Here is a 115343-nt window from a genome sequence, read left to right on the forward strand (position 1 = left end):
GGTAGTTGTCGTTTGGCGTGTAAGTGACGCTGCCATCCGGGTTGACCGAGACCGTGCCGTTAGCTGGACCGTTATTGGTATCCAGCGACACCACTTTGTCGTCGCCTTCGAACGTGTCGTTATCTAAGACCTTAATGATGGTTGGCGTATCTTCCACAACCGTCGCTTTATCTGCCACGATATCCGCCACTGGCGCTACTGTGAAGTTCACCGTTTGGCTAACGCTCTCGCCGCTTGGATCGGTAGCCGTAAACGTCAGCGCTTCTGAGCCGTTCCAGTCTGCCGTTGGAGTGAACGTAGCAATGCCATTGACGATCGCCACTTGAATGTTGCTGTTGCCAGAGACACTAAACGTTAACTCACCATCAACGTTATCCACGTCGCTGAAAGCGGTATTTAGATCGATGGTGTATGGCGTAAAATCTTCCGTCAAGGTTTGGTCTGCAATGTTGCTTTCAACCACAGGCGTGTCGTTCACCGCATTCACGGTGACGTTGACCGTGGCTTGGTCAGTCAGTGAACCATCGGTCACGGTGTAAGTGATTTCAGCGTCACCATGGAAGTTCTCAGCCGGTGTGAACACCAACTTGCCGTCAACAATTTCAACTGTACCTTGGTCACTCGGCACAGACGCCGAATCAATGCTTAACGTATCACCATCGATGTCAGTATCGTTTGGCAGAACATCAATCGTCACTGGCGTGTCTTCGTCAGTAACGGCATTGTCATTGGTCGCCACTGGCGCGTCGTTCACTGGTGTGACATCGACGTTCACCGTGGTGGATTCACTGACGCCCCCAGACGTAACGATGTAGGTAAAGCTGTCTGTACCGTGGTAGTTGTCGTTTGGCGTGTAGGTTACGCTGCCATCTGGGTTGACCGAGACCGTGCCGTTCGCTGGACCGTTATTGGTATCCAGCGACACCACTTTATCGTCGCCTTCAAACGTATCGTTATCTAAGACCTTGATGATGGTTGGCGTGTCTTCCATGACCGTTGCTTTATCTGCCACGATGTCCGCCACAGGCGCCACTGTGAAGTTCACCGTTTGGCTAACGCTTTCGCCGCTTGGATCGGTAGCCGTAAAGGTTAGGATTTCTGAGCCGTTCCAGTCTGCCGTTGGGCTAATGGTCGCGATGCCATTTTCAATCGACACCAACACGTTGCTGTTGCCAGAGACGCTAAACGTTAACTCGCCATCCACGTTATCCACATCGCTGAAAGCGGTATTTAGATCGATGCTGTATGGCGTAAAGTCTTCTGCCAGGGTTTGGTCTGCGATGTTGCTCTCAACCACAGGCGTGTCATTCACCGCATTCACGGTGACGTTGACCGTCGCTTGGTCAGTCAGCGAACCATCGGTGATGGTGTAAGTGATTTCAGCGTCACCATTGAAGTTCTCAGCTGGTGTGAAGACCAATTTGCCATCAACAATCTCAACTGTCCCTTGGTCACTCGGCACAGACGCCGATTGGATAGACAGCGTATCGCCATCAATATCGGTGTCGTTTGGTAGGACATCAATCGTGACAGCGGTATCTTCTTGTGTTGTTGCCGCGTCATCTTTTGCCGCTGGCGCATCATTGACTGGCGTCACATCGACGTTCACCGTGGTGGACTCTGATACCCCACCCGACGTAACGATGTACGTGAAGCTGTCTGTACCGTGGTAGTTGTCGTTCGGCGTGTAGGTCACGCTGCCGTCCGGGTTGACCGAGACCGTGCCGTTGGCTGGACCGTTATTGGTATCCAGCGACACCACTTTGTCGTCGCCTTCGAACGTGTCGTTATCTAAGACCTTGATGATGGTCGGCGTGTCTTCCACGACCGTCGCTTTGTCTGCCACGATGTCCGCCACAGGCGCTACTGTGAAGTTCACCGTTTGGCTAACGCTGTGGCCGCTTGGATCGGTGGCGGTAAAGGTTAGGGTTTCTGAGCCATTCCAGTCTGCGGTTGGAGTGAACGTAGCAATGCCATTGACGATCGCCACTTGAATGTTGCTATTACCAGAGACGCTGAAGCTCAGCTCGCCATCAACATTATCCACATCGCTGAAAGCGGTATTTAGATCGATGCTGTATGGCGTAAAGTCTTCCGCCAAGGCTTGGTCTGCAATGCTGCTTTCAACCACAGGCGCGTCGTTCACCGCATTCACGGTGACGTTGACCGTCGCTTGGTCAGTCAGCGCACCATCGGTGACGGTGTAAGTGATTTCAGCATCGCCATGGAAGTTCTCAGCCGGTGTGAAGACCAGTTTTCCATCAACGATCTCAACTGTACCTTGTGTTTCAGGTACGGAAGCCGATTGGATAGACAGCGTATCGCCATCAATGTCGGTGTCGTTTGGCAGGACATCAACCGTTACTGAGCTATCTTCCTCTGTAATTGTTGTATCATTAGAGGCAATAGGCGCATCGTTAACTGAGTTTACTGTTACCGAAACTTGAGCTTCATCCTCTAACTCACCATCTGTGATGGTGTAGCTAATCGTTGCATTACCGTTGAAATTTTCGGCCGGAGTGAAAACAAGCTTACCATCGATAATCTCAACGATACCTTGCTCTTCTGGTACAGAAGCAGAGGTAATGATTAAATCATCACCTTCAATATCACTGTCGTTAGCGAGCACATCAATTACAACCTGGGAATCCTCGTCAGTTTGAATCGCATCATTAGTTGCTATTGGCGCGTCATTAACAGGCGTAATATCTAAGTTAGCAGTGCCATTAATAACACCGCCATCGTTATCAATAATGTCATAGGAGAATGACACTTCAGTGTCATCATCAGCCTCTGGAATGTAAGTCCAAGATCCATCGCTGTTATCAATTAAGGTGCCATTCCCACTCTCAATAGTGACGTTTGTAATGACAAGAGTATCGGCATCATCAATATTGACATTAGATAGTAATTCTTCAGTAGTTATCGTGATTGGATCGCTATCTTCCTCAACAGCGCTTAATGTCACTGGAGAATTAGTAAGTGGCTTACTTGAGCCATCCCCACTTGTCTCGATACCTGTTGTGAAGAAGTCATTTAAGGTCAACGCTTGTGTTTCAGATAAGCCGAGGGATTCTAGGCCAATAGTTTCAAAGTTTGTTGAGGCTAGCACTTCAGTACCATCTCGTACAATCGTGGCACTATTTTGCAAACTGGAGCCACTATTTTCACCCGCTGCAGGTGCGAGTTCTTCATCAATAGCAGAAGGGTCTTGACCTTGCTCAATAGCACTAATAATCTGTGCTACATCGTCTGAAATATCTTTTAAACCTTGCTCTTGAGCAAGCTGAATTTTCAGGTCTTGAGGCGCAGCATCTGTCATTGCCACTATCACTTCACCTGGTAGAGGCTGCTGTCCTTCTGCAAGGACTCTCAGCTGCCCATCCAAACCTATTACGACGACTTGATTACCGAGTGGCACTAATGCTGTACGATCCATATAAACCTTAACCCTAAATAACTGTCAAGTTTTTGACTAACAATACTAATTTGCTATATATTGCCCGAATATATAGTGCAATAACAGCAATTTGATGCTCAATAAAGTAATTATGTGTCATACATCAATAAGAATCCAGATGCATAAGTGTTTTATTTTATTAAAATCTGGACACTCGTTTCTAGCTATTACCTCCATCTTTAATTTGAGATCTTAATTCAAGTTTTAGGCAGATTTAGTAGGTTGATTTATCAAAATTGAAACAAATGAACAGCGAATCAACAGGTTACTTCATCGCATATTAATGTTATTGTGCGCTAAATTATTGACGCCCTTATAAGTATTCCACTTATAAGCCCTATCACCTCGAGAATTTTTACCATTATCTAGGAGAATCACAGTGAAGTGGACTCGTGCCAACGCCTTTTGTATTGGTATGTTCACCGCTAGTCATGCGTTTGGGCAAACGCTAGAGCAAGCGGTTGAAAACACATTAAAAACCAATCCTGACATCAAAAGTGCGTTCAATGAATTCGTTAGCAAGCAGTATGTGAATGAAGCATCTGGTGGTGCTTACCTCCCATCCGTAGACTTAGATGCCGGTATCGGTTACGAAGGAATCAAACCCGCAGAGTCAGGGCGAGATTCAACCGATCTGACAAGAAAAGAAGCCACCGTGACACTAACCCAGCTAATATGGGATGGCTCAGCGACACTTAATGATATGGATCGAACAGCAGCTGATGCTGAATCGGTACGTTATCAACTTCTAGCTGATGCCCAAGACACCGCTCTAGAGGTCGCGAAAGTTTATTTAGACTCAGTAAAAGCTTATGAAATTCTTACACTTTCCGAGAATAACTTGAAAGTGCATAAGAAGATCTATGAAGACATTAAAAAGCGAGTTAACTCAGGTATCGGTTCTACAGCAGACCTAACCCAGGTAGAGGCTCGTTTAGCAAAGGCTCATGGTAACTTGGTGGCAGCTCAGAACAACTTATATGACAGCCACACCACCTTTACACGCCTTGTCGGACAGTCACCACAAGGATTGATTTTCCCAAGAGCGGACCAAAACTTTATTCCCTACACCATCGATGAAGCGATTGACTTGGCATTCGAGTCACATCCAGTAATCAAAATTTCGGTAGCTGATGTGGACTCTGCAAAGTTCCAATACAAGCAATCTAAGGGAACTTACTACCCAACGATATCGGTAGAAGCGGCTCAAACATGGCGTGATGATGCAAGCGGTATCGAAGGAAGCAGCGAAGAGACAACAGCAATGTTACGTATGCGTTACAACCTCTTTAACGGTGGTAGTGACGTAGCCAACGCTGAAAGTTTTGCCTACCAACTAAATAAAGCAAAAGACCTAAGAGAACGTGCATACCGCCAAGTAGAAGAAGGTCTTCGTCTATCTTGGAGTGCGTTAGATTTAACACTTCAACAAAAAGAGTTCCTAGCGGATCACGTAGATTCGGCCTCAGAAACTGTCATCGCCTACGAAAAGCAGTATCGCATTGGGAAACGCACTCTGTTGGACTTGTTAAATACTGAAAACGAACTTTTCGAAGCGAGAAAGAACTACTTGGATGCTCGATACTCAGAGCAGTACGCCAAGTACCGCGTTATGAACGCGACTGGCCAATTGTTAAATGCCTTGCGTGTCGATGTACCTACAGAATGGAATGAAAAGGTGGAGTACTGATCATGAAACCAGTGAAGATTCTATTTGCATTGGGTATGCTCGCCATCACTCAACACGTTGTTGCTGAAGACGAATATGAGTATCGTCCTGTACCAAATGCAGAACAAATAGCAGATTTGCAAGATGACGATAACGATGGTGTCATCAATGCTCGAGATATGTGCCCAGGTACACCTGAAGGCTCAGAGGTCGACAACGACGGTTGTGGAGAATACATTAAAGCATCAGATAACATGCAAGTGCGGATACTTTTTGCTAACGACTCTGATGAGATCAATCCAGTCTTCAGAAGACAAGTCCGAGAGCTTTCCGACTTTTTAAAAGAGTACCCTACTACTTCGATAGAGCTGCACGGCTATGCTAGTAAAGTTGGTGGTTCAAAGCATAACCAAGATCTTTCTGAAAGACGAGCACGCAATGTCCGTGAAGCCCTACTAAGCTACGACATCGAACCGAGTAGAGTCCGCATTGTTGGTTTTGGTGACACTCACTTAGCACAGCAAGGGACCGATGAAGTCAGCCATGCTTTAAATCGTCGAGTAACCGCATCAGTCGTTGGTTACAAAGGCGAGATAAAAAGAGAGTGGACAATATTCACAACTCTTCCAGAAAGGTAAAGTACCTGTTTTTGTTTGCTCTGCAAGCACAAAGCAAACAAAAACGAGTGAATACTGAACCTCAGAAAAGGAGCTTCGGCTCCTTTATTCTTACTCATTTCGACAACCGTATTATGCTTTAGGAATCGGCACTTTAGTGTTACTCTAGCCACGTCATAACAACGAGAGTTTTGAAATGAGCAAACTTACATCAGATATCCAAGCGAACCTTGACCTTTTTGTTGCAGAAACGAAAGAAAACCAATTGGTTTGGGGTTTACGCAATGAAGAAGGTTGGCTATCTTGCGATTCAACTGAATTCGAAAACAGCGAAGTCATGCCTTTCTGGTCTTCTAAAGAAGATGCAGAAGCACATAATGTTGAAGAATGGGCAGATTTTACTGTACTAGAAATCCCATTAGATATCTTTGTTGAAGATTGGCTTTTGACTCTTGCTGAAGATGGTGTTCTTGTTGGAACTAACTGGAACGATCAGTTAGAAGGCAAAGAAATGGAGCCTCAAGATCTAGCAAAGCTTTACATTGATTAAAGATTTCTGACCTCAACTTTATGTTGAGGTCTTTCTTTTTTATGCCTCTTCTTTCAATATCTCGACCAAGTGCATAGTTTTACTACTCTTTTTCTTAGTACACCCAACTTAATCACAACGCTGATGCGTTAAAAGCGCTATGATAACTCAACTTTAAAGGCACCTTAAATTAAAGGCTCGTTTAAACATGCGCGTGCTCTATCCCTTGCTTGCGTCACTTTTGCTCACTCCAGTATATGCAAGCGACACTCAAGATATTGAACCAAACCAAAATATCACACAGTGGCACTCTGTCTACCAAACCACACTACGAAGCAACCCTGAGTCGGCATTGAGCATGCTTCAAGATCGCTACCATACAGCGAAATCGGACAGCGAAAAGCTCTACGTAAGTGGATTGATTTATGAATATATGTCAAACATAAATCAGCCTTACTATGGCAGCAGTCAAGTCTTAGACAACCCTTTTTCTCAATTAGAATCAGAATATATTCTTGCGTTAAATGAACGTAAGCATGGTAGTTACGAGGCCTCAGTAGATAGCTTTTCTTCTTTGCGACAGACAATGAAGAAAATATCCGATTCCGAAGGCAAGGCTCTGATGAACTATCAACTTTGTTATACGCTGAATCAACAAGGTCGTTATCACAAAGCAAACTTTTATTGCTCATCCTTAGAGAGCCACTTAAATCATAAGCATCAAGAAAACTTCCCTGTTGATCTTGCTTTGCGCGTGGTAGCAAATAACTACAATTACCGCGGTGACTATGAAAAAGCCTTAAGTTTGTATCGACAGTTGATGGCCAACATGTCGACGCAAAGCGATCCTTCAGGGATTTACAATGACGTCGGCAATTTACTTGCAGAGCTGGGGCAATTTGAACAATCAGAGCAATATCTCATTCAAGCCTTACTGGTTCGCCAAGATGAAGGGACACCTCTTGAAGTTGCGCAAGTCGAACATAGTCTAGGAGCGATGTACAGAAAATCCAAAGAACTCGATAAGTCCATCAGCCACTACAAAAATGCATTAACGATTCTCGAACAACTTCATTATCCATACGGGCAAGGGTTGACCTATTTAGGGTTATCTGCTGCTTTGGCCGATTCTGGGCAATTGGATACCGCGGTAGATTACATTGGAAGAGCATTAAACATTGCCCAAACTTATGAGAATACGCACCTTGAAACAGAGGGTCATTTGGCTGCTGGATTGGCATATTTAAAGAACCATACACCCGAAAAATCGATTGAACACGGTACAATTGCGTTAAGATTAGCGGTAAAAAACGCTAGGCCCTTATTGCAAGCGCAAGCCCAATTACTCCTCTCAAAAGCATACCAAGCTCAAAATGATTACAAAAAGGCGCTGGAGCATCACAAGGCCTACTCGACGATTGAACTAACGAACCGAGACGCGAGTAATATCAAGGCGTTAGAGGCACTAGATCTCACTAAAAAAGAGTATGAATATGATCTACAAGTCGCGCAGTTGAACAACGAAACTCTTCTAAGTCAGTATCAGTTTGAAAAACTCACAGACCAACAACGCACTTATAATTTTGTTGTTTTCTGTTTATTGCTTCTCCTCGCTCTGGCATTGATGATTCAGCGACAAACACGCTTAAAAGCCAAAATAGACAGCTTAACGTGTGCATTAAACAGAGCGGCAATTATAGAGACGATTAAAAGCCAAACCTCCAAAGCGGAAGGAGACTTCCGCTACGTTCTAGCATTAATCGATCTAGATGACTTTAAGGCGATTAATGATCAGTATGGTCATCCAACTGGCGACTTAGTACTACAGCAGGTGTGCAAAGCGCTTAAAGCTAAACTTAATAAGGGAGAGTACTTGGGTCGTTTAGGTGGAGAAGAGTTTATCTTGCTATTGAAAAACGTCGATGAGATTGACGTTCCCTTTAGAATACAAAGTCTGCATAAAACAATTTCAGAAAAGAGTGTACATTCGCTTAATAACCATCAATTGAATATATCTGCGAGCCTGGCCTATCTATCAACCTCAATGCCACTCACCAACTTTGATGAGCTCTATTCGATATTAGACCAAGCGTTATACAATGCTAAGAAGCAAGGAAAAAACTCCCTTGTGGACGCATACAACGAGCCGATCAGTTTAAGTGCTGAGTATATTCTCTAATAAAGCCAAACCACCAGCGTAGTGGTTTGTTATAGGTGGAAGCATCAGTAAGCCATTCAGATGCAACACCATCATCAAGGAGTCTTTGTGCCCAGGGCAAGAAAAAACATTCAGTCTCTAGAGCGAGGTTTTCTAATCCTCGAGTTGCTCTCGATGAGTGAGTCTCCCCTATCATTACAGACGATCAGTAATGCGATCCAGTTAAATAAGACGACTGTTCACGGGTTACTTGCGACTCTACACTCTCTTGGATATGTATCCAAACACAACCATAGCTACAGCCTAGGGTTTAGATGCTATGAACTGTCTAAGCCGATTGAACAAAAAAACGAAGCTATCCGACAACATTTTGTTCCATTGCTGAAAAAAATGGCCCAAGTGACTAACAACACAGCTTACCTCGCTGTACAAAGTGGCGCTAAAGAGTACTTGTATATCGATGCTATAGAGCAGGATAACCCTCTTACTATCCGTAGCCCGAGAGGGAAACGAGAAGGGCTCACAACATCTGCGATCGGCAAAGTTTTTCTTAGTTTTGATGATGAGCTTCGTCGAACATTACGCCTTGAAAACCAAATATCCCCCACGTTAGAAACTGAACTTAATCAGGTTGTATTATCAGGTTACGCACTCGATTTAGAAGAGGCAGAGCCAAACCTCAATTGCTTAGCGATCCCCCTTTACTTGGATGGTAAAGTCGTTGCTGTTGCAGGTGTTAGCGGTGCTGCCTCCGAACTGACGGTCACTAGGCTAAAACACTTTGCCAACATCTTTCTCAAATTTTAAGATTTGACAATGTCGAATCCTAGGCCATTTTTATACTGTTTTGATTACATGCTTATACGTCGCCTCTAATATGGTCGTTGTTCAACTCAACAACGTAGGAGAAGCGATGTCTACTGTATTAATCACCGGCGCTAACCGTGGCTTAGGCTTGCAATTTGTCCGCCACTACCTTGGAAAAGGTTGGCAAGTTATCGCAACTTGTCGTTCACCAGAAAATGCTAAGCAGCTCAATGAACTAGTAACCCAATCTAATCAACTTCAACTGATGGCTCTAGACGTCACTAACCAACAAGATATCGATCAGTTAGCCACTCAATTAGCGGATCGTCCGCTCGATCATTTAATTCTTAATGCAGGTGTATTAGGCGAAGAGTGTGCAAAGCTTGGCGAAATGACCCAGAAAAAATGGCTAGAAGTACTAAACATAAATACCGTCGCACCTGCCCTGCTAATTCAAGCCCTACAAGACAACGTTGCGAAAAGTCAGCACAAAACCATCGTGGGAATCTCAACCCGAGTTGCGAGTTTAAGCGATAACAGTTCAGGTAACATGTACAGTTATCGAGCATCTAAAGCAGCGCTTAATCAGGTTCTAGTATCAGCAGCACGCAATCTCGAATCGCGAGGAGTAAAAACTGTCGCAGTTCATCCCGGCTGGGTAAAAACCGATATGGGCGGTGAGGACGCAACCTTTTCTGCCGAGGAAAGTGTTGCAGGCATTGTTTCGGTCGCAGAACAGCTAACACTTGAGCAATCCGGAAGCTTCCGCGTATTTGATGGCTCTACAATCGAATGGTAATTGATCTCTAAATGACGTCTCCCGGCCAAATTGAGGGCCGGGAGAATACAGTAAACTAATAGGCCAAAAAGATAAAAGCTCGCACTATCGTCAGACAAGCGAGCCCTTATCGTCTATGGTGTTGTACTACTGTCAAACGCTGAGGAAGTCAGCGATTGCAGAGGCGTCATTTAGGCAATGATTTCCTGTGAAACTCACTCAATCATCCCATTCAGGCGCTAGCCCTTCAGGGTTTACTTCGCGGCCATTTCTTTCCAACGCATCTATCTTTGCAATCGCCTCTTCACTCAGATTAAGTTCAAGTGCTTTCAGGTTACTTGCTAAATTCTCTCGTTTAGTTGAAGACGGGATCACCGCGTAACCTTTTGACAAAGCCCAAGCAAGCGCGACTTGAGCTGGCGTGGCCTGATAGTCCTCAGCAATACCTGCAATAGTTGGGTCCCCAAGTACTTTCCCATATGCCAAGGTCATGTAAGACGTTACCTGAATATCGTTTTCCTGCATGAAGCTGACCAACTTACGATTTTGCAAATAAGGGCTAAGCTCGATTTGGTTAGTAACAATATTCTCTTTACCGACCACTTCTATCGCTTGTTGCAACAAGTCAATATTAAAGTTGGATACGCCAATATTACGGGTTAACCCTTGCGATTTAGCTTCAAGTAATGAAGCCATGTATTCGTTCAAGTTATTGTTATTGCCAGGCCAGTGGATCAAGGTCAAATCCACATAATCTGTATTTAGCTTTTCTAAGCTCTCTTTTAGACTTGGAATGAGTTGTTCCGTGTTCATGTTATCAACCCAGATCTTGGTCGTAATGAATAGCTCATCACGTGCAATACCGGACTGTGTCAATACTTCACCGATTTCTGCCTCATTACCGTAAATCTGTGCAGTATCAATTACGCGGTAACCCACTTCTAACGCATTACGGACTGAATCCTTAACTACTTCACCCTCTAAACGAAACGTGCCGACGCCAAATGATGGTACTTTCATCTAAATCTCCTGAATTATCGATTTTATAGTTGATTCGAAGCAAAACTTTACGCCGCAAGAAACTTTCCGTAAAGTTAACAATAATCAAATCTAATTTGAAATATATTCAACAATGAAAGCTACTCTAGATGAAATGCGCACCTTTATGGCCGTGGTCGATACGGGTTCAATCAGCTCTGCGGCTGAACTGTTATCGATGACCGTCTCGGCGGTGAGTCGATCGGTATCTCGGCTAGAAGCCAAACTCGAAACGACTTTGTTAAATCGCACAACCCGTAAGTTAGATGTTACTAATGAAGGAACGATATACCTCGATAAAGTCAGACATATTGTAGAAGCAGTAGAGAATGCCGAAGCACAACTGAAAAGCCAGAAATATAAGCCCTCTGGCCTCCTACGAATAAACGCAGCTACCCCCTTCTTACTGCACGTACTAACGCCGCACATTGCTAAATATCAGAGCTTGTATCCGGAAGTCGAAATCGATCTCAATTCCAATGAGGAAAATATTAGCCTTTTGGGAACAAAAACCGATATTGCTTTTCGTATCGGTGAGCTACAAAACTCAACCATGCGCGCGATATTTCTTGGTAAAAGTCGGATTCGAATCGTCGCGAGTCCAGAGTATTTAAGACAACATGGTACTCCAACCTCAATAGATCAGTTACTCAATCACAAGCTACTTGGATTCAACAAGCCGGAGTATCTTAAGGAATGGCCGATCATGGATGATAAGAACAAACTTCTGCGTATTATGAGTAGCCTAAGATCTGATAATGGCGAGACGCTAAGATGTTTAGCCTTACATGGTGCGGGGATAGCTTGCCTGTCTGACTTTATGACCTACTCTGACCGACAAGCTGGTCGCTTAGTGGGCGTGCTTAGTGAACACACGCATAATGTCGAACAGCCAGTTCATGCGGTGTATTACAAAAATGCCAGTACCTCACGCCGGATCAGCTCTTTTATTGACTTCATCAAGCAAGAAATCAAGGTAGAGAACCACCAGTTCCTTTAAAGACCACCGCTGTTTGTGGCAAAACACTTTTGTCTTTTTGCCGCTTTTTCTCACAACAAAAATCTCATAGTGTCCTGAATATCAGGGGGGCACCTGGCCTCCTAGTACTCACAGTAATAGTCAGGCTTCATAATGCATAAAGATTTAAGTAACAGATTCACCATCGGGGTTGAGCTCCCCCTAGATAATGACTGGACCCAAGAAGGCCAGAAAAAACGGCTGCTCCAACGAAAACCGTTCGGCGTACCAGACATGAGTGCACATAAACAGCGTATTATGTTAGCCGATAAGTTAGGCTTTAACGTAGCGTGGGTAAGAGATGTCCCGTTGTACGACCCTAACTTTGGAGACGCGGCACAAATTTATGAACCGTTCAGTTATCTTGGCTATCTCTCTGCGTGCACCGACAACATTCTACTAGGGACAGCAGCGATAGTATTACCGTTAAGACAACCTTGGCTAGTGAAAAAAGCCGCTGCGACCATCAACGAGTTAAGTGGTGACCGCCTGATACTCGGTGTGGCTAGTGGAGACCGTCCTAGTGAATATCCCGTTTTTAACGCCAACTTTGACAGCCGTGGCTCGGCTTTTCGAGAAAGTGTAGAGATTTTGAAAGATACGCAAAATGATAAGCTGGGTAACGATCTACAGTTATTACCCGAGTTTGCTGATATTCCTATCTATGTCGCAGGGTTAGCGCAGCAAAGTCCACAATGGATAGGAGAAAACCTAGACGGCTGGCTCGCCTACCCAGGCACACCTGATGATCATGAACACCGCGTTGCACTTTGGCGCTCCGTAGCGGGAAACAAACCCTACGCCAGCTTTATTCATCTTGATTTAATCGATAACCCAAATGCACCAGTCGTTCGGCATCATTTTGGTATCCAGGCCGGAGTCAATGGCTTGAGCGATGAGCTAGAAAAAATGCAAGAAGCAGGAGTCAATCACATCGGGTTGCATTTCCGTCGTAATAGCCAACCAATTGATAAATCAATGGAACAGATCGCTCAGTACGTGTTGCCACGCTTTAACTAAGAGCAAATAAAAATATGTGCCACCTTACTAAGGGGTGGCACGCTAGGCTTGGCAGTTGGAAAAACAAAAGCTGCAATAACGACAAAACTCTTTTGTTAAAACAACAATAATAGTGTTATTTTAAAGTAAGTCTTGGTTGAATAAAGTCGATGAACGCGGAAATACGCTTAGAGACTGAAGAAGATTTGTAGAACACAGCATTGACCTGTTCTCGTCCAGTATTTGTGATTTTTTCCGATTCAAACAATGCCACTAACCGTCCAGAATCAAGATCATCTTTCACCATAAAGCCAGATAAACATGCAATGCCGTTCCCTGCCAGCACTAACTGTCTAACCGTTTCACCACTGCTGGATAGGATATCAGGCTCTATCATCTCAAACCCTCGTAATGGCCACTGATTTAACACTTTAGCGCCAGAAAAACCGATCAAGTTATGACTGCGCAAATCGCTCACCGCTTCAGGAAAACCTCGTTTAGATAAATAACCAGGCGTGGCAACGATAAATAGTGGGCTTGTTCCTAAAGGTTTAGCATGCAGTGTTGAATCCGATAATCGTCCAATACGTATCGCCACATCGGTTCTTTTTTCCAATAGATCCACAAAACCCTCATTAGAGGTAAGATCGAGTTGAATATCAGGATAAGCCTCTTTAAATGGCTGAATTAACGGCACGAGTTGATGTAAAACAAATGGGCTAGCGGCATCAACTCTTAAGCGCCCCTTGGGTAATTCACCTCGTGTGATGATCTCTTCTTCAGCTTGCTGTATTTGTAGTAAACCTAAGCGAACCGCTTCAACAAACTGATGCCCTTCCTCAGTAACTTCCACTCTGCGTGTCGTGCGATTCAGCAAGGTTACCCCCAACTGTGATTCAACTTTACTAACCGCACGAGATACCCTAGCGACTTGAATACCTAGTGCATCAGCAGCGGAAGAAAATCCACCACTATCCACAACTGCCATAAGAATCTCTAATTCATCTGATCGGGTTAACATTTCATCCCCTTTCCTAACTGCGCATTTCCTTCACTTATAACAAAAGTATTTTGTAATAAACACCATTTTTCGCAACGAATAACTCTTTAATAATACACGACATGGAGACGGGCTATTCGTTTATCCATTCATATTCAATGATTATAAGAGAGAGTTGTTATGCCTTTAGCTTTACTTGCATTGACGCTGAGCGCCTTTGCTATTGGAACCACGGAGTTTGTAATTGTCGGTCTGATACCGACTATGGCCTCCGACCTCAACGTATCATTACCTTCAGCGGGTCTTTTAGTTAGCCTGTACGCACTTGGTGTCGCGGTTGGTGCTCCCGTTTTAACAGCGCTGACTGGTAACTGGAAAAGAAAGTACGTTCTGCTTTCTGTTATGGCACTGTTTGTTCTTGGCAATCTGTTAGCCTGGCAAGCACCTGGATACAACACACTAGTTACAGCAAGGATACTGACCGGGCTTGCACACGGTGTGTTCTTTTCGATCGGCTCGACTATCGCCACTGGCCTAGTGTCAAAAGAAAAAGCCGCTAGCGCAATTGCTATTATGTTTACCGGTCTGACCGTAGCTCTAGTGACGGGCGTGCCACTTGGCACCTGGATTGGCCAGACATTTGGTTGGCAGGCAACCTTCCTAATCGTCGCGATCCTTGGAATCATCGCACTGATAGGAAGCGCTCTGCTAGTGCCGAGTAATCTGAAACAACCACCAGCAACCAAGCTGTCATCGCAAGTAAAAGTCTTAACTCAACCTCGTCTACTTTTGGTGTACGCAATCACCGCACTCGGTTACGGTGGTACGTTCACAGCCTTCACTTACTTGGCTCCTATTTTGGAAGAAGTTTCGGGGTTTGGCTCTAGCGCTATCAGCCTAATTATGTTGGTTTATGGTGTATCAGTCGCATTCGGCAACATCTGGGGCGGAAAGATGGCCGACTCTATGGGGCCAATCAAAGCTCTGACAGCGATTTTCTCGGGCCTAATTGTGGTATTGCTCGTGTTTAGTGTCACAGCATTTAATCCAACTTCTGCAGTAGTGACCATTCTTGTCTGGGGTGCCTTTGCCTTTGGTAACGTTCCAGGACTTCAAGTTTATGTTGTCAAACTAGCAGAGAAATATTCACCTGATGCAGTCGACGTCGCTTCTGGTCTCAACATTGCTGCATTTAACGTAGGTATTGCACTGGGTTCTTGGGGCGGTGGCCTTATCGTGGCCAATGCTGGGCTGATGCACACACCTTGGATTGGCGCGATCGTAGTATTAGGTGCTCTACTACTAACCCGTTTCAGCGGAATGCTAGACAAGCGTGGAGAGCATCACGCAACGGCACACTGATTCACGTTCCGAATCTATAAAAATCACTTAAATTAGCCCGGCATTACGTCGGGCTTTCATACAGAGTTTAAATACACCATTGACTGAGGTAGAAAGTTTATTCTACCCTTAGGTAAAACAAACGTTCTACCTGGTGTATCAAATAGTGAAAGAAAAAATCGCAGCAAGCCTAGAAAAAGCATTCAGTCAGTATGGCTTCGCCGAGCCTAGCGTACCCCAACTCAAAAACGCCTGCGAAGTCAGCCTGAGAACCCTGTACAAATACTACCCCTCCAAGGAAGCGATGATTGTTGCAGCTCTCGAGCATCGCCATCAAAGGTATTTGAGTTTTTTGCTCGAAGACGCCCCTGCCAATGGAACACCGGCTGTATTACACCTATTCACTCGCCTCGAGGATTGGATGAAGGAGTTTGCACCGAATGGCTGCATGTCCATCAATGCATTAGCAGCCTATCCAGAAAATCTATCTATTAATCAAGCAGTAAAACAACACAAATTGGCGGTTCGTCAGCTTATGGTCCAACTAAGTCAGCGAGAAGACCTCGCAACCACACTCTTCTTGTTACATGAAGGTCTATCCAACGCATGGCCGGTTCTCGGTCACGCTGCCTTTGCATCCGCTGAACACACTCTGCTAGAACTAATGAAGGAGAACAATCAATGACCACAATCCCGAAAGTCATGAAAGGCGTCCAACTTATCGGTCATGGTGGGCCAGATATGCTTCGTTACCGCGATGATCTACCTGTGCCAGTCCCCTCGCCTGATGATGTATTGATCCAAGTTGCCGCCGCCGGAGTCAATAACACCGACATCAATACCCGAACAGCATGGTATTCTAAAAATGACGCCAATAGCATGGATGCAAGTTGGTCAGGAGACGCGCTATCTCTCCCTCGAATCCAAGGTGCCGATGTATGCGGTACCATCGTCGCTGTTGGTGAGAATATCTGCCCATCACGAATCGGTCAGCGTGTGCTTATCGAACCATGTATTACGCGCTTCCACAGTCAAGCACTTAGCTCGCCTTGGTACTTCGGTTCAGAATGTGATGGTGGCTTTGCTCAGTTCACTGTTGTTGACAGTAAACATGCATATGCTGTGAATAGTAGTTTATCGGATATCGATTTGGCCTCCTTCCCTTGTTCTTATTCAACTGCCGAGAACATGCTTGTCCGCTCTAATGTCACAGCGAGCGATACCGTACTGATTTCAGGGGCATCCGGCGGTGTTGGCTCTGCCGCAATCCAACTGGCGAAGGCGCGTGGAGCATACGTCATTGCTATCGCCAGCCCAGAAAAGAAAGAACAGATCACGGCATTAGGAGCAAACCAAGTTATCCCTCGCGATGCAAATTTGCCGGCGACTCTCGGAGAAAACAGCGTTGACGTAGTGATTGATCTGGTCGCAGGAGAGCAGTGGCCACAATTTCTTCAGGTACTAAAACCAGGATCAAGATACGCTGTTTCCGGCGCCATAGGCGGTCCAATTGTCGAGCTGGATGTAAGAACTCTTTACCTTAAAGACCTAGCGTTATTTGGTTGTACCGTTTTGGCACCAGAAGTATTCGGTAACTTGGTTCGCTATATCGAACAGAACGCAATTCGCCCCTTAGTCGCGGAGTCATTTCCCTTAAACCAGATAGGTCAAGCGCAAGAAGTATTTTCACGCAAGCAACATACTGGGAAACTGGTTTTGGAAATCACATAGCTTTTCGATTAACAGCGGCCTATACAAGTCGTTGTAATTTGAGAACACTTTAAGCATCCTAAAAAGTTCTCAATACTTAGAAGATCGCTACGGTTGGCTTAGCTTGTTATCCCTTTTCATCACGCTAAGCCAGCTTGTAAAAATATGTGTGTTTGCTTCTGAGTTATAAATGTTTAATACCAACATTATCTTACTTCTGGCGTTCATGAACAGAACCGAGATCTGAACGACTTCGGTGTTAAACCTACGATCCTATTAAATATTTTCCTGAACGCGCTCACATCTTGGTAACCCACTCTAAATGATATTGCGTCAAATGTTAGGGATGTCGACTCAAGTAAATCACAAGCTTTTTGTACTCTTAAGCTTTGTATATATTGGTTAACATTGAAACCTGTCGCCTTTTTAAAGCGTCGCTGCAATGTCCTTTCTGTTAAACAACTCAACTCTGCAAGCTCTTTATTGCTCAGTTTTCCTTGATAATGATCGTTTATATAGTGCTGTAGTTGAACAATTACCTCATCACCATGTTGGAAGTTTGGAGTAAACTGTTGATAAAAGCGTTGCTCTCTCGGACCAGTATCAATAACCAACATTTTTCCTAACAGGCGCATTACTGCCGGTGACGCAAATAAGGAAACCAGCTCCAAACCTAAATCCACCCATGACATCATACCCCCAGCCGTAATGATCGTTCCTTCGTTAATAAGGATGGCTTCTTGTCTTACGTGGATATCGGGAAACTGACTCGCTAATGAAGGAGCTAAGCCCCAGTGTGTTGTACAAGACTTATTGGTCAACAACTGGGTTTGAGCAAGAATAAAAGTACCAGCGCAGGCGGAGGCTAAAATCGCACCTTTACTATATTGGACATTTAACCAGTCGAGTAGCTCTGGCTCTGGTTCTAAGTAATATTGACCAGTGCCGCTAGGCGGAATCATTACCGCTGTTTTCACATCGAAGTGCGTGTTTGACCAGTGATCCAATATCTCTACTTCAAAGTGCACATCAACGCCCAATTTAGCCGCCGCACGGTTTGCCATCTCGAAGAGTTCGCTTAAACCATATACGGAGGCTTGCGAGCTATCTGGGTAATTAACGAGTGCTATTTTCATTTATCTTCAAGTGTCGCTTTTTGACTCTTTTGTGTCATTTTAGACTCTAAAGAAGGTGGCTAAAAGTCTTTATATTATTCGTATCGCAATGATCCTGAATAAAAGGAAAAGAAAATGACTCAAAAAGCCCTACTTGTAATTGATTTGCAAAACGACTATTTCACGGAAGGAAAGTTTCCTTTATGGAATACAGAATCGACTTTAGACAATGTTAAGAGAGCAATAACTAAAGCCAATGAGCAAAACATTCCTGTGATTCATATTCAGCATATTGCCGACCCTGCCATGGGTATTGCCCCATTCTTCAATGAAGGCAGCGACGGTGCCAATATTCACCCAGAAGTTCTTGCTTTAGCGCCGAATTCCGAAATCGTGGTAAAGCACTTCGCAGATAGCTTTGAAGGAACACGTTTAGAAGAAGTATTGGCAAGCAAAAATGTAACGGAGTTACTTGTATGCGGAATGATGACACAAAACTGCGTGACACATACTGCTATCTCAAAATCTGCGGACAAGTATGATGTTTCGATCTTAATGGATAGCTGTACCACGGTCGATGAAATGATTCACAACATTGCACTTCACGCTGTCTCAACGAGAGTTCCCCTCGTAACTATTGAAGATAAGCTGTAATACACGTAAAACCTTTCGCTCACACAATGCGGGCGAAAGGTCACACATATATGCACTTTCATTGATATTTGCTTACTTTGTGTTAAACATTGGTTTCCAAATAGTTACAAGGAAACGTTTATGAAATGGATAGTCGTATTGTTTATTAGCTTATTTTCAGTTTTCAGCCATGCGAAAGAGTGGAAACAAATTCGCTTCACTGTTGAAGGGGCTTACCCCCCATTTAGCTGGACGACAAAAGAGGGAAAGCTAGAAGGGTTTGAAGTCGACCTCGCTAACGCGTTATGCAAAGAGTTAGAAGTAAAGTGCGTTATCTCAAAAATGGATTGGGATGGCATCATCCCTTCTCTCCTTAGTCGCAAGAACGATGCGATTATTGCTGCAATGACAATCACAGAAGAACGAGAAAAGAAAGTCGATTTCACCGTCCCTTATGCAAAAGTACCGACTCGTTTTGTAATGAAAAATGATAGAGAAATCAACATGGATGACGGCAGCCTAAATCGTTTATCTATTGGAGTTCAAAGAGCCACAATTGGTGATAAGTACCTTTCGGCCTTGTATCCAGATATTGATATTCGTCGTTATGGTACGTTCGATGAGGCATTTACTGATCTACTCAATGGACGGTTAGATGCTGTATTTGGCGGCTCAATCGGTTTAAGTGCTGGTTTTCTTGAAACTGCACAAGGTGAAGGCTATCACTTTACTGGACCAGCGTTTACAGAGGAAAAGTGGTTCGGCCGTGGCATTGGCGTAGCAGTGAGAAAACAAGACAAAGAATTAAAAGCATTACTCGATAGCGGAATACAAAAATTGATCCAGAGCGGTAAGCATAAAACCATCGCCAGCAAGTATTTCTCCTATAGTATTTACGAGTAACCTCTTTATCTTTTTATAGCCTGCGCGGTATAGGAAACTTCCCTTTCCCTATATGGCGACAAAAACAGAGCCCTCGAGCAATCGCCCGAGGGTTATTTTTATAAAAAAGCCCAGGTATATAAGTAACCCGCTCCCATGGCCATCGTTAAGATAACGATTAGGAAGGCAGCAATCATCTGGTTCTTAAAAATTGATTTCAACAAAATTACTTCTGTAAGACTTGCGCCAGCACTACCAATAATAAGCGCCATAACAGATCCAAGAGCCATACCTTTTTGTACTAGTGCCGCGCTAAGTGGAATGACCGCCTCTGCACGGATGTACAATGGAATACCAATGATTGCTGCGACCGGAATCGCGTACCACTTCGCTTCACCAGCGAACTCCGCAATGAACTCCGTCGGGATGAAGCCATAGATAAATGAACCAATCGCAATGCCCATCATGAGATAAGGGAACACTTGCTTAAAGTCTTTCCAAGTTGATTGCCAAATACGTACCCAGCGGCTAGGCTCTTTCTCTTCCACGACTGTCGCTGTTGCACTACCGTCTGATGAACAGCAGGACACTTCCACTTTAGGTTCAGGTTTTGGTGCATCACCACAACAAGATGTTTTCGCCGCAACTGGCGTAGGTTCATTGCAGGCGCTGGTACTACAGCTTGATGCTGGTCTCGCTTCTTCTTTTTTCTTGCTTGAATCGCCACAAGAAGTACCGCACGAAGAAGAACCTACCGCTTGATATGCTTCTGGTTTGACGTAACGCTCAAACCCTAGTTTTTCAAGTACATAGCCTGCTACCACTGATACTGACATCGCAATAGCAAAGTAAAATACCGCAACTTTCCAACCAAAAGTCACCACAAACAAGCCAATAATCACTGGGTTAAGCAACGGGCTTGCAAATAGGAACACCATCATAGGTCCAAAACCTGCTCTTGCACGCAACAAGCCTTTTAAGAAAGGAATGGTCGAACACGAACAGAAAGGCGTAATCGAACCTAGCAACGCAGCAATGAAGTAACCTTTACCCTTTTTCGAGCTGAGAATAGATTGAATTTTTTCTGGCGTTAGAAAATCTTGCAACACACCGACAATGTAGCTAATTGCCAGAAATAAGATGATAAGTTCGGTTGCTAGAAACGCAAACATATCCAGCGCTTCTTTAGCCATAGTTATAATTTCTGTATTCACATTTACTCTCCTCGTCATTTTCGCTAACGAGCTTACCTGATAGATAAGCTTTCATTTCGATGATTCTAGAATTATAGAATCACAAAACAAAAGATCAACAAAATATTTCCATAAAAATGGAATAATAAGACTAGTCAATACTTATCAAAAAGTTACATGTCGTTAGCTATGCAGACTGGTTGTCGATGATAATTTCAGAGCATCTCGAATCCTTTTTATCAAACATAACCTAAAATTATCAAAATAAGAAAAAACCATAATTATTGCAGCACCACGCTCTGAGCTAGTATGACTTTCGACCATTCTTAATAATAAGGAAAACCTATGAGAGCGATAACTTACCAACGAGATAAAGATACTTTCTCTTTATCCGAATTACCTACACCAAAACTAGAAACCCAATTTGATGTATTGGTTAAAGTTAACGCTGTTGGTTTGAACCCTGTCGATGCAAAAATTCATTATTGGTCAGACATGGTCACTAACATGGATAACAATTTTGTTGGCGGGTTAGACGTATCAGGAGAAATAGTCTCTGTAGGCGATGCGGTCGTTGATTGGAAGGTTGGCGATAAAGTGTTGTATCACGGAAACATGAGACGCCATCACGGAGGATTCGCTGAATTTGCTATCCATGATTCAAGAACGCTTATAAAACACCCTCAGGTTCCGGTTGAAGTAGCAGCATCTACACCTTGCGCAGCCTGGACCGCATATCGCGCTTTGGTAGACAAGCTCGATATTTCAAATCGAAGCAGCATTTTTATCGCCGGAGGTGCTGGCGGCGTTGGAAGCTTTGCTATTCAGTTAGCAAAGACATTTGGTGTTGAACAGATCATTGCTACTAGTTCAGAAGCTAATCACGCATATTTGTCCTCGTTAGGAGCAACCCATACGATTGATTATCATCATGAAGATGTAGTTCAACGAGTAATGGACATTACCGGAAATCATGGCGTTGAGGTTGCACTCGATTGTGTAGGCGGTGATAACGACCGAATTGCAGCCTCGGTATTAACCTTTGAGGGAGAAATGGTGGAGCTCGTCAAGACTGTCGACCCTTCTCAATATCCAGATGCCTTCTTAAAAGGCTTGGGCTTCCACCAAATAAGTTTGGGCTCTGGTCATGTCTTTGGCGAGAGAGGGTTTGCAAGTATCGTTAATGCCGGAAAGGAAGTGTCTGAGCTATTAGAAAATGGAGAATTGGAAGTACCGAAACTGAAGATCATCGGCTTAGAGGATGTAGGTAACGCACTCTTGGACATGCGAAATCAGAGAACAGTTGGAAAGATTGTCGTTAATCTGAACCAAAAATAATTAATAAAGATCTCGAGGAAAACTGGCAAAGTAATGAGCAAGTTAAAGCATCTTGTTACTTTGCCAGATATGAAAGACCTTTATTTTGTCTATAACGATGAATGAAAAACAAAACCTCTTGCCATACTTCCCTGCGCTTCACCAAAATTAAGCGTTTTCGAGAGTGTCTCTCCAAGTCGCTAGCAATTTAATATGACGTGGTTCAATCCCACAGCAACCACCAATAATGCTCGCTCCCTGCGCATGCCACTTTTTAGCATACTCAAGATATTCAGTCGGAGAGAAATGACGAACTTCCTGAATGGTCTCGTTGGCTTGGTGCGCTTGCTTTATCGGAGCAAAGCTATTTGCGAAAACACCTATCGTCAATTCTCTACCTGACTCACACAATACTGCTTGTGTATCAATGATCGCTTGCTCGACAACTTCAGGAATAGAGCAATTGAAAAAGATACCTGAAACATTTGTTTTCAACAGCGTATTAACCGCGACTTTAAGAGATTCCCCTGAGCGAAGGCGAGGCAAAGAGTTAGGCTCATCCATTAAGGTGAAAGCAAGATAATTGGGCTTATCTGTTTTGGCTAAAATTATTGATAGAACTTCAACTTCAGCGAGGCTAGACACGGTCTCAGCTAACCAAATATCAACATATTGATCTTGAGCTTCAAATAACTCAGAAGCCACTTCCAGTGCCCTTTTCGGCTCGAATAATTCAGGCCTGTAAGACCCCATTACAGGAGGAAGAGAGCCCGCAACGAGCACTCTATCGTTAGAGCTGGTGACTACATCTCTGGCAATTTTAGCTGCAGATTTTGCTAACTCAGTCCCCCGTTTTGCATAGAGTTCCTCGCCTAAGTGAAATGGGACACATGCATAACTGTTGACAGTGATAATCTCTGCGCCAGCGTCTATGAAATTCTCATGGGCCATTTTTACATGTTGTGGTGATTCAATTAGCGCTTGTGCACTCCAAAGCGGCTGAGAAAAAGGGGCGCCAATACGTTTCAACTCTCGCCCCATGCCACCATCTAAAATTGTTACTTTCTTCATTTAGACATCCATACCGCCAAACATCCATAAGCTCTATTCAAACAAAATTTTTATCAATTCAAAATGAAATTGTTATGTTTAAAGTGAACAAAGACTTAATGGCTGATTAAACACTTTAGTATTTACCAGACCTTTCATTCGGACCAAGCTAATGTTATCGCCATTAACTTCGAGTAAAAAGCCCATTATCTATGTCTCTCGGCGAGGCGGGCGTTACGAGCCACAATAGTGCATGAAGTGATTGAGGGGCTAACCCTCAATCAAATTTTCTTTTTATTATAAGACCTTAGATAAAAATTTCTGCAATCTAGGATTGGAGGGGTTATCAAAAAATCGCTCAGGAGAGTCAGAAACCAAAAGCTCACCATCTTCCATAAACAACACCCTATCAGCGACCTCTTTTGCGAAACCCATTTCATGAGTAACCACGACCATGGTCATTCCGTCCTTGGCCAAATCTTTCATCACATCAAGAACTTCTCCAACCATTTCAGGGTCTAGTGCTGATGTGGGTTCATCAAACAACATAATGTTGGGTTTCATTGCTAACGCACGAGCGATTGCGACGCGCTGCTGCTGTCCACCCGATAAATGATTAGGATAATTATCCATTCTCTCCGACAGACCGACTTTATAAAGCAAATCTTTTGCTTCTTTCTTCACCGATTCAGGGTCACGTTTAGAAACCTTTAAAGGTGCTAACATGACGTTCTCTATCGCCGTTTTATGTGGAAAAAGGTTGAAGCCTTGAAATACCATGCCCACATCAGCGCGTAGTTTATTGATATCCGTAGATTTGTGGTACATATCGATACCATCTACGATAATAGACCCACTGTTTATTGTCTCTAATTGATTGATCGTCCGTAAGAATGTTGACTTACCAGAACCTGACGGTCCTACGATGACAATCACTTCCCCTTTTTCTACATTTACCGATACGTCCTTGAGCGCATGGCAGCCATTAGGGTAAATTTTATTAATTGTTTTTGCTGAAATAATGTATTCCATTAATGACTCCACCATTAATCACTTGCTGCCAATTTCTTTTCTAACGTTTGTATTGCCCAAGATAAGGTACTAGTTAGAAGCAAATAAAGGGCCGCAACGGTAAACCAAACTTCAAATGGGGCAAAACTACCACTTACGACTTCCCTGCCCGCTTTTGTCAGATCAGTAATCGAGATCACGGAGACGAGTGAGGAATCTTTTATCAGGTTGATAAACTGCCCGGCTAAGGGAGGTAATGTCTGCTTAAACGCTTGAGGTAAAATGACATAAATCATCGCTTTGGGATAATTCATTCCTAGTGAACGCGCCGCTTCCATTTGTCCTCTTGGGATTGACTGGATTCCTGACCGCACAATTTCTGCGACGTAAGCGGCGGTAAACACGGAGAGCGCTATCACTCCCGCAGTAAAACGCTCAAGGTCAAGCACAGTACCAATAAAGAAGTAAACGATAAAAATCTGTACTAAAAGAGGCGTTCCACGAATGACCTCGACATACACAAGCGCCAGCTTTTTTAATGCCAGATTGCTGGATATACGCATTAGTCCGACAACTAAGCCCAACGCTAGAGCAATGATAAGTGACCAGAGTGAGATTTTAATGGTCGTCACAACACCATCTAAAATTGGGCCAGAGCGCCACTCTTTTATAGTTGCTAAGGTATCTCCTTCAAAAATAAGATCACCTTCATAGACGTCGACAGACTTATATTGGCTTAGTTCAAGAACAATATCACCATGAATACTCTCCAGAGCCAGTTGGTTATTCTCGTCGAGAATGATGTTCCCATCGACAGGCGCGGTAATGGATGAAGCAGCGTTAGTGGCAATATAAGGAAGGACACGCTCCCAATTCCAGCTGTAATCGATTCGCTTACCTGACAGATAGACAAGACCGCAAATTGATAGCAAAACAAGAACAAAAACAGCGTTCCACAATAAGGATTTAAAGTTATTTTGCATGTGATTCCGAGAATGACTTTGATTAAAGTTGGTTGGGTATTTGAATAAAGAAAAGCGTTAGCTTCACAGCGCGAACCGTTTGGTTGGCGATGAACCAAGCCAGAAGCTAACCGCTCCTCTACAATAACAATATGATTACTTAACTTGCTTTAACCATTTATCGTCGTTAAACCACTTATCGTAAATGCGATCGTAAGTTCCATCGCCCTTAATTTGACGTAAATAGTTGTTTAAGAAGTTAAGCGTATCTGGATTTCCTTGCGGCACAGCCCAACCCAAAGGCTCGTAAGTAAACGGTTTAGCCAAGTGCATTAACTGCCCTTTGTTTTCCGCCACATAAATAGAGTTGTAAGGAAAGTCATAAACAAACGCATCTACCTTTCCGTTGGCAACCTCAAGTACCGCTTCAGACTGAGTTTCGTATAGATTTATCTTAGCTTTCGGAAGGTATCGTTTTACCGCTTGCTCACCCGTTGTCCCAAGCTTAGTTGCAACAACATATTCTGGACTATTGAGATCTCGGTAACTAGACACTTTACCTTCATGTTTGAGATCTACGAGAATGGATTGACCAATAACCACATAGGGATCAGCGAAATTCACCTGAGTATTTCGCATAGGTGTGATAGTCATCCCGCCCATAATCATGTGACACTTACCAGTCAACAGTGTTGGGATAATGCCATCCCATGAAGTGTTTACCGGCACAAACTTAACATCCATGGCACGCGCCATTTGCTTACCCAAATCGATATCAAACCCGATGTACTGCCCATTTTTTGCTGTCATTTCAAAAGGCATATACCCAGAATCAAAGCAGACTTTTAGCTCCCCTGTACTTTTGATGTCGTCTAAAATTGGGTCTGCATTAACCGTCGTCGAAACAGCTAACCCCAGTGCAGCAAAACACAATAACTTTTTCATGGATATTCCTTTATCATTTGTTGTAAAGTTTTTTTATACACGACAAAAGAATAAAAAACCACAAACAATGACTTTTTAATCACTAGAATTTGTAGGATCGTTACTAAGCTGGAAGATTTGAATGAAAATCTATACCAAGCCATTGCAATTGAATTGCATGCATTAAGTGATTAAGTTGTAGGCAGGTCACTATAACGACAAGAAACATAAGCTTTGACTGAATAGTCAGCGTTTCCGAGAGTGGTTTAATTATTAACGAAACCATACAGATATTCGCTTTTTCACATTGACCGTAATGTCAAAAGTGCTTGAGTTTTATTGTTGACAATTCTTCCATAGTCAATGGTCACAAATGTGATGTACAGCACATTTCTATAGTGGCACTATCACCTTTGTCGAGAGATATTAACAAGGATTCGTTGGACATCTTGACTTTGTAATACAAATAAAAAGGTGACTATATGAAAAAACTAATGACGCTCTCATCACTATTATTATTCAGTTTATCTGCTACTGCTGGTATTCATGTCGAACACTCTACAAACAAAGTTGTTCTCAATGACTTTACGACAAAAGATGCCGCTTATAGCTCTGCGTTTGATCTTGTCGATGAATACCAAACGCTATCAAAACATGAACTTAGAAATCGTCTAAACATCATTGGAAGCGGTTTCCCTCGTGATATTGCAATCGATGATAGTAAGGTGAGAGTTGAAGAGTACGCACTTAACCGTGATGAAGTTAAATATCGTGCAATCATAAACTTCGATTATCACTTCAGAACAAGTGACGGCGGTAAAAACTAAAAAATCATCTGCACCTTTACTTTCTTAGAGCCCTTCCTATTTTAAGAAAGTAAAGGTGTCTAATCATATTGAAACGACGGCTTTTCATAAATCGCTCTCTCCTTACATAAGCAGTATCAATCCCTACCTCTATCGTTTACATAAGAATCTTTTTTCCAATCTTCATTGAGATACATTTCGTCGTTTGGCACTTTGTCATTCGCTTGGTGCGTCTTATGGACTCCACATCACTTAAATGAAAAAGACACTTGAAATTGAGTTTAAATTTCTATGAAGATTAACTAAATCTAAGATCGACAATTGTCTTTACATTTTTCTCGTTTATAGCAATATATAAAACTACTTTTTTCGTTTTAATTAACCATAAAGCGTGAAAATAAAAAAAGGCAACAAGACACTTCTTGTTGCCAAAGAAAAAATACATCATTCAAAAAATATGAAAATGAAAACTAGCAGTGGACTAGCTAACAAAACCATTATATTCAAAACACTTAAACAAGTAACGATCAATATAATCCATTATATATGGATGAAAATCAGCACTTATGAAATTACACCGATAAATAAAAAAGCCTGAAAATAGTTTCAGGCTTTTTAGCTTTATTAATTTTTTAGAATGAATATCTCGCAGCTATTGCAAGAATATCGTCTTCATTGTCTACATCTGTAATTCTGTATTCTGCTAGTGCTTTAAAATTAGAAGTCAAATCGTACTCTGCACCTAGTGAGTAGTAATCGACGACATCTTCATCATCACGCTCTAGATTGTTATATCCAACTAGTGCCCAAAGCTTATCTGTTACTTCATAAGTGGCAACTGCTTCAATACCGGTGTAATCAATATTACTTTCAGAACCATCTTTAGCCCAGTTTTCACCATCACTGTATAAAACAGAGGCATAAAACTTGTCGTATTCAAATGCAATAGCACCCGTTAGCAGCTCTGCATCTTCTGCACCCGATTGCCCTTCACCTTCGTTGTAACCAAGCGCAACTTTGAAGCCATATGGCAACTTGTAGTCCGCCGCCGCACCATAAGAAGCTGCATCTGTTGACACTTCATCGTTTTCAGCCTGATAGCTAACATGAATATTCAAACCTTCATAGCTTGTCGTTAGCTTAAATACTGAATCGGAGCGACCGGTACCATATAGATCCGCACTTACGCCAGCAGCTTCATTACCAAACTCCGGGAAAATATCCGTGTAATCAGATACTAAAGTGACCGCACCGTATTGACGTCCATAACTTACTGTTCCGTAATCTGCACCAACTCCTACATAGCCTTTTCGGATATCAAATTCATCATCTTCAATCCCATCAGCATCTCTGCGATTAGACTTAAATTCCAACTCATATAAGCCGAAGGCATAAAGATCTTCATTTATTTTAGACTCACCTGAAAGTCCTACACGAATGTAGCTATTATCTCCGTCAGCATTTTTATCATCAGAGAAATAATACATCCCTTGCGCTCGGCCATGAATATTTAACACTGATTCTTGATCTTCATAAACTACGGCTGAATTTGCAGCACTTGCAGAGAAAAGTGCTGCGATTGCGATCGACGTTCTTGTCATTTTCATTTAATTACCACTACTTGTGTTGTTTGAATCGAGTGAAATTATGAACAGTGGCAATTATTTTTAAAGTGCAAATTCAACCATATTCTATGGATAAATATAAACAAGCCCTCAATCTAAAACATTATGTCCTAGTACTCATATTAGTTGAGATAATCCATCCAAACAGGAGGCGTCCCTATTATTTTTTGAACAGTATCAATGAACAGTTTGGCTAATGGTTGTTGATTTCGGTGAGTATACATTGCATATATTTCCCCTATTGCGGGAAGATTATAATCAGGAAGCAACTGTACAAGATCTTGTTTACTCAAACTCTCCTGAAGAAAGAACTGCCCTATTAAAGCATACCCTAGATCAGATTTTACGGCATCGAGCATTAACTCAGTTTCATTCACGAAGTACTGCCCGTTGATATTATACGTTCTAACGTCGCTTGATGACTGGCTTGGCGCTATACGTAGCTTATCCGCCTTAAAGTTAGCATTAGAGTATATTACTGCTGGCATTTTTATAAGCTCTTCGGGAGAGCTCGGAGTTCCATACTTGTCAATAAAACTCTTTGATGCAACCAGTGCCATATTATTGCTTGCCAACTTACGTACTATCATGTTGGACTCTCGGATTGGTCCGATACGAAACACAACGTCAAAACCTTCGTGGATAACATCGACTCGATTATCATCGAGCAGCAGCTCTACAGTAATGTTTGGGTACTGTTTTATAAACTCTTTAACTGCCTGATTTAAGTATGCTCTGCCAAAGAAAGTGGAGCTTGATATTTTCAAGTTACCCTTCGGTTCATCCTGAAATGTAGCAGCAATACTACGAGTTTCGGTTAGAACCTCTCTTACTTTCTTGGCTTGCGCCACCATCTCAACACCTGCATTGGTCAGGGATAGCGAACGCGTGGAACGGTTTAACAGCCGTAAGCCCAATTCATCCTCTAGCTTTTTGATCTGTTTTGACAAAGCTGAACGATCTATATGATTTCTGTCAGCAGCCTTAGCAAAAGTTCCGTATTCAGAGACATCCAGTAGTAATTCAAGTTGGCTTGCGAGATCCACTGCACAATTCCTTATTTAGTTTTTATTCTTTATGTGATGGGAAATGGATTTTACAAAATTAATTTCAATTTTTTATGGTTCAAATTGCATCAGTGAGTTGCAAATAATGCACGAATTAAAAAAGCTTTAATTTTCGTCGCTATCTTTAGCTTCTGTTTAGTTATTCCTATCTATTATGGCTTATTACATTTAACAATACTCCACGTCTTTAAAACCCTAAACTGACCTTTTTCAAACCAAAAAGCGAGCATTTTGACCAATATTTAATCGTGCATTTTTATCACTACTCTATGTTCGCTGAGGGCCTATTTACCCATAGGTACAATGAATACAATGCCGTTCCTTTTAGTATGAACAGAATCATTTAGGGCGCGACAAATGTTAAAGAAAGTTTTCGGCATTGGCCTTTTATCCGTTTTAGCTGCTTGTGCAGACGAAGAGATAACCAAACAACCTAATACTCCCTTACCTACGATAGACGTCTCCAAAGTCATCTATGAGCCCGTTCAATCGTGGTTCACCTTTACAACAAGGCTCCAAGCCCCAGAGAAAGTTTCTTTAATGCCACGCGTTTCCGGTGTTATTGAAACGGTAGAGTTCAAAGACGGACAGAGTGTCAACAAAGGCGACTTACTCGTCACTCTTGATGATCGAACCTTCAAAGCTCAGGTCTCACGACTTGAAGCGCAAGTTAAGAGTGCTCGAGCTGCGCTAGAGCAAGCAGCAAACGAACAAAAGAGAGCCGCTCAACTTGTTAAGCGAAAGGCCATCTCAGCGGAACAAGCAGAGGCCCGAGATACCGCAGTAAAACAACGCTCTGCAGAACTAATGGCTTTGCGTGCTCAGTTAGAATCCGCAAAGTTAGATCTTGAGTTTACGAAGATATATGCCCCTATTAGCGGCACTATTTCAAGAGCATTCATTACTAAAGGAAACAATGTAAACGCAAATCAAAGCGTTATATCAAACATTGTCTCTAACGATCAGGTATATGCATACTTTGATGTCGATGAGCGAACTTGGAACCGTTACTTCTCGACAATCAATGCCGACTCTAACTTACCTACTCGTCTTGAACTATCTGGACAAAATGGGCAAGAGTTTTTTGGACGCGTTGACTTTGTCGACAACTCCATCAACGAAAACACCGGTACTTTGCAGGTTCGAGCGGTATTCGATGCAACAAAATCAAACTTAAAAGTGGGATCGTTTGGCCGAGTTCAGATATCAACAACCAAACCAGTTGAACGAGTTCTCGTTCCAGAGCGTTCTATTGGCACAGATCTAGAAAACCGCTTTGTATTAACACTCAATGAAGAGAATACGTTGCAATACAGCATCGTAACCTTAGGCGAACGTTACGGAACATTTCGTGCCATCGAGAATGGCTTGAACGCCGACTCAATTATTGCGGTAAATGGCCCAGCAAAAGTTGGCCCAAATAGCAAAGTCACACCAAAAAATGTCACGCTAGATATTAGCAACACTTCATTGATTATGGCTTCAAACTCAACATCGTTGCCAAACAAACGTTTAGCTCAAGACTAAGAAGACAACCGAATGAAATTTGCACACTTTTTTATTCAAAGACCCATATTTGCCTCTATGTTATCGCTATTGATATTAATAGTAGGCGCAATTTCACTTTTACAGTTGCCTGTGAGTGAATATCCAGAGGTTGTCCCTCCTACAGTGGTAGTTACAGCAAACTATCCTGGTGCGAACCCAAAAGTAATCGCAGAAACAGTTGCTACGCCTCTGGAGCAAGAAATTAATGGTACAGAAAACATGTTATATATGTTTTCGCAGGCAACCAGTGACGGCAGAATGACATTGACCGTAACCTTTGCTTTAGGTACGGACTTGGACAAAGCTCAGGTTCAAATTCAAAACCGCGTCACTACAGCTTTGCCCCGATTACCAGAAGCCGTCCAACGGTTAGGAGTTGTTGCCGAAAAAGCCTCTCCTGATCTCACTATGGTTGTGCATATATATTCTCCAGATTCTAGCCGTGAAGTCAGTTATTTAGCTAACTACGCTAATTTAAACTTGAAAGATGAGATAGCTCGGCTCGGAGGCGTCGGTGATGTGCGCCTTTTCGGTGGTGACGAGTACTCAATGCGCTTGTGGTTAAATCCAGATGAGCTCGCTTCTAGAAATCTAACCGTAATGGACGTTGTCTCCGCCGTCCGATCTCAAAACCAACAGGTGGCAGCAGGCTCATTAGGTGCGCAACCAGCCGCTAATGAAAACCAATTCCAAGTTTTGTTGAACGTAAAAGGCCGCTTGGAGAATATTGATGAATTCAACGACATTGTAGTAAAAGTTGACGAAACAGGGGCTTTGACACGTCTTAAAGACGTTGCACGCGTAGAGCTAGGTCAAAACTCTTATGCACTGCGCGCCTTGTTAAATGGTAAACCAGCGGTGGCGATGCCCGTATTCCAGCGCCCTGGTGCTAATGCTATTGAGCTATCTAATCAGGTTCGTTCAACCATGGACCGTTTACAAACAGCCTTTCCAGCTGGAGTTTCATATGAAATAGCCTACGACCCGACCGTCTTTGTTCGTGGTTCGATAGACGCGGTGGTTCATACTCTGCTAGAGGCAATTGTACTAGTTGTTGTTGTAGTCATTTTGTTTTTGCAAACATGGCGCGCGTCTATCATCCCTATCATTGCGGTGCCTGTTTCATTAATCGGTACGTTCGCCGTAATGCAAATGCTCGGAGTATCGATTAACACGCTTTCGTTGTTTGGACTTGTTCTCGCCATAGGCATCGTCGTCGATGACGCCATTGTCGTCGTCGAAAACGTGGAACGGAACATCCATAATGGTCTTGCACCACTAGAAGCAACGAAACAAGCAATGACCGAAGTTACCGGGCCAATTATTGCAATTGCTTTAGTGTTATGTGCGGTGTTCATCCCGACGACCTTTATTACAGGGTTATCCGGTCAGTTTTATAAGCAGTTCGCACTAACAATTACGATCTCGACGATTATTTCAGCAATTAACTCGTTGACGTTATCGCCTGCTTTATCAGCACTGCTATTACAAGATAAGAACGCAAAACCCGATCGGCTAACCAAGCTATTGGATGCGGTTTTTGGTAAGTATGTTTTTGCGCCATTCAATAGAATTTTTGAGTACAGCTCGAACCAATATCAAGCTCTGGTCAAGAAGCTGATTCGCTTTAGCCTTGTTGTTGTGGTGGTATACATTGCGTTACTCGGGGGAACGGTTTCTCTATTCAAAGCGGTTCCTGGAGGATTCATTCCTCAACAAGATAAGCAGTATTTAGTTGCGATCGCCCAACTTCCAGATGCAGCAAGTTTAGATAGAACAGAGTCCGTTATTAAAGAAATGGAAAACCTCGCGCTGGCAACACCTGGCGTAGCACAAACCATTTCTTTCCCAGGCTTATCGGTCAATGGTTTTACTAACAGTCCGAATAGTGGCATCGTTTTTGTTACGCTTGAGGACTTCGATAAACGAAATGATCCAACTCTCGGCGCAAATGCGATTGTTGCATCTTTAAATAAGAGCTTTTCAATTATTGATGAAGCCTTCGTTGCGATTTTTCCACCACCACCAATCCAAGGACTTGGATCTACTGGCGGCTTTAAGCTTCAAATCGAAGACCGTGCGAACAAGGGGTTTGATGAGCTCTTCAAGCAATTGAACTTGGTAATACGTGAGGCATCAACAAGACCCGAGCTGATGGGATTATATTCCACATTTCGTATACAAGTGCCGCAGATGGACATCCAAATAGATCGTGAACAAGCGATGCTGCAAGGTGTTCCTCTAGAGCAGGTTTTTGATGCGCTTCAAGTTTATTTAGGATCATTATACGTCAATGACTTCAATATGTTTGGTAGAACATACAAAGTGAATGCCCAGGCAGACATGAACTATCGTCTCGAACCTGACCAAATACTTAACTACAAAGTAAGAAATGCTGCCGGACAAATGGTTCCTCTCGGCGCTGTACTGGAGATCATACCCACGATTGGGCCTGACCGCGTGATGCACTATAACGGCTACCCTAGTGCAGAACTAAACGGCAGTCCTGCTTTTGGTTACAGTTCTGACCAAGCCCAAACGGCTATTGAGGAAGTACTGGATCAAAACCTAGCAGAGGGAATGGTTTATGAATGGACTGATGTAACCTACCAGCAGATTTTGGCTGGTAACACGATGGTGTATATATTCCCACTTGTTGTTTTGTTAGTTTTCATGGTGCTAGCTTCGCAGTACGAGAGTTTAAAACTGCCATTCGCTATCATTTTGATCGTTCCTATGACCATTTTTTCTGCACTAGCAGGTGTTTGGTTCATTGGTGGTGACAACAATATATTCACACAAATTGCTTTGATTGTCCTTGTGGCTCTAGCGTGTAAAAATGCCATCTTGATGGTGGAGTTCGCTAAAGAACTTACAGACAATGGCCAAGATACCTTATCAGCGATTTTGGAAGCATGTCGTTTACGTCTTCGACCGATTCTAATGACATCAATTGCATTTACCGCTGGTGTTATTCCATTAATGATTGGTACAGGGGCCGGAGCGGAAATGCGACAAGCAATGGGTATTGCCGTATTCTCGGGTATGGTAGGCGTAACGGTATTTGGATTACTACTCACACCTGTTTTTTACATGTTAGTGAGCCGAAACAAAAAACGTCAAACACTATAACCATAATATAAATACTCATTTAAATTCATACTAAAGGGAGCTATTGCTCCCTTTTCTTTTGGTTATTAAGTATATTAATAATTTCTAGACAGAGCAGTAGTTATACATGAAACTAATACGCTAATATCTAACTTGGATAAACATTGTGGATTTAGCAAATAAACTACACCTGCTTTTAGAAGTCTCTAAAGCTGGATCTTTTGCAAAAGCAGCAGATGGGATGAATATCGACCGCTCTGTTTTGTCTAAACACATCAAGCAGTTAGAAGAGCACTTAGGAGTTAGGCTATTAAACAGAACGACTCGCTCTCTTTCATTAACACAAGTCGGCCAGCAAATAGTTGAAAAAGCAGACCAAATATCTCAACTCCTTGATGATACTCAACAAATAGCGGAGAACTTTCAGACTGAGCCTTCAGGGAAAGTACGAATTTCAAGCTCAACATTATTTGGAAAACTCTATCTACAACCTTCGATAGAGAAGTTTTTACATAAGTACCCAAAAGCAAGTGTTGAACTAATGCTAGATGATCTTCATGTAGACGTGATTAGAAGTAATTTTGATATTGCTTTTCGAATCGGACCTATGAGGGATTCATCAATGGTAGCAAGAAAATTAGCAAAAAATACGACTGCAATCATTGCTTCTCGAAATTTAATTGAAAAACATGGTAACCCAGAAACGCCGGATGAGTTAGTTAAGCTACCTTTTATTATTTATTCAAATGGTAATTTTATTGTCGATAAACTTAAATTCTACGACAAAGCAAAATCAGATGGTTTAGATACATACCCAATATCAGGGTCATACATGGTAAATGAAGCTGAGCTAATAATTGAAAGCGTAAAGTCAGGTCTGGGCGCAGCACTTATAGGTCAATTTATGCTTCCTAACAACCTAGAGTCTTCTAATTTAGTTCAACTTTTACCAGAATATGAAACTCAAGATTTTGGTGATATTTATGCCATGTACTCACACCGTCAGCAATCACCATTGGTTAGGGCATTCATTGATATCATTCAAGAAGAAATTGGCATACCACCAATATGGGAAAAGCATTTCAATAAAAGCTAGGTTATTCTATTTAACCAAAATTAACATAAAATAAAAAGTCAAATAAAATCAATAAATTAAACCAGCAACGTTTAATATTCATCGAAGTTTAATGTTAGGTGAATTAAGTTCCATTCTAAATGGCGCTTAATTCACTAAATATAAAAAATTCTTGATTTATAATACTAACAAATCCATCACCTATACAAGTTACGATGTATATTGAAGAAAAACACACCTCGGTCACTAGTTTGTTAGTATATAAAATATCTTATCTTATTTTTTTGGTTATTTATACGTTAGCAACGATTTACTTTAGCGTAAAAATGGACAAAAGCACATCGGAGAACTCTCTTATAGAAATGACTCAAATAGCATTTGTGCTTTTTTCATCGTTAATGTGTTTGTATAAATCTAAGGAATATCTTGAACTCAAACACATATTAGTAATAATGTCTTCATTTTTTATGGTTATATTCGTTAGAGAAATGGACTACCACATAGAGCAGTATTTCCCTCACGGTTCATGGAAGTACCCTGCTTGGATTATAATAGTCTCGGTCTGTTATTTTTGTTTTAATAACATAGTTAACATAAAAAATGAGGTAAAATTTTTCATTTCTCATTCTAGCTTCACGACATTAACGATTGGCTTTTTTATTGTTTTCTTATTCTCACGCTTTGCAGGGTATGGTGATTTTTGGGTCGAGTTCATGGGGAACTCATACGATAGAGACGTGAAAAACTTGGTCGAAGAAAGCTTAGAGTTACTAGGTTACGCGATACTTTTAAACGGTGTTTTACTTATTAAAGTAGAAAACCACTAAGTATAAATAAAGGTTCAGAGCTTGTAGTTCAAGCTTTGAACTTTTTTAACCAAAAAAAAGCAGCAAATTATATTTGCTGCAAATGATGAAAAAAACAATATGCGTAAGTTAACTTCCTAGCAATGGATGCGTTAACGAGTTAATAATAACGAACCGTAACAATTAAGTCTCGTTGAAAATAATCCATAAAGAATGGCATTTATTACACTGTTAATTATGTAACCTTATCTAATCTAGTTATCACACGCCGTCGTTTTGATATCTTATCTCTTTCCGTCAATAAATAGCTCTTCACATCAGATCCCATTTATCATCCCACAACAGTCGGATTTACAACAAAGCAATAAAAATCAATAAATTAGAAGTGGTCACTTAAAAAATAAAAAGGAGTAAAAACGAAACTATGTCAGATAGAACATATTAAAGATCACCGACTCTGAGTAGAAAACCGTTCATACTCGTTACGCATACAATCAATAAAGACTTCCATCGCCGGCGTCACACACTTCCCAGCATGATAAGCGCAGAGTGGCTTGATCATCTGTGAAAATTCGGTGAACTCAAGCTCTTGTAAACTGCCCTCTTGCAACTCTTTTTCAACCGTAAAACGAGGTAAATAAGAGATACCAATATTACTCTCAACGCAGTTTTTGATCGTATTAATACTGCTAAGTTCGATCATGTTGTCGATGCTAATATCACGCTCCTGAATAATGCTCTCAAACATCTGTCGAAAAAGGCACTTAGGGCCATTGCTTATAAACCCTAGATCAATATGTTGCTCTCTCTTCTTTAAATCTAGCCCTTTTAAAAGCGGTGAAGCAACCAATACCAGTGGCTCCTGCTCAAACTCGTGGACCTTGAGCGTATCGTCATTACCTACTCGATAAAACACACCTAAATCAGCTTTATCCGCTATCAACTCATCTCGAATCTGATAGCAATTTTGTGATTGCAGAGAGAGTCTGACATTGGGCGCTCTGATCCTGAACTCTTTTAAAACATTAGCCATCTTATAAGCAAGTTGAGTCTCAGCAACCAGCACTTTCAATTCACCGGTCGGCTCCGAGTTTTCTTGCTGTGCTGTTCCCTCAATATTTTCCATCACTCGCGCCAGTTCATAGACGTAAGGCAGTATCTTTTCTCCTGCTTGAGTCAAAACCATCTTACGCCCTATTTTTTCGAACAGCTGCAAAGACAGATCTTGTTCCAACTGCTTGATTTGAAAGGTGACGGTTGATTGCGTGCAATAAAGCTTCTGTGACGCTTTTAGAAACGATCCTTCTTCAACAATAGCTTTAAAAGTAAGAAAGCGTTTTAGATTCATGACTAGACTCCACAACCAACAGTTCAATAAATTAAAAGTCTAAGTTTTAATTTATTCAATTTTTTAATCAATTGTAGCGAAGTATAGTGCAGTAAAAACAGGAGAGATAGAGATGACCGCCATCTACACCGCATTTTTTACTTACGTAATCATTACTTCAATTACACCAGGGCCAAACAACATTTTATCGCTCAGCATCGCGACGCAATATGGACTAAAACGCTCAACAAAAGTGATTTCGGGGATGTTTTGTGGCTATGTTGTTTTGATGCTACTTTGTGGCGCTTTCACGTATAACATGATCAGCCTCTTGCCCGTGATTACACCTTGGCTAACATGGATTGGAGCAGCTTATATTGTTTGGTTGGCTTGGGGGCTTGCTACGAGTGAGATCAAAACTTCATCGGATAATTCTAAAGGTATCAGTTTCTTAACAGGTTTCGGTTTGCAGTTCGTTAATGTGAAAATCATTCTTTATGGAATTACCTCTATTTCTACGTTCGTACTGCCCCACACTCAGAATATCTACTGGATCTTAGCGACTAGCCTCATTCTTGCTTTGATCGCACTCCTTAGCAACGTAGTTTGGGCCGTTGCAGGAAAGCTACTTCAATCGCAATTCCAGAGATATGGCAAAGTCATAAATATGAGCTTAGCAGCAGCTCTGATCTATTGTGCGACACAGTTATTTACTTAAGTATATAGTTGATCATCAAGAACAATATTGCTCTTCAACTTAGACGACTACGTTTATGTGAAGAGCAAATTCTGCTCTACAAATAGCTGCGGTTTCTCGTGCCCTTACTCGCTCCTTCATACGGCAGTTTTTGAAGAAGTAGGTTCAACGTCACTTAATCAACCTAAAGATACGAAATCTTTTTTAGTTTTACAGACACGGCCTTGGCGACCTCGGCAATAACTAAGCATTGCTTAGTATACACAAATCAGAAAAACTAAGATAATCTTAGTCATCCAAGTCCTTCGTATGAACTTTAAGTGTTGTTTAATAACCCACTCCCAGCCCGCCTTAAGCATGCGCGTAAACAAGCGAATCTGTCCCAAAAAGCACTGGGCATCCGTATCGGCATGGATGATAGTTCTGCAAGTGCAAGGATGAATCAATACGAAAGGGAGCGCCATACTCCCGACGTAAAAACGCTCAAACTTATCGCAGATGAGCTAAACGTGCCTCTAAACTATTTTTTTTGTGAAGATGAAATCACCGCTGAACTTGCGGTGAATCTCCACAAGCTGTCAAATGATGACAAGCAAAGAGTGCTTGAGAGCACAGCCCAGCTGATTGCAGACGCAATCGCCACGAAGTCGAGTACGTAATTGGGATTAAACGCCTAAGAATACGTATCAATACCAAAGAATCAAAGAGCATAACTAAGGGTTCAACATGGCTACAACAAAAGCACTTGTGGTTTTTTCCGGTGGGCAGGACTCTACGACCTGCTTAATCGATGCATTAAATACATATGATGAAGTTCATGCTATAACGTTTGATTATGGCCAGCGTCATTCTGATGAAATAGATATCGCTATCGAATTAGGTAAGCAACTTAACATCAAAAGCCACAAAGTCCTGGATGTAAAATCAATTAATGAGTTAGCGATTAGCTCGCTGACAAGAGACAACATTCCGGTATCTAATGACTTAAGCGACGCTAACGTACCCAATACATTCGTTCCAGGGAGAAACATTCTCTTTCTTACTTACGCATGTATCCATGCTTACCAGCTTGGCATTCAAGACATCATTACGGGAGTCTGCGAAACAGACTTTAGTGGTTACCCTGACTGCCGAGACAACTTTATTCGCTCTCTAAATCTCTCTTGCAATTTAGGTATGGATAAAGCCTTCAATATTAAGACTCCTTTAATGTGGCTTACTAAAGCAGAGACCTGGGCTCTAGCTGATAAGTACAATATGTTGGAGTTTGTCCAAAACAATACTTTAACATGTTACAACGGAATCGTTGGTAAAGGCTGTGGTGAATGCCCAGCGTGCCTACTGCGACAAAGCGGCTTAGAAGAATACTTAGCGAGCAAATAGTCTTTGTTAGCGGTAATAATAGCGGTGGATAAAACCTTTTGCGTTCGCTTCTAAACGTTTTATCTCAGCGTGAAACTCCAGCCAACAGAGCTTCATTTTGATGCCGCCAGATTGGTGGCATCAATTAAATGCGAAACGATTGTCGAACCAAAGATAGCACCACACCACAACAGCCAACACTTCTTAGCTTTTACAACGCTATAAATTGTTTAGATACATCGACAATGTTTCCATAGCAAAGCTACCAACTGCATTACTCGCGAAACCGGGATTAGATAGAAAAGCCACCTCGAATGATGACGAGCCTCTCGTCTAAGCAATACTCAAATATTTATGAGTTTGAACAGACAAACGCCAATTGCGGGCAATACACGTATCAATACACAATTGCGTAGCACGAGGCTTCTGGCTAATTGGTTGTAGTGCAATGATAGTCTCAGCCGCTACGTTCGCATTTGCTAAAAGGTCATCAAGGTGGTCGATGTCTTTCTGGGTACCGACTGGATGCTTAATCTCATTTGCCCGCTCTAACGCACTATTAAGCACTGGCAATTTACCTTTCATTGCCACTTTTGGTGACACTGTCACCCACGTGTTTTCTGAAGTAATCACTTCTGATGTGCCACTGGTTTCGATTTGGCATTGGCACCCCATATCTTCAAACGCCTTTGTTAAAGGGCGCAGATCATAAATACAAGGCTCTCCACCAGTAATCACGATATGCTTAGCATTAAAGCCTTGCTGTTGATATTGCTCTACGATGTTCTCGGCAGATGCAACACACCACGTCGGAGAATCTTCCGTTTTCACCAGAATATCGCCTATTTGACGTTGATCATTCTCATCTGCATACCACGTTTGTTTGGTATCGCACCATGAGCAACCAACCGGACACTCTTGAAGCCGAACAAAAACAGCAGGGACTCCAGTGAAAACCCCTTCCCCTTGGATGGTTTCAAACATCTCATTTAGCTTATACAACGCAGAACTCACTCAACTCATAACATTTCGAGGCGAAGACCATAATGGACACGCGTGTCTAGGTCAATTTAAACCAAAAATTAATTGTTAAAATAGACCATTTTGTAGTTTCATAGCGTAATGAATATAGGTTTCTGGTTAACGTTAAACCAAGCCTTTTTCACTGACAGATCCCAAAAAACTTTAAGGTAAGAAATGATGTATAAACTGATCGCACTAGATATGGATGGCACGCTACTCAATAGTGATAAAGCCATTTCTGAAGAAAACAAACAAGCGATCGCAAAAGCTCGAGAAGCAGGCGTTACTGTCGTTCTCGCTTCTGGTCGCCCATTAGAAGGAATGCAAGACAAGCTCGACGAACTGAATATCCATTCCGATCGAGATTTTGTTCTTTACTACAACGGTTCGATGGTCAAGAACGTAGGCACAAACGACATCATCCACCAGCAAATCATAGATGGTAAAGCTGCAAAATTGGTGGCGCGAAAAGCCGAAGAGCTAGGTGCGTACGTCCATGCTTTTAGTCAAGTTCATGGTTTAATCACCAACGAACACAACCCTTACACCGATATTGAAGCAAAGATAAATGGCTTAAATGTCACCGAGATGAACTTCGAATCACTAGAAGACGATCATCCAATCATCAAAGCTATGATGGTTGCAGAGCCAAGCAAACTAACAGAAGTTATAGCAGCACTGCCAGCTGAAATGCGCGAAGCGTTTACGGTTGTTCAAAGCGCTCCGTTTTTCCTTGAGTTTCTTAACCCTGCGAGCAACAAAGGTATTGGTGTTGCCGCAATTGCCGAGTATCTGGGAATTAAACCGGAAGAAGTTATCTGTATGGGTGACGCAGAAAATGACCACCACATGCTGAAATACGCTGGCCTTGGTATCGCGATGGCAAATGCAATGGAAGAAACCAAGCAAATCGCTGACTACATTACGGCAAGTAATGATGAGCACGGTGTCGCTAAAGCTATAGAAAAGTTCGTGCTCAATGCATAGCCCTTTCCGCCATGTCTGTTGCGTTAAGCTTCTTACGTTTAACACCCCTAGCCGTCCAAGATAGGCAAGCGGCGTTGTTCGTGGACTAAACGTGTAAAAGCCTTGCTGTAATGCAAGGCTTTGTTTTTACTTAAATACTAATAGATAACAAATACAGCCATCAATCTAGCAACGTTTTGCTCGGTTGGTTTTCACAAGTCAGCTTCCTTGCAAGCAGCATAAATAACAACATTAATAATGGATAATGTAACGTCGACAAGACTAATGACCACAAACCGCTAAACGATACGATATTAGCCGAGTACAAATAGAGTTGATCAACAAGCAACAATGCCAGCGTCACAAAGATCATCTGCCGAGTATCTAAATGTGCTTTCGACTCTTTAAATGTCATGACCAACGCTGATGCAGTGATTAAAATTGCTAGCCAGCAACCAAACACAGGTAATGGCCAGATGACGGAGATGACCGCTGTTGCCGCAGTCATAATGAACCAGACGCCTTTTGAGCTTAGAACTTGATCAACGTTCACATCTTGATTTGTCTCCAGTCGAAGAACATGCCAAGCCACCAAGCTGCCTAACAGCGCGCCAAATAACATATCTAAAATAAAGGCACTGCCGAGGAAAAACTTACCTAACACCACAGTAAGAGTGATGAACACGAAGACTGCCGTTGTTCCATTCAAACCAAAATACTGGGTTCTATGAAACAAGAACGTCAGAACACAAAACCACACAGCGATAGGCAAGCTAGGAAAACTAAAGCCAAAGCTGTGCGTTAACTCCATCATTGGTATATAGACATGTGGGCGCGGTAACGAAAAGCCTTGTTGAGCGACAAGCACCATAAGCGACGTTGCACTAATTGCGAAAAAGAGTCGGTACACAAACCGGCTACCAAAGCGCATCATGGCAAAAGGAAATAGAAAGAGTAGTACCGTCGGTTCTGTCAGGTCTATAACCAGTTTCGAGATCTGACTAGCTACCTCGTAACTCGTTTCTGACAACGCCCCTACCCAACTCTGTAAATCTATCAGCCACGCCAATTCAACCTGACGAAATGAAGGCGCGGATTCGATCAACTGAGTCACATAAGATACTGATTGCTTGGTAGCTTGATCAAAAAACTGAGTGACTTGTGGCCATTGCTCAGGGTAACGATACAAAGATGATGGTAATTCAGATGGGCTAAGCAGCATCGCTGACGCAACTTCTACTCCATAATGAGGGGCAAACCAAATAGGCAGTTCATTTCCACCTAAAGAATTATTCATAGAAAAAGCGATAATGTCAGAGTCTGATATACAGTCGTAAAAAACCGCAGTGTCCGTTCTGCCAAGCTCCTCTCCAACCGTAACCACTATACCGGTTTCTTCCCACGTTTCTCGTTGAGCAGCAACTTGTGGAGACTCACCATCAATGATGGTTCCGCCAGGTAGAGAAATCTTATCCGTTAATACTTCATGAACTAGCACTAACTTGTCATCAGCGCGAACAATACAGAGCGCTCCTTTAACTTCGCTCGCAGTGGCTTTAGCCGTAGAGATCGGTGAAACAGGTAACAAAATAAAACAAAGGATGAGTAATAACAGCTGTCTCAACACAAAATATGACCTTAAATAAACATAATGATAACCAATGAATCATGGCAGTTAATCTTATCTTTTTCGACAAAAATTAAGTAACGAGTTATGCCAAACTGAGTTGATCGCGTAAAACCCGATCTCAACGCTCACTGGAGAATAATTTAATGCAAACCTGACAAAGATCAGACAAAACATAAAATGTTGATCGCAATTCTGCCAGTTATATAAAGATAACGTCAGGACAAAGTCATACACATTTTGTGGGTTCTCATAGTTGACACAATAAAAAAGGGCTTATTATTCGCAAACAATAAACCCCAGTTATAATAACTATGTACTGATCGTTGAAACCAAGAATGAATCTTATCTCATGGTCAACGAATCAAATTCACTGGCCCGATCGTTAGTTAGACTTGCAATTCGCATCGCCTACTTTTTGCCAAACACCCCAAGGCCCTGAGTCTGCTGGATTATCACCTTGAGTCCACCACTGCGCTTGCCAAACTTTACCATTCCAAGTAACCGTATCTCCTTTGAGATACACTAAGCTGGCTTGCCATACAGTTGTACAGCTATCTGTGGGAGGCGTTGTCACCGTTTTCGCTTGAGCGGATACTAACGCTTGGTATTGTGTGCTGGTCTTATCAACGTTGAAGTTCAAAGCCACTCTTGCTTCTCCGCTCTGAGTAGCACCAAATTCAACATCAACACGACAACTTGCATTCATTGCTAACGTCGCCTGAGAGCACTGATCATTGGCAATAACAGCTGCATCAGTAACACCCGAAGCAAACGCGCGAACATTTTCCACAGTGAACGTGGTGCTCCCTGAATTCTGGATAACAAAGCTATATTGCTGTAACTCCCCAACATTAAATGATGCCAGTGTCTGTTCGGTGGTGTATCCAACAGAAACATTCTCTTTTGGTGGTGTTGCTGTTCCGATAACACCATCGACAAAATTGCGCATAGCAGCGATATCGCTATAAACCCCATACATACCAGGACGAGCACAACCTATTCCCCAACTGACCACACCAAGTTGAGTAATTACACCACTGCGATTAATGACGATTGGACCACCACTATCTCCCTGACAAGAATCTATCCCACCTTGAGGAATACCCGCACAGAATGACACTTCTCCAACCGTTGTGTAGTTGCCACCGGCTTGACGGCAAGTCATATCCGACACAAGTGGGACGTCAACCTCTTGCAATCGAGACGGAGAGCTTCCTCCTTCAGAAGTTCGCCCTAAGCCAGCAACACTAAGCCAATCTCCGATGCTCGCGTATTGCGTTAGACTGCCATTCGCAATCTCAACTGAAGAAACACCTTGAGGCACAGAGTCGAGCTTCAATACCGCGAGGTCATGAGAAAGCGTCGCGCGGCGATATGCCGGGTGCATATGGATCTCACTGACGTTTGCACGAACACCGTCACTACCGTTATAAACAACGCCACCGATTTTAACCGCTATCTGATTCGGAGAATCACCCTCAACACAATGCGCAGCAGTCAGGACGTAACCATTCCCGATATAACTGGCCCCACAATATGATCGGTTACCATAACGACTAACAATTTGGGTGTAGAATTTCCAGTCACGTGGGTCGGCAGTTACTCCGCCTACGATCTGGGGTTGGATAGTATGATTTTGCGTCCGTGACAAATCATCAGCACTTGCGAACATTGGCAAAACGGCTAAAGCAAGTAACGATTTTGTTAGTTTCAAAATATTGTCCTCTTGTTTTTGTAAGCACGATCCTCGTGCTACTAATAAACAAGCAGACAAAAACGCCGATACCAATGTGGGTGCATATCAATTTGTTAACATTGCGAGCAACTTATAGAGAAAAGTCTATTGACGAACTGAATGATTTCAATTCGATAGAACCTAAATCACAATATTAAAGTTAAATACGATTATTCGTTCAGCGGTTTTCTTAAATAGTGGATATGATGTGCAAATCCTTGTTTTTCATACAAAGATATTGCGCCCTGGTTAAAATGCCATACTTCAACAAACATCTGTTTTGCACCGTAATCAGAGAACGTTGACTCAATTTTATTAATCAATGCCTGCGCCGTACCTTGTTTTCGATATTCAGGCAGCACATAGAGCTCATCCACACTTCCCATCATAACTGGCTGGCTGACGGTAGAAATAAGTTCACAGAAGTGACCAGAGATAAAGCCAATAATTTCATCTCCTTGTTTTGCTAGGTAAACAAGGCACTCAGGGTCGTCAATATATCGAGCAATGCTTTTTTCTTGTTCTATCTCCTCTGCCGTTTTGAAAAGCTCAGGAGATTGAAGATGATGCTCATCATGAAGCTCGAACATAAGATCGTTGAGCAACTCTAGGTCGCTAAAACACGCAGGTTTAATCGCAAACGTGGTCATACAAAGGGTCACTAAAAATGGAATGGCTGTAGTTTGTGAGGAAAACGTCGTATTGGCAAGTCACAAATGCTTTCACGATACGTTTGTACTGTTTGAACAACAAAAAGGCCCCTGCACTTAATAAACGTACAGAGGCAGAACCAATCAACAGAGTTCGAGGATCAGGGGTTAGTTAGAATTGAGTTTTTCTCAGCGTCGTAGAGCTCGCTCAATTTCGTTCAAGCTACTTGGGTCATCAATCGTTGACGGAACGGTGTATTTTTCACCATCAGCTATTTGACGTATAGTTCGACGCAAAATTTTACCTGAACGTGTTTTCGGTAAACGGTCTACAACCAACGCATGCTTGAAGCAAGCAACTGCACCTATCTCACTACGCACTTTGCCAACAAGCTCACCTTCAAGGTCTAGCTCATCCACTTTGACGCCGTCTTTCAGTACAACAAAACCAAGTGGAAGCTGACCTTTTAGATCATCGTGGATACCAACCACCGCACATTCTGCAATCGCTGGGTGGCCTCCTACTATTTCTTCCATTTCACCTGTCGACAATCGATGTCCCGCGACATTAATCACGTCATCAATACGTCCCATAATAAACAGGTAACCGTCTTCATCCAGATAGCCACCATCACCTGACACGTAGTAGCCTGGGAATTGGCTAAGATAACCAGTTTCAAAACGGTCATGATTACGCCAAACCGTTGGCAGACAGCTTGGTGGTAGCGGACGTTTTAATGCTACAAAGCCTTGTTGGTTAGGCCCGACAGCCTCTCCAAGTTCATTCAGAATCTCGACCTGATAACCCGGAATGGGCTTCGTCGAAGAACCAGCTTTAACTGGCATCATTTCGACACCTGTCGGGTTGCCCGCTATGGCCCAGCCCGTCTCGGTTTGCCACCAGTGGTCAATGACGGGCTTGTCCGCTTTGCTCTGAACCCACTCCAGTGTCGGAGGGTCAAGGCGTTCTCCCGCCATAAAGATGGCTTTCAGATTCGACAAGTCGTACTGTTTTAAGTGCTCGCCTTCCGGGTCCTCTTTCTTAATCGCACGAAACGCCGTTGGTGCAGAGAACAACGCATCTACTTTATATTCATCACACACTCGCCAAAATGCGCCAGGATCCGGTGTTCGAACAGGCTTGCCTTCGAATAGGATAGTAGTGCAACCGTGAATCAGTGGAGCGTAAACAATGTAAGAGTGCCCTACTACCCAGCCCACATCAGATGCCGCCCAAAAGACGCCATCTTGAGGAATGTTATAGATTGCGCTCATGGAGTACTTCATCGCGACAGCATGGCCACCGTTATCACGCACAACGCCTTTCGGCTTACCTGTCGTACCCGATGTATAAAGTATGTAGAGCGGATCGGTTGCTAACACCGGAACACAACCATGTGGCAGCGCTTGTTTGTACTCTCGCTGCCAATCTAAGTCTCTTTCTTGGTTTAGCTCAGCGTCGCACTCTGGACGTTGGAAAACAAACACTTTCTCAGGCTTCCAACGGCTGTCCATAATGGCTTTGTCTACCATTGGTTTGTATGGAATGACTTTGTTGATCTCAATCCCGCACGACGCCGTCATGATCACTTTCGGCTCTGCATCTTCAATTCGTACAGCAAGCTCATTAGGTGCAAAACCACCGAATACTACAGAATGAATCGCCCCCAAACGCGCGCAGGCAAGCATCGCCATTGCGGCTTCTGGGATCATCGGCATATAAATAACGACTCGGTCGCCTTTTTCAACACCTTGAGCAGACAGCATGCCAGCAATTTTTGCTACTTGGTCACGTAGATCGCTATAGGTGTACGTGGCTTTACGACCTGTCACTGGCGAGTCATAAATGAGTGCAGTATTATCACCGCGTCCTTGCTCGCAATGGTAATCCAATGCTAACCAGCACGTATTCATTACACCATCTGGAAACCAACGTTCTATGCCGTTTTCATCAGATTTCAAGATAGTTTTAGGAGATTCGAACCAATCGATATTCTCCGCTTGAGCGCGCCAAAAACTCTCCGGTTCGTTTTTCGCCCATAAATATTCTTTTTCGTATGAAGACATATTGCTTCCTCCAGTATGTCCTGACATTGCTCTCGTTCTATTCAAAGACCGTTCTTTTCACTCAAAGACATCAGAGGGTACACGCACAAATCCCTCCATTAGTATTCTCGCACTTCGGCTCATGATGGCTTTTTGCACCACCCAGCCCTGCTCAGTTTGCTTCGCTTGTGCTCCAACTTTTAACGTTCCTGAGGGGTGGCCAAAAGTCACTGACTCTTTTTCACCGCCACCAGCAGCCAAGTTAACCAACGTACCCGGTACACACGCCGCTGAAGCGATAGCAACAGCTGCTGTTCCCATCATTGCATGGTGAAGTTTGCCCATCGACAACGCACGAACCAACACATCTATGTCCGACTCATTAACGGCTTTACCACTTGAAGACAGGTAACTTTTCGGTTTAGAAACAAACGCTATTTTCGGCGTATGTTGGCGTGTTTGAGCTTCTTCTAAATCAGAAATCAGGCCCATTTTTAACGCGCCATATGCGCGGATGGATTCGAACATCGCTAATGCTGTGTCATCGTTGTTGACATCGTCTTGCAGCTCGGTGCCCTGATATCCTATCGATTCAGCATCAATAAAAATGGTTGGTATGCCCGCGTTAATAAAGGTCGCGTTGAACGTACCCACATCCGGCACCACCAAATCATCAACTAAGTTGCCCGTTGGGAACATACTTCCTTCGCCATCGGAAGGATCAACAAAATCCACTTGAATCTCTGCCGCTGGAAACGTGACACCATCGAGTTCAAACTCTCCGGTTTCTTGGACGAAACCATTGACGATTGGCACGTGAATCAAAATCGTTTTGCTTATGTTCACTTGCCAAACACGCACCGTCACAATGCCATTTTCTGGAATACGGTCTTGTGGGATCAGACCAGCATGAATGGCGAAAGGACCGACAGCGGCAGACAAGTTGCCGCAGTTACCACTCCAATCGACGAATGGTTTGTCGATCGACACTTGGCCAAATAAGTAGTCAACATCGTGATCGGCTCTGCTGCTGCGCGAAACAATCACTGTTTTACTGGTGCTTGACGTCGCGCCCCCCATGCCATCAATTTGCTTCGCGTAAGGATCAGGGCTGCCAATAACGCGTAGCAACAGTTTGTCACGTGCGGCTCCAGCCACTTGCGCTTCTTGAGGTAAATCCTCTAGGTTGAAAAAGACACCTTTACTCGTGCCGCCACGCATGTACGTCGCGGGCACTTTTATTTGGCTTGTTTGATTCGGAGTATTATTTGACATACGCACTCCTTATTGTGCCAAGAAATCTTGCGCGAAACGCTGCAGAACACCGCCCGCGTTGTACACGTGAACTTCGTCAGCGGTATCTAAGCGACAAGTAACCGGAACATCGACTTTATCGCCGTTGGTGCGTGTTATAACCAGCGCTAAATCAGCGCCCGGCTTGATTTCTCCAACCACGTCGTAAAGTTCCGTACCATCCAGCTCTAGCGTATTGCGGTTAACGCCCGACTTAAATTGCAGTGGTAGTACGCCCATGCCAACCAAGTTAGTACGGTGAATACGCTCAAAGCCTTCAGCAACAATGGCTTCTACGCCCGCCAGTCGAACGCCTTTTGCCGCCCAGTCACGGGATGACCCCTGACCGTAATCCGCGCCAGCCACCACGATCAATGGTTGTTTACGATTCATGTAGGTTTCAATCGCTTCCCACATACGAACCACCTGTCCTTCTGGCTCTACACGCGCCAGAGATCCCTGCACGACTTCGCCGTTTTCCTTCACCATTTCATTGAACAACTTTGGGTTAGCGAAGGTCGCGCGTTGCGCCGTTAAGTGGTCACCACGGTGAGTCGCGTAAGAGTTGAAATCTTCTTCTGGCACACCCATTTTCGCTAAGTATTCACCTGCTGCGCTGCTTGCGAGAATCGCGTTGGATGGTGATAAGTGATCAGTGGTGATGTTGTCGCCCAGAATCGCCAATGGACGCATACCAGACAATGTTCTTTCTCCCGCTAGCGCACCTTCCCAGTACGGTGGTCGGCGGATATAGGTACTCATCGGACGCCAGTCGTACAGCGGGTTGGGATTTTGCTCTTGATCATTCAGCTTAAACATCTGAATGTAAACTTGCTTAAACTGCTCTGGTTTAACATGAGTACCGACAACTGCATCGATCTCTTCATCGCTTGGCCACAAATCATTGAGATAAATTGGTTTGCCGTTTTGGTCCGTGCCAAGCGCATCGCGCTCGATATCAAAACGAATGGTACCGGCTAGTGCATAAGCGACAACCAATGGTGGTGAAGCCAAGAAAGCTTGTTTGGCGTACGGATGGATTCGACCATCAAAGTTACGGTTACCAGAAAGCACCGCTGTTGCATATAAATCACGGTCGATGATCTCTTGTTGGATTTTTGGATCCAGCGCACCACTCATACCGTTACAAGTTGTACATGCGTAACCAACAATGCCAAAGCCAAGCTTCTCTAGCTCTGGTAATAAGCCCGCTTCTTCCAGATACAAGCGTGCAACTTTAGAACCCGGAGCAAAAGACGATTTCACCCAAGGTTTACGTACAAGACCAAGTTCGTTGGCTTTCTTCGCGACAAGGCCAGCAGCAACCACGTTTCTTGGGTTACTGGTATTCGTACATGAGGTAATAGCAGCGATGATCACTGCACCATCTGGCAACTCGCCTTCTTTCTCTTCCCACGCTCCAGAAATACCGCGCTGTGCCAACTCAGAAGTTGGTAAACGACGATGAGGGTTTGACGGACCAGCCAAGTTACGGCTAACTGATGATAAATCGAACTCAAGTACGCGCTCGTAAACGGCGCTATCAAGATCGTCTGCCCAAAGACCGGTTTGTTTTGCGTAATTTTCTACTAGAGCAACTTGTTCTTCATCTCGACCAGTTAGTTTCAAGTAATTGATGGTCTGCTCATCAATATAAAACATGCCAGCTGTTGCGCCGTATTCTGGTGTCATGTTTGAAATCGTTGCGCGGTCTCCGATCGTTAGATCACGTGCGCCTTCTCCGAAGAATTCAAGATATGAAGATACCACACGCTCATTACGCAGAAACTCAGTAATCGCGAGGACAATATCCGTTGCGGTAATGCCCGGTTGACGTTTACCCGTCAGTTTGACACCGACAATATCTGGTAGACGCATCATTGATGGTCGGCCAAGCATGACGGTTTCTGCTTCCAGACCACCGACACCTATCGCAATAACACCAAGAGCGTCTACGTGAGGCGTGTGACTGTCCGTACCCACACAGGTGTCTGGGTAGGCAATGCCCTGCTTTGCTTGTACCACAGGAGACATTTTTTCCAAGTTGATTTGGTGCATGATGCCATTCCCAGCTGGAATCACGCTGACGTTTTCAAACGCTGTTTTACACCACTCAATAAAGTGGAATCGGTCTTCATTACGGCGCTCTTCAATCGCGCGGTTTTTGTCGAAGGCATCAGGGTCAAAGCCCGCATGTTCAACCGCTAAAGAGTGGTCAACGATCAATTGTGTCTCAACCACTGGGTTCACTTTTGCAGGATCACCGCCCTGATCTGAAATGGCATCGCGCAGACCCGCTAAATCGACTAGAGCGGTCTGACCAAGAATGTCATGACAAACAACGCGTGCTGGATACCAAGGAAAATCAAGATCGCGTTTGCGTTCAATTAACTGTTTCAGGCTATCTGTCAATGTGTTCGGGTCACAGCGGCGGACCAGTTGCTCAGCTAGCACGCGAGAGGTATAAGGGAGTGTTTCATAGGCTCCAGGAGAAATGGCATTGACGGCTTCGCGTGCATCAAAATAATCCAGTTGAGTTCCCGGAAGCGGCTTACGATATTGAGTATTAATATTTGTGTTCATGGTTTGCTTCCATTCAGTCTTTACATCTTGCCTTCATCAAGGTTTTCCATTGCTCCAGAAACACAGTGATGAGAGGATCTCCTTCCTCTGTTAGAGAGAATGACAAAGGAAGGAGGTGGTCAACCAAAGCATATAATGCCCTCGTTGACCTTCGCGCTAGCGATTCTCGATAGGCACCCATTCTTGATGATCTGGGCCCGTATAATCGGCACTTGGGCGAATAATACGGTTATTGGCACGCTGTTCATAAACGTGTGCAGCCCAGCCCGTTAAACGACTCATCACAAAGATTGGGGTAAATAGTTTGGTTGGAATGTCCATGAAGTGGTAAGCCGATGCATGGAAGAAGTCCGCATTACAGAACAGACCTTTCTCTCGCTTCATCACTGATTCAACACGCTCAGAAACCGCATATAGATGTGTATCACCAACTTGTTTCGATAGCTCTTTGGACCATCGTTTTATTAAGGCGTTGCGAGGGTCACTTTCACGATAAATCGCATGACCAAAGCCCATGATCTTGTCTTTATTGGCTAGCATTTTCATGATGTTCGCTTCCGCCTCGTCGGGCGTTTGCCAATCTTCAATCATTTCCATCGCCGCTTCGTTCGCACCTCCGTGAAGTGGCCCACGAAGCGTACCGATTGCCGCCGTGATACAAGAATGAATGTCTGACAACGTTGATGCACAAACGCGTGCTGCGAATGTAGAAGCATTAAACTCATGTTCAGCATAAAGAATGAGCGAGCAATGCATCACTTGTTTGTGCAGCGCAGATGGCGCTTTGTCTGTAAGTAATCGCAAGAAGTAACCACCGATGCAATCTTCAGTCTGATCCTCGGTGTTGATACGCACGCCATCATGACTAAAGCGGTACCAGTAACAGATGATGGCAGGGAACAAGGCTAGCATACGTTCGGTTGCTTTCAGTTGCTCCTCGAAGCTCATTTCCTGCTCTAGGTTACCCAATACAGAACAACCCGTGCGCATTACGTCCATTGGGTGTGCGCTTGCAGGAATCAACTCTAAAGCTTGTTTTAGCTCGGCTGGCAAACCTCTAAGGCTGAGTAGGTGTGTTTTGTACGCATCAAGTTCTTGTTGATTCGGCAAGTGACCGCGTAACAGAAGGTGAGCCACTTCTTCAAACTGTGCGTTGTTCGCAAGATCAGTAATATCGTATCCACGATAAGTTAAACCAGTTCCCGTTTTTCCGACAGTACATAAAGCTGTGCTTCCTGCGCTTTGACCACGAAGGCCTGCGCCACCTAATTCTGCTTTCTTTTCTGCAGTTTGAGACATTGTTTGAACTCCTTTTCTGTCTGACTTTTCCCTCTCTGGGGTGTTTTTAGCCAAACGAATTTCACGTTATTAGATGAGATAAATTCCGATTATCTTTTTCTTGGGCTTCCGTCTATTTTTGCTTTTCCCCGCTATTTCCCTTCAGAGAATAACTGGTCAAGTTTGTCTTCATAGTCGTGGTAATTCAGGTGCTGATACAACTCTTTACGTGTTTGCATCGAATCAACCAGTGCTTCCTGATTACCCACTTCTAGCAAATGTTTGTAGACCGTTTCAGCAGCTTTGTTCATGGCACGGAACGCACTTAATGGATAAAGCACCATGTCCACTTTTGCTTTCGCTAGCTCATCGCAGCCATACAGCGGTGTCGCGCCAAACTCTGTAATATTCGCCAGAATAGGAACGTGCTTTCCGGTCGCTTGCTCAAGCGCATTTGAAAACTGAAGGTACTGGTCCAGCTTGTTCATCGCTTCTGGGAAGATCATGTCTGCGCCAGCTTCCACACACGCAATCGCGCGCTCGATTGCGCTGTCCATGCCTTCAACAGCTAACGCGTCAGTACGAGCCATAATCACGAAACTTTCATCATTGCGTGCATCAACCGCGGCTTTTACACGATCAACCATCTCTTGCTGGCTGACTATTGCTTTGTTCGGACGATGACCACAACGTTTCTGTGCGACTTGGTCTTCCATGTGCACCGCTGCCGCGCCTGCTTTTTCCATCGCTTTGATCGTGCGAGCAATGTTAAATGCACCGCCAAAACCCGTGTCGATATCAACCAAAAGAGGCAAATCACATGCGTTAGTGATGCGGTCAACGTCAACCAAAACGTCGTTTAATGTTGTGATACCGAGATCCGGCAATCCGTATGACGCATTTGCGATACCGCCACCAGACAAGTAAATCGCTTGGTGACCCAAGTTTTTTGCCATCATGGCGCAATACGGGTTTATAGTGCCGACAATTTGTAGTGGATTATTTTGTTCAATGGCGAGTCTGAATTTCGCTCCCGGTGTTAAGCTCATGACGAATTCCTTCTAGTCTTTGTCTAAACTTTCTGTATGTATAATTTGAGATTGGATGAGCTTTCGACTTCCTGATATGTGTCTTCTCATCAACATTTCTGCAAGCTCTTCATCGCGATTGCGAATGGCTTCCAAAATGAATTTGTGTTCGGTGAGTGCCTCATTCGGGCGAGATTGTGCACGTGGCGACTGGTAACGATACATCCGTAATAAGTGATAGAGTTCATCACACAGCAGAGATATTAACTTACTGTTTCTGCTCGCTTGGATGATGCGATAGTGAAAATCAAAGTCACCATGTTGATGGAAGTAAGACGCGCCTTCCATTTGGTCTATATGCTTGGAATGTGTCGACAATAGCATTTCCAAGCTTAAGAGCTCTTCTTGCGTAATGTGTCGCGCAGCTAACCTTGCCGCCATGCCTTCCAATGCTTCTCGAACGGCATAAAGTTCTATCAGCTTTTCCGGAGAAAAAGTGGTCACTCTAGCCCCAACATGAGGAATTCGCTCGATGAGCCCTAGCCCCTCTAAGCGCATCAATGCTTCACGCAAAGGCCCACGACTGACTTGATATTTCTTTGCTAGCTCAGGCTCTGATATCTTATGGCCAGGCTTCACGTCGCCATTAACAATGACTTCAATGAGTGTTTCGGTCAGCGTTTCGGATTTGGTGTGTTCTTTCTCAGAACCCAGCACTTTATAACGAGCTTTAAACTCAGAGTTCATATTCAGATACTCTTGTTACCGACATCGAAATGTCTACAATTTCTTAACCTGAATATAAAGTAGTCGATCAAAGTGTCGACAATCAAGTAAATTGTCGACAATTTAGACTAAGGTCGTAATTTAAATGGGCCTAAAATGCCCATTAAGTGCCATTTTTAGCAGAAATAAAGAATAGTGAGTTCATATTGTCGACAACTTATAAACCTTTAAGCTTATGATCTAAAGACTAAAAGCTCAGCTGTCGAACAATAATCGGATAAAAAACTATTCTTTAGGTACAAATTGATCAAAGACTTGTTGCGAAGTCATCTTTTGTGAAGCGGAATTGAGGTCATAATAAGCTGGCTTTTCATCGGTAAAAATCTCTAAAGTGAGTTTGAAATCTGGGTTATCGAACAAACCAGCGGAAAGAATGTACTCACCTGTCGGCAACAAATGGTAGAAAAGGTTTGTGCCGCATTCGCCACAAAAACCTCTCACCGCCCAGTCCGACGATTGATAACGCTTTGGCTCGGCCCCCTTAAACGTTACGTTAGGACCACAATGCACAGCATGGAGTGCTCCACTCGACCATTTTCGACACATCGAGCAGTGGCATAGACTCACTTCATTCTTAGCATCTGCGATCACTTCAATAGCGCCGCACAAACACGTCCCTTTCATTCTCTTTTCCTCGTTCATTTTCCGTCATTTTATTATGGCCTACCAAAGCGTAAAGCCGCGTGACCTAACACCAACTTCTCGACGTGAACTTTATGAACAAAATAACCGAAATGCTCAATATTCTCTTTATATCTCTTTTACAGACAGATATTTAACACTTAATTAACCTTTACACCAAGTTCAGCTTTAACGCTTACAAGGCATGACAACTGAGCAAAAACAATAAGGCTCAACTAAATAGAGTCGCTAACATAAGGAACGTGAACATGTTAAAGGTACTCAAACCAACGCTCGCCGCTTCAATCATCGCAGCTTCATTTTCATTCAACGCTCTTGCTGCAGATATTGAAAAAATGCACTTTCTTATCCCTGGAGGTGCCGGTGGCGGTTGGGACATGACCGCCCGAGGTACTGGTGATGTATTAATAAAATCAGACATCGTCGAAACCGTATCATTTCAAAACCTATCTGGTGGTGGCGGTGGCAAAGCAATCGCACATTTGATTGAAACGGCTGATCGTCAAGAAGATACACTCATGGTGAACTCAACACCGATCGTCGTTCGCTCGCTCAGTGGGATCTTCCCACAATCTTTCCGCGACTTGACTCCTGTTGCCGCAACGGTTGCCGATTATGGCGCCATTGTTACATCAGCCGATTCTCCTTATAGCTCTTGGGAAGATGTCGTTAAAGCTTTTAAAGAAAACCCACGTAAGGTGAAGGTTGCTGGTGGCTCTGCTCGTGGTTCTATGGATCATTTGGTTATAGCAGCAGCTTTCAAAGGTGAAGGTTTTGATGCGCGTAAAGTTCGTTACATTGCCTATGATGCAGGTGGAAAAGCCATGGCAGCCCTACTTTCAGGCGAAACACAACTGCTCTCTACAGGGCTAGGTGAAGTACTCGAAATGTCTAAGTCTGGGCAAGTGAAAGTGTTAGCGATTACAGCACCAAAACGTTTAGAAGCTGCGCCTAACATTCCAACTCTCACCGAATATGGTAATGAAACTGTCTTTGCTAACTGGCGTGGATTCTTTGCAGCACCAGGCACAAGCCAAGAAAAGCTAGATGAATGGAATGCCGCATTTACTAAAATGTATAACACCGACGAATGGCAAGTCGTTCGAGACCGCAATGGTTGGATCGACAACTATAAAGCGGATAAAGCATTCTTCGCGTTTCTTGAAGATCAAGAGCAACAGATGGGTGACTTAATGCGCGAGTTAGGCTTCCTGAAGTAACAGTCGAATTGGGGTCCCTCAGATACCAACCTCAATGAATAACATAGGTTGGTATTTCCCCATGTATTTGCACTCTAAGTTTCACCGCATATGGACATTGTCGACAATCGGCATGCACACTCCTTTGTTTATATACCCAAAGCGGCTCGACTAGCAGCGAAATGCTTAATTGTTAATGGTTTAGTTTATTCATTGACGTCCATATGCGGTCTTTTTTACTTTTGTTAGGAGTTGAATATGCCTCGTTCAACCAACTTTTTCACCAAAGAGTATTTGCTCTGTCGTGACCGCGTCGGCGCAATGATCTTTCTACTCTTCTGTCTTTGCTACGGTTATCAAACCTCGCAGATTCCATTATTTCCAGGTGATGAGTATGAACCATTCACCGCACGTACTCTGCCAACCATCCTGACTTACGTTGGTGTCGGCCTTTCTTTGCTGCTGCTGGTGACAGGACAACCAGATAAAAAAAGTGGCGCAGTGCTGACCTTCAATTGGAAGTTACTGATTGCCTTTTTAATTTTAATGGCACTCTACGGCGTGGGCCTGACTTATCTAGGTTTTGTGATAGCTACTGGCTTCTTTTTATTGGCTGGCTTTTATCTGCTCGGGGAAAGACGTAAACCCGTTCTGTTTGGCGCGTCGTTTCCATTCGTGATCGCGTTCTACTTATTACTCACTCAAGGTTTGGACATCTATCTCGAACCGGGTTTGATTTTCACCATCTGGTAGTCAAAGAAAGGACTGAATTATGTTAGATGGAATTCTACAAGGTTTATCCACCGCAGTAATGCCAATGAACATTATGATGGTGATCGTTGGTTGCTTCGTCGGTACATTTATCGGCATGTTACCTGGACTTGGGCCGATCTCAGCCATTGCTTTGATGATCCCAATTACTTATGGCCTAGAGCCCTCCTCTGGCCTTATTTTAATGGCGGGTGTTTATTACGGTGCGGTATTTGGTGGCTCTACATCGTCGATTTTAATTAACGCGCCGGGTTGTTCTTCAACCGTGGTCACAGCATTCGACGGCTACCCAATGGCTCAAAAAGGCCAGGCAGGTAAAGCATTAGCTTTGGCAGCTTATTCGTCTTTCACTGGCGGTACGCTATCTGCCATTATGTTGCTTGTTGCCGCACCAGCATTGGCTAGCGTCTCCCTTAGCTTCCAATCGTCGGACTATTTTGCGTTGATGCTACTTGGGTTATCAGCTGTCGCGGCTTTTGCGGGGAAAGGTCAGGTTATCAAAGCGTGGATGATGACCATTCTTGGTTTAATGCTATCTACAGTTGGAATCGATAAAGGCGTAGGCGTTGAACGCTTTACCTTCGGTTTAACGGATTTAATGGATGGCTTTAGCTTCTTGTTGCTTGCAATGGCAACATTCGCATTGGGTGAAACATTGATGGGCATTCTTAAACCATCAAAAGACACCAGCGATGAAGAACAAGAAAAGCTGAGCAACATTGGCTCAATGAAAGTGACCAAGGAAGAAATCAAAGATGTTGCGCCTGTTTCAATTCGCTCTTCAATATTAGGTTTCTTCACTGGCGTCCTTCCTGGCGCAGGGGCAACCATTGCTGCTTTTTTAAGCTATGGTATGGAGCGCAACCTCGCACCTAAAGAGAAAAAGGATGAGTTCGGTAAAGGCAGTATCCGTGGTTTGGTTGCGCCAGAGTCAGCAAACAACGCAGCGTCTAGTGGTTCATTTGTTCCACTGCTAACGCTTGGTATTCCGGGTTCTGGTACAACAGCAATAATGCTCGGCGCTCTGATCGCTTATGGTATTCAACCTGGCCCTCGCCTGTTTGTTGAACACCCAGATGTGTTCTGGTCAGTGATCATTTCCATGTACTTCGGCAACATCGTACTTGTGATCCTGAACTTACCGTTGATTCCGTATATTTCAAAGCTTTTGGCGGTTCCAAGAACGGTGCTTCTACCGATGATTTTATTCTTCTCAATCACCGGGGTTTATTTGGTCTCTTTTAATACTATGGATGTGTTCGTGATGCTGATTGTGGCTATGGCTGCCATTGCACTTCGGCTCGCTAACTTCCCACTCGCACCTTTATTGCTGGGCTTCATCCTTGGAGGATTAATGGAAGAGAACTTACGCCGCGCATTAATGATTTCAGATGGAGAACTGAGTTTCCTATGGGAGCGTCCTATTACCCTTACCTTTACTGTTTTAGCTGTATTGGTATTGGCAAGTCCACTAATCGTAAAGCTGATTCAAAAGTTTAAAGCACAGCCAGTCAGCGTTGAGCAGTAATCGCTTTCTCTTTCAACCTAGATAAAGCCATCCATCGTGATGGCTTTATCTTCCGCCCTCCAAATCGTTCGCTTATTGTGCAGATGGTATTGACAAATCACTGTCGTTATATGAAGGTGATTGTATGAACACACACTTAGCGCAACTTAACCAACGAATTATCATCATTCCATAGGAATGGTGGGATTTTTTGATGCGCTCAGTATTTATCGAACCCACCCATAGCGGTGGGTTTTCTGTCTCTACCGTATGGGAAAAGCTCTCTTGGAGGCGGTCACAATGCAAAAAATAGCAGTTTTTGGTAAACCCGGCAGTGGAAAATCGACGGTAAGTAAAGCAATCGCGTCTGCTACCGGTCTTCCTCTTCATCAATTAGATTCAATAGTCTATAAACCAAACGGTGATCCCGTCGAGCGTAACGTTTTTGATGAAGCCCATAGCAATATACTAAGCTCAGATCGTTGGATTATAGATGGCCTTGGACCGATCAGCTCTTTCAACGCTCGTTTAGATGCAGCCGATACTCTCATTTATATTGATCTACCATACTCCGTAAGCTATTGGTTTGTGACGAAACGTCTCCTTAAAGGACTATTCATAAAACCTGAAGGTTGGCCTGATGGTAGTTCGGTACTGAAAGGAACGTTACAAAGCTACAAAGTTCTTCAGCAATGCCCCGCATTCTGGAATGATGACTTTATGTATCGCCTCGAAGGGTACTCTCAAAGTAAAGCCGTTCATGTCATCAAAAACGTTACAGAACTGAACAATTTTGTTTTAGAGCGGGTAAAGTAAACCTCATATCAGAACATTAGAGCATGTAGGTTAGATCATCTGAAGCTCTAACAATGAAAAAGAACATAACAAGGATTGTTTATGCTTTTAGAACTCTCACTTTTATTCATTGCTGGCGTAATTGGTGGGATCATTAACTCCATAGCGGGAGGCGGAAGCTTTATTACTTTTCCGGCTCTATTGGCAGTTGGTGTTCCTCCTATTATGGCTAACGCAACAAACACATATGCTTCATGTGCGGGTTACATTAGTGGAGCCGTCGGGTTCAGAGAAGAGATCATGAAGAACAAGCATGAACTGCTGTTCACAGTCTCATTCAGTTTAATCGGCGGCGCTGTCGGAGCATATCTGTTGCTCAACACGCCAGAATCGCTATTTATGGAAGCCATCCCTTGGTTACTCTTATTTGCCACCGTGCTTTTTCTCACCGGTTCTCGTTTAACAATGCTAATCAAAACTGTCGCGAAAGAGCACAAACATGCTGGCATACTCGGAGCAATCGCGTTGGGTTTACTACTTGTTGGTGTCTCTGCTTACGGTGGTTTTTTCAACGCAGGTTTAGGGGTTATTGTTCTGAGTTATCTGGTAGTAGCTGGTCACCAAGACATTAATTTAATGAACGGTTTGAAATTGCTCGTATCTACGTGTGTTTCACTCATTGCTATCGTGATTTTTGTTGCCAATGGCTCCATTGATTGGCACACAGGTAGTGTTGTTTTGGTCGGTACGTTGGTAGGTGGGTATCTTGCAGCTCGTGTATCTCGTCAACTGAATCCCAATCATGTTAAAGGGTTTGTTGCTCTTTCTTCTATTCTCATCACTCTCTACTTTTTCATTGATGTTTATGTTTAAGCAAAACTTGTACAAGTGGATAACACTCCTACAAAAACACCAGCGCGAAAGATTAATGCAGATAGCTTAACGATTTTTTGTGTCACTCCAGCGAGGTTAGGAATCTAATAGCACTACACTGAGCGGCTAATGAAACCATTTTGATCACAAAGTGCTCGGATGGAAGATCCTGTATCACGCTCCTTCGTCGCTGTACAGGATGACGAGAGATAGAAATATGCCACTCGCAGTTAAACGAGTGGCATTGATCGAGAAAGATGGCGTTTTACATCAATAATAAGAGAAGGTAACGCTTACTTAATCAGCCCTACTTCTTTGTAGTATTTGAGCGCACCTGGGTGAAGAGGCGCAGATAAACCGTCTTTTACCATTTCCTCTTTCTTCAAGTTTGCAAACGCTGGGTGGAGACGGCGGAAATCATCGAAGTTTTCAAATACCGCTTTAACCACGTTATAAACCACATCTTCTGGTACCGCAGTAGAAGAAACAAACGTCGCGCCCACACCAAAGGTTTGAACATCACTATCTGTGCCACGATACATACCACCCGGGACATTTGCGACACGATAGAAGCTGTTGTCTGCAACCAGTTTTTCTACATTAGGTCCAGCTACCGTTACGATATTACTATCACACGACGTAGTGGCTTCTTTAATCGCTCCACTTGGGTGACCAACGGTATAAATCATCGCATCAATTTTGTTATCACAAAGTGCTTTTGATTGCTCTGCTGCTTTTAACTCAGAGACAAGCTTAAAGTCGTCGTTACTCCAACCATACTGGTTCATTAGCACTTCCATAGTACCTCGCTGACCAGAACCAGGATTACCAATGTTAACGCGCTTACCTTTCAAATCATCAAAAGTTTTGATTTTCGCGTCTTTACGTGCAACGACAGTAAACGGTTCTGGATGAACGGAGAATACGGCGCGTAGCTCTTTAAAAGGCCCGCTTTCTTCAAACTTACTGGTTCCTTTGTAAGCATGATACTGCCAGTCTGATTGCGCGATACCGAGGTCCAATTCACCAGCACGAATAGTGTTGATGTTATAAATCGATCCCCCAGTACTTTCTACCGAACAACGGATACCGTGATCTTCTCGCGATTTGTTAACCAAGCGACAAATAGCGCCACCAGTCGGATAATAAACCCCTGTTACGCCACCGGTACCAATCGTGACAAACGTTTCCTCCGCAGACGCAGAAAAGCCTGTTGTGAGAGCAGCCAAAGAAGCCGCAAGTGCGATTTGCTTAAACTTAAACATTGAACATCCCTTTTACTTGTGTTGATGACCGTTTAAGTATAGCAACCGTTAACAATTTGATAACGTTTGAGTTCTCATCCTTGGCGGTTAGCTTAGTAATCACCATTTTATTGGCATATTCTGCCGTTATATAATGGCTCTATATAAGCGTAAACCGTATAGTCTAGAAAATTAAATCTTTAGACTGATATGTCCATTCTAAATTATCTATTAAATAGAAATACTCAGGTCAAATTACTATAATCTTGTTAAATAACCTTTATTCTATATAAATATGATGAGTTATAACTCCAGCCAGAAGACATGATGTACTTGAAATAAATAATACGAATGAGAGAACAAACAATCGTTGAATATGAATTGGAACCTTATCCCTCTTCTCTAACATTTTATATCGTTTCGCATGAAAAGTGCTCAGAAAAACAGTTCCATATTGTAGTACTCCGTGACCTGATAAGAATATATTCAGAGTGTAGTATCGAACTCCATTATCAAGAGCATCTTCAAGATACTTCAACCACTTGGATTTCAAATAAATAACAAACAAAAACCAAGCAAATATACCTAAAATTCCAACCGTAGTCAGATAAATCACTAAATCTGATGCTAAACTGATATCTTCCATCTTCGACTACTTATTAAGTTGAGTTTTATATAATTCTGTTCCCAAATACTCACCAGTCGAACTACCATATTTTGTTATTGAGTATCTAATTACACCCTTCACTACAAAAAATTCTTAAACACACTTTTTGTGAATAATAATGGCACTTTAACTTAATTTTACGCAACAAGGCTACTATGAAGTTGTTAGCTTTGAGCTGAGTTCAACAAAAACAGTAACTTTTATGCAATGTAACTCACTACGTTATATTGCTTTACAAACAAATCACCCAGTAAATATCCGTATCTAGTTTAGATAGCTGAAATAAAAAAAGCGTTGTATAAACAACGCTTTGTAGTTAGTGAAACGGATGGTTACACCGTTGGGACTGATGCTCGCCACGCTTGGTTCTGGCTATCTGAGATAGAACGGAACAAATCACGTAGCTCTTTCAATAAGCCTTCTTGGAAACCAATGTTTTCATCGGCTTTCTGTTTGGCTGCTTGTGCGCGAGTCGCTTGTACTTCATCATCTTTGCTGCGCGCTTGCGCTTTGGTTTGCTCTACATTCGATGCTGAGTTTGCCATCTGGCCCAAAGCTTGAAGAATCGCGTTCTTCGCTTGGTTTGAGCTCATCAACTTATCGAACTTACGGCCACCACTTGTCAGCTGCGCTGTCGTGTCTGCGATATTGTCTTTCGCTAGTGAGTGCGCACGCTTAACCTGATCTTGCTGCGTTTTAGACAAGCTATTGTTATTTAATAACTCTTCTGCTTGATCGAAGCCAGCTTTTTGCGTTTTAAGTACATTATTGCTCGCCATTTCATTCTTGATTTCTTTCCCTGCTTTGAAAGAACCAAGGGCACCAATAATTGCGGTAGCACCCGCTAGTACACCCGAAACGACTGCCATCGCGATCATCGCGCTTGCCGAGTTGTTTAGTTCTGCCGCTTGGCTTTCTAAACTCGCGACGTTTGCTTCAACAGCAATTTCACGTTGTAGCACTTGCTGCTCACGGCTCAGCTTTGATACTTGATACAACAATGTTAATAGCGTCAACGATTGTGATACCGCATCTGATGGTGACTTGATCACCTCCTCACCGTTAAGCGCTTTCATCGTTGTGCTCATTAATGAGCTCACCGTCGGTGCAAGAGCGCTCATTAGGTTTGCAACAACTTGAGCTTGGTTACTCACTGTAGGAGCTTTAGGCGTCTCTAACTGGTAGCGTGCTGCACCAGAAACACCTGACTCACTTTGGCTTTTAACGGCGCCCGCTTCAAGCTTTGTTTCCGGCGCTTTTTCTGCTTTGTTGGTTTTAATGGTATCGCCTAAACCGTATAGTTCACCACGACCCGTTCCGCCTACTTTATCTAGCATAATAAACTCCTTATACCGTTGCAGGACGGCTTAACACCGTTTGCATAGTTTCACTTTTCGCTTGAATCATTTGCATGATGAGGCTCATCAGCTCTTGGAAGTCTTCCATCAACTTACCAATCTCTTCTTTGAGCTTATCAATGACAGCCTGGCTTAACGTCATTTTGGCTCGAAGGTCTGTGATATCAGCCTGAATCTCTGTCACGTGAGCATTGTTAGCAGCATGGACACTGTCCGTTGCGCCTTTACCCACATTGACGGCAAGATCGACGGTTTCTGCGCCATAACGAATCGCTTTCGCTGTTGTTGTCGCAGCTTTTGTGCCCATATCCGCCACTTTCGCCATGTTTGCAGCGGCTTTCGTAGCGATTTCCGTGACCTTTTGAGCTACCTTACCAGCACCTTTTGCTGCAAGTTTCGCGATACCGCCAGCTGCTGCACCACCAAACGTCACAACAGCTCCGATAACCGCGACGGCGATTTCTAATGCCATTACGACTTTGTTTAGCACATCGACATTTATGCCCGCTTCTTTTAGCGCATCTTGAACGGCTGGCTCTTGCAGCGCCATGCTCACTGCTCCCATAACGCCACCAGCGATCATAAGTGCACCGGCTGCTGCACCAACACCCGTTGCCACCATTACGGCACCAACAACAATAGAAACCACCGCACTGATCCAACCAAAGATCTTCGCTGCTAAGCCTGATTTTTGGGCTTCTTTTGCAGCGGCTTCCGATTCTTTGATTTTGTCTTGGTTTTCCACCATCTCTTTTTCGTGCTTAGCTTTTGCGACCTTCACTTCCTGAATTTTCAGCTCGTTTTGAGCACTTTTCAGTTTATCCGTGATAGCAGCAAGCTCTACTTCAAAATCATCAGCAGATCCTGCGATGATTTTGACGGCAATCGAACCTGTTTGGTCTGCAACTGCATGGAGAGATTTTGCAATGGTATCGACGATCTTTTGCAGCTGTGCCATGGCTTTTAGCGTCAAATCATTCACTTTGTCACTAACAGCTGCGTTAGGTGCATCTAACTGAACTTTTACTTTTCCGGTGTTCAGTACATCTGCATCTTTACTCTTCACGTTTTCTACCGTCACAGAAGGCGTCGCTGTAGGCGCCGTTTTCTGCACGTTATCTAACGTGGCTTGGCCAGATTCAGGGCTATAAACCTGTGTCTGGATGCGGTCAAGTGCAATAGAACTCATAGTCTAATTACTCCTTTTTATTTCTCACCGCTTCTAACATGATGCCTGCACGCTCATGCAAATCTGCATATTGTGATTTTCCGGCAGACATCTCCTTCGCGCTGTAAAACCCACTCTCTGCTTCTGTCAGTTGTTCCAGTTTCAGGTGACATTCAGCAGAGTGAAAAGGTGGGCGTGGATCATTTACGTCCACTAGCGCTGCGTAGCTGTAGGCGTCTATTGCCTGCAGATACTCACCCAACTCCTGACGAGCCGCGCCAAGGCCAATGAAAAATCGCGCCTGATAATGATCAAGCATGCTGAGTAATTGAAATACTTTCGCTGCTTGCTCAATCTTTCCCGATTGGAAAAAGTTGTAACCTACGGCATAAATGTGTTCGATGGTGTCCTGAGACACATCGTGCAACATTTTTAGCGTGCCTCCCTCTTCCAGAAAAGACAGCAGCTCTTCTGCTTGCATTTGGGATGGATCGGTCGCGTTTGTTTTAGTCATGGTTGGTTATCCTTAAATGGCTCGTAGGATTTCTTGTAAAATACTGTGGTACTTCTGAACAAACTTGTTCATCGCTTCAACGGTCGAGTTGTATTGAGAACTGGTGTCGTTCAGCTCAGTGGTTTTGATTTGCACTTCATCGTTAAGCAACTTGGATTTAGCACTGACAGAACTAGAAAAATTAGACAGTTTTTTAGACTTCTCTTCGTCTTGGTACGACGCACCATCACCGATAGTAATACCTTGTGTTTGAAGGAAGTCTCGATGGTTTGTTATTTTATTATCCGTCAAATACTTGTACTCAGGTGAAGCTTCAAAATCCGTTTGATTGCTGTAGTTAAAGTCACTCGCTTTGAAGTTACTTTCTGGATATCCCGGTTTATAAACCCCATCAACACTTTGCGTAGAGTGAATTTTTGATTGCACAACACCAAAAACTTTAAGCTGTATTGTGAGATCCTCTAATGCCTCTTTCTGGTCATTACGTTTCTCTAAACGGTTAACACGACGCTCATTTAGTGCAAGCAGCACTTGCTCATCAAAACGGTCTCCAATGCTGGACTCAACAACGGCCAACAAATCACGAGCCGTTAGAGAGTGCTCTGCTCTCACCTCGCGATCCGCTTTCTCTTTATCGGTGATATTGAGTAGACGCTCTTTCAATGCCCCTAAGTTCTTGCGCAATGCCTCGTATCGCTCAGTAAATGAAGCCCCGATAGATTCACCTTTTACTATTTTTTCAAACTGTAATCGGATATCTCGTTCGGTGTTTTCTTTGATCAAATTAACTTGAGCTGCCGTTATTTGTGTCTTTTGGACATCGGCTATCGCTCTGTCCTGGTAAAAGTCGTCGATTTCTATATTTGTTAAACTCACCGCGAAGTTGGCGAACAGACTAGAAAGGGTCAAAGGCTCAGTTCCACCAATGACAGTATTAAGTGCTGCTTTTAGATTGTTCGTTCCACTCGCCTCACCATAAGCTGCGCTATATTGGCCTTTCACTTGAGCGGCCATTTCATCTAACGCTTCTTTAAGCTGCTGTTTAGAAATACCAGGAGTCCAGGTAATTCTGCTAGCTAGCGCACTTGCGTCATCGGTGCTTAAAGTAATACCGATGCCTTGAAAACTACTTTTTAATTGAGCTGAGACTTGAAGAGCGAAACTCTCTTTAGTCAACAGGAAATCCGAGCTCTTCAGTTGCGCGAGATTAACGGAACCTAAGCTACTAAAGGCATTGCGAAGAAAAGAAATAGAAGCATCTCTCACTTCACGGGAGCTCATTTGATTAGCAAGCTCTGCAACAAAAAGAGAAATTTCTTTGGTGGCATTAGCCAGACCTGTCTCGGAGAGGTTGGCGATCTGCTCCGCTTGGTTACTCTGAGTCCCCAAATTGAATTGACTAACAAACTCAGTAGATAACGAGCTATCTACATTGTCCGTCAGTAACTGACTAAACCAAGCCTGAAACTGATTTGATAGCGTTTGGTTTGTTTGAGCATTAAACTCGGCTGCGGTTAATTCGCCATCTGAGTTAGCACTTTGTAGCGACTTTAGCCAAACAGATGCGGTGTCGGTCAATGATATACCAGCAAACGCGTTATTTTTCGCTTTTAGGTTTTCAAGCGTATCAACATAAAGCGCGATGCTTTGTGATTCCGTTTGTCCCGAGATAGTTGGCAATGAAGAGACTATCGAGGCAAGTTGCAGAGTCTCTGCTTCACCCAGTACAGGGGTAAATGCCTCTATCAAGTTTTGTTGGAAAGTGGGTAATGGTGCACTACTCGCAGCTGTGTCTGTTGCTCCTGTCGTAGAGCCAGTCGTTTTCATATTCGTCATTTCCAAACCTCTAAATCATCATGCCGCGCATCACTGTGGGACGCTTTCTGCGTTTACCTGACGTACCTTGTAGCTGATTTTGTTGTTGCCGGCGGCGCTGGACTTCGTCTATTAGCTCTTGCTCTGCACGTTTCATGGTATCTACTGGTGCTTTTATGCCGCCAAGTAAAACATCACCCGCAACAGGACCAACACCTAAGCCTTCCAATAGCTCGTTAAAAATATCGGTTCTGTCTTCAGCTTTTCTAATGGCAAGCTCAGCGTTCTCAATCGCATCGGTAAACGGTTGCTTCATCTTGATTCCTATCTTAAAGCGGGTCATCTCATCGGTGCTGTCAGTAACAGTCGCGAGTTTTTACTTTTTCAACTTTTTCAAAGGTCTATAATCTGCTAGGCGTAAACAGTACCAGTCTTCTAGCTCATCATGGCTTGCACCGCATGCTTTTAGATAGAACTGTGCCAATCGCTGGCTGCTCATGTTGCTACCACGTAACACATCGACGTTGCCGCGAATGACCCAATCGGAGGGATAAAGTTGAATGGCATGTTCAGCCAAGAGAAATAAGCCGGCAAAGGGGTTACTCAACCCCAATTTTGGACGAACGCGTTTCAGAAGAACGATGATGATTTCACCGTCCTCCACCCGAAAAACGAGCTCTAAGCCTTCAACTTCAATTCGATAACCAAGTTGAATTTCACTTTGTTGCCAAAAGTATGGCGTCACTTCGATCCCCGCTTGCGCCAGCGAGAGTATTAGTTTTGTTTTCATTACATCCCCACCCTTCCAAGTGGCTGAATATTGATTTGCTGGGTTAGTTCTTGAAATGACAAAACGGGCAGATCGTAGTATTCCGATTCAATAAGCTTTCGCACATATCGGCGTACATCCATAGACACAACTAGCACAGGTTTATTCGGCATGCGGCTTAAGTCACCAATGGTTTGTTTCACATCACTGACAAATTGTTGCGTTACTGACGGGTCTAACGCCAAGTAACTCCCTGCTGAGGTTTGACGAATACCGCTGCGTATTGTGTCTTCGAGACTTTGATCCAATAAGTAAGCGGGCAACATGTTTTGTCCGCTCGCGTATTTGTAGCAAATGTAACGTTTTAAGCTGGAACGAATGTACTCCGTCAGCTGTACAACATCTTTCTCTTTTTGGCCCCACTCAACCATCGCTTCCAAGATCACGCGAAGGTTTCGGATAGAAATGTCTTCAGAAACCAAGCGTTGCAAGATTTCCGTCATTTTTTGCAACGGAACAATACGCTGGGCCTCTTTGACTAGCTCCGAATAACTGCCTTCCATCTGCTCCAACAGATAACGCGTCTCCTGAATACCAATAAAGTCTTGCGCGTACTCCTTAAGAACATGAGACAAGTGGTACGTTAAAATTCTGTCGGGTGTGAGAAAACCTACATGACTGGCTACGAGTTTTTGATCATAACTCTGTGCCACCCAAATGCTAGAAATACCAGGTAGAAAATCTTCATCTTGCTCATAAGGCACGCCTAATAAATCGATCTGTTCATTCCCTTCTGTCACCAAGAGTTGATCTTTAACAATTCGTCCTCGTGCAACCGGGACTTCTTGTAACTGAATTAAGTACTCGCCATTTTGCATCCCCTCGTTAAAGCGCAGGTGGATGCCTGGGAAAGGCACGCCTAGGTCGAGATATAGTGCGCGTCTAACCCTTGCTAGCTCTTCATTTAATGCGACCGCTTCCAAGCTTTCCTGAAGGCTCGCGTCAAGATCGATCAAGAGTGGGACCGTCATGGCAAACTCTTCTTGCTCACCTAATTTGCCTTTACTGTTTCTAGATGGAGTGGGTTTGTTTGGCTTCGCTGCTGGCGAACCGGCCCCTTGCGAAACAAAGCTTGATAAGTCGGTGCTATCTGATTCCGCTTGTTTTTTCTGTTGATAGAAAAGGAAGAAACCACCACCACCAACCACGGCGGCCAAGACCAGAAAAGTGATTTTTGGAAACCCAGGGATGAGTGCGAACAGCACCAAAAGCACACCACCAATAAGAAGCGCACGTGGCTGAGCAATGACCTGCCCACCAATGTCCGACCCAAGATCAGAAGAATCTTCATGAGAAACACGCGTCACGATAATACCGGCGGTAATCGCGATAAAGAGTGCCGGGATCTGCGATACCAAACCATCGCCAACGGTCAAAATCGCAAACAATTCAAGTGCTTCAGAAGCACTCATGCCTTTTTGCGTTACCCCGATCGTGACGCCACCTAAGATGTTGACCACAATGATGACCAGACCCGCAATGGAGTCGCCTTTAACGAACTTCATCGCGCCATCCATCGAGCCATACATTTGGCTTTCTTTTTCAATCAGTGATCGTCGGTGCCTAGCTTCGTGTACGTCAATTACTCCGGCACGCATGTCACCGTCAATACTCATCTGCTTACCAGGCATCGCATCGAGTGAGAAGCGCGCACTAACTTCTGCTACCCTCTCTGAGCCTTTGGTGATCACCATAAACTGAACAATGGTAATGATCAGGAACACAACGATACCGACCACTAAGTTACCGCCCACAACGAAGTTACCGAATGTATAAACGATTTGACCAGCATCGCCTTGTAGCAAGATCAAGCGGGTTGTCGTGATAGATAAAGACAGACGAAACAATGTCGTGATCAATAGCACCGCAGGAAATGCAGAGAACTCAAGTGGCGTGGTGATGTAAATCGCTAACATAAGCAGCACCACCGCAATGCTCATGTTGGTGCCAATCAGCACATCCACCAGTGCGGTAGGAAGTGGCAATATCATCATAAAGACGATCGCGAGTAACATCACCGCAAGCATGATGTCTTTGCGTTGCCCTACTTTGTTTAGAATATCGATCAACTTATTCATGTGATTCACTATTTAAAGATTGCAGATAGCGTCGGTGCGCTTGACGGGCGCCATCGACGTCATTTTGTTTCCAACGCGCTTGGCTTAAACAAAACCAGAGTCCTGCCGAGTCAGGATGAAGGTCAGATTTTAATAAGTGCTCACACACCTCAATCGCCCGGGTATATCGACCACTTTGTAAACACGCCACAGCAAGTGTTTGCATCGCCTCTTTGTGCTGCGGTTCTATTTCTAGAACCGCATCGAGAATAGAAATGGCATGCTCTGGCTTTTGGTATTGAACTTGTAGCGCAGCATGAACAAGTAAGAGTTCAATGTCTTTGGATCTCAACATGTTGGTTAGACCTGAATAAGGAGATTGAGCGCCATAGTGAGGTAACGCTGATCTAGTTGCGTACTTTGTAGCGTTTCGGATGCTTTGATAAAAGAAGCGGAGCCTGAATCCTGTGCAAGAACTTGCATCTGAGCCAACGTTTCATCAAATTGTTGACGGTATTTTTCTGGACGCAACAACTCTGAGTGCAGCAGCTTGGGCTTAGTTAACGCGATGAGATATTGGTCTGAAGGCCGGAGGTCATAGAGCTTCTCTAAATGTGTAGCGACCGCCTGACCATCAGGAAGCAATTGAAATCGCTCTGGGAAATCGGCCTTAACTTCACTATGAGTAACATGCGTAAAGGCTTCGATGCCTACGTTTAAAGTGCTGACTCGAGTCATGAGCCTGCCACATCGTTATGCAGACGAGCCAAAAGCGTAAACGCTTGCTCTAAGGTCGGCAGTGTTACTTCTTCTCCTTTTAGCCTTGCTGAAAAAACCAGAGTTTGCTCATCTAACAAGCCGGTTTTAATTTCGAAAGGCCAGCCTTGATCGGCATGACACAAACACAGTGCACTTTGAATCATGTCACTGGTTTGATGCCAAGATAACGCTCGAGACAACATCAAGAATAACTGCTCACCCTGTCGCTCAATATGCAGCGTACCACTTTGCTCAAAATCCAGCTGCACCCGTCCAGCTGATGAGAAATCGACGGCATAGAGCCCCATTCCTCGGCAAAATTCATCGACGGATGCATCAATCCAACTCATCTTCCCACGCTTCCTCTTCTTCTATATCAATGGCTTCGTCTAGCGCCTTTTGTACCGCTTGGATTAAATTCTGTCGTTGTTCATCATCGGCGAATACGTCAATTGGGATTGCGCGAACTAACTTATGAAACTCTCGAAAAAAATCGATTTTTTGTTCTACCGCCGTCAATTCCATTGCGTTGGCGACTTTCCATATCTCATCACTGCTTACCCATCGCTGCTCTACCAACGCAATCACATCAGCCATCAAATTAGAAACTTGATAAGCCATAATTCGTCCTTTCCGGTTTAAACATTTGGAACAGCTGACTCACACGATCTTGCAACGTATTTAGAGTTTTGAGTTTTTGCATATCGGACATCAACCACTGCAACTTAACCGAGTCGATACTGCTACCTTGAACACTAAGATCTGCACTCATGCCTTGCAGCATAAAGTCAACAGCGGTCGATACCTCCTGCTCACCAAAGCGCGCTACTACATCTTGATAAGCCGCGCCGAGCCCTTGATAACTATGAACGGTATCGCGGTAGAAGCCGCGCAGCTGATGCAAAGAGCTAAACTCTTGCTCTTGGCTGTATTCATCAGCAAAATTTGAGACACGGATTTCCGTATCAATTTGAGACCATGTATCTGGGTTTTGCTCGATTCTTAGAAGTGCTTGGTCAATCAGCGCTAGTAGGTGTTTACTTTCTGGACTCGCACTCAAAAACTTTTTAACGGCTTTTAGGGCTAGGTATTGATGGCTTTTCTCCTCGGAAAACCCATTCAAGTAGGCTTGTAATTGCGCGATGGTCGAGATATTTCCTCCCGCCATTTTTGTAGCCAAATCTTTGATCTTTTGATTCTTTTCAAGATCAGGGACTTTTCTTAAATAGTCCGAAACGAGTTCATGTGCTTCATTAACTCGAACACCACTGTCTTTCACTTTGCGCTTGGTCAGATCTTTCTCTGCTTTTTCGGAACCGAGTGAAGTGAGTTCTTCCATCGCATCAAAAAGTGATTGTGTGGCATTGTGAACACGGACGGTTTCACCGCGATAATTGCCTTTTTGTGAAACGTCGGGACGAGACGATTCCAACCCGTTTTGGATAGACGCATCAAACTTTGGATTTGTTGCGATATGATTGTTGATAATACTCATTCACTTGCACTCCTTCCGCACAATACAGGCGAATTATAGGAAGTGCGCTTTGTTGAAGCTGTCAAAATCAGACGTGTTTTTTTAGTGCGCTTTCAGTTTTCTAAAAACTCCCGACTGATATTCACTATAAATTGATTCTTATACTTTCTATCCTCTCAGCATCAATCATTGCGCATATTTTTACCTTGAACGATTTCTCATACATCACTGATATCCAACAATCTGCGATTAAACACACGCGTTTGATCCAAATTCGCGGGCGCGTTACACAAGTCACCGGCACCATTATCAAAGCTGTCGTCCCTGGCGTTCGTGTAGGTGAACTGTGTGAGTTGCGTAATCCCGATCAAACTCTGTCTTTGTTAGCGGAAGTGGTTGGCTTCCAGCAGCATCACGCTTTGCTCACCCCGTTAGGAAATATGTTTGGGATTTCCTCAAATACAGAAGTAAGCCCAATGGGCAAAATGCACGAAGTGGGTGTTGGCGACCACCTGTTAGGTACAACGCTTGACGGGCTTGGGCGTCCTTTCGATGGTACGCAGAGTCAGGAACCAAGTGCTTGGTATCCTGTTTATCGCGATGCGCCACCACCAATGCAACGTAAACTGATTGAAAAGCCAATCTCTCTTGGCGTTCGATCCATTGATGGGCTACTGACCTGTGGTGAAGGTCAGCGCATGGGTATTTTTGCAGCGGCTGGCGGGGGTAAAAGTACCCTACTGGCTAAACTGATTCGCTCCGCAGAAGTTGACGTGACCGTTCTCGCCTTAATTGGTGAACGCGGACGCGAAGTGCGCGAGTTTATTGAGCATGACCTAGGCGAAGAAGGAATGGCCAAATCGGTTTTAGTGGTCGCTACCTCTGATCGCCCAGCAATGGAGCGCGCCAAAGCCGCTTTTGTTGCCACTTCTATCGCAGAATATTTTCGTGACCAAGGTAAACGCGTGCTACTGCTGATGGATTCTGTAACGCGTTTCGCCCGCGCACAGAGGGAGATTGGACTAGCCGCAGGCGAGCCACCAACACGACGTGGCTATCCGCCTTCCGTTTTTGCCGCTTTGCCAAAGCTGATGGAACGAGCTGGACAATCAGACAAAGGATCAATTACAGCACTGTACACCGTGTTGGTGGAAGGTGACGACATGACAGAGCCTGTCGCGGATGAAACTCGCTCCATTTTAGATGGGCACATCATTCTCTCGCGTAAACTTGCCGCAATGAACCATTACCCTGCGATTGATGTACTTCGGTCAGCAAGCCGAGTGATGAATCAAATCGTTGAATCCGATCATCAGGCGTCTGCTGCTCATATTCGCGAAATGTTAGCTAAGTATGAAGAAGTTGAACTGCTAATCAAAATTGGCGAATACCAACATGGCGCAGATAGCCGAGCGGATATGGCCATTGCACAAAGTGATGATATATGCGCCTTTTTACGCCAAGGCACTCATGAACCAAGCGATCTTGATGGCGCTATCGCTCAACTTAAAGGGATGGTGAAACAATGATAGAACGCTTATTAGAAATCAAAAAAATTCGCGCTGACCGTGCGGATAAAGCCGTCAAGCGTCAAGAATACCGAGTGTCAAACGCCGCAGCACAGGTTCAAAAGGCCGAACGTTCTGTCGCGGACTATCACGTTTGGCGCCAGGAAGAAGAAGAGCGACGTTTTGCTAAAGCAAAACAACAAACGCTCGTTCTCAAAGAGCTAGAAACATTAAGACAAGAAATCGCGTTGTTAAGAGAGAGAGAAGCCGAACTTAAACAACGTGTGGCCGAGTCAAAAAAAGCGCTTGAAATCGAACGCTCGGCACTTAAAGAAAAGCAAAAAGAGGCGCGACAAGCCCATAAAACCAAAGAAAAATTCGTTCAGTTGCAGCAACAAGAAGTCGCGGACAAATCGCGAGAAAGGCAATACCAAGAAGAACTCGAACAGGAAGAGTTTCGCACTGTCGACATTATCTAAAGGTTCACTATGCGCATTACCCCAACAACTGAAACATCGAATACGCTGCACAAATCAACGCCGGAACAAGCGCCTCTCGAGAAGGAGGCCGAGCTTCAATCACAATTCGAGCATGCAATGACGAAGAAGCCTAGCAAGGGAAAGGAGTCTATCGTTGGGAATCCCCAAAAAAATCATACTGGCGAAGAAGACATACCGCTAAGGCATAAGACATCTCAAGGTCTAGATAAGAAACTTAACCTATCGAACCAAGAAGCCAACGCTGACAAAAACATCTCCACTTTAAAAGGTCAAAGTGACGTCGTCAGTAAGAGAGATATAGAGAAATCGCAAGACGACGCAGCAAATAGCGAAGAAATAATTAGCAAAAACAATAAATTGCTTAAACATGATGGAAAAATCGATGGCGACACAGTTCTAAGATCCCCTTCTACCGAGCGTGTTGATCCTCACTTTCAAGCTCATTTGAAAGATGATAAACCGACGCCGATGGATAAACATACCTCGCCGGAGTATCTCTCTACGCTTGAATCTGGCTTGCTCCCCCAAAATGCGACAGCGACAGAGCTCGCTCAAGATGGGATTAACATTGTTGGCTTAACGAAAAGGCAAACTGAAAAAACGCACAATAAGCGTGCAACTCCGCCGCTACAGAATACAGGCAAACGATCAGACCAAACTGGTGGCCTGCCTGAAACCAAGCCTCTTGAAAAAATCGTGACGAAAAGCGCACTAGTCGCCGTGAAAACGGATGAAGAAAAAGTACCTTCTCAACCCTTTGCAAGTGCGGTAACACAAGGCGATGTCATCCTAAAAAGTGTTGCTTCGCAGGCTCAACCAAGCCCAACGCGAGACGTAAACCAATTACTCCAGCAATTGGTGGACAAAATCTATGTTGCTCTGCCAACCGCATCGGACAACAAAGAGGTTCGGCTGTTTCTAAGTGAAGGACAATTAAAAGGTGGCGAAATCCACATCAAGTTGGACGCTCAAGGGTATAGCGTGACGATTCGACAAGAGCATGCCCTTTCCATTATTAGCCAGCAAGCTAGACAAGATCTTGCTGAACGGCTAAACCGATTCTGCGGTGAGCAGCCACTTCGCTTAGCGATCAGCGAACAAACTCAACAGCTCGATCAACAACAACATGAACAACAACACTCACGCCAACAACGCAGCGTGTATGAAGAATGGCAAGCGGAGAATGACCTATGACGCCGTTAATAATACCCAAAGTGGATGCAGAAAGTATCGCGCTCAGCAATCAACTTTGTGCAAAACAGTGCCACTTCCAAGGGACTGATGGTCAGAGCGTATCGATTACTGTTGCTCAAATCCCTTCATTTGAAGGGTTCCGTTTAACCACGTTGATTGGAGGGCAAACCCTACAAGTAGACTTTTCTCGTGCGCAGCTCCAACATTGGCTGAAATCGACCTTAAATGCTACTGCGTTTGAGTCCCTGCCTAACTCCCTCCAGTTAGCACTTTTGAGCTCACAGATAGAACCGCATAGTGAGGCAATCAAAGCGCTATTTGGTCAGTTACCCATTCTTAGTCAACTACAGCCGTTAGAGGCGAGCCAGGCCCAAGAGCATACTTTAATGTTAACCCTCAATAAGCCTAACGGCTCTCTTTGTTTGTGGGTTAGCGAAGGATCAGACGTGTTGTTGGATGCGCTACCAAACAGCGCTGCTCTACAAGCTCGACACCTCGCTTTACCTGTGTGGTTAAGTCTTGGAAGGACCCATTTGACGTTAAGCGAATTTAATTCGCTCGAGCTGGGAGATGTCATCTTTTTTGACGATGGTTACATCGCCAAGCAACAAGCCATTTTTCAAGTATCTAACCAGAATCTCTGGCGCTGCCAACTGGATGACCAAACTCTTCACATTATGGAAAAAGAAACCAATATGAATGACGTAAACACTTCAGAAATGTTAACCGACCACCAGCAACTGCCTGTGGAACTCACGTTTGATATCGGCCATCAAACCATCACGCTAGAGCAGCTTAACCAGCTTCAGCCAGGGTACGTATTCGAGCTAAACCAGCCTGTATCTAAGCCGGTAACATTGCGTGCCAACGGCAAAATCATTGGTGAGTGTGAACTGGTTAATGTTAACGAACATTTAGGTGTGCGCGTACTGGAGCTGTTCGGTGGCACGCAGGAGCCAGCATGATCCAGTTACCCGACGAGCTCAATCTCATTGTCAGCTTAGCACTGCTGGCACTGATCCCATTTATCGCCATGATGGCGACGTCGTTTGTGAAACTCGCCGTTGTATTCTCACTGTTGCGTAACGCTCTCGGTGTACAGCAAATTCCGCCGAATATGGCGCTTTACGGATTGGCTATTATTTTGTCAATTTTCATCATGGCTCCCGTCGGGTTTGAAACCTACGACTACGTAAAGCAGCATGATATCTCCCTTGAAGATTCTGCAAGTGTAGAAGGCCTCATTGAAAGCGGTTTACAGCCTTATCGAGAATTTTTGAAAAAGCATATTCGGGAAACCGAAGCCATATTCTTCACTGATGCTGCACGCACATTGTGGCCACAGAAGTACGTAGACCGTTTAGAGTCGGACAGTTTATTGCTCTTACTGCCCGCATTTACCGTCAGCGAGCTTACTCGCGCTTTTGAAATTGGCTTTCTGTTGTACTTACCGTTCATCGCTATTGACCTAATTGTGTCGAATATCCTACTCGCGATGGGGATGATGATGGTATCGCCAATGACGATTTCCCTCCCCTTCAAATTGTTGCTTTTTGTCTTGCTTGACGGCTGGACAAAGCTCACCCACGGCTTAGTGTTGAGTTACGGTTAATCACGGAGAAAGTATGCATTCTGCTGAAATCATTCATTTCACGACTCAAGCATTAACCCTAGTGTTGTACTTGTCATTACCGCCGATTTTAGTCGCAGCATTGGTTGGTACATTGGTGTCGCTTATTCAGGCGTTAACTCAGGTCCAAGAACAAACGTTAGGCTTTGTGGTCAAGCTTATCGCGGTCATTATTACGCTGTTCGTCACAACGCAATGGCTAGGGGCAGAGCTCCACGCCTTCGCCTCGCTTGCTATGGATAAAATTCCTCAAATACGATGAGTTATCACGACTTACACCAGGCTTTATTTTTGTACAGCCTGACGTTACCTCGGTTAATGGCATGCTTCATCTTTTTGCCTATTTTGAGCAAGCAAATGCTAGGCGGCACCATGGTGAGAAATGGTGTACTTTGCTCACTCGCGCTGTTTATATTTCCGATGATTAATCAGCAAAGCTTGCCTGCAGAAACCGACGGCATTTTGCTGATAGTGATTTTGGGTAAGGAGGTATTAATTGGGCTATTGATAGGGTTTGTTGCTGCTATCCCTTTTTGGGCGATAGAAGCGGCCGGTTTTCTGGTCGACAACCAACGTGGGGCTGCCATGGCAAGTATGTTTAACCCAACGCTAGGCTCACAATCCACACCAACAGCGGTATTACTGACCCAAACGTTGATTACCCTGTTCTTCTCTGGCGGGGGCTTTGTCACTTTTATCTATGCGTTATTCAAAAGCTATACATCTTGGCCGATCGTGGACTTTTTCCCAACCGTTAGCGACGCATGGGTGAGCTTCTTCTACGCGCAATTTGAACAGCTTATGTGGCTTGGTGTGTTGATGTCCGCTCCATTAGTGTTGGCAATGTTTCTTGCTGAGTTTGGTCTGGCGCTTATCAGTCGTTTTGCACCGCAATTGAATGTTTTTTTCCTTGCCATGCCAATAAAAAGTGCCATCGCGAGTGTTTTACTGATCGTGTATCTCGGAATAATGATGGATCACTTTGAAGTACAGTTTTACGGCATTACCCGATTCGCAGAACAACTCAATACCATTTGGCAATAACGCTTAGGATTCTTTATGAGTGCAGAAAAAACAGAGCAACCCACCGCAAAAAAGTTACGCGATGCTCGACAGAAAGGTCAGGTTGCCAAAAGCCAAGAAATCGTATCGTCTGCATTAATTTTGGCGCTCATAATTGTACTGTTTGCGTTCGCCGATTATTACATGTCGCACATCTCAGCGCTTATTCTACTACCAAGTAAGCTTGCTTATCAGGGTTTCCAAGATGCGCTAGTCGATGTCGCTATTGCCATCGCAAAAGAAATTGCCTATCTACTCGCCCCGATTATTCTGGTTGCTGCACTCGTCGCCATCTTTTCCAATATGGGGCAGTTCGGCTTCCTATTTAGTGGTGAATCCGTTAAACCCGACATCAAAAAGATCAATCCCGTCGAAGGGGCCAAACGCATTTTTTCCCTCAAGAGTGTGATTGAGTTTATCAAGTCGATCCTTAAAGTCTCTCTTCTTTCCTGCATTATCTGGGTGACATTACGCGGTAACATCAACGCTTTAATGCAAATTCCAACTTGTGGGCTAGAATGTGTCCCGACCATTACTGGCGTCATGATTAAACAATTAATGATTATCTCTTCGGTAGGCTTCATCGTCATCGCTGCCGCAGATTTTGCGTACCAGAAATTTGATCACACGAAAAAGCTCAAAATGAGCAAGGACGAAGTGAAGCGCGAATACAAAGAGATGGAAGGCAGTCCAGAAATAAAAAGCAAACGTCGTCAGTTGCACCAAGAGCTACAAGCCTCCAATCAGCGCGAAAACGTTAAACGTTCTAATGTATTAGTTACAAACCCAACACATATCGCGGTTGGCCTTTATTACAAGAAAGGCGAAACGCCCCTGCCCGTCATCACTTTGATGGAAACCGAGGCGGTAGCCAAACGTATGGTCGCAATCGCTAAAGAAGAAGGCGTTCCTGTGATGCAAAAAGTCCCTCTTGCTCGTGCACTATACGCCGACGGCAACGTCGACCAGTACATCCCAAGCGATCTTATTGAAGCAACTGCGGAAGTGCTTCGTTGGTTGGCCTCGTTAGAGTCCGAGGCGGACTGACAAACCACATCCCATTCAAGATCTGGGCTTACAACTGCCCAGCTTTCAACCTCGATACTTTCAACGCTATAATGCGGTATCCTTTAACTGTATGTTGTTTTTATGAAATCTAGCTTAAGCATTCGCTCCTACACGAAACGTATGAGCCGACATACTCATAGTGATTATCATCAACTGGTGCTTCCTCTCCAGGGCAACATACATATTGATATGGATAGTTATGTCGGAAAGGTGGCGGTTGGCGACTGCATAGTCATCCCCAAAAGTTGTGCTCACGGTTTTAATGCCGAAGAGTCATCACGCTTTATTGTTGCGGATATGACCACTTTGCCCACTCATTTGATGGATAGTAGTGTGGCTGTGTTTTCGATTAGCCCGCCTCTACTGAGCTTTATCCAGTTTGTCGAAAAACAGCTTGAGTATCAGGTTAATGATGAAATTGAAAACTCAATGGTTGCAACCTTCTATCTGTTGCTGGAGCAACAAAAGCGGTCTCGCTCCGTAGATTCGCGTATTCGAGATGTACAGGTTGTGATCGCCGAGCAGCTTGATCAGCCACTCACCATTGCCTCATTAGCGAATGCCGCTTGCTTGAGTCCGACGCAGTTTAAAAAGCTTTTTAAAGAGCAGCTAAAAGTGAGCGTTCATAAATACATTACATTACAACGTATGGAAAAAGCCAAAGCACTACTGACTCATACAGACCTTCCAGTTCAGTTGATAGCTGAACGAGTTGGCTATAGTGACCTTTCCGCGTTTAGTCGACGGTTTTCAATGCATTTTGGCATGTCTCCTAGAGAGTTTTCCCGGTAGTCACTAAAATAGTCCTCTGGAACAAGTATTCCGTCTTTTCAGCACAAAAATCTCTATCGCTTTCTTTTATTCTTTCTACCCTAAAACAGCCATTCACTAGGTAGAAATTACAGTGTTAAAAAAACATTTCACCGACTATCAATTAGGAACTTTATCCATACTTTTTGCTTCAACCCTGTGGGGAACGACGGGCACCGCTGCCAGCTTGGCACCGAATGTCAGTGCTCTCGCCATTGGCGCATTTTCTATGGGTATTGGTGGATTTATGCAAGCATGTCTGTCTGCGAAGTCACTGAAGAGAGATTTTCGAAAAGTCGTACATAAGAAGAAAACGTTACTGGTTAGTATTATCGCCTTAGCCACCTACCCACTGGCTTTTTATTCATCAATGCGATTCGCCGGTGTGGCTATTGGTACGGTTGTTTCTATCTCCACTGCACCTTTCTTTTCTGCTTTGTTAGAGTGTCTCTTTAGCCGAAATCAGACCATAACCAAGCGCTGGATGATGAGTTTCGCAATCGGGGTCATTGGCATTACCTTGTTGTTGGCTTCTGAGTCATCCGCAAATAGCTTATTTGATCATGATATGAAGCATTGGGGTGTATTACTTGGCCTATTGGCAGGTTTGACGTACGCCATTTACTCATGGGGAGTAAAGACTATGATTGACCACGGCATTGAATCGCAAACAGCCATGGGAAGTGTTTTTGGTATTGGTGGAGTTTTGCTTCTACCAACACTTTTCATCACGGGCGATAATCTATTTGCATCATCAACTAATACGACGGTCATGCTCTACATGGCCTTGATTCCAATGGGGTTAGGTTACGTCGCTTTTGGGTTTGGGCTACGGTTTGTTACAGCCAGTGGAGCTAGCATACTCACGCTATTTGAACCTGTTATCGCAGCAGCACTAGCAGTTGCGATTGTTGGGGAAGAAATTTCTTTCATTGGTTGGGTTGGTATAACGTTGACACTTGTGTGTTTGTTTCTTCAGTCGAAAAGTTAAATTCAATGGACATGAGCCAGCCCCAAAAAGGAACGCTGACGGTAGATAAAGTAAGGAGCAGCACCTACCCCCTACTTTACCATTTGAAATTACACCCAGCCTTCAGCCAAGTACATCAATCGCAATTGACTTGGTGAGCCTAGTTTTTCTAGCGCATCTAACTGGACGTCACTCAGGTTTGGGCATTTATCAAGATAAACTCGTCCGTTTGCTGCATCTAGGGGGAGCTTGTAGGTTAGCTTTTCGTTTATTTTACTTGCTTCCCCTTTATCAATCGCTCGAACAGCTGGCATGAGCCAATCCCAATCTTCTCCTAACAGTTTTTTAAACGCCCCGTTAGCAATAGACTCGGTTTTACTTGGTGCATCCTCTGGGCTTAGCTTCAAGATAGAATCTACGTCAGGAACCAAGTGCTCACTTGGCTCTGAACCCAACATCTTTTTCAGTGTTAATCGAGCGGCTTCCATCTGTTGTGCTTCTTTAGGCGCTTGAGGAGAAGTCATTGCAGTATCCTCCTTAGGGCCAAGGTACGCCATTAATGCGCGGACAGACGCCGGATCTTGCATACTGAAGGTAAAGTCTCCTTTTGCATTGGAAACTTCAAGTCTAGGTAAAACACCAGACATTTCATCTTGCATAAGTTGCTCTTTTACTTCCGTATTTAACCCGTATGCCCCAGCTTGGTTCGCCACAAAACCACCGCCGCTCATGATAGCAGTCGTTGCCGCAGAACCGATTGCCTCTTTTGCTATCGGTGTGACGCCCACCGTTGCTACAGAGCTAACACCGAACGTGCCCAGGCTCCCCGTCGCCATACCTAATGTAGCTCCAATGCCACCTTCAGCCGACAGTATCGCATGACCTTGAGCCAAGGTTTGCTGCATCGGCATAGAAAGACGTTGATCTCGCCCTGGCAGCTGTGAAATTTGTTCTAACTGATGATGGTAAGCCTCAGCATCACCATTTACGGCCGCTTTGTGCAGCTCTCGACCTGTAGAAATCAATAAGCCAACGCCAGGTAATGCCAAGTTAATAACGGCGTTAACACCAGAACCTTTTAGCTTTTCTTTGCCCATCTGCAGCAGTTCAGCAGCAAAGCCATCCATTTTTCCCGGATACTGGGCTTCTAAGCTCACCTGCATACGCGGATCTTTGCTGATCGCATCAAACGTATTTTTAAGCTGCTGGTACGTATCGCTGCTCACTTTTATTTCATCCAATAGGCTGACAACTTCTAAGATTTTACGCTCAGTAAGTGGCTCACCGCGATAGCCTGAAGGACTCACTAGGGAGTAAGCCAACAGCGCAACCTCAGGTTTTTCTTGCTTAAGTAGCGCTTGTTTTAAATCAAGGTGAGTTTTGATGTTTTCTTGGAAAAACTTAGTGTATTTGCTTCTCAATACGCCTTCGTGAATAGAAGCAAACTTGTGACCTTTGTGGAATGTGGAAGGTTCTTTTACTTCACCTCTTTTACTGATCACTCGGTCATCTTTTTGCGCAGCAACTGCACGAAACTGCTCTAGATCAGGTACTGGGCTTTGGCTGATTTTTTGTGTTGTATTAACCATTTTTCTCTCCTACACACGAAGTGATTGAACATGAGCTTGTTCATGATTAGAGGTGGTTGGAATCGCTTGATCCAACATTGCGAAACGCGCTTGCCACAGCTCGGCCTGTTCAATAACTTCGTGAAACCAAGCGGTAAGGTTCGTCGTATTTAGATGCTCAACGGGTTTACGTCCTGCTAAGACAAGCTGTCGACCGTTTGGAGCCAAAGCAAGTGCGAGGTTGCCACTACCAATTCCTTGATAGTTAGCATGAGCAAGAAGCTCTAAACCTTTTAGTCGTTGTTCACCGGATTTTTCTAACCCTCCGAACGTTACAGACAACATCAAATCATCCGTATCTGTCGCGATGAAATACAACATGTAGCGATCATCGACCAGTAGCTGACAACGTTCATTTTCTTCAAAATTCAGTTCGGGCAACTCATTGAGTTGGCAAAACTCCAAGAGCAGTTGTTGAATCGTGTTCATAACTTTTTCCTTTTGTTTCAATAACTCTATTGAACAACGATTGCAGATTGAACGATGTCGGTAATGGCTTTATTTTTGTCACTTTTTCGCCTTCATTGTGAGGTTTTCCGCAGAAATCTCGCTCTAAAATCGAGTTGCCAGAGTAATAAAAAAGAGCAGCTCAGAGCTGCTCTTTCAATAAAGGTTAGATGCTTAGCATGGTGTATTTGCTCACTTCTTTTGCAGAGTGACTAACCCAGTTTATGGCTATCAAAAATGACTTCTGTTGGCGGGAACATATTCGAAACAGGTGGTCGTTGTGCATCTCCAAACATTGGTGCACCGAATGCAGATGTCGCCCAAGGGTCAACAATTTTCACATCCTTACTCCACGTTGATGGATCTTTTATGTCGCTCCCCTCTTGTCGACCAACCAGTACATAAAGGTGTGTACCTGAATGACCCTTTTTAAACGCAACCACTTCTACTTTGGGTTCACTTTCAGGTGTTCCTGACATGCCTTGAATCATCTCAGCGGCGGCAGCAAAGGCAAATGTAGTACAGCAGCCGGCTTTCGCGGTTTGTACTGCCTTAGCAATGTTCTGTAGAGTGCTTAATTGCGGTGCGGTTCCTCTTTGTGCTGCAGCTTGAACTCCGTTTGCGGACATCGTCGCTCTGTGATCTTGCATGATTCGCGCTTGATCCGCGTGAAGCTCTTTTAGTCGTGGCTTTCCTTTTGTTTCATAAAACTGTGACCCCTTAACACCGAACGTATTTAAGTCCGTACAGGCAAAATCACCAAGCTTTTGAAGGTTGGCTTTATGTTCGTTGATAAGCGCGACACTCGATGAGGCTTTATTGGTTTTGGAAGAAGAGGCTGCCGTTTGTGCAGTGGGCCAATTTGAGCTAGGACCAGACGACAATCTCTCAAGATTTTTCAGGCTCCCAAGCGTTAACTTGTTTTCACCGTTCAACACATTTTTCAGCATCAGCTTCGCAACATCTTTAGGAATACCCTGCTTAGTAAGCAGGTTCACTACAATATCTTTCGCTTTATTCTGGTGGCTAATACGCGCGCTGATACTTTTATTTTTTGGTGCGCCCTCTTTAACAAAAATATCTTTACCGTTGTGTGCTCGAACCTCTTTGTCGTCAGCTTGATTTTGTGTCGCCAAATGTGACGTTAACTGACTCAACGAGTGCATTTGCGATGTATTAATATTGACCATGTGTGATGCCTTAAACTTGAATAAATGCGTGTACGTCTGTTTGGCTAAAATCTACAACCGTGTTGTTTTGAAATAACTGTCCCCAAGTATCAACTAATTCGTTCAACTGAATGATTAAGTTAGCAATGTTGGTGAGTTCACTTCCAGCCGCGATAGCAACTTGAAGAACAACGTCTTTGCGTGTTGGATTCACACAAAACTGCACACCACCTGTTTCTCGATACAAGAAGTTGTATTCAAGTAAAACTTGAAGTTTATCTAGCGTAATATCATCTTGTTCTATAAGCAGGTTTTTGGAAATCAATAACTCGCCTTTTTCCTCTACGAGCAGAACATCGACACTGTTGTTTTCAGCAAAATGCAGTGACCACATTTGATTGTCATACGCTGTCACGCGCTCAAGGTTCAGCACTTCTCCTAGCTCAGAGAGAAGCATATTAATCTTTCCTGTATCCATGTTGTGTCCTGTCTAATTTATTATAACTAAGTGACATCGATATATTTATTGCAGCGAAGCCACTTGGGTATAACGGCTCATTTAAATAAGCGAATAAGGATAAAAGAGATTTTATGGCGAGATAGAAACCGACACTTTATTTCAACGTCTCATTTTTATTGCTATTAGCCGTTTTATTGAGAAGAAAAATTAAGGTTAAGCTGGAAAATAAAAGAGCGGCAATCGCCGCTCCAAAAATTAAATAGAAGTAAAAAATCACTTAATACCGTGAAGGCTATTTTCTGCATCCATAGCTAAAGGATTGAACGAGTCGTTACGAAGTTCTGCTATCGCGTATAGCATACGCCCCATGCGACCATTTCCATCGGTAAAGCCATGGTACCCGATAACTCCGGCGAACAAATGTTTACCTAAGTCTTTATCTTCTACAGGGTTCTCTTTCAAAAAGCCTTCAATGTGCTGCTTTAACATGCCCTCACCGCCAATACTTGAAGGCAAAGTGCCACCCGAAATATTTGGCCCTCGGTAATCACGCTCAACATTAGGCACCAATCGAGCGTGTAGCTCTTTTAGGTTTTCCATATTCAATAAGTCTTTACCATTAGACGCGTATTCTTTCAGTAAAGACGTAATATTTTCGGCATCGTTTCCTTTAGAGTTAGAAGCATTAATGATCCACGCCGCAGCTCTTTCAACATTATTGGTTACGCCACTTTTGTTAAACACGTCCTCTGCCAGTCCTTCAGCGTATACACCTTGGCTTAGATCTGTGCTTGCTAGACCTTCGATATGACGTTGCGCCGATTTAAGATGCATCACCTCCATATCAAACACCGCTTGCATTTGATTAATGCTACCTGCCGGGTTTTTCTGCGCTGCAGATACACCACCGCCGTAGTCCTTTACTACACGTCCAGCAAGCGACTTCGCTGCACTTTCGCCAATCAGTGATGTGAGGTTTTTACCAGAATCGGTTTCTAACATTGCCTCTGTCATCGCTCGTTCTGCTAACTGGTTTAGCTCAGCAGAGTTCGACTGAACTGATTTACTGTCTAACTTCGCAAAGGCATTTAAGACATCTGATGCGGTTTTTATGCTTCCATCTTTGAAGAACATTTGTCCATGCTCAACAGAAGAAGCAGCTTGTAAACGCTGAGCTTGTCCTTGCTCATTATCAAATACGGCTTTTGTAAGGGCTTTCGCTACCGATTGTGGGCTACCTTCGCGAAACAGTTTTCCTGTCGCTTCAAAAAATCGCGCTACTGCACCATTCGTAGGATTGGCGCGAGTAAATTCTTGGGTCGCTGCGTTAATTTGGTATTCTTTGCCACCAATACTCAGCTTACCTTCGTTAAGTATCTCGTTACGAGCTTGCGGCATGGCAGCCTGCAACGCGCTAACACTTCCAAAACTGATCATGTTTTAAACCCTTAATGTGGAAAAATGAGTGGTATTCGTTTCCGGTACTTCGGTTGTTTTATTGGTTACTTCTTGTGTATTCGCACTTTTTAACCACTCGATGAAATTCGCAAATGACTCATCGAAAAAAGATGCAGTTAGCAGTTGCTGAGGCAGGTGTATGAAACCGATATATCCGATCTCTTCCTCCCAGCATACCGCTGGAGAGCCTTGCGTTAAGGCATCTTTCATATGTTGATGCAAAATATCAGCACTCGGTTTATTACCTGAAATCAGCCCGATAAGCGTCACACGATCTTCTTGTGCACGAATTGTGATTGCTGTGTTTTGCTCAACGAGTAGATGGCAACAATCATCCTCATCAAAAACCAACGGCTCCAATTGGCAGCGGCTGGCAAAATCTGTCAGTAAAGAAGTTATAAATCCATTAGCCATTCGACTAAATAATCCTATTTTTGTTGTTTTAGAGGCGCTGCTTGGTTGCAACACTTATCAACTAAGCAGCTTTCTTAGGTGTATTCTTAAGGATTTATGGCAGTGAATATTTTAGAAATGGTCGGATTTTTTTTGTTTAAAGGCATTAAAATGAAAAAACTCAGCAAGTGCTGAGTTTTTGAGGTTTATTCATGAATCGTAATTTTACGCTCGCTGAGCTGCTTCACCATGGCTTGCTTTAATGCATGCAGCTGTCCATCAATACTGGCGTCGATGATCCCAACTTCTGTTTCCAAAATGCAGCCTCCATTTTTCAAGCGCGCATCTGCTACCACGTCAACGTAACCGACTTCAGGGAAATCACTTAATACACCAGCCACCTTTTCTCTCACCTCAACAACCTGCTCTGGGTGGACATGTAAAATGACCTGCTTTTGGTTGCTCACCAGTTGCAACGCTTCTCGAACTACACTCACCGTGGTATCGACATCATCGAAGGTATCGATGATCTTACGTACTGCTTCTAACACCACACCTGTCATTTTTTCTTCGACTTGCTGATAGTAGTCATTACAACGTGCTAAGGTTTCAACCATCGTTTGCGCATTTTCAATCTTGGCTTGTGCAAGGCCATCTTGATAACCACGTTGTTTTTCGGTTTCGTAGGCTTGTTGGGCATTAGCAATGATGCTTTCAGCTTTGGAGTTCGCGGCTTCAACTAAGTGTTGCGAATCCAGATAACTGGCATAATCTTTCGCTTTCAGCACCTTTAAGCCAGGTGCCAGCTGCAAATTGTCTGTTTTTATTTCAACAAATGAAACCATTGAGGAATAACCTGTTTTGCGATTTTTTTTGTGAGTCGATACGCCAGATCTCGTTGATCCGCTTCCAACCAGTTAGCTGTTTCCGCGTTTTCGCTAAGTTGCTTTTCTAATTTGAATTGCCAACGAAGAACAACATCTTCCGGTGAGTTAATCAAAATAAACCTCATCCAAAAATATCCCAGCGCCCTCATGCTTGCTTCAACAGACCTTTCATCCAATAGTTCTGGTAACGAACGCTGCCAGCCTTGCGGCCAGCTGGATAACAGCATAGGCCCGTTTTGAATTAAGAACCGAGCGCCTTCCAAACCAAAAACGTTGTTCAGAACCTGTTTCGGGCGTTTTAAAACAACGCCTCGCATTGCCACACAGTGTAAAGCTCCGCCCACCATCAATACGAGTTGGTTCAACGCATCCGCTGGGAGCAACGCCAAGCTATGGCAAGGTTTGTTAAAAGCCGTCTCAGGAACGGGAGATAACGCCCACTCATTTATGCACCATTGGTTAAACATGGGGTTATCTCTCCAGCCTTCGATATTTAGTAACCAAGGCTGCTTTTGCTCTATCCAACTTCTATGGATGTACTGGCAAGGCGCATAGTTAAACTGGTGTTGTACCTGCGCGAGTGGTGTTTCTGGTTTAACCACGCTTCGTGTTCCTACGACACCATGTAAAAGTAGCGATATTTGAGCCGATGAGTGCCGCTACCAAGAACACCAAAATGGCGATAAGATTATTCGCCGTCTCTTTGGTGACCTGAACCGACAAAATGCTTTTAAATTGATTGTTTTGAGTAGCAACTCGAACCTCTGATGAGGGTACCATCACTACGCTGATTCGATCGTAGTTCAGCCCCTCAATGCTATTGTTCACTAATAATTTGATCTGCGGAACATATGAATCAAGCGCAATATCTGCTGCGTGTTTAATAAATACGGAGGCAGAAGCTGGAGTTGGGCGCTCTCCTGGACGCAGATCTTGATCTTCCAAAACAACATGAACACGTGCCACCAGCACGCCATCAATCTGAGATAAGGTTGACGAGAGCTCTTGAGATTTCGCATACACCAAACGGGCTCGTTCTGCTAATGGTGACGAGATCAAATCGTCTTTAGGAAACACCTCTTTCAGTGTAGAAAACTGCTCTCTTGGATAACCTTTTCGCTTTAGCGCATCTACCGCGAAGGCGATTTGAGAACTGTCTACCATTAACTTGACGGTGTTGTCTTTGTCAGGTTCTTTTGTTGCAACGACACCTTCGGATAGTAAGATCGACAACATCTCATTACCCTCTTTCTGAGTAACGTTGGTGTATAGCTCGGTCTGACAACCTACCAGAAACAACGTGAGCATGATGAAAACTGCTCTCATTTTATTCATCATCACTATTGTGCCTTCAATAAGGTTTCTACGTTTTGTGTGGTTTTACCCACGGTTTTCGCGATCAGCTCTTCTTGAAAAGTAATGCGTGTCAGCGCCCACTGCATTTGCAGTAATTGCGCCGGATCATCACCCACCATCTTCATGTTGTCTTGCAGGTTACTTTTCGCGTTATCGATAGTGTTTTTCAACTCGCTGATGTTTTCTAGCAAACCTCCCTCCAGGCCATTACTTGCCTCGGGAACCGACATGGCTTGCTCAAAACGTTCGCTTAAACCGTCTTCGACTTGCGCATCCTGCAACTTATCAATGTTGGTTTGCATCACCTCGGTGTACTGCGTGTTTATCATATGTACTCCTAAGATAAATCTAACTTGTGACTGTGAGTCATGATGTTTTTCACCATCGCATTTTTTTGGATCATGAAGCTAAGTTCATCACGAACCATGTCCAGTGTTGATGCCATATCAGGTAACGACTTCAACTCTGCCCAGCAATGCCATAAGGCTTGTTCTTTCTGGGCACCCAGTGGAAAATGCTGCGCTAGCATTGCTTTTAGTGCTGTTTTATCAGCAGGTGGTTCGGCAATAAGCTGTCCCGAAAAACTCCCTAGTAACTCCTGCTTCAACACCTTTAACAAATCAGATTGTGGCTGCTCGTTGCCTTTTGCACTCTTCGCCTCATGAAAGGCGTACCACATTGCCTCTCGTTTAACTTGAGGGTCGGAAAACGCTTCATTTAACGATGATAAGACACTTTGTTTACTGACAACCTCTGCGTCTTTTAATGATTCGTACCACGCTTTAATCTCCGCCAGTTTCGCTTCTGTTTTCTCTAGCGTCTCTTTTGGAGAAACATGTGAAACTTGCTCTTGCTTGTCACTTCGCTCCATGAGTGCTTTCATCTTGTCTTCATCGCTCCGCTCATAATGGCGCGACTCCGACTGACGCAAAGATTGGTGTTGAAGACTTAGGTTGCTTGAATCAATGATCATCCAAGATTCCTAATGTCCTGAGAAAAGCTCGCAGCAAATGCTTGGCTTTCTTCGCTTCCTTGTGACGCAAGTTCTACCCAGCTTTCCGCTTTGCTCAGTAAACCGGCTTTGGCCGAAGCAAGAGCCGCTAAGCTGATCAGATCTGGATAGGCATTACAAAGTGGTTCGAGTAATTGATGAGCCTCTTCATACAAGCCTTTATTCATGAGGCTCATTGCACGAATCATCGCAACGGTCTCTTCAGAACCTGAGCTTGCTTCAAGGCCATCTGCAATCGTGTTGGCTTCTTGATGACGATGCATACCTGTTGCCATCAGCGCGATTTCAGCCAGCAGTTGGCGCGTTTCTCGTTCCATGCTTTACACCTTCTGGAGAATCGACTGCATCACATCTTTAATCGCACGAGTGGTGGTCGCATTGATATTGTAAACAACAGACCATTTGTTGATCGCGTGCTGAAGCTCGGCAAGCTTTGATGGATCATCGGCATTGGTTTCTAGGTTCTTGATGGCTGCCGTCACTTCTGTGTTAGCATCTTTCGCTTGTTGTTCTAACTTAGCTTTAACATCATCAAGGTTTACACTGTTACTAGCATCGTAAAATGACATAAGACTTCCTCGTATTTTTTAGTTAGCTTCGTATGATTCAACGACCGCATAGGCGGCTGTGTAAGCGTCATACTGTTTGAGTAGCAATTGGTACTGCTGTGGTGAGCACCCTAAATCCAACTGACGTTTCACCACCGCTTGTGCTTCTAAGAGCTTGCTCTTAATCTTGTGCGCTTCCGCACCGTTTGTGTCGTTATTTAAAATTTGTTCAAGATTTGTCATTGTTCGTCTCGCCTTCATATCCGAGTTCTATTGTTATCACCCGCCCGCCTTTAACCAACTCAATACCAGCAGGTGTAACACTGGATATTCGGTAGCCCTGAGGCGTTCTTGCACCGACCATATAGCGAACGTTATCGGTCAGAATCACATATGGAACCTGGCCAAAGTTAACGCTACGAAACGGGAAATCGATGTTGGTACCTTTACTCACCTTAGGTATGGATTTCAAAACTAAGTACGGTTTCTCACCATATTGTTCCCGGAAGTCTCGGGTCACACCGTAAAATCGAGTCGTTTCGATATCATCAAGCTCACCACGAACCTCGATGCGATCACCGCTGGTGACCAACTGGACTTTTTTCAGTAGCTCCGCATCCGTCAATAACGCTTTTAGCGTATCCATGTAGGCACCCGCTCGCTGCAGTTCAACCTTCCACGCAACAAGACCAGGCACGTCTCGCTCCAAGATTTGTTCAACTTGGTTCCAGCGGCTTGCATCATCGATATAGCCCGTCAGCAGCAGTGTGCCGGTCTCATCACCATTTTCGACTTTCACTTGGTGATAGCCGAGGTTGCGCAAAATAAATCGAACCCCGCGACGGATTTCTTCCATCGTTCTTAAGTCACTTTTGTAATTGATGCCCAATACATCAATTCGACCAAGCAGATCGAGTTTCTGTGTTCGGTCTTCAACATAGCCCTCTAAGACTGCTTGGCGTGCGGCGGCATTCCATTCCACACGAACGTCGCTAAGTTTGAGCTCGCCTAAGATGTTACGTACCAAAACAATGGGTTCTGCTTCTGTAACAATTTCATTGTTGTTTCCGTTAGCTTGGCTGTACCACATACCGGCAAAAATGACACTCGGGACAAAACTACAAAGCAAAGCGATGAGCGTTGTTTTTTTCCAGCTAGAGCGTTGCACAGCAACCACAGGTGTATTCTGTTGGCTAGATTCGTCGCTGACGTTACTCACAATTAACGCATCTTCCGCGTATCCCAGAGCGAACTTCACAACGCCGACCGAGACAACAGCATGGCGTGACAACTCGATACCATCACCTGCAACAGCGATGTCTTCACTGTTAATATTTGCCTCTTCGCAGCCTCGTAAAATGACCGAGTCTTGCTGGCAAACGAGGGTGAAATGGTTCGCTTCGACCCCAGCATCAGACAGTACAAGATCAGCAATAAAGTCGTCACTGCCAAGCACGAGAGCACCTTCAGGTAAGGTGACTTCTACTCCGGTATGCACGCCTGATAAAATACGAATTTTCCATTGCTGCATCGCGGTTAAGACTCCTCTGAAGGGCGCACACACTCACTTTGTGAGTCATCACATTCCAATACTTTCACCCGCCAACCCTTTTGCCCTGTTGGTAATTGGCACTGCGTTAATTGAGACGACTTTTTCTGTGACAATAAGTCTTGTTGATAGCGCTCGGCCTGAACCCTCGATGTGCAGCTATATACTTCCACTACCGATTTAAATTCAGCGCTATTGTTGGAGATGTTGTTAAGCCTGCCTATACTTGGTCGCAAGTCATATTCGTTGCCAATCAACACACTATCGCCAATACCATCCACAACAATTCGAGGTTCTAAAATAAACATTCGTACTGTGCGGCGCTTAGTATTGGTATTACTTCTAAACAGCGCGCCTAAATATGGGATGTCTCCTAGCAATGGCACTTTACGTAACTGATGGCTCACTTCATCTCGGTACACACCACCGATAAGTAAGCTTTGCCCTTGTTTAACCGTCGCTAAGGTGCTGATTTCAGTTTTACGAACGGAAGGAAGATCATCGACGCCGCCATCAGCGATCTTTGCACCGTCTTCGAGATGAAGGCTCAGGTTAATTTCAGGTCGTGCAGCAAATCTATCACCAACGATACGTGGGACAATTCTCAGTAACGTGCCATACGTGACCTCTTCCAACGCTGCGGTTTCTTTACCAACCAGCTTGACGTAAAACGTGCTGCTGTTGTTCAGTACCGCTTCGACATTTTCCTGAGTTAACAATGTTGGTCTTGAAACCACTTGAGCACTGCCTTTGGATTCCAATAAACGAATTTGAGCCAGCAAGTAATTTAGGTTGGTTGAATCAAGCAAGGACTTAAAGTTCTGTCCACTGCCGAGCGTCACATCCCCCGAATTCACATCACCTGTTGTTTTGATATCGACAATGCGGTTGTTTCCGACAGACACTCCCGCTCGCCAATCAACGCCTAACTGACTTAAATCGTTGGCACTGATATCGACAATCGATAGCGCGACTTCAATTCTTGATTGCGGCTGGTCTAATTGCGCGACCAGTTTACGATAGAGCGGTAATCGTGCTTGAGTATCACGAACGATAATCGCATTAAGGCCCGGCTCTGCTTCAACTGTTGCACCACCATGAACTGAGGCGGTTTTATTACTTTTTACAGGCTTATCTGAACTGGTAACTTCTTTGCTAGACGCACTCGTCACTTGAGTTTGAACACCAGACACGACCCGTTTTAACACCGATGCGATGCCAGGGACCGTAATTGTCTGATCTCGATATGCAATTTCTCTATCCGTTGCAGAAGCGTACTTCAAAGGAATTATCTCAACGAATAATTCGTCGGTTGAATTCGATTTCTGCAGCAAGCGCGTTTCCAATGCCTCCGCCGTTTGTACCACTAAGTCGACATAACGTGGAGGACCAGCAAGATAGACTAACCCTTTGCTCTCAGCAGCTCTCCAACCATAACGAGAATCCCAAACGCCGGTGGAAATTAACGTACTGCGTAGCTCTCTAGCCGTAAGTAATTCCAATTGAAGTAAACGTGAGCGAGTTTCTGTCGCCTTATAGACATGTAAGACGGCTCCATCGAAATACCACATCAAGTTGTACACTTGCGATAAGTAATCGAGGAATTCCGCCGGATCTTCAGGGGTAAAACGCCCATTCACTCGATCGTTGACTTTGTCACTAACAGAAACCGAGACACGATAATTTGCACCGAAGTTATTCAACAACTCTTTTAATGAGTCATTATCTGCATAGTAGCGGAACGGTTGTTCGGGCCAGTGTAAGTCTGTTGCTTGCGCGTATCCCAAAGGAACAACACTCACTGCGCATAACAATGCCTTTGTTACAGCACGCCTAATGTTGGGAAAGATTTTTAGCATCATGGTAACCACACTGTATGGTTGATTGTGTGGTTCACGCGTTCTTGTTCCAATAATGCAATGTAACGCTCATATAGATTGACGTGCTTAGAAAGCAAAGCAGAGAACCGTTCCACCGAACAGTCCTCAACCCGTACTTTACTTTGCAAAATCAATTGCTGATCATCATTGGTTGTCAGTACGCCGCCATCCTCACGAATGGTTTTTAATGAGAGCTGCATGCAACGTTGTAACGCTTGTTCTTGTTGATAATCTAGATGCTCTTTAAACTGGAAGGGTAACGTCGCTTCCCATAAAATCCATGACGCACGTTGCTTGATGGTCAGTGATAACTGGTCAACCTCGATGTTGTAAGAACCATTTTCTGAGGCAATAAAATCCCCTACCTTTAGCGCTTCCGCTAAAGATTTCATCATCTTATCTAACATTTAACGCCCTATTTAGATCTGGCTGAGGTGATTGCAAGCCTGGCCGCACTGACCACTTTGAGTATCAAAATAGTAGTGATCGATATCACCAACAGTTTGCATGTTCTTGAACCATTGCCATACTTTCGCAACCGCATTTTGGTCGTTGTAAACCACATCGCATGCATCCCAAACTTCGTTCAGCTCAGGGGCTTCAAGTCGCACTTCCGAACACCAATTTTTCCACTCAGAAATAAATTGTTCGGTTGTAGAGGTGTACTCCGCGAACCCTTTCAGCTCGTCTAAAGACGGTTGCCACTTCTCAATTAACAAACGATGACATTCAATCACTTGCAACTGTTGTTCGCTTAACGTCCCAAGTTGCTTTTTAAGTTGATGCTGCTGGCTCTTAATAAGATCGAGTTGCTGTTGAACAAAGACGGCACTAGTGTCTTCCCCTGATAGCTTCGACCAATATTCCTTCTGAATATCGAGTTGATTGATAAGTTGTTCAACTTTAATCGAAGCATGAAGAGCACTTTGATCGACTTGTCGGTTAATCCACTCGTTGAGTGATAAATGGAAACAAAGCATCAACGTTTTTGGGACAGCCAAATTAAAGCGAAAGCCCAGACGAGAGTTGATGTAGTCCAGCCTTTGTTCGAACGTTGTGATTGTGCTGCTATCACTGAGCTGCGATCCAATTTCCAAAAATAAACGCATGGCAAACCGGTCTATCGAAGCACCAAGTTTTTGATACGTTTTAACTAACTGGCTAGCGCATAGGCTATCGACGACATTTCTATCCAACAAGCGTTGAAGTAAAGATAACTGCTCATAATTTATGACGCCTTCACTCAACAATTGTCGGTGATTGACGTGCACAACATTGAGATCCTGCGTAGGTTTCGAGGCGCTTTCATAACGAGCTCCTCTTTGTAAAACAGTCACTTTCCGCTGTGTCACTATGCTGTCTGGAAAAAGCGAACGGCGTCGCCAATGCTGCTTTTTCATTTATGTTCGTCTCCGCACCCCTTTCGAACAATCCAGAAAGAAAGAGATGTAATAATTTTTAATCGTTCGTTGTTACACGATACATAATAGAATTTACACTGGTGAGTGACTTTCAAAATTAGTCAGAAAATTTTAGTCCCAAGTCATTTCATTTCGCGATAGCCACTTGATCGTCTCCCGAACGTACGCGGCTTGGGGTCGTTCCAAAACGACGACGGTAACTCTGCGTAAAGTAAGACTGACTGGAAAACCCTGCCTCCATCGCCACATCTACGATGCTCATCTTGCTCGTCAACAGCAGTTTATGAGCATGCAGTAGTCGACGCTCACTGATCCAAGCTCTTGGAGAAATGCCATAGTGCTCATTAAAAAGCTCTTTAAAAGTGGTTAAGCTGGCACCAAACTCCTGCGCGTAGTCTGTCAACTTCCATTCTTTTAAGTAATGCTGTTCCATAAATCGACGTAACCGTTCCGACGTACGGTTTGTTTGTTGTGACAGCAACGCATACAGTGATTCTCCTCCTTTGCTGTGTAGCAAGAGAATGAGTAGTTCTTCGTATTTTAGGCACATAATGGCATCAGGGTACGCTTGTTGCTCAAGCGTCTGCATGCTAGAAAGCACTTGTTCAACGAGTATGTTCAAACCAAAAGTAAACAAACCAGAACAAACTTTGTCTACCTTAGGCAGCATCATCAAGAGATCACTGTGTTTTTGCAGCAACTGACTAACGAGTTCATTGTCGTAAGCAATAATCGACGCTTTGTATGCCCCATCTAGCGGAGAGTACTCTAACAAGTAATCCCCTTGAGATAGAAATACCCCATTTTCTGCAGCAACATCGATTGTGCAATCACCTGTTTGAACTCGAAGCTGACCATTGTGGACGACAACAATGTGAGACTGGTCTGAGTGAAATACTTCGTCAGATTTTTCATAGCAGGAAAAACTACGAATTTTTCGTGAACTCGAGTCGACCCTTTCTGAGTTTAGTTGGCCTGACACATCCATTTTCTACCCTTCATTATTTTGAGTTTCTCAGTGCAAATGTTGAGAAACTTTCAAAGCACTACTTTGATTGTTGTTATTTCTAAGTACTGCTGTATGAATTAAAGAAGCAAAGAAAAGAGCATAGAAGTTCTATCACTTACCATACCCCCCGAATAATTAGCGAATAACCCAAGCATTACCTTTACCTAAAGGTAAAAGTTTGACTTAGTAAATTTCTGCTGTCCGTCTTTATTATTTTTATCAGATAGCGTTTATCATTAGCCAAAACTTAAATATCATTTCGTTATTTAAGTTTGGTTGTTTTGTTATACATTAGAATACAATTAAATAGATTTCGGCATCGTTTCTAGAACAAAATTAAATTTCCAAAATCATAAAAATGTATGTTTTATAGCCTAAAACGCCAAGCCAACGTGTTCAAGGAGCGAGATATAATCATAAAAAATACTGTTTTTGCAACAAGTATGAGTCTAAAAAACAACTGACCCGATGACTTCAAAGTCATGTAATTAATGTTTATAAAAGACAACAAATCTTTCACAACAGGAAAGATATGGTCTTTATTTTTATAAATTAGAAAATTCTAATAAAAATGTAGTACTTAAAATTTTATCTGTTTATTTTTGGAACAAGAATCAAGTTTTCTTGTTTATTTCCCTCTAAAAATAAATAGTTCTTTTCTTTTTCAGCAACGAGCTCACCGTTTGAATAAAGCTTTCCAATAATCTTCATTTTTCCTTCACCAGCTTGAATTGGTGCAATTAAAAACGAATACTGCACAGGCAACTGAACGCCTTGGTAGCTCTGAGATGCCGATTTAAGACATTGATTGTCAATAACTTTACATATTTCCACTTCAAGAGAAGTAATCGAAGGTGGAAAGTAGCCGTCGACAGAAACCCAACCATAGACTGATGCCTGACTCTGTGTATCAAAGCCATCCACCCCATTAACGGACACAGTCTGACTGCACCCACTCAGTATGAATAACCCAATAAAACCAGCCCATATAGAATTGTTCATTATGACCCCATAAACTTATTTTATATAATCTAGCTCATTTGAAATTCACACAATTCTTTATGTAAAAATATAAAAGATCAACTTATATTTATACTACAAGCGGACAATAAATCGCATTTTTCGACAACACGTAGTTAACATGGACTGTAATTTCAAAAGCAGTTTCTGCTCACTTTCATTCCTTCCTTAATTGAAGTTTATTAGAGAAAAATGATATTCATATATCTCACTGCCATCGAGATATGCATCTGAACACATTTAATTTTGCCTTTCTATTTCTCTCAACACATTTAAAAGCCAAAATATAATAACAACCGACTAATATTGATAAACATGAAGAGATACATCTAATATTTTCCTTGATAAAATTTCAAAAGGGACTATTCCTATGTCAGCACGCCAAACTATCGATGAGATTTTGCTAAAGTTTGCTCATCAAATAGGCTTGCCTGCACTGCATCTAACGGAAAATGAAGTAAGCTTAGCCTTTGATGATAATCTAAGGGTGCATATCATCTTTCATCCTGAATCGACAACTCTGCAGCTCGAAGCTGAGATTGTTGGCCTTCAAATTGTAAATTCCGATCTTTATCGTTCTTTCTTGGCCTTTAATTATCACTGGCCTGAGCACCAGTTATTTTTTAGTTTGGATAACCACCGACATGTCCTATGTTTAAACCGACTCATTAACATTAGGCGACTGGATTACGAATATTTTGAAACAGCTTTAGCAGAATTGCTGACGCACAGCGAGTCGTGGGAAGCGTTATTGTCTTCGCATGTAACCATTGATGAGGCACCACCGATGCCACAAACTTTAGACTTGAGAGTTTAGGTGTCTTTATGTCCAATGACATCCAATCCACATACACCAATTCATCGGTTCATGACGTTCAACAAGCGCAGCAAAATGATGCAGTGCCGCAAGGAACGTTTCATGGCCGTAAAGTCACCCTACTCTCCTCATCAGAAAGCAGTCTGATGCGAACAAGCTCTAAAAGAGAGCTTGGTGAATGTTTAAATCAATTTGCCAGTCTCGAATCTTGCAATCGCGTTTTGGACTTTGATCCGCAACTCAACATTGACAAGCAAAACGCCGCCGTAGAAAAGCTTATGGAACGAAAAGTGGCGATAATTCAACGTTCCTGATATCACAATATAAGCAGGTTAAACATCTAAGTTAACCTTCAGCCGACAAGCTCACGCTAATAAAAAACCCCGAAGATTCGGGGGTTTTGATTCATACTGCTTTTTCTTTATTAATTACTTAGTTTCACTAGAAGAAGCCTAACGGGTCGATGCTGTAGCTAATCAGCAAGTTCTTAGTATTCTGGTAGTGATCCAGCATCATCTTGTGCGTTTCGCGCCCGATACCCGATTTTTTGTAACCACCGAACGCTGCGTGTGCAGGGTAAGCGTGGTAACAGTTAATCCAGATCCGGCCAGCTTCAATATTACGGCCCATACGATATGCAACGTTCGCATCACGTGTCCAAACACCTGCGCCTAAGCCATATTCGGTGTCGTTTGCGATTTCCAACGCTTCAGCCTCATCTTTGAATTTGGTGATAGCAATCACTGGGCCAAAGATTTCTTCTTGGAAGATTCGCATCTTGTTGTGGCCTTCCAACATGGTTGGCTGAATGTAGTACCCCTGGTTGATAGACTCTGGCTGTTCTGACACTCCACCACCAAAGACCACTTTTGCGCCTTCTTCACGGCCGATTTCCAGGTAACTTAAAATCTTATCAAACTGTTCTTGAGAAGCCTGAGCACCGACTTGAGTATCGGTATCGAGCGGATTACCTTGTTTAATCAGATGTGCGCGTTCCGTCAGTTTCTCTACAAACTTGTCATAAATCGCTTCATGAACCAGTACGCGAGATGGACAGGTACAAACTTCACCTTGGTTGAAGAAACCAAGTAACGTACCTTCGATACACTTATCAAGATACTCATCTTCGTAATCGAAGATATCTGAGAAGTAGATGTTTGGAGATTTACCACCTAACTCAACTGTCGATGGGATCAAGTTGTCTGCTGCACATTTCAGAATGTGGTTGCCAACTTGCGTAGACCCGGTAAACGCGAGTTTCGCAATGCGGTTGCTGGTTGCTAATGCTTGACCCGCTTCAGAACCATATCCGTTTACAACGTTGATGACACCAGGAGGAAGAAGGTCACCGATTTTTTCCATCAGAACCAGAATGGATGTTGGGGTTTGCTCTGCTGGCTTCAATACCACACAGCAACCCGCCGCTAGTGCCGGTGCTAGTTTCCAAGCCGCCATCAACATTGGGAAGTTCCACGGAATTATTTGACCAACCACACCAATCGGTTCTGGGAAGTGGTAGCTTGCGGTGTGCTCATCCAGTTCTGCCGCACTGCCTTCTTGCGCGCGAATACAGCCAGCGAAGTAACGGAAGTGATCCACTACTAAAGGTAAATCTGCCGCCAAGGTTTCGCGAACTGGTTTGCCGTTTTCCCAAGTTTCTGCAACTGCAAGCTCTTCTAGATGCTGCTCAATACGGTCAGCAATTTTCAGCAAGATGTTCGAACGTTCTGTCACGCTGGTTTTGGCCCATTTTGCTCTGATGTTGTGCGCGGCATCCAGTGCTAAATTAATATCTTCCTCGCCAGAGCGAGCAACTTTACAATACGCTTGTCCGTTGATTGGTGAGATATTGTCAAAGTACTCACCACCCGTTGGTTTTACCCATTCCCCACCGATAAAGTTATCGTAATGCGATTTAAAGTTAACAATGGCATTTTCACTACCTGGCTGTGCATAGATCATAACTCTTCCTTTTGTTTCTCGTTCAATGTGTTATTGCAGTGTCGTATCGCACTGTTCACAAAGAGCATTACGCAAGTCACACGCCAACTACGCCACACTTGTTGTTAATTAAATGTAAAACTATGATTACCAAGCGATAACAAACCAAGTGAGCGATGTTTGAGCGGATGTATGGTGTGAACACCAATGTTCAAGTGTTCCAAAATGGCACACCCTCACTGTGACAAAATGGTACAGTCATGGAACTTCAACACATTAGCGATAACAATTGGCTTTCAACTTCATGGGTCAGAAGTGAACAAGCGGGTTTAAAACAGCGTCGACGCCCTGAAGATATTCGAGTAACGCCAGCAACGCTCCAAGATAGGCGTCACCAACTCAATTTTTTGCTAGAGGCAGTCACTCAATTTGCGCTCCCTCTGTTTAATCAGCTATTTGCTCATAGCGACAGTCGCTTAATTTTGACGGATTCAGATGGTGTCATCATCGGCAGTTGGGGACAGCCTAGATTTCGTGAAAAGTTAACGGAAATCTCGCTAAGCTCTGGTGCATGCTGGCAAGAAAAGGTCAAAGGCACCAACGCGATTGGTACAGCCTTGGTTGAAGCAAAGCCCGTTTCTGTTATTGGTGATCAGCACTTTATCCAACACCATCGTTTTATTAGCTGTTCGGCTAATCCTATTTTCGATCATCTTGGTAACCTCATTGGCGTATTAGATATTACGAGCGAGCAAAAGAGACATGACTTCTCAACGCAAGTACTAGTACAAAACATGGTCCAGCAAGTGGAGAATCAACTACTTAACTTGATTCCACAAGGGCATATTCGTGTGGATTTAGCGTGCGAAAAAGGTTTACTGAATAGTGGTTGGCAAGGAATTATCATTGCAAATGAAGACGGACAAGTTTTGGCTCACAATCAAGTAGCCTCTCAACTTTTTGCGCAAAAAAGTATCATTGGGCAATCCTTAGACGACATTCTATCCACTCGGGGAAATGAGCACCCTTTCGTTTTCAAAACAAAACCGCTTACCGATAAAGATAGCAAGGTCAAGTCTCGTGCTGTAGCGGCGTCCAATGATCTTCATTATGGCGACTCCGCTGTTGAGCACTGTTGGCAGCAAGCCAATCGCGTCATCGATAAAGACATCAGTTTGTTGATTCTCGGAGAGACTGGTGTTGGCAAAAACGAGTTTGTGAAAGCACTCCATAAAAACAGCCAGAGAAAAGCGGGACCGTTAGTTTCCGTCAACTGCGGAGCGCTACCAAAAGATCTGGTTGAATCTGAATTATTTGGCTACGTAGCCGGTGCCTTTACTGGCGCAAACAGCAAAGGCTATCAGGGAAAAATTCGCCAAGCACACAAAGGGATTTTGTTTCTAGATGAAATCGCAGATTTACCCTTGGAAGCTCAAAGCCGCTTGCTCCATGTATTGCAAGATAAAACCGTGCTTCCCGTGGGTTCAAACCAAATTATTCAAGTCGATACGCAAATCATTGCAGCCACGCATAAAGATCTGGAACATTTGGTCAGCGAAGGATTGTTCCGCCAAGATTTGTATTATCGCCTTAATGGCTTGATCATTGAGCTACCTCGCTTTGAGGAACGTGATGACAAACGACAACTGATTGAGAACATTCATCGGCGTCACGCCGAATCTGAACAACAGCTTTGCCCTCACCTACTTTCTCTGATGCTGTCTTACTCATGGCCAGGAAATTTGCGTGAACTCGATAGTTTAATCAAAGTATCCGCCTTAATGGCGCAAGGTGAAGAAATATTGGAACTCACACACGTCCCAGCCCACCTAAGTAAGAAACTCAGCCAAGCTCAAGAAGGAGCAGCATCCGCTGAACCAACTTCAGAACTGCGTGCAACCGTCGAAGATAAGTTGCTCAAAACATATCAAGCCAACCAGGGGAACATTAGCAAAACGTCTCGTATGCTTGGTGTGAGCCGAAATACCATTTACAGAAAGTTGAAAAGCCTTGGCATATTAAGTTAATTCTACGACCTCAGATACAAAAAGAGCACCGTTGCGGTGCTCTTTCTCTTTGAAACCTAGCTTACAGGCCGCCTTGTTGTTGTGCCTGTTTTACTAATGCCTGACGTTGAGTTTCCTTCTCAGAGATCACTTGATTGTCCTTGTGCATTTCCTGTTCCAATTCTGCTGGAATGAAAACAAAGTACTTGTTAAGAGTCATCTTAGAACCTCAATTTGCTGTGTTAATTACCTTCTTGGTCGACGTAAACAAAACCAGAAAAACATGTTTTACTGGATCCTTGTTGCTAGTTTCAAAAAATAAAGGATGTTCATATAATAAACATCCTCCATGTGGGCGCTAATTATAGGCGTAGTTTAGAGGCTTACCTAGCACTCTTTTTCACCTTTTGTGCAATCTGAGTTTCGATCGAAAAACAGATTTAATTGCCCGTAGTTACTAAGGTATTGTTAAACAGAGAAAAAAGCTTTTACTGTAACTGACGACAGGGATGAGCTTACGAGTGTAGATTCACTTGCAATTGTGTATCGTAGAGTTCGAATACGATAATAATAGCGCTACATGCCCTTAATCTGCGTAGTTAAAAACTTTGAAGTGATAGACAACCGAAGTCATATCTGTGCAACTCAGTTTAACGATTTGTCTACCAGTTCAATATTTCACCTTTTTTGAGAAATCTTTAGCCACTTTTTTGTGTGAAACGTCCCAAAAGAGCAGACAATTAAAAGTGTGGCATATGACCACAATTGTCTATCCCCACTTAGCTTTGGGAGGCGTTTATGAAAAGTAACAAACTTGGCCATGTGATGTCTTTCAGCAGGATGTTTTCCTTCATCGCATTCTTGACGGCCACATTCGCATGGATTCTCAGCATGTACGCCCTATTCACTGTTTCTTTAGTGGCTCTTGTGGTCAGTGCAATTCTCTACCTAAAGGACAGGTTTTATCGAAGCAAGAAAACGACCACTGAAAAGAGCGCCTAGGCGCTCTTGAAGTTCCGTAAAAGCAAACACAAAAAAGGATGCCACTTGGGCACCCTTTTGCTTTGATCAGCTTACTGACCGCGGATTAAACGTCGTAAGTTGTAGACGCTGTGTCGCCGCCTGTACCAGTCCAGTTAGTGTGGAAGAATTCACCACGTGGACGGTCAATACGCTCATAAGTGTGAGCACCGAAGTAGTCACGTTGAGCTTGAAGCAGGTTCGCTGGTAGACGAGCTGTTGTGTAACCGTCTAGGAAAGATAGCGCAGAAATCGTACATGGCATTGGGATACCAGACTCTAGAGACTTCGCTGCTACTTTACGCCATGCTGCTAGGCTGCCTTGTAGGATGTTTTTGAAGTACTCATCAGAACCTAGGAATGCGATGTCTGGGTTCGCTTCGTACGCATCACGGATGTTGCCTAGGAACGCAGAGCGGATGATACAACCACCACGCCACATTAGGGCTACGTTACCGTAGTTTAGGTCCCAACCGTTCTCGTTCGATGCTTCGCGCATTAGCATGAAGCCTTGAGCGTAAGAGATGATCTTAGAAGCTAGTAGCGCTTGACGTAGTGCATCAACCCACTCTTGCTTGTCGCCTTCAACAGGAGTGATTGTCTTACCGAATAGAGATTCAGCTTCAACACGTTGGTCTTTCAGTGCAGATAGACAACGAGAGAATACAGACTCAGAGATAAGTGTTAGTGGAATACCTAGGTCTAGTGCGTTAATACCAGTCCATTTACCAGTACCTTTTTGGCCTGCTGTGTCTAGGATCTTCTCAACGAGAGGCTCACCGTCTTCATCTTTGTAGCCAAGGATGTCAGCCGTGATTTCAACAAGGTAGCTGTCTAGTTCAGTCTTGTTCCAATCAGCGAATACTGCTTGCATCTCGTCAGCAGACATACCAAGACCGTCTTTCATGAACTGGTAAGCTTCTGTGATAAGCTGCATGTCACCGTATTCGATACCGTTGTGTACCATCTTAACGAAGTGACCAGCACCGTCGTTACCAACCCAGTCACAACATGGCTCACCAGCGTCAGTTTTCGCAGCGATACCTTGGAAGATAGGCTTAACCGCTTCCCATGCTTCAGCAGCGCCGCCAGGCATGATAGATGGACCGAAGCGCGCACCTTCTTCACCACCAGATACACCAGTACCGATGAAGTGGATACCTTTTTCACGTAGTGCAGCAACACGACGGTTTGTATCTGGGTAGTTAGTGTTACCACCGTCAATAATGATGTCGCCTTTGTCTAGCAGAGGTACTAGCGCTTCGATGAACTTGTCTACAACGTCACCAGCGCGAACCATCAACATTACTTTACGCGGCGTTTCTAGCTTCTCTACTAGTTCTTCTAGAGAGTATGCACCGATGATGTTCGTGCCTTTTGCTGGACCTTCCAGGAACTCGTCTACTTTAGCAGCAGTACGGTTGTGAGCAACCACTTTAAAGCCGTGATCGTTCATGTTTAGGATAAGGTTTTGACCCATTACTGCTAGGCCAATTACACCGATATCACCTTTCATTGTTTCTCTCCAATTTTATTTCATCGACGAGCAGCGTCTTAAGCAATTTTTGCTGCCGCGTCTAAATCTAAATACCATTCCGTTAGGCCCGATTTCGCTTGAATCTTAGCCGCTGGGTATGGCAGTGCGTGTGCTGGTGAACTGTTAATTTCTTCAACAATGTCCGCTTTTCCTGCACCAAGCACTAAGTAACTAATGCGTTTCGCTGCTTCTAATACGCGTGCGGTTTTCGACACACGAAGTTGGCCCGATTCAGGATGCGACGCCACAAGAGATAGGTTCGCATCATCATAATTCGTTTGGCCAGGGAACAGAGAAGCTGTATGACCATCTGCACCAACGCCTAATAAGATCCAGTCAAACACAGGTGTGCCGTTTTCACTCGGGATCACCTCTGCCATCTCTTTTGCAAAGCGCTCTGCTTCTGCTTTAGGCTCATCTTCGCCACGGATGCGGTGAATGTTTTCTGCAGGAATATTTACTTGGCTAAACAACAACGTGTTCGCTTCACCGTAGTTGCTTTCTGCATCGTCAGGGGCAACACAACGTTCGTCACCCCACCAAAAGTGGAGGTTTTCCCATTGAATGGAGGTTGCGTAAGCCTCTGAAGCCAGTAGTTTAAACAGCATTTTAGGAGTGCTGCCGCCAGAAAGAGAGATGTGAACAGGTCTGCCCATTTCGCTAAACGCTTTCATATCATTAGCTAGGCTTTCAACTACCTGTTCTGCTGTTTGGTAGATCTTATGGTTGATCATAGTTCACAGTAATCCGTATCTGTTAAGTTTTTACATGGGAAACGCCAAGCGCGGCCATCACGCTGTAACAAGTCATCTGACTCTTTAGGTCCCCAAGTGCCGCATGCGTACCCGAAGAGGGATTGTGGATCTTGCTTAAAATCTAAGATTGGCTGTACGTATTGCCAGCACGCTTCCACCGCATCACTACGTGCAAATAGCGTAGCATCACCATTCAAAGCATCAAGTAGAAGACGCTCGTATGCCGTTAGCATTTGCGTTTCTTGCAGGTCAGCGTAATGGAAGTTCATTTTCACTTCCTTCGCTTCAAAGCCTGCGCCTGGCTCTTTCAAGCCAAAGCTCATTTGAATGCCTTCGTCTGGTTGAATACGAATGATCAGCTTGTTTTCTGGTGCGTTTTGACCAAACACAGGATGCGGTGTTTGTTTAAAGTGGATAACCACCTCAGTAACGCGTGTTGGAAGACGCTTACCAGTACGCACGTAAAATGGCACGCCATTCCAACGCCAGTTGTTGATGTACGCTTTCAAACCGATGTAAGTCTCTGTACGAGAATCGTCTGCAACTCCCGGTTCTTCACGGTAGCCGCGTAGGCTTTGCCCACGAACTTCAGACGCCGTGTATTGGCCTAATACTAGATCGTTGCGCAGAGCGTTTTCGTCTAATGGCTTTAGGCATTGAAGCACTTTTACCACTTCATCACGCATCGAGTCTGCATTGATTTGCGCTGGTGGTTCCATACCTACCATTGCTAATACTTGTAGCAAGTGGTTTTGGAACATGTCGCGCACAGCACCAGAGTTGTCGTAGTAACCACCACGCTCCTCTACGCCAAGGAATTCTGCGCCTGTGATTTCAACGTAATCAATGAAGTTACGGTTCCAAAGCGGCTCAAACATCGCATTAGAGAAACGAAGCACAAGTAGGTTTTGTACCGTTTCTTTACCTAAGTAATGGTCAATTCGGTAGATTTGATGCTCTTGGAAGTGCTCGTGAATTTCTTTGTCCAGAATACGCGCCGATTCAAGATCATAGCCGAATGGTTTCTCAATGATCAGGCGTTTCCAGCCATCCTCTTCACTGTTAAGACCATGTGCTGCAAGACTTGCAGGGATCACACTGTATAAACTTGGTGGGGTTGCTAAGTAAAAAAGCGTATTGCGTTGCTCGAATTGATATTCGTCCGCAAGTTGGTCTAAGCGAGAAGATAGCTTACCGTAATCTTGTGTGTCAGAAGTATTAATTGCTTGGTAGTGCAGATGGTTAATAAATGCATCAAGCGTTTCTGGCTCAGTCTTTTCCATTTCCTGAAGCGATTTTTTCAGCTTCGCGCGGTAAGACTCATCACTGTATTCAGTGCGACTTACACCCAGAATGGCAAAATTCTCTGGAAGCTGCTTGTTCGCGTAGAGGTGGTATAAAGCAGGAATGAGCTTACGGTACGTAAGGTCACCTGAAGCACCAAAAATAACGATGCTGCTGTTTTCTGGTATTACCATCATCTTTCCCTTAAAAACGAGGTACTTATTGTGTGCCCGGATACGGCTAGAGAATGAGCCAACCCTATCAATGGCACCTCAAAATAGAAAATTGGTCTTACCTATTACGTTGATAGGTAAAGTCTATGGGCCCAAAGAACCTCAAGAAGTTGCATTTCCGATTCTTGGAAACACGACGTATTGAGGTCATTTAAGTCACTTATGTCTCAAAAGTACACACTGTACTCGCTGGAGGAGAGTCCGACACGGGGCAATATTGTCTACGACTATTTGATTTACATCAACACTTGCCAGTGCAAACGTTTAAATAAGTTGCACAAAACGTCATAAGCGATTGTATTTTATTGATAAAAAAAGTTTCATCTGAACGCTCCAAAATTTAAGCAAAAACTCTAATATGGGCAATAATTACTCATCCTTGCAATCCATTACAGTTTTATCGTGATCTGTGTTACTTACTTTTTATTTCATCACCCTATTGATAATGATACTCAATTAAAGATAATGAAATCACTATTAATGTGAAAGTAGAACGCCATGAAATCAAGCGCCATTAACCCACATCCCATAAACCGAATACAATCGGTGCTTGACTACATTCACACCAACTTAGACAGCACTCTGAGCGTAGATGAAATATCGAAAGCAAGTTGTTGGTCGCGCTGGCAACTGCAACGCGTATTTCAACAACACACTGGCGTATCCGTCGCTCACTACATCAGAGAGCTTAAACTTAGCCTTGCGGCTGAGCGCTTAATCCATACTTCTGACCGCTCGTTAGATATAGCGATAGAAATGGGATTTACATCTGAACACGCATTTAGCCGTGCGTTCAGGAATATGTTTTCAAAAAGCCCCCGCGAATATCGAAAAACGCAACAACTCTCCGGGTTGAGGCAACCTTTGACGCTGCGTAAGACACCAGAAGAAGAGAAAAAACATCAGCGCTTTATTGAAGTTCGAATAGAAACAAAACCGGCTTTTGAACTTGCTGGTTATCATGAACCTATTCACGGATTGTTTTCCGCTACGCCCGATTTCCAATCCAAAGTACCGTCACTTTGGTCACGTCTTTATTCATCTGAAAACCTTAACAATTCGGAAAGTAGTTACTTTGGCGTGATTGATGTGACTCAAGCGTATTCAAACAACCAACAACTTGAGTATTGGGCAGGTTATGAGTGCAGTCCAACAGCAAACGCACCAAGATCAACGAACTCTTCCAACTCGGGGTTAGACCTCTTGGCTGTTCCTGAGCAAACCTACGCCGTCATTACACACATAGGCAAAGCATCAGAGCTCGCCTCAACGCTGGAATGGTTTATTTTACATTGGCTACCCTACTCTAATTATCATGCTATCGATGGTTATGAGTTAGAGCTTTATCCAGAAGGTTATGATGTTGATAGCGAACAAGCACAAATGCAGTATTGGATTCCTGTAGAGCCAAACGACTCGCTATCTTTAAAACCTAAGAACAGAAGAATAAGTTCCAAAGATTAGTGTTTTGCACCAAATTGTTAACTTTTCCTATTTCTTTGAATATAGAATACAAATAACAATCATTATCAATAAATAGAAAAAGTAGTGGAATTTATAAATATGGAAAGTCCGATTCGATTTCATCGTTCAGCGGTTGCTATCGTCGTATCCGCATTGCTCGCTGGCCACGCCAATGCAACTGAGAGCACATCCCAACACGAAACGATTACGGTGCTAGGAGAAACATACCGAAACACCGCAACTAAAACCGTTTTAGAACCGGAGGAAACACCGCAAGCGATCACGGTAATCACTAAAGATGACATGGACCTGCGCGGCGTAAACTCGGTGAGCGAAGCATTGCGTTATGCACCTGGCGTAAATACAGAATTGCGTGGCGGTGCCGTTTCCCGACTTGACCTATTCAATATTCGTGGTTTTATTAACTACACCAACTTTTATGATGGTCTTCCTTTGCTGTACAACGGTTGGAACCTTCAACCGCAGGTCGATTCCGTTGCTCTTGAGCAAATCGAGGTTTTTAAAGGGCCAACGTCTGTTCTTTACGGCAATATTCCACCAGGAGGTATGGTCAACATTATCGCCAAGGCGCCTCAGTCAACACCCTCGCACTCTGTCTCGATTAGTACAGGGACTAACAGCCTAAAAGAACTGACGTTCGACACCACAGGACAAGTTGGTGATTCTAATGTTGATTACCGTATCGTCGGCCTGGCAAAACAGCGAGATGGTCAAGCCGATACGTCTGAAGACGAACGTTACGTACTCGCCCCATCTTTCAATTGGCAAGCGACAGAAAGCACATTAGTGAACGTGAATGTTTACTATCAAAATGATCCATCAGCAGGTATCTACACGACTGTGCCTGCGTCTGGCTCAGTGATTAAAAACCCACTTGGCTCGATGTCACCAAGCACTTATTTAGGGGATGAGGACTGGAACACTTACGAACGCGAAGTTCTGATGATGGGTTACAAAGTCCAACACGACTTTAACAACAATTGGCAATTTCTACAGAATGCCCGCTACATGACCGCCGATGCCTATCAGGAAAACACATATAACGGTGCACTTGAAGCGGATAACCGTACCGTTGGTCGAAATGCCTATTTAACTGATGAAAAATCCAAATCCTTTGTGATTGACAACCAACTATCGGGCTACATTAAAACAGGAAATTTTGAACATAACTTATTGTTCGGGCTTGATTATCAGTATCTAGATTCAGATGTAAAATACAAAGACACGCTTGGGTATTCGCTAACTCAGGACATTTTTAATCCTGACCACAACAGCATTGATCGTAATGCACTGAATTTCCAATACAAACAAAACTTAGATATCAAAACGAAGCAGATTGGCGTTTATTTCCAAGATCAAGTTCGTTACGACCAACTTGTAATGATTGCAGGTCTTCGTTGGGATAAATACGATTCAAATACAGACGCCGTTAGCGATTATCTAGGAGCAGTATCCAACAGCAAGGAAGAGTTAGACGATACCAACGTATCTTTCCGAGTCGGTGGTTTGTATGAGCTAGACTTTGGTCTCTCGCCATATCTTACTTACTCAGAAAGTTTTGAGCCAATTGCGGGTGCCGACTCTTCTGGTAAAGCATTTGAGCCATCAACCGGTCATCAATGGGAGTTAGGCTTTAAATACGCCCCATTATCTGGTGATATCTCAGGTAACTTAGCACTCTTCCATATTACGAAGAAAAACGCGATCTTGACCGATCCGAATAATCCATATGCACCGAACTATCAAGCGGGCGAAGTGGTATCACAAGGTATTGAACTTGAGGCAAAATGGCAAGCCACAGCACAAGCTGATTTCACTCTAGGCTATACATATACCGATATGGAGATTACCGAGGACAGTTATTACAACCAAGAAGGTAAAACGCCGGTTTGGGTACCTGAGCAAACGGCCTCTCTATGGGCCAATTACTTCTTTGAACGAAATCTTTCAGGCCTTCGTACCAGTGCTGGCGTTCGCTATGTCGGAGAAGCACAAATTGATGCACAGAATAGTCAAAACGTACCGGACTACACCTTGTTTGATTTAGCAGCAAGTTACGATTTCTCAACGGTATCTGAATCAATGAAAGGGGCTAGCGTCACGCTTTCTGCAAGCAATCTATTCGATAAAGAATACTATTCTTGTTACGACAAAAATAACTGTTGGTTTGGCGCTGAGCGCTCTATCGAAGCGAAGTTAGAATACAACTTCTAACCTCTTAGAGCGGAACAGCAGTAATTTGTAAAGCGATGGTTTCTAAAACAAGCCATCGCTTTTTATTTTGCATAGAGCGTCAATGTAAACGCTACCGTGTCACTTTTTTATAGCACCTTTCTGGCCTACCTACCGACCCATAGTTTAAATCAGCCTCTAGTTCACCAGTACTAATAAGAAACTCAAGATAACGTCTAGCGGTTGTTCGACTCACTCCGATTTTTTCACCTGCCTCATCAGCGGTCAGCGCACTTCCATTTGGGAACAACTCTCTGATCTTGTCTAGGGTTACACCATCAATCCCTTTTGGTAATCGGTTCGGCAAGTTGTCTTGATTGGCGTGAGACTGCAGCATTTTATCAACGAGGTTCTGATCCAAACTCTCTACGATGTCTAGTTGTTGGCGTTGGGACACATACTTTTTCAGTGCGGCATCTAAACGTGGAAACATCACTGGTTTTAACAGGTAATCGACAACGCCACCCCTCATCGCCTGTTGTAACGTATCGACATCCCTTGCGGCTGTAATCAAAATGACATCACACGTTTGGTTACTTGCACGCAGTGTATTTAGTATCTCAAGCCCTGTGCCATCGGGAAGATAGACATCCATCAATAGTAAATCTGGCTTAAGAATGTCGAGTTGCATTTCTGCTTCCATTCTCGTGGTCGCAATTCCAACCACTTCCAAACCTGTCAGTTGGCTTAAGTATTTGTGGTGCAGCTCAGCAATAGCCAGATCATCTTCAATGATCATTACGCGAGTCGCCATACTCATAATTGTTCTTCCTTGGGTAAGTACACCGTTATTCTTGTCCCATAATTTGTATTGGGTATCATCTCAACATGGCCGTGATATCGAGTAGCAAGCTGATTGACAAGGTGTAACCCAACACCTCGATTTTGACGAGATTTCGTCGAAACGCCTTTTGTAAATAATGTTTGTGGATCCATTGTTTTTGGGAGGCCACAGCCATGATCTATCACCTCAAGTATCACTTCATTTCCGTAATCGCTAACGGACACATCAATATTTCTGCGTTCTGACGCAACATTTGATTCATCGCGAATTGAAGTTAACGTGGCATCGAAAGCGTTATCAATCAAATTACCCAAAATTGTGACTAGGTCTTCCGAATTTAGCCACTCAGGCAGGGGCTCCAGACGACTGCCTTCCTCAACCACCAGTTGTAAGCCTAACTCGCGAGCACGTTCAGTTTTTCCAAGCAACATACCTGCAATTAGCGGGTCTTTAACGGTATCTCTTAAAAACTCAATCATTGCCTGATAGTGTGCGGTTTCTTGTCCAATTAACTTTTGCACCGCATCAAGTTCACCCATTTGTACTAGCCCACTAATGGTGTTGAGCTTATTTCGATGCTCATGGGTTTGCGAACGTAACAAATCTGCATACTCCTTGGTTTGTGATAGCTGCTCGGTTAGATCATTGATTTCATCCCTTAAACGGAAACTCGATACCGCCCCCACGATTTTTCCATCAACATAAATTGGAGAGCGATTTGCAATCAGGCGCTTATGATTAAGGAATATTTCAATATCATGATCTTCCTGCCCGCTTTCTAACACTGTATATAGATCGCTATCACGCAGCGTATCAGTCAAAGGTTTATTGAGCGCTGATTCTCTATCAATACCGAGAATCTGGCAGGCACTACGATTTATCGAGCGAAGTATCCCTTGGGCATCAATGCTTAACACGCCCTCTTTGATGGTGCTCATCGTCACTTCTAATTCGCCGTACAACCGCCCTATCTCTTCAGGCTCAAAGCCTAAAATGGCGCGCTGAAACTTTCTCGACGCATAATTGGATACAATGGCATTAGCGACGACAACTACGATGACCATTAAAATCAAAAAGGCCAAAAATGGTTCGATGCGGTCTTGCAGTCGGTCGAGCAAATAGCCAACCGAAACCACACCAATGATGTTCCCTTGCTCGTCAAAAATCGCAGCTTTACCACGAACTGAATAACCTAACGAGCCCTGTGCCGTCGAAACATAAGACAATCCCCGTTCTAGCGCTCGACGATTGTCGCCACCTCTCATTGGCTTGCCCAACCGCTCATCAACAGGGTGGATTAAGCGTACTCCCTTATGGTCGCCAATAACGATGAATGCAGCACCTATGGCTTCGGTTAATTCTCGAAAGCGAAGTTGGTATGGCTGGGGGTTTTGGGTTTCGATCATTTCACGAACAACCGCTGAGTCCGCTAAAAAACGGGCAACACCCAGTGCTTTTTCTCCCATTTCTTGCTCTTGATTGATTTTGAGATAAGTGAACCCCGCGGCGACAAGCAATAACAGCTCTATCAACCCCGATAGCGTCATGATAATGAGCATCCGCTTACGAAAGCTGATGGTTTTCCAACTCATTGATACATCCTTGTGATTCACTCTTGAGCGTAACGTTAACACTCAGTTAACAGCATGACGTTGTCGCGGTGATAAATCTGTGAGGAAGGCAAACAAACCGCAGAGTTTACGGTTAATTAATCGACGAGCTGAAACATAAAATTACAACCATTCACCAAATTTAGCATTCCTCTCTGATACTCAATTCCATACATAAATTGCCCTTAAAATCATGATCGCGATCACATCGATTTTAGCGGTTTTTGAGGCGTTTTTAGACTTTACAACGTATAATTTTTAATCAACGAAACCAATGAGAGTTTCGGTTTGAAAGCAGTGAAGCTGGAAGTCTATTAAAAGCTCAACATTGACGTCAGTGGTTTGGACACAAATAAAACAAAATACAAATACTGACTATATGACAAACACTTAGACACCATCTGAAAACTGGAAAACTATAAACAGAGGTGCATTTATAGTTAGAAGGAACACCAAACATGGAACGCGATACCTTTGGAATATGCCTGAATAAGGCGATGCTGTCAGAGAATATGTATTCAACATTTACACACGTCAGGGCTTATGAAAAAAACGGAGGCGGTACTTCTGATCTCAAAGTCCTGTTATCGTTCCCTCAAATGAGTGGAAAAGATCTATTGAATACGATGCGAGGTTCTCGTCAGCTAGAGTGGAGAGCGGAGTTTCACTGTCCATATACGAAATAAATTTGTAACATCTCCCGCGCCCAGCACAAATATAACTGGGCGCATACTACTGCCCAATTTTCCCTCCTACTTAACACGCAGTTACGAATCCTTTATATTAGAGCTAATACTCTACGACAAAGCAGCCATTATGAAAAAAACAGGAAAGGTTTGGATACTGGGCTTACTTAGCAGCTCGATTTCCCTTGCCTGTCATGCGGCACCGATCACTTTTGATACCGCATGGCAGCTATTGCTAGAAAACAACTATTCTCTCAAAGCTCAACGCTCAAACGTCGAGAACTACCAATACCAAGAGAGTGCCACCAGCAATCTCAACTTACCTCAGGTTACTATTGGCGCGAATTACACGCGTTTAGATACCGATATCACGCTTTCGGGAAAACAGATCCTAGACAGCACAGGAGCACACATTAACGTACCTCCTGCTTTTCAGCCTATTTTTGGTGCCTTAGCTAATACCACTTCGACCATAACCGAGCGCGATATTTTCTCTTCGTCTATTCGTGCGATTTGGCCAATTTTTACTGGTGGTCGAATTTCTGCGGCTCAATCAGCAGCAGAAGGCAAAACGGATGAGGCGAAAAGTCAGCTTCTAATGGAACAACAAGCGCGTTTTGAAGATTTATCGAAGTACTACTTTTCTGTCGTACTGGCAAAGGAAGTACTCGCAACGCGGCAAGCGGTTGAAGCAGGGCTAAAAAAGCATCGAGATTTTGCCATTAAGCTTGAAGAGCAAGGACAAATCGCGCACGTTGAGCGCCTGCAAGCCGAGGCTTCTTTAGATAAAGCATCTGTAGAAACACGTAAAGCAGCCAGCGATTTGAGTATCGCTCAGGCTGCATTAGGTAAATTACTCGCACAAGATGATGCCGTAGAGCCCGCTGAATCTTTGTTTATCAACGACAGTCTTCCCCCTCTTACTGCTTTTGTCGATCAAACGTTGCTTACCTATCCGGGGTTAGAACTTCTGAGCGCTAAACACAAACAAGCCTCTAGCTTAATCAAAGCAGAAAAAGGGAAATACTACCCTGAAGTTTATCTTTACGGCGACTACAGCTTGTATGAAGACGATTCTCTCGCAAGCCAAATGAAGCCTGACTGGTTAGTTGGTGTTGGTGTCAGCATTCCACTGATTGAATCATCAGGGCGAAGCGAAAAAGTCAAAGCCGCTCAAAGCGTCGTCTCGCAGGTCGACTCATTAAAGTCCCAAGCCAAACAAGACTTATCGCTGTTAGTCCAAAAGACATACTTGGAGGCTCAGCAAGCCATTGATGAAGTACAAGGGCTCGCATCTAGCATTGAACTCGCTAACGAAAATCTGCGCTTGCGTGAAAAAGCATTTACTCAGGGTCTGTCGTCTTCTCTGGATGTTGTGGATGCACAACTTTATGTCGCGAGTATAGAAACACAACGTTCAGCGGCGCGTTTCCGCTATTTAATATCTTTAACCAAGCTACTCGCATTGAGCAGTGAAATGAACAGCTTCGAACAATATCAAAATACCGCTTATATCCCTGCTTCAACATCCAAAGAGGTGAAATAAATCATGGCAGCTAAATCACTAAAACCCGTTTTACTCTCACTTTGTGCTTTGGGTGTTGCCTCTTGGGTTGGGTATCAATTTTACCAAGCCTATCAACCAGAAC

At 43.8% G+C, this 115343-nt stretch carries 110 protein-coding genes (1 of these 110 running past the window's edge); 46 read left to right on the forward strand and 64 right to left on the reverse strand.

Features of this window, described 5'->3' with window-relative positions; genetic code table 11:
- Positions 1-3439 (reverse strand): tandem-95 repeat protein (locus R7Z78_RS16800; protein ID WP_212733987.1); only part of this gene is annotated, 3439 nt, incomplete at its 3' end.
- A gap of 400 nt (positions 3440-3839) precedes the next feature.
- Between R7Z78_RS16800 and R7Z78_RS16805 the strand changes: the two genes are divergently transcribed.
- The 6 genes from R7Z78_RS16805 to R7Z78_RS16830 all read left to right on the forward strand — a co-directional run bounded on the left by R7Z78_RS16805 (position 3840) and on the right by R7Z78_RS16830 (position 10039).
- Complete coding sequence (locus tag R7Z78_RS16805) at positions 3840-5150, forward strand: TolC family outer membrane protein (protein ID WP_017635971.1); 1311 nt, start codon at positions 3840-3842, stop codon at positions 5148-5150.
- A 2-nt stretch (positions 5151-5152) separates the two neighbouring features.
- Positions 5153-5767 carry an OmpA family protein gene (locus tag R7Z78_RS16810; RefSeq protein WP_005377354.1) on the forward strand — a complete coding sequence of 205 codons (615 nt, stop codon included), beginning with the start codon at positions 5153-5155 and terminating at the stop codon, positions 5765-5767.
- A 175-nt stretch (positions 5768-5942) separates the two neighbouring features.
- Positions 5943-6296, forward strand: a complete 354-nt coding sequence (locus R7Z78_RS16815; protein WP_005377352.1) for a DUF2750 domain-containing protein — start codon at positions 5943-5945, stop codon at positions 6294-6296.
- Positions 6297-6483: 187 nt separating this feature from the next.
- Positions 6484-8454 (forward strand): diguanylate cyclase domain-containing protein, encoded by a 1971-nt coding sequence (locus R7Z78_RS16820; protein ID WP_054730603.1) that lies wholly within the window; start codon positions 6484-6486, stop codon positions 8452-8454.
- A gap of 87 nt (positions 8455-8541) precedes the next feature.
- Entirely contained in the window at positions 8542-9240 is a 699-nt protein-coding gene (locus tag R7Z78_RS16825) for an IclR family transcriptional regulator (RefSeq protein ID WP_054730600.1), read from the forward strand.
- A gap of 106 nt (positions 9241-9346) precedes the next feature.
- Positions 9347-10039, forward strand: coding sequence for an SDR family oxidoreductase (locus tag R7Z78_RS16830; RefSeq protein ID WP_054730597.1), 693 nt, complete (start codon positions 9347-9349; stop codon positions 10037-10039).
- A gap of 198 nt (positions 10040-10237) precedes the next feature.
- On the opposite strand, the gene dkgB is transcribed toward R7Z78_RS16830, so the two are convergent.
- Positions 10238-11038, reverse strand: a complete 801-nt coding sequence (gene dkgB / locus R7Z78_RS16835) for a 2,5-didehydrogluconate reductase DkgB (RefSeq protein ID WP_053304418.1) — start codon at positions 11036-11038, stop codon at positions 10238-10240.
- A 112-nt stretch (positions 11039-11150) separates the two neighbouring features.
- Between dkgB and R7Z78_RS16840 the strand changes: the two genes are divergently transcribed.
- The gene (locus R7Z78_RS16840) at positions 11151-12056 is read left to right on the forward strand and encodes a LysR family transcriptional regulator (RefSeq protein WP_005377343.1); all 906 of its coding nucleotides are present in this window, start codon (positions 11151-11153) and stop codon (positions 12054-12056) included.
- Positions 12057-12188: 132 nt separating this feature from the next.
- A complete protein-coding gene (locus R7Z78_RS16845; RefSeq protein WP_064368442.1) occupies positions 12189-13094 on the forward strand; it encodes a TIGR03571 family LLM class oxidoreductase in 906 nt (301 codons plus the stop codon).
- A gap of 115 nt (positions 13095-13209) precedes the next feature.
- Here R7Z78_RS16845 and R7Z78_RS16850 read toward each other — a convergent pair whose 3' ends face one another.
- Positions 13210-14094 (reverse strand): LysR family transcriptional regulator, encoded by an 885-nt coding sequence (locus tag R7Z78_RS16850; protein ID WP_005377338.1) that lies wholly within the window; start codon positions 14092-14094, stop codon positions 13210-13212.
- A 159-nt stretch (positions 14095-14253) separates the two neighbouring features.
- Here R7Z78_RS16850 and R7Z78_RS16855 point away from each other — a divergent pair, with 159 nt between their 5' ends.
- From R7Z78_RS16855 to R7Z78_RS16865, 3 genes are all read left to right on the forward strand, one after another.
- Positions 14254-15435, forward strand: a complete 1182-nt coding sequence (locus tag R7Z78_RS16855) for an MFS transporter (RefSeq protein WP_104975336.1) — start codon at positions 14254-14256, stop codon at positions 15433-15435.
- Positions 15436-15577: 142 nt separating this feature from the next.
- Positions 15578-16099: a TetR/AcrR family transcriptional regulator gene (locus R7Z78_RS16860; protein WP_031777252.1), complete on the forward strand. Its 522-nt coding sequence runs from the start codon at positions 15578-15580 to the stop codon at positions 16097-16099.
- Entirely contained in the window at positions 16096-17145 is a 1050-nt protein-coding gene (locus R7Z78_RS16865; protein WP_054728594.1) for an alcohol dehydrogenase family protein, read from the forward strand. The genes R7Z78_RS16860 and R7Z78_RS16865 overlap by 4 nt, the downstream gene beginning before the upstream one ends.
- Positions 17146-17348: 203 nt before the next feature.
- Here the strand turns inward: R7Z78_RS16865 and R7Z78_RS16870 are convergent, their stop codons facing one another.
- A complete protein-coding gene (locus R7Z78_RS16870) occupies positions 17349-18260 on the reverse strand; it encodes a GlxA family transcriptional regulator (RefSeq protein ID WP_104975337.1) in 912 nt (303 codons plus the stop codon).
- A gap of 114 nt (positions 18261-18374) precedes the next feature.
- Here R7Z78_RS16870 and R7Z78_RS16875 point away from each other — a divergent pair, with 114 nt between their 5' ends.
- Both R7Z78_RS16875 and R7Z78_RS16880 read left to right on the forward strand, forming a co-directional pair.
- A complete protein-coding gene (locus tag R7Z78_RS16875; protein WP_054579520.1) occupies positions 18375-18893 on the forward strand; it encodes a cysteine hydrolase family protein in 519 nt (172 codons plus the stop codon).
- 120 nt (positions 18894-19013) lie between these two features.
- A complete protein-coding gene (locus R7Z78_RS16880; protein WP_005388903.1) occupies positions 19014-19775 on the forward strand; it encodes a transporter substrate-binding domain-containing protein in 762 nt (253 codons plus the stop codon).
- Between the two features lie 98 nt (positions 19776-19873).
- On the opposite strand, the gene R7Z78_RS16885 is transcribed toward R7Z78_RS16880, so the two are convergent.
- Complete coding sequence (locus R7Z78_RS16885; protein WP_250154148.1) at positions 19874-20947, reverse strand: permease; 1074 nt, start codon at positions 20945-20947, stop codon at positions 19874-19876.
- Positions 20948-21292: 345 nt separating this feature from the next.
- Between R7Z78_RS16885 and R7Z78_RS16890 the strand changes: the two genes are divergently transcribed.
- Positions 21293-22285 carry a zinc-binding dehydrogenase gene (locus tag R7Z78_RS16890; protein WP_104975339.1) on the forward strand — a complete coding sequence of 331 codons (993 nt, stop codon included), beginning with the start codon at positions 21293-21295 and terminating at the stop codon, positions 22283-22285.
- A 147-nt stretch (positions 22286-22432) separates the two neighbouring features.
- Here R7Z78_RS16890 and R7Z78_RS16895 read toward each other — a convergent pair whose 3' ends face one another.
- The 4 genes from R7Z78_RS16895 to R7Z78_RS16910 all read right to left on the reverse strand — a co-directional run bounded on the left by R7Z78_RS16895 (position 22433) and on the right by R7Z78_RS16910 (position 26232).
- On the reverse strand, positions 22433-23335 hold the full coding sequence (locus R7Z78_RS16895; RefSeq protein WP_104975340.1) for a homocysteine S-methyltransferase family protein: 903 nt from the start codon (positions 23333-23335) through the stop codon (positions 22433-22435).
- A gap of 276 nt (positions 23336-23611) precedes the next feature.
- Entirely contained in the window at positions 23612-24346 is a 735-nt protein-coding gene (locus R7Z78_RS16900) for an amino acid ABC transporter ATP-binding protein (RefSeq protein ID WP_005377326.1), read from the reverse strand.
- A gap of 14 nt (positions 24347-24360) precedes the next feature.
- Positions 24361-25308, reverse strand: coding sequence for an amino acid ABC transporter permease (locus R7Z78_RS16905; protein WP_054579516.1), 948 nt, complete (start codon positions 25306-25308; stop codon positions 24361-24363).
- A gap of 135 nt (positions 25309-25443) precedes the next feature.
- The gene (locus tag R7Z78_RS16910) at positions 25444-26232 is read right to left on the reverse strand and encodes a transporter substrate-binding domain-containing protein (RefSeq protein WP_005377324.1); all 789 of its coding nucleotides are present in this window, start codon (positions 26230-26232) and stop codon (positions 25444-25446) included.
- 461 nt (positions 26233-26693) lie between these two features.
- Here R7Z78_RS16910 and R7Z78_RS16915 point away from each other — a divergent pair, with 461 nt between their 5' ends.
- Positions 26694-27038, forward strand: a complete 345-nt coding sequence (locus tag R7Z78_RS16915; RefSeq protein WP_005377323.1) for a DUF3316 domain-containing protein — start codon at positions 26694-26696, stop codon at positions 27036-27038.
- Between the two features lie 611 nt (positions 27039-27649).
- Here R7Z78_RS16915 and R7Z78_RS16920 read toward each other — a convergent pair.
- On the reverse strand, positions 27650-28624 hold the full coding sequence (locus R7Z78_RS16920; protein WP_005377322.1) for a porin: 975 nt from the start codon (positions 28622-28624) through the stop codon (positions 27650-27652).
- A gap of 140 nt (positions 28625-28764) precedes the next feature.
- On the reverse strand, positions 28765-29688 hold the full coding sequence (locus R7Z78_RS16925) for a LysR family transcriptional regulator (protein ID WP_005377321.1): 924 nt from the start codon (positions 29686-29688) through the stop codon (positions 28765-28767).
- A gap of 378 nt (positions 29689-30066) precedes the next feature.
- Here R7Z78_RS16925 and R7Z78_RS16930 point away from each other — a divergent pair, with 378 nt between their 5' ends.
- The 3 genes from R7Z78_RS16930 (at position 30067) to R7Z78_RS16940 (ending at position 35464) form a co-directional block, all read left to right on the forward strand.
- Positions 30067-31236: an efflux RND transporter periplasmic adaptor subunit gene (locus tag R7Z78_RS16930; protein WP_053304410.1), complete on the forward strand. Its 1170-nt coding sequence runs from the start codon at positions 30067-30069 to the stop codon at positions 31234-31236.
- A gap of 12 nt (positions 31237-31248) precedes the next feature.
- On the forward strand, positions 31249-34389 hold the full coding sequence (locus R7Z78_RS16935; RefSeq protein ID WP_104975341.1) for an efflux RND transporter permease subunit: 3141 nt from the start codon (positions 31249-31251) through the stop codon (positions 34387-34389).
- Between the two features lie 145 nt (positions 34390-34534).
- On the forward strand, positions 34535-35464 hold the full coding sequence (locus R7Z78_RS16940; protein ID WP_104975342.1) for a LysR family transcriptional regulator: 930 nt from the start codon (positions 34535-34537) through the stop codon (positions 35462-35464).
- Positions 35465-36697: 1233 nt separating this feature from the next.
- Here R7Z78_RS16940 and R7Z78_RS16945 read toward each other — a convergent pair.
- A complete protein-coding gene (locus R7Z78_RS16945; protein ID WP_017821689.1) occupies positions 36698-37597 on the reverse strand; it encodes a LysR family transcriptional regulator in 900 nt (299 codons plus the stop codon).
- A 112-nt stretch (positions 37598-37709) separates the two neighbouring features.
- Here R7Z78_RS16945 and eamB point away from each other — a divergent pair, with 112 nt between their 5' ends.
- The 3 genes from eamB to queC all read left to right on the forward strand — a co-directional run bounded on the left by eamB (position 37710) and on the right by queC (position 39656).
- Complete coding sequence (gene eamB / locus R7Z78_RS16950) at positions 37710-38294, forward strand: cysteine/O-acetylserine transporter (protein ID WP_005388201.1); 585 nt, start codon at positions 37710-37712, stop codon at positions 38292-38294.
- A 299-nt stretch (positions 38295-38593) separates the two neighbouring features.
- A complete protein-coding gene (locus R7Z78_RS16955) occupies positions 38594-38932 on the forward strand; it encodes a helix-turn-helix domain-containing protein (RefSeq protein WP_005388200.1) in 339 nt (112 codons plus the stop codon).
- 67 nt (positions 38933-38999) lie between these two features.
- The gene (queC, locus tag R7Z78_RS16960) at positions 39000-39656 is read left to right on the forward strand and encodes a 7-cyano-7-deazaguanine synthase QueC (RefSeq protein WP_104975344.1); all 657 of its coding nucleotides are present in this window, start codon (positions 39000-39002) and stop codon (positions 39654-39656) included.
- A 312-nt stretch (positions 39657-39968) separates the two neighbouring features.
- Here queC and queE read toward each other — a convergent pair whose 3' ends face one another.
- Positions 39969-40619, reverse strand: a complete 651-nt coding sequence (gene queE / locus R7Z78_RS16965) for a 7-carboxy-7-deazaguanine synthase QueE (protein WP_005377296.1) — start codon at positions 40617-40619, stop codon at positions 39969-39971.
- A gap of 216 nt (positions 40620-40835) precedes the next feature.
- On the opposite strand from queE, the gene R7Z78_RS16970 reads away from it, so the two are divergent.
- Positions 40836-41645: a Cof-type HAD-IIB family hydrolase gene (locus R7Z78_RS16970; RefSeq protein WP_017821691.1), complete on the forward strand. Its 810-nt coding sequence runs from the start codon at positions 40836-40838 to the stop codon at positions 41643-41645.
- Between the two features lie 160 nt (positions 41646-41805).
- Here R7Z78_RS16970 and R7Z78_RS16975 read toward each other — a convergent pair whose 3' ends face one another.
- The 10 genes from R7Z78_RS16975 to R7Z78_RS17020 form a co-directional block, all read right to left on the reverse strand.
- Positions 41806-43251 carry a bifunctional NUDIX hydrolase/phosphatase PAP2 family protein gene (locus R7Z78_RS16975; RefSeq protein ID WP_104975345.1) on the reverse strand — a complete coding sequence of 482 codons (1446 nt, stop codon included), beginning with the start codon at positions 43249-43251 and terminating at the stop codon, positions 41806-41808.
- A gap of 385 nt (positions 43252-43636) precedes the next feature.
- Positions 43637-44968 (reverse strand): trypsin-like serine protease, encoded by a 1332-nt coding sequence (locus R7Z78_RS16980; protein WP_104975346.1) that lies wholly within the window; start codon positions 44966-44968, stop codon positions 43637-43639.
- Between the two features lie 191 nt (positions 44969-45159).
- Entirely contained in the window at positions 45160-45639 is a 480-nt protein-coding gene (locus tag R7Z78_RS16985) for a GNAT family N-acetyltransferase (RefSeq protein WP_104975347.1), read from the reverse strand.
- 189 nt (positions 45640-45828) lie between these two features.
- Positions 45829-47706 (reverse strand): propionyl-CoA synthetase, encoded by a 1878-nt coding sequence (locus R7Z78_RS16990; RefSeq protein ID WP_169644083.1) that lies wholly within the window; start codon positions 47704-47706, stop codon positions 45829-45831.
- A 57-nt stretch (positions 47707-47763) separates the two neighbouring features.
- Positions 47764-48960: a 2-methylaconitate cis-trans isomerase PrpF gene (gene prpF, locus R7Z78_RS16995; RefSeq protein WP_053304402.1), complete on the reverse strand. Its 1197-nt coding sequence runs from the start codon at positions 48958-48960 to the stop codon at positions 47764-47766.
- A gap of 9 nt (positions 48961-48969) precedes the next feature.
- Positions 48970-51561, reverse strand: a complete 2592-nt coding sequence (gene acnD / locus R7Z78_RS17000; protein WP_033906151.1) for a Fe/S-dependent 2-methylisocitrate dehydratase AcnD — start codon at positions 51559-51561, stop codon at positions 48970-48972.
- Between the two features lie 156 nt (positions 51562-51717).
- A complete protein-coding gene (gene prpC, locus R7Z78_RS17005) occupies positions 51718-52860 on the reverse strand; it encodes a 2-methylcitrate synthase (protein ID WP_005377283.1) in 1143 nt (380 codons plus the stop codon).
- 131 nt (positions 52861-52991) lie between these two features.
- Positions 52992-53888, reverse strand: a complete 897-nt coding sequence (gene prpB, locus R7Z78_RS17010) for a methylisocitrate lyase (protein ID WP_005388185.1) — start codon at positions 53886-53888, stop codon at positions 52992-52994.
- A gap of 12 nt (positions 53889-53900) precedes the next feature.
- The gene (locus R7Z78_RS17015; protein ID WP_104975349.1) at positions 53901-54614 is read right to left on the reverse strand and encodes a GntR family transcriptional regulator; all 714 of its coding nucleotides are present in this window, start codon (positions 54612-54614) and stop codon (positions 53901-53903) included.
- A 264-nt stretch (positions 54615-54878) separates the two neighbouring features.
- Positions 54879-55277: a GFA family protein gene (locus R7Z78_RS17020; RefSeq protein ID WP_169644085.1), complete on the reverse strand. Its 399-nt coding sequence runs from the start codon at positions 55275-55277 to the stop codon at positions 54879-54881.
- Between the two features lie 266 nt (positions 55278-55543).
- Here R7Z78_RS17020 and R7Z78_RS17025 point away from each other — a divergent pair, with 266 nt between their 5' ends.
- The 5 genes from R7Z78_RS17025 (at position 55544) to R7Z78_RS17045 (ending at position 60440) form a co-directional block, all read left to right on the forward strand.
- Positions 55544-56515, forward strand: coding sequence for a tripartite tricarboxylate transporter substrate binding protein (locus tag R7Z78_RS17025; RefSeq protein ID WP_005388181.1), 972 nt, complete (start codon positions 55544-55546; stop codon positions 56513-56515).
- Between the two features lie 237 nt (positions 56516-56752).
- Entirely contained in the window at positions 56753-57247 is a 495-nt protein-coding gene (locus R7Z78_RS17030) for a tripartite tricarboxylate transporter TctB family protein (RefSeq protein WP_033906154.1), read from the forward strand.
- 19 nt (positions 57248-57266) lie between these two features.
- The gene (locus R7Z78_RS17035) at positions 57267-58793 is read left to right on the forward strand and encodes a tripartite tricarboxylate transporter permease (RefSeq protein WP_005388177.1); all 1527 of its coding nucleotides are present in this window, start codon (positions 57267-57269) and stop codon (positions 58791-58793) included.
- A 279-nt stretch (positions 58794-59072) separates the two neighbouring features.
- A complete protein-coding gene (locus R7Z78_RS17040) occupies positions 59073-59588 on the forward strand; it encodes an adenylate kinase (protein WP_054728525.1) in 516 nt (171 codons plus the stop codon).
- An 81-nt stretch (positions 59589-59669) separates the two neighbouring features.
- Positions 59670-60440, forward strand: coding sequence for a sulfite exporter TauE/SafE family protein (locus R7Z78_RS17045; RefSeq protein WP_169644087.1), 771 nt, complete (start codon positions 59670-59672; stop codon positions 60438-60440).
- 293 nt (positions 60441-60733) lie between these two features.
- Here the strand turns inward: R7Z78_RS17045 and R7Z78_RS17050 are convergent, their stop codons facing one another.
- The 14 genes from R7Z78_RS17050 to sctW all read right to left on the reverse strand — a co-directional run bounded on the left by R7Z78_RS17050 (position 60734) and on the right by sctW (position 72346).
- Positions 60734-61705, reverse strand: coding sequence for a TAXI family TRAP transporter solute-binding subunit (locus R7Z78_RS17050; RefSeq protein ID WP_104975351.1), 972 nt, complete (start codon positions 61703-61705; stop codon positions 60734-60736).
- Positions 61706-61964: 259 nt separating this feature from the next.
- A complete protein-coding gene (locus R7Z78_RS17055) occupies positions 61965-62330 on the reverse strand; it encodes a hypothetical protein (protein WP_017821699.1) in 366 nt (121 codons plus the stop codon).
- Positions 62331-62683: 353 nt separating this feature from the next.
- Positions 62684-63688, reverse strand: coding sequence for a type III secretion system translocon subunit VopD (gene vopD / locus R7Z78_RS17060; RefSeq protein ID WP_005377262.1), 1005 nt, complete (start codon positions 63686-63688; stop codon positions 62684-62686).
- Between the two features lie 10 nt (positions 63689-63698).
- A complete protein-coding gene (gene vopB, locus R7Z78_RS17065) occupies positions 63699-64898 on the reverse strand; it encodes a type III secretion system translocon subunit VopB (protein ID WP_017634540.1) in 1200 nt (399 codons plus the stop codon).
- Between the two features lie 7 nt (positions 64899-64905).
- Positions 64906-65391, reverse strand: coding sequence for a SycD/LcrH family type III secretion system chaperone VcrH (gene vcrH / locus R7Z78_RS17070; RefSeq protein WP_005377258.1), 486 nt, complete (start codon positions 65389-65391; stop codon positions 64906-64908).
- 12 nt (positions 65392-65403) lie between these two features.
- Positions 65404-67227 (reverse strand): virulence-associated V antigen, encoded by a 1824-nt coding sequence (locus tag R7Z78_RS17075; protein ID WP_104975352.1) that lies wholly within the window; start codon positions 67225-67227, stop codon positions 65404-65406.
- A 10-nt stretch (positions 67228-67237) separates the two neighbouring features.
- The gene (locus R7Z78_RS17080; RefSeq protein ID WP_005395092.1) at positions 67238-67522 is read right to left on the reverse strand and encodes an LcrG family type III secretion system chaperone; all 285 of its coding nucleotides are present in this window, start codon (positions 67520-67522) and stop codon (positions 67238-67240) included.
- 60 nt (positions 67523-67582) lie between these two features.
- Positions 67583-67996 (reverse strand): LcrR family type III secretion system chaperone, encoded by a 414-nt coding sequence (locus R7Z78_RS17085; protein ID WP_005377252.1) that lies wholly within the window; start codon positions 67994-67996, stop codon positions 67583-67585.
- Positions 67996-70122, reverse strand: a complete 2127-nt coding sequence (vcrD, locus tag R7Z78_RS17090) for a SctV family type III secretion system export apparatus subunit VcrD (protein WP_104975353.1) — start codon at positions 70120-70122, stop codon at positions 67996-67998. The genes R7Z78_RS17085 and vcrD overlap by 1 nt, the downstream gene beginning before the upstream one ends.
- Positions 70106-70447 carry a type III secretion system chaperone VscY gene (gene vscY / locus R7Z78_RS17095; RefSeq protein WP_005377248.1) on the reverse strand — a complete coding sequence of 114 codons (342 nt, stop codon included), beginning with the start codon at positions 70445-70447 and terminating at the stop codon, positions 70106-70108. The genes vcrD and vscY overlap by 17 nt, the downstream gene beginning before the upstream one ends.
- A gap of 5 nt (positions 70448-70452) precedes the next feature.
- Positions 70453-70830, reverse strand: coding sequence for a type III secretion system protein VscX (vscX, locus tag R7Z78_RS17100; protein ID WP_054701657.1), 378 nt, complete (start codon positions 70828-70830; stop codon positions 70453-70455).
- On the reverse strand, positions 70827-71201 hold the full coding sequence (sycN, locus tag R7Z78_RS17105) for a type III secretion chaperone SycN (RefSeq protein ID WP_104975354.1): 375 nt from the start codon (positions 71199-71201) through the stop codon (positions 70827-70829). Before sycN ends, vscX begins: the two co-directional genes overlap by 4 nt.
- Positions 71188-71472 carry a TyeA family type III secretion system gatekeeper subunit gene (locus R7Z78_RS17110; protein ID WP_054576989.1) on the reverse strand — a complete coding sequence of 95 codons (285 nt, stop codon included), beginning with the start codon at positions 71470-71472 and terminating at the stop codon, positions 71188-71190. Before R7Z78_RS17110 ends, sycN begins: the two co-directional genes overlap by 14 nt.
- Positions 71453-72346, reverse strand: coding sequence for a type III secretion system gatekeeper subunit SctW (gene sctW / locus R7Z78_RS17115; protein WP_017821331.1), 894 nt, complete (start codon positions 72344-72346; stop codon positions 71453-71455). The genes R7Z78_RS17110 and sctW overlap by 20 nt, the downstream gene beginning before the upstream one ends.
- 185 nt (positions 72347-72531) lie before the next feature.
- Between sctW and vscN the strand changes: the two genes are divergently transcribed.
- From vscN to R7Z78_RS17165, 10 genes are all read left to right on the forward strand, one after another.
- Positions 72532-73854 (forward strand): SctN family type III secretion system ATPase VscN, encoded by a 1323-nt coding sequence (gene vscN, locus R7Z78_RS17120; protein WP_053307053.1) that lies wholly within the window; start codon positions 72532-72534, stop codon positions 73852-73854.
- Positions 73851-74312: a type III secretion protein gene (locus tag R7Z78_RS17125; RefSeq protein ID WP_053307013.1), complete on the forward strand. Its 462-nt coding sequence runs from the start codon at positions 73851-73853 to the stop codon at positions 74310-74312. The genes vscN and R7Z78_RS17125 overlap by 4 nt, the downstream gene beginning before the upstream one ends.
- 9 nt (positions 74313-74321) lie before the next feature.
- Positions 74322-75527 (forward strand): type III secretion system needle length determinant, encoded by a 1206-nt coding sequence (locus tag R7Z78_RS17130; RefSeq protein ID WP_053307012.1) that lies wholly within the window; start codon positions 74322-74324, stop codon positions 75525-75527.
- Entirely contained in the window at positions 75524-76492 is a 969-nt protein-coding gene (gene vscQ, locus R7Z78_RS17135; RefSeq protein WP_017634547.1) for a SctQ family type III secretion system cytoplasmic ring protein VscQ, read from the forward strand. The genes R7Z78_RS17130 and vscQ overlap by 4 nt, the downstream gene beginning before the upstream one ends.
- A complete protein-coding gene (gene vscR / locus R7Z78_RS17140) occupies positions 76489-77139 on the forward strand; it encodes a SctR family type III secretion system export apparatus subunit VscR (RefSeq protein ID WP_005377232.1) in 651 nt (216 codons plus the stop codon). Before vscQ ends, vscR begins: the two co-directional genes overlap by 4 nt.
- Before the next feature lie 13 nt (positions 77140-77152).
- A complete protein-coding gene (vscS, locus tag R7Z78_RS17145) occupies positions 77153-77419 on the forward strand; it encodes a SctS family type III secretion system export apparatus subunit VscS (RefSeq protein WP_005377227.1) in 267 nt (88 codons plus the stop codon).
- On the forward strand, positions 77416-78201 hold the full coding sequence (sctT, locus tag R7Z78_RS17150; protein ID WP_053307011.1) for a type III secretion system export apparatus subunit SctT: 786 nt from the start codon (positions 77416-77418) through the stop codon (positions 78199-78201). The genes vscS and sctT overlap by 4 nt, the downstream gene beginning before the upstream one ends.
- A gap of 15 nt (positions 78202-78216) precedes the next feature.
- Positions 78217-79266 (forward strand): SctU family type III secretion system export apparatus subunit VscU, encoded by a 1050-nt coding sequence (gene vscU / locus R7Z78_RS17155; protein ID WP_042523790.1) that lies wholly within the window; start codon positions 78217-78219, stop codon positions 79264-79266.
- Between the two features lie 102 nt (positions 79267-79368).
- Positions 79369-80079, forward strand: a complete 711-nt coding sequence (locus R7Z78_RS17160; protein ID WP_031781101.1) for a helix-turn-helix domain-containing protein — start codon at positions 79369-79371, stop codon at positions 80077-80079.
- A gap of 106 nt (positions 80080-80185) precedes the next feature.
- On the forward strand, positions 80186-81088 hold the full coding sequence (locus tag R7Z78_RS17165; RefSeq protein WP_373924825.1) for a DMT family transporter: 903 nt from the start codon (positions 80186-80188) through the stop codon (positions 81086-81088).
- 89 nt (positions 81089-81177) lie between these two features.
- Here the strand turns inward: R7Z78_RS17165 and R7Z78_RS17170 are convergent, their stop codons facing one another.
- The 20 genes from R7Z78_RS17170 to R7Z78_RS17265 all read right to left on the reverse strand — a co-directional run bounded on the left by R7Z78_RS17170 (position 81178) and on the right by R7Z78_RS17265 (position 97286).
- Positions 81178-82656: a hypothetical protein gene (locus tag R7Z78_RS17170; RefSeq protein ID WP_053307010.1), complete on the reverse strand. Its 1479-nt coding sequence runs from the start codon at positions 82654-82656 to the stop codon at positions 81178-81180.
- 9 nt (positions 82657-82665) lie between these two features.
- On the reverse strand, positions 82666-83124 hold the full coding sequence (locus R7Z78_RS17175) for a CesT family type III secretion system chaperone (RefSeq protein ID WP_005377211.1): 459 nt from the start codon (positions 83122-83124) through the stop codon (positions 82666-82668).
- Positions 83125-83354: 230 nt separating this feature from the next.
- Positions 83355-84332, reverse strand: a complete 978-nt coding sequence (vopR, locus tag R7Z78_RS17180; RefSeq protein ID WP_017821338.1) for a type III secretion system effector VopR — start codon at positions 84330-84332, stop codon at positions 83355-83357.
- Positions 84333-84342: 10 nt separating this feature from the next.
- Positions 84343-84789 carry a type III secretion system chaperone gene (locus tag R7Z78_RS17185; protein ID WP_021707758.1) on the reverse strand — a complete coding sequence of 149 codons (447 nt, stop codon included), beginning with the start codon at positions 84787-84789 and terminating at the stop codon, positions 84343-84345.
- Positions 84790-85044: 255 nt separating this feature from the next.
- Positions 85045-86208, reverse strand: a complete 1164-nt coding sequence (locus R7Z78_RS17190; protein ID WP_104975357.1) for a VopS family T3SS effector adenosine monophosphate-protein transferase — start codon at positions 86206-86208, stop codon at positions 85045-85047.
- A 3-nt stretch (positions 86209-86211) separates the two neighbouring features.
- On the reverse strand, positions 86212-86697 hold the full coding sequence (locus tag R7Z78_RS17195) for a type III secretion system chaperone (RefSeq protein WP_226977618.1): 486 nt from the start codon (positions 86695-86697) through the stop codon (positions 86212-86214).
- A gap of 131 nt (positions 86698-86828) precedes the next feature.
- Positions 86829-87467, reverse strand: coding sequence for an HrpE/YscL family type III secretion apparatus protein (locus R7Z78_RS17200; RefSeq protein WP_005387146.1), 639 nt, complete (start codon positions 87465-87467; stop codon positions 86829-86831).
- Positions 87446-88111, reverse strand: a complete 666-nt coding sequence (gene vscK, locus R7Z78_RS17205) for a SctK family type III secretion system sorting platform protein VscK (protein WP_005387147.1) — start codon at positions 88109-88111, stop codon at positions 87446-87448. The genes R7Z78_RS17200 and vscK overlap by 22 nt, the downstream gene beginning before the upstream one ends.
- On the reverse strand, positions 88104-88850 hold the full coding sequence (gene sctJ, locus R7Z78_RS17210; protein ID WP_086012989.1) for a type III secretion system inner membrane ring lipoprotein SctJ: 747 nt from the start codon (positions 88848-88850) through the stop codon (positions 88104-88106). Before sctJ ends, vscK begins: the two co-directional genes overlap by 8 nt.
- Positions 88850-89194: a type III secretion system inner rod subunit SctI gene (gene sctI / locus R7Z78_RS17215; protein ID WP_005387149.1), complete on the reverse strand. Its 345-nt coding sequence runs from the start codon at positions 89192-89194 to the stop codon at positions 88850-88852. The genes sctJ and sctI overlap by 1 nt, the downstream gene beginning before the upstream one ends.
- A gap of 8 nt (positions 89195-89202) precedes the next feature.
- Complete coding sequence (locus R7Z78_RS17220; protein WP_017821342.1) at positions 89203-89838, reverse strand: YopR family T3SS polymerization control protein; 636 nt, start codon at positions 89836-89838, stop codon at positions 89203-89205.
- Positions 89835-90194 carry a YscG family type III secretion system chaperone gene (locus tag R7Z78_RS17225; protein WP_005377200.1) on the reverse strand — a complete coding sequence of 120 codons (360 nt, stop codon included), beginning with the start codon at positions 90192-90194 and terminating at the stop codon, positions 89835-89837. Before R7Z78_RS17225 ends, R7Z78_RS17220 begins: the two co-directional genes overlap by 4 nt.
- A 3-nt stretch (positions 90195-90197) precedes the next feature.
- A complete protein-coding gene (gene sctF / locus R7Z78_RS17230) occupies positions 90198-90446 on the reverse strand; it encodes a type III secretion system needle filament subunit SctF (protein WP_005377199.1) in 249 nt (82 codons plus the stop codon).
- Positions 90447-90464: 18 nt separating this feature from the next.
- Positions 90465-90668: an EscE/YscE/SsaE family type III secretion system needle protein co-chaperone gene (locus R7Z78_RS17235; protein ID WP_104975359.1), complete on the reverse strand. Its 204-nt coding sequence runs from the start codon at positions 90666-90668 to the stop codon at positions 90465-90467.
- Entirely contained in the window at positions 90655-91956 is a 1302-nt protein-coding gene (sctD, locus tag R7Z78_RS17240; RefSeq protein ID WP_017821344.1) for a type III secretion system inner membrane ring subunit SctD, read from the reverse strand. Before sctD ends, R7Z78_RS17235 begins: the two co-directional genes overlap by 14 nt.
- Positions 91957-91961: 5 nt before the next feature.
- Positions 91962-93836 (reverse strand): type III secretion system outer membrane ring subunit SctC, encoded by a 1875-nt coding sequence (gene sctC, locus R7Z78_RS17245; protein WP_212733989.1) that lies wholly within the window; start codon positions 93834-93836, stop codon positions 91962-91964.
- The gene (locus tag R7Z78_RS17250; RefSeq protein WP_053304384.1) at positions 93833-94261 is read right to left on the reverse strand and encodes a YscB family type III secretion system chaperone; all 429 of its coding nucleotides are present in this window, start codon (positions 94259-94261) and stop codon (positions 93833-93835) included. Before R7Z78_RS17250 ends, sctC begins: the two co-directional genes overlap by 4 nt.
- 12 nt (positions 94262-94273) lie before the next feature.
- Positions 94274-95254, reverse strand: coding sequence for a T3SS regulon anti-activator ExsD domain-containing protein (locus R7Z78_RS17255; RefSeq protein WP_005377193.1), 981 nt, complete (start codon positions 95252-95254; stop codon positions 94274-94276).
- A 148-nt stretch (positions 95255-95402) separates the two neighbouring features.
- On the reverse strand, positions 95403-96263 hold the full coding sequence (locus R7Z78_RS17260) for an AraC family transcriptional regulator (protein WP_005377191.1): 861 nt from the start codon (positions 96261-96263) through the stop codon (positions 95403-95405).
- A gap of 609 nt (positions 96264-96872) precedes the next feature.
- Complete coding sequence (locus R7Z78_RS17265) at positions 96873-97286, reverse strand: YscW family type III secretion system pilotin (RefSeq protein WP_054579559.1); 414 nt, start codon at positions 97284-97286, stop codon at positions 96873-96875.
- A gap of 388 nt (positions 97287-97674) precedes the next feature.
- Here R7Z78_RS17265 and exsC point away from each other — a divergent pair, with 388 nt between their 5' ends.
- A complete protein-coding gene (exsC, locus tag R7Z78_RS17270; protein WP_005377174.1) occupies positions 97675-98121 on the forward strand; it encodes a type III secretion system regulatory chaperone ExsC in 447 nt (148 codons plus the stop codon).
- Between the two features lie 8 nt (positions 98122-98129).
- Entirely contained in the window at positions 98130-98435 is a 306-nt protein-coding gene (exsE2, locus tag R7Z78_RS17275; RefSeq protein WP_104975361.1) for a T3SS regulon translocated regulator ExsE2, read from the forward strand.
- A gap of 127 nt (positions 98436-98562) precedes the next feature.
- Here the strand turns inward: exsE2 and R7Z78_RS17280 are convergent, their stop codons facing one another.
- On the reverse strand, positions 98563-100083 hold the full coding sequence (locus R7Z78_RS17280) for an aldehyde dehydrogenase family protein (protein ID WP_104975362.1): 1521 nt from the start codon (positions 100081-100083) through the stop codon (positions 98563-98565).
- 239 nt (positions 100084-100322) lie between these two features.
- On the opposite strand from R7Z78_RS17280, the gene R7Z78_RS17285 reads away from it, so the two are divergent.
- Positions 100323-102089, forward strand: coding sequence for a sigma-54-dependent Fis family transcriptional regulator (locus R7Z78_RS17285; RefSeq protein ID WP_169644100.1), 1767 nt, complete (start codon positions 100323-100325; stop codon positions 102087-102089).
- Between the two features lie 61 nt (positions 102090-102150).
- On the opposite strand, the gene R7Z78_RS17290 is transcribed toward R7Z78_RS17285, so the two are convergent.
- Positions 102151-102288, reverse strand: coding sequence for a hypothetical protein (locus R7Z78_RS17290; protein ID WP_005377165.1), 138 nt, complete (start codon positions 102286-102288; stop codon positions 102151-102153).
- A 578-nt stretch (positions 102289-102866) separates the two neighbouring features.
- Between R7Z78_RS17290 and R7Z78_RS17295 the strand changes: the two genes are divergently transcribed.
- On the forward strand, positions 102867-103070 hold the full coding sequence (locus R7Z78_RS17295; RefSeq protein WP_104975364.1) for a hypothetical protein: 204 nt from the start codon (positions 102867-102869) through the stop codon (positions 103068-103070).
- Between the two features lie 85 nt (positions 103071-103155).
- On the opposite strand, the gene gnd is transcribed toward R7Z78_RS17295, so the two are convergent.
- Genes gnd through zwf form a run of 3 tightly spaced genes read right to left on the reverse strand, consistent with a single transcriptional unit; the run spans position 103156 to position 106858 of the window.
- The gene (gene gnd / locus R7Z78_RS17300; protein ID WP_005377160.1) at positions 103156-104604 is read right to left on the reverse strand and encodes a decarboxylating NADP(+)-dependent phosphogluconate dehydrogenase; all 1449 of its coding nucleotides are present in this window, start codon (positions 104602-104604) and stop codon (positions 103156-103158) included.
- 38 nt (positions 104605-104642) lie between these two features.
- Entirely contained in the window at positions 104643-105359 is a 717-nt protein-coding gene (gene pgl, locus R7Z78_RS17305; RefSeq protein WP_017634562.1) for a 6-phosphogluconolactonase, read from the reverse strand.
- Positions 105356-106858 carry a glucose-6-phosphate dehydrogenase gene (gene zwf / locus R7Z78_RS17310; protein ID WP_017634563.1) on the reverse strand — a complete coding sequence of 501 codons (1503 nt, stop codon included), beginning with the start codon at positions 106856-106858 and terminating at the stop codon, positions 105356-105358. The genes pgl and zwf overlap by 4 nt, the downstream gene beginning before the upstream one ends.
- Before the next feature lie 537 nt (positions 106859-107395).
- On the opposite strand from zwf, the gene R7Z78_RS17315 reads away from it, so the two are divergent.
- Both R7Z78_RS17315 and R7Z78_RS17320 read left to right on the forward strand, forming a co-directional pair.
- The gene (locus tag R7Z78_RS17315; protein ID WP_005387160.1) at positions 107396-108361 is read left to right on the forward strand and encodes a helix-turn-helix domain-containing protein; all 966 of its coding nucleotides are present in this window, start codon (positions 107396-107398) and stop codon (positions 108359-108361) included.
- A gap of 99 nt (positions 108362-108460) precedes the next feature.
- Positions 108461-110596, forward strand: coding sequence for a TonB-dependent siderophore receptor (locus tag R7Z78_RS17320; protein WP_104975366.1), 2136 nt, complete (start codon positions 108461-108463; stop codon positions 110594-110596).
- 91 nt (positions 110597-110687) lie between these two features.
- Here R7Z78_RS17320 and R7Z78_RS17325 read toward each other — a convergent pair whose 3' ends face one another.
- On the reverse strand, positions 110688-111374 hold the full coding sequence (locus R7Z78_RS17325) for a response regulator (RefSeq protein WP_017821355.1): 687 nt from the start codon (positions 111372-111374) through the stop codon (positions 110688-110690).
- The gene (locus R7Z78_RS17330; protein ID WP_104975367.1) at positions 111371-112990 is read right to left on the reverse strand and encodes a sensor histidine kinase; all 1620 of its coding nucleotides are present in this window, start codon (positions 112988-112990) and stop codon (positions 111371-111373) included. The genes R7Z78_RS17325 and R7Z78_RS17330 overlap by 4 nt, the downstream gene beginning before the upstream one ends.
- A gap of 476 nt (positions 112991-113466) precedes the next feature.
- Between R7Z78_RS17330 and R7Z78_RS17335 the strand changes: the two genes are divergently transcribed.
- The 3 genes from R7Z78_RS17335 to R7Z78_RS17345 all read left to right on the forward strand — a co-directional run.
- Positions 113467-113694 (forward strand): hypothetical protein, encoded by a 228-nt coding sequence (locus tag R7Z78_RS17335; protein WP_005377125.1) that lies wholly within the window; start codon positions 113467-113469, stop codon positions 113692-113694.
- A gap of 130 nt (positions 113695-113824) precedes the next feature.
- Positions 113825-115240, forward strand: a complete 1416-nt coding sequence (locus tag R7Z78_RS17340) for a TolC family protein (RefSeq protein WP_104975368.1) — start codon at positions 113825-113827, stop codon at positions 115238-115240.
- Positions 115241-115243: 3 nt separating this feature from the next.
- Positions 115244-115343, forward strand: the 5' portion of a protein-coding gene (locus R7Z78_RS17345; RefSeq protein ID WP_054575051.1) for an HlyD family secretion protein. It continues 881 nt past the right edge of the window; the window shows 100 of its 981 coding nt (coding positions 1-100); it begins with the start codon at positions 115244-115246; the stop codon falls past the right edge of the window.

The organism is Vibrio sp. 1167 (assembly GCF_033340375.1).
GTDB classification, from domain to species: domain Bacteria; phylum Pseudomonadota; class Gammaproteobacteria; order Enterobacterales; family Vibrionaceae; genus Vibrio; species Vibrio alginolyticus.

Bases quoted from the DNA above. Each gene is read 5' to 3' on its own strand.
- R7Z78_RS17075 (WP_104975352.1), bottom strand. From the start codon at position 67,227: ATGACGAATATGAAAACGACTGGCTCTACGACAGGAGCAACAGACACA.
- R7Z78_RS16815 (WP_005377352.1), top strand. From the start codon at position 5,943: ATGAGCAAACTTACATCAGATATCCAAGCGAACCTTGACCTTTTTGTT.
- queE (WP_005377296.1), bottom strand. From the start codon at position 40,619: ATGTTTGAAACCATCCAAGGGGAAGGGGTTTTCACTGGAGTCCCTGCT.
- R7Z78_RS17015 (WP_104975349.1), bottom strand. From the start codon at position 54,614: ATGAACTCTGAGTTTAAAGCTCGTTATAAAGTGCTGGGTTCTGAGAAA.
- R7Z78_RS16885 (WP_250154148.1), bottom strand. From the start codon at position 20,947: ATGGCTAAAGAAGCGCTGGATATGTTTGCGTTTCTAGCAACCGAACTT.
- sctI (WP_005387149.1), bottom strand. From the start codon at position 89,194: ATGATAAACACGCAGTACACCGAGGTGATGCAAACCAACATTGATAAG.
- R7Z78_RS17190 (WP_104975357.1), bottom strand. From the start codon at position 86,208: ATGATCAGTTTTGGAAGTGTTAGCGCGTTGCAGGCTGCCATGCCGCAA.
- exsE2 (WP_104975361.1), top strand. From the start codon at position 98,130: ATGTCCAATGACATCCAATCCACATACACCAATTCATCGGTTCATGAC.
- R7Z78_RS17220 (WP_017821342.1), bottom strand. From the start codon at position 89,838: ATGATCATTGATTCAAGCAACCTAAGTCTTCAACACCAATCTTTGCGT.
- R7Z78_RS16845 (WP_064368442.1), top strand. From the start codon at position 12,189: ATGCATAAAGATTTAAGTAACAGATTCACCATCGGGGTTGAGCTCCCC.
- pgl (WP_017634562.1), bottom strand. From the start codon at position 105,359: ATGATCAACCATAAGATCTACCAAACAGCAGAACAGGTAGTTGAAAGC.
- vopB (WP_017634540.1), bottom strand. From the start codon at position 64,898: ATGAGTTCTATTGCACTTGACCGCATCCAGACACAGGTTTATAGCCCT.
- R7Z78_RS16830 (WP_054730597.1), top strand. From the start codon at position 9,347: ATGTCTACTGTATTAATCACCGGCGCTAACCGTGGCTTAGGCTTGCAA.
- R7Z78_RS16875 (WP_054579520.1), top strand. From the start codon at position 18,375: ATGACTCAAAAAGCCCTACTTGTAATTGATTTGCAAAACGACTATTTC.
- exsC (WP_005377174.1), top strand. From the start codon at position 97,675: ATGTCAGCACGCCAAACTATCGATGAGATTTTGCTAAAGTTTGCTCAT.
- vscR (WP_005377232.1), top strand. From the start codon at position 76,489: ATGATCCAGTTACCCGACGAGCTCAATCTCATTGTCAGCTTAGCACTG.
- R7Z78_RS17250 (WP_053304384.1), bottom strand. From the start codon at position 94,261: ATGTTAGATAAGATGATGAAATCTTTAGCGGAAGCGCTAAAGGTAGGG.
- R7Z78_RS17020 (WP_169644085.1), bottom strand. From the start codon at position 55,277: ATGAAAGGGACGTGTTTGTGCGGCGCTATTGAAGTGATCGCAGATGCT.
- R7Z78_RS17225 (WP_005377200.1), bottom strand. From the start codon at position 90,194: ATGGAACGAGAAACGCGCCAACTGCTGGCTGAAATCGCGCTGATGGCA.
- sctD (WP_017821344.1), bottom strand. From the start codon at position 91,956: ATGCAGCAATGGAAAATTCGTATTTTATCAGGCGTGCATACCGGAGTA.
- R7Z78_RS16985 (WP_104975347.1), bottom strand. From the start codon at position 45,639: ATGACCACGTTTGCGATTAAACCTGCGTGTTTTAGCGACCTAGAGTTG.
- R7Z78_RS17035 (WP_005388177.1), top strand. From the start codon at position 57,267: ATGTTAGATGGAATTCTACAAGGTTTATCCACCGCAGTAATGCCAATG.
- R7Z78_RS17175 (WP_005377211.1), bottom strand. From the start codon at position 83,124: ATGAACACGATTCAACAACTGCTCTTGGAGTTTTGCCAACTCAATGAG.
- R7Z78_RS16850 (WP_005377338.1), bottom strand. From the start codon at position 14,094: ATGTTAACCCGATCAGATGAATTAGAGATTCTTATGGCAGTTGTGGAT.
- R7Z78_RS17050 (WP_104975351.1), bottom strand. From the start codon at position 61,705: ATGTTTAAGTTTAAGCAAATCGCACTTGCGGCTTCTTTGGCTGCTCTC.
- vscX (WP_054701657.1), bottom strand. From the start codon at position 70,830: ATGACTCGAGTCAGCACTTTAAACGTAGGCATCGAAGCCTTTACGCAT.
- sycN (WP_104975354.1), bottom strand. From the start codon at position 71,201: ATGAGTTGGATTGATGCATCCGTCGATGAATTTTGCCGAGGAATGGGG.
- sctF (WP_005377199.1), bottom strand. From the start codon at position 90,446: ATGTCATTTTACGATGCTAGTAACAGTGTAAACCTTGATGATGTTAAA.
- vscY (WP_005377248.1), bottom strand. From the start codon at position 70,447: ATGTTGAGATCCAAAGACATTGAACTCTTACTTGTTCATGCTGCGCTA.
- R7Z78_RS17170 (WP_053307010.1), bottom strand. From the start codon at position 82,656: ATGGTTAATACAACACAAAAAATCAGCCAAAGCCCAGTACCTGATCTA.
- R7Z78_RS16870 (WP_104975337.1), bottom strand. From the start codon at position 18,260: ATGAAAATAGCACTCGTTAATTACCCAGATAGCTCGCAAGCCTCCGTA.
- prpB (WP_005388185.1), bottom strand. From the start codon at position 53,888: ATGAGCTTAACACCGGGAGCGAAATTCAGACTCGCCATTGAACAAAAT.
- R7Z78_RS16935 (WP_104975341.1), top strand. From the start codon at position 31,249: ATGAAATTTGCACACTTTTTTATTCAAAGACCCATATTTGCCTCTATG.
- R7Z78_RS17200 (WP_005387146.1), bottom strand. From the start codon at position 87,467: ATGGTTTCATTTGTTGAAATAAAAACAGACAATTTGCAGCTGGCACCT.
- R7Z78_RS16910 (WP_005377324.1), bottom strand. From the start codon at position 26,232: ATGAAAAAGTTATTGTGTTTTGCTGCACTGGGGTTAGCTGTTTCGACG.
- R7Z78_RS17335 (WP_005377125.1), top strand. From the start codon at position 113,467: ATGGAACGCGATACCTTTGGAATATGCCTGAATAAGGCGATGCTGTCA.
- R7Z78_RS16900 (WP_005377326.1), bottom strand. From the start codon at position 24,346: ATGGAATACATTATTTCAGCAAAAACAATTAATAAAATTTACCCTAAT.
- R7Z78_RS17185 (WP_021707758.1), bottom strand. From the start codon at position 84,789: ATGGATACAGGAAAGATTAATATGCTTCTCTCTGAGCTAGGAGAAGTG.
- vopD (WP_005377262.1), bottom strand. From the start codon at position 63,688: ATGCTAGATAAAGTAGGCGGAACGGGTCGTGGTGAACTATACGGTTTA.
- R7Z78_RS17315 (WP_005387160.1), top strand. From the start codon at position 107,396: ATGAAATCAAGCGCCATTAACCCACATCCCATAAACCGAATACAATCG.
- R7Z78_RS17130 (WP_053307012.1), top strand. From the start codon at position 74,322: ATGCGCATTACCCCAACAACTGAAACATCGAATACGCTGCACAAATCA.
- R7Z78_RS16890 (WP_104975339.1), top strand. From the start codon at position 21,293: ATGAGAGCGATAACTTACCAACGAGATAAAGATACTTTCTCTTTATCC.
- eamB (WP_005388201.1), top strand. From the start codon at position 37,710: ATGACCGCCATCTACACCGCATTTTTTACTTACGTAATCATTACTTCA.
- R7Z78_RS16820 (WP_054730603.1), top strand. From the start codon at position 6,484: ATGCGCGTGCTCTATCCCTTGCTTGCGTCACTTTTGCTCACTCCAGTA.
- R7Z78_RS17085 (WP_005377252.1), bottom strand. From the start codon at position 67,996: ATGAAAACAAAACTAATACTCTCGCTGGCGCAAGCGGGGATCGAAGTG.
- R7Z78_RS17280 (WP_104975362.1), bottom strand. From the start codon at position 100,083: ATGATCTATGCACAGCCAGGTAGTGAAAATGCCATTGTTAACTTTAAA.
- R7Z78_RS17160 (WP_031781101.1), top strand. From the start codon at position 79,369: ATGAAATCTAGCTTAAGCATTCGCTCCTACACGAAACGTATGAGCCGA.
- queC (WP_104975344.1), top strand. From the start codon at position 39,000: ATGGCTACAACAAAAGCACTTGTGGTTTTTTCCGGTGGGCAGGACTCT.
- vscU (WP_042523790.1), top strand. From the start codon at position 78,217: ATGAGTGCAGAAAAAACAGAGCAACCCACCGCAAAAAAGTTACGCGAT.
- R7Z78_RS16840 (WP_005377343.1), top strand. From the start codon at position 11,151: ATGAAAGCTACTCTAGATGAAATGCGCACCTTTATGGCCGTGGTCGAT.
- R7Z78_RS17340 (WP_104975368.1), top strand. From the start codon at position 113,825: ATGAAAAAAACAGGAAAGGTTTGGATACTGGGCTTACTTAGCAGCTCG.
- R7Z78_RS17255 (WP_005377193.1), bottom strand. From the start codon at position 95,254: ATGAAAAAGCAGCATTGGCGACGCCGTTCGCTTTTTCCAGACAGCATA.
- R7Z78_RS16855 (WP_104975336.1), top strand. From the start codon at position 14,254: ATGCCTTTAGCTTTACTTGCATTGACGCTGAGCGCCTTTGCTATTGGA.
- vcrH (WP_005377258.1), bottom strand. From the start codon at position 65,391: ATGACTAAAACAAACGCGACCGATCCATCCCAAATGCAAGCAGAAGAG.
- sctW (WP_017821331.1), bottom strand. From the start codon at position 72,346: ATGAGTATTATCAACAATCATATCGCAACAAATCCAAAGTTTGATGCG.
- R7Z78_RS17030 (WP_033906154.1), top strand. From the start codon at position 56,753: ATGCCTCGTTCAACCAACTTTTTCACCAAAGAGTATTTGCTCTGTCGT.
- R7Z78_RS17325 (WP_017821355.1), bottom strand. From the start codon at position 111,374: ATGAGTATGGCGACTCGCGTAATGATCATTGAAGATGATCTGGCTATT.
- R7Z78_RS17290 (WP_005377165.1), bottom strand. From the start codon at position 102,288: ATGACTCTTAACAAGTACTTTGTTTTCATTCCAGCAGAATTGGAACAG.
- R7Z78_RS16905 (WP_054579516.1), bottom strand. From the start codon at position 25,308: ATGCAAAATAACTTTAAATCCTTATTGTGGAACGCTGTTTTTGTTCTT.
- R7Z78_RS17285 (WP_169644100.1), top strand. From the start codon at position 100,323: ATGGAACTTCAACACATTAGCGATAACAATTGGCTTTCAACTTCATGG.
- R7Z78_RS17295 (WP_104975364.1), top strand. From the start codon at position 102,867: ATGAAAAGTAACAAACTTGGCCATGTGATGTCTTTCAGCAGGATGTTT.
- R7Z78_RS17055 (WP_017821699.1), bottom strand. From the start codon at position 62,330: ATGGAAGATATCAGTTTAGCATCAGATTTAGTGATTTATCTGACTACG.
- prpF (WP_053304402.1), bottom strand. From the start codon at position 48,960: ATGTCAAATAATACTCCGAATCAAACAAGCCAAATAAAAGTGCCCGCG.
- R7Z78_RS16990 (WP_169644083.1), bottom strand. From the start codon at position 47,706: ATGTCTTCATACGAAAAAGAATATTTATGGGCGAAAAACGAACCGGAG.
- sctT (WP_053307011.1), top strand. From the start codon at position 77,416: ATGAGTTATCACGACTTACACCAGGCTTTATTTTTGTACAGCCTGACG.
- vscS (WP_005377227.1), top strand. From the start codon at position 77,153: ATGCATTCTGCTGAAATCATTCATTTCACGACTCAAGCATTAACCCTA.
- acnD (WP_033906151.1), bottom strand. From the start codon at position 51,561: ATGAACACAAATATTAATACTCAATATCGTAAGCCGCTTCCGGGAACT.
- R7Z78_RS16895 (WP_104975340.1), bottom strand. From the start codon at position 23,335: ATGAAGAAAGTAACAATTTTAGATGGTGGCATGGGGCGAGAGTTGAAA.
- R7Z78_RS16920 (WP_005377322.1), bottom strand. From the start codon at position 28,624: ATGAAAATGACAAGAACGTCGATCGCAATCGCAGCACTTTTCTCTGCA.
- R7Z78_RS16915 (WP_005377323.1), top strand. From the start codon at position 26,694: ATGAAAAAACTAATGACGCTCTCATCACTATTATTATTCAGTTTATCT.
- R7Z78_RS16930 (WP_053304410.1), top strand. From the start codon at position 30,067: ATGTTAAAGAAAGTTTTCGGCATTGGCCTTTTATCCGTTTTAGCTGCT.
- R7Z78_RS17045 (WP_169644087.1), top strand. From the start codon at position 59,670: ATGCTTTTAGAACTCTCACTTTTATTCATTGCTGGCGTAATTGGTGGG.
- R7Z78_RS17235 (WP_104975359.1), bottom strand. From the start codon at position 90,668: ATGACAAATCTTGAACAAATTTTAAATAACGACACAAACGGTGCGGAA.
- R7Z78_RS17260 (WP_005377191.1), bottom strand. From the start codon at position 96,263: ATGGATGTGTCAGGCCAACTAAACTCAGAAAGGGTCGACTCGAGTTCA.
- vopR (WP_017821338.1), bottom strand. From the start codon at position 84,332: ATGGTCAATATTAATACATCGCAAATGCACTCGTTGAGTCAGTTAACG.
- vscQ (WP_017634547.1), top strand. From the start codon at position 75,524: ATGACGCCGTTAATAATACCCAAAGTGGATGCAGAAAGTATCGCGCTC.
- prpC (WP_005377283.1), bottom strand. From the start codon at position 52,860: ATGTCTCAAACTGCAGAAAAGAAAGCAGAATTAGGTGGCGCAGGCCTT.
- sctC (WP_212733989.1), bottom strand. From the start codon at position 93,836: ATGATGCTAAAAATCTTTCCCAACATTAGGCGTGCTGTAACAAAGGCA.
- R7Z78_RS16945 (WP_017821689.1), bottom strand. From the start codon at position 37,597: ATGAATCTAAAACGCTTTCTTACTTTTAAAGCTATTGTTGAAGAAGGA.
- R7Z78_RS17125 (WP_053307013.1), top strand. From the start codon at position 73,851: ATGATAGAACGCTTATTAGAAATCAAAAAAATTCGCGCTGACCGTGCG.
- R7Z78_RS16970 (WP_017821691.1), top strand. From the start codon at position 40,836: ATGTATAAACTGATCGCACTAGATATGGATGGCACGCTACTCAATAGT.
- zwf (WP_017634563.1), bottom strand. From the start codon at position 106,858: ATGGTAATACCAGAAAACAGCAGCATCGTTATTTTTGGTGCTTCAGGT.
- R7Z78_RS16880 (WP_005388903.1), top strand. From the start codon at position 19,014: ATGAAATGGATAGTCGTATTGTTTATTAGCTTATTTTCAGTTTTCAGC.
- R7Z78_RS17080 (WP_005395092.1), bottom strand. From the start codon at position 67,522: ATGAAGCAACCGTTTACCGATGCGATTGAGAACGCTGAGCTTGCCATT.
- R7Z78_RS16865 (WP_054728594.1), top strand. From the start codon at position 16,096: ATGACCACAATCCCGAAAGTCATGAAAGGCGTCCAACTTATCGGTCAT.
- R7Z78_RS17040 (WP_054728525.1), top strand. From the start codon at position 59,073: ATGCAAAAAATAGCAGTTTTTGGTAAACCCGGCAGTGGAAAATCGACG.
- R7Z78_RS17330 (WP_104975367.1), bottom strand. From the start codon at position 112,990: ATGAGTTGGAAAACCATCAGCTTTCGTAAGCGGATGCTCATTATCATG.
- R7Z78_RS17110 (WP_054576989.1), bottom strand. From the start codon at position 71,472: ATGGCTTATCAAGTTTCTAATTTGATGGCTGATGTGATTGCGTTGGTA.
- dkgB (WP_053304418.1), bottom strand. From the start codon at position 11,038: ATGAAAGTACCATCATTTGGCGTCGGCACGTTTCGTTTAGAGGGTGAA.
- R7Z78_RS17265 (WP_054579559.1), bottom strand. From the start codon at position 97,286: ATGAACAATTCTATATGGGCTGGTTTTATTGGGTTATTCATACTGAGT.
- R7Z78_RS16810 (WP_005377354.1), top strand. From the start codon at position 5,153: ATGAAACCAGTGAAGATTCTATTTGCATTGGGTATGCTCGCCATCACT.
- gnd (WP_005377160.1), bottom strand. From the start codon at position 104,604: ATGAAAGGTGATATCGGTGTAATTGGCCTAGCAGTAATGGGTCAAAAC.
- R7Z78_RS17025 (WP_005388181.1), top strand. From the start codon at position 55,544: ATGTTAAAGGTACTCAAACCAACGCTCGCCGCTTCAATCATCGCAGCT.
- R7Z78_RS17320 (WP_104975366.1), top strand. From the start codon at position 108,461: ATGGAAAGTCCGATTCGATTTCATCGTTCAGCGGTTGCTATCGTCGTA.